General features: G+C 62.0%; 98 protein-coding genes and 1 pseudogene (2 of these 99 cut by a window edge). 64 read left to right on the top strand and 35 right to left on the bottom strand.

The window, feature by feature from the left end:
- From FNZ07_RS01895 to FNZ07_RS01860, 8 genes are all read left to right on the top strand, one after another.
- On the top strand, nucleotides 1-560 hold the final stretch of the coding sequence (locus FNZ07_RS01895; RefSeq protein WP_091007670.1) for an aldehyde dehydrogenase. 892 nt of this gene lie to the left of the window's left edge; 560 of the gene's 1,452 nt are visible here — the last part of the coding sequence; its start codon lies off the left edge, out of view; the stop codon is at nucleotides 558-560.
- A gap of 124 nt (nucleotides 561-684) precedes the next feature.
- Nucleotides 685-2,097: an MFS transporter gene (locus FNZ07_RS01890; protein WP_091007667.1), complete on the top strand. Its 1,413-nt coding sequence runs from the start codon at nucleotides 685-687 to the stop codon at nucleotides 2,095-2,097.
- Nucleotides 2,098-2,678: 581 nt separating this feature from the next.
- Entirely contained in the window at nucleotides 2,679-3,731 is a 1,053-nt protein-coding gene (locus tag FNZ07_RS01885) for a glycosyltransferase family 2 protein (protein WP_091007665.1), read from the top strand.
- A gap of 63 nt (nucleotides 3,732-3,794) precedes the next feature.
- Complete coding sequence (locus FNZ07_RS01880) at nucleotides 3,795-4,838, top strand: hypothetical protein (protein WP_211367855.1); 1,044 nt, start codon at nucleotides 3,795-3,797, stop codon at nucleotides 4,836-4,838.
- Entirely contained in the window at nucleotides 4,835-5,608 is a 774-nt protein-coding gene (locus FNZ07_RS01875; RefSeq protein WP_091007661.1) for a hypothetical protein, read from the top strand. The genes FNZ07_RS01880 and FNZ07_RS01875 overlap by 4 nt, the downstream gene beginning before the upstream one ends.
- Nucleotides 5,605-6,723, top strand: a complete 1,119-nt coding sequence (locus FNZ07_RS01870; protein ID WP_091007658.1) for a glycosyltransferase family protein — start codon at nucleotides 5,605-5,607, stop codon at nucleotides 6,721-6,723. The genes FNZ07_RS01875 and FNZ07_RS01870 overlap by 4 nt, the downstream gene beginning before the upstream one ends.
- 28 nt (nucleotides 6,724-6,751) lie before the next feature.
- Nucleotides 6,752-7,384: a phosphatase PAP2 family protein gene (locus FNZ07_RS01865; protein ID WP_211367853.1), complete on the top strand. Its 633-nt coding sequence runs from the start codon at nucleotides 6,752-6,754 to the stop codon at nucleotides 7,382-7,384.
- Entirely contained in the window at nucleotides 7,371-8,336 is a 966-nt protein-coding gene (locus FNZ07_RS01860) for a fatty acid desaturase family protein (RefSeq protein ID WP_091007655.1), read from the top strand. The genes FNZ07_RS01865 and FNZ07_RS01860 overlap by 14 nt, the downstream gene beginning before the upstream one ends.
- 13 nt (nucleotides 8,337-8,349) lie before the next feature.
- On the opposite strand, the gene gabD is transcribed toward FNZ07_RS01860, so the two are convergent.
- Both gabD and FNZ07_RS01850 read right to left on the bottom strand, forming a co-directional pair.
- Nucleotides 8,350-9,810, bottom strand: coding sequence for an NADP-dependent succinate-semialdehyde dehydrogenase (gabD, locus tag FNZ07_RS01855; protein ID WP_091007652.1), 1,461 nt, complete (start codon nucleotides 9,808-9,810; stop codon nucleotides 8,350-8,352).
- 82 nt (nucleotides 9,811-9,892) lie between these two features.
- Nucleotides 9,893-11,176 carry a 4-aminobutyrate--2-oxoglutarate transaminase gene (locus FNZ07_RS01850; protein ID WP_091008877.1) on the bottom strand — a complete coding sequence of 428 codons (1,284 nt, stop codon included), beginning with the start codon at nucleotides 11,174-11,176 and terminating at the stop codon, nucleotides 9,893-9,895.
- A gap of 177 nt (nucleotides 11,177-11,353) precedes the next feature.
- Here FNZ07_RS01850 and pdxR point away from each other — a divergent pair, with 177 nt between their 5' ends.
- Nucleotides 11,354-12,859, top strand: a complete 1,506-nt coding sequence (gene pdxR, locus FNZ07_RS01845) for a MocR-like pyridoxine biosynthesis transcription factor PdxR (protein WP_091007649.1) — start codon at nucleotides 11,354-11,356, stop codon at nucleotides 12,857-12,859.
- A gap of 7 nt (nucleotides 12,860-12,866) precedes the next feature.
- On the opposite strand, the gene FNZ07_RS01840 is transcribed toward pdxR, so the two are convergent.
- Nucleotides 12,867-13,751 carry a LysR substrate-binding domain-containing protein gene (locus FNZ07_RS01840; RefSeq protein ID WP_091007646.1) on the bottom strand — a complete coding sequence of 295 codons (885 nt, stop codon included), beginning with the start codon at nucleotides 13,749-13,751 and terminating at the stop codon, nucleotides 12,867-12,869.
- Between the two features lie 180 nt (nucleotides 13,752-13,931).
- Between FNZ07_RS01840 and FNZ07_RS01835 the strand changes: the two genes are divergently transcribed.
- On the top strand, nucleotides 13,932-14,570 hold the full coding sequence (locus FNZ07_RS01835; protein WP_177228240.1) for a hypothetical protein: 639 nt from the start codon (nucleotides 13,932-13,934) through the stop codon (nucleotides 14,568-14,570).
- A 13-nt stretch (nucleotides 14,571-14,583) separates the two neighbouring features.
- Here FNZ07_RS01835 and phnE read toward each other — a convergent pair whose 3' ends face one another.
- The 3 genes from phnE to phnC are packed head-to-tail and all read right to left on the bottom strand — an operon-like array spanning nucleotide 14,584 to nucleotide 17,329.
- Complete coding sequence (phnE, locus tag FNZ07_RS01830) at nucleotides 14,584-15,435, bottom strand: phosphonate ABC transporter, permease protein PhnE (RefSeq protein ID WP_091007643.1); 852 nt, start codon at nucleotides 15,433-15,435, stop codon at nucleotides 14,584-14,586.
- Entirely contained in the window at nucleotides 15,432-16,397 is a 966-nt protein-coding gene (gene phnD / locus FNZ07_RS01825) for a phosphonate ABC transporter substrate-binding protein (RefSeq protein ID WP_091007640.1), read from the bottom strand. The genes phnE and phnD overlap by 4 nt, the downstream gene beginning before the upstream one ends.
- Nucleotides 16,398-16,450: 53 nt before the next feature.
- Nucleotides 16,451-17,329, bottom strand: a complete 879-nt coding sequence (gene phnC, locus FNZ07_RS01820) for a phosphonate ABC transporter ATP-binding protein (RefSeq protein WP_091007637.1) — start codon at nucleotides 17,327-17,329, stop codon at nucleotides 16,451-16,453.
- 262 nt (nucleotides 17,330-17,591) lie between these two features.
- On the opposite strand from phnC, the gene FNZ07_RS01815 reads away from it, so the two are divergent.
- From FNZ07_RS01815 to FNZ07_RS01800, 4 genes are all read left to right on the top strand, one after another.
- Nucleotides 17,592-18,626 (top strand): M14 family zinc carboxypeptidase, encoded by a 1,035-nt coding sequence (locus FNZ07_RS01815; RefSeq protein WP_091007634.1) that lies wholly within the window; start codon nucleotides 17,592-17,594, stop codon nucleotides 18,624-18,626.
- Entirely contained in the window at nucleotides 18,623-19,396 is a 774-nt protein-coding gene (locus tag FNZ07_RS01810) for an alpha/beta fold hydrolase (protein ID WP_091007631.1), read from the top strand. Before FNZ07_RS01815 ends, FNZ07_RS01810 begins: the two co-directional genes overlap by 4 nt.
- A 68-nt stretch (nucleotides 19,397-19,464) precedes the next feature.
- The gene (locus FNZ07_RS01805; RefSeq protein ID WP_091007628.1) at nucleotides 19,465-24,348 is read left to right on the top strand and encodes an NAD-glutamate dehydrogenase; all 4,884 of its coding nucleotides are present in this window, start codon (nucleotides 19,465-19,467) and stop codon (nucleotides 24,346-24,348) included.
- 77 nt (nucleotides 24,349-24,425) lie between these two features.
- A complete protein-coding gene (locus FNZ07_RS01800) occupies nucleotides 24,426-25,334 on the top strand; it encodes a cation diffusion facilitator family transporter (protein ID WP_091007623.1) in 909 nt (302 codons plus the stop codon).
- A gap of 24 nt (nucleotides 25,335-25,358) precedes the next feature.
- Here FNZ07_RS01800 and FNZ07_RS01795 read toward each other — a convergent pair whose 3' ends face one another.
- Complete coding sequence (locus FNZ07_RS01795; RefSeq protein ID WP_211367851.1) at nucleotides 25,359-26,057, bottom strand: glutathione S-transferase; 699 nt, start codon at nucleotides 26,055-26,057, stop codon at nucleotides 25,359-25,361.
- Between the two features lie 94 nt (nucleotides 26,058-26,151).
- Between FNZ07_RS01795 and FNZ07_RS01790 the strand changes: the two genes are divergently transcribed.
- The 5 genes from FNZ07_RS01790 to FNZ07_RS01770 all read left to right on the top strand — a co-directional run bounded on the left by FNZ07_RS01790 (nucleotide 26,152) and on the right by FNZ07_RS01770 (nucleotide 33,098).
- Nucleotides 26,152-26,727 (top strand): TetR/AcrR family transcriptional regulator, encoded by a 576-nt coding sequence (locus tag FNZ07_RS01790; protein WP_091007619.1) that lies wholly within the window; start codon nucleotides 26,152-26,154, stop codon nucleotides 26,725-26,727.
- A 312-nt stretch (nucleotides 26,728-27,039) separates the two neighbouring features.
- Nucleotides 27,040-28,251, top strand: a complete 1,212-nt coding sequence (locus tag FNZ07_RS01785; RefSeq protein ID WP_091007616.1) for an 8-amino-7-oxononanoate synthase family protein — start codon at nucleotides 27,040-27,042, stop codon at nucleotides 28,249-28,251.
- A complete protein-coding gene (locus FNZ07_RS01780) occupies nucleotides 28,244-29,464 on the top strand; it encodes an MFS transporter (protein WP_245811340.1) in 1,221 nt (406 codons plus the stop codon). The genes FNZ07_RS01785 and FNZ07_RS01780 overlap by 8 nt, the downstream gene beginning before the upstream one ends.
- A 57-nt stretch (nucleotides 29,465-29,521) precedes the next feature.
- The gene (locus FNZ07_RS01775; RefSeq protein ID WP_091007613.1) at nucleotides 29,522-31,126 is read left to right on the top strand and encodes a carboxyl transferase domain-containing protein; all 1,605 of its coding nucleotides are present in this window, start codon (nucleotides 29,522-29,524) and stop codon (nucleotides 31,124-31,126) included.
- Nucleotides 31,127-31,130: 4 nt separating this feature from the next.
- Nucleotides 31,131-33,098, top strand: coding sequence for an ATP-binding protein (locus FNZ07_RS01770; protein ID WP_091007609.1), 1,968 nt, complete (start codon nucleotides 31,131-31,133; stop codon nucleotides 33,096-33,098).
- A 55-nt stretch (nucleotides 33,099-33,153) separates the two neighbouring features.
- Here FNZ07_RS01770 and FNZ07_RS01765 read toward each other — a convergent pair whose 3' ends face one another.
- Entirely contained in the window at nucleotides 33,154-34,254 is a 1,101-nt protein-coding gene (locus FNZ07_RS01765; protein ID WP_245811338.1) for a serine hydrolase domain-containing protein, read from the bottom strand.
- Between the two features lie 250 nt (nucleotides 34,255-34,504).
- Between FNZ07_RS01765 and FNZ07_RS01760 the strand changes: the two genes are divergently transcribed.
- Nucleotides 34,505-34,969: a GNAT family N-acetyltransferase gene (locus tag FNZ07_RS01760; RefSeq protein WP_091008867.1), complete on the top strand. Its 465-nt coding sequence runs from the start codon at nucleotides 34,505-34,507 to the stop codon at nucleotides 34,967-34,969.
- A 75-nt stretch (nucleotides 34,970-35,044) separates the two neighbouring features.
- Entirely contained in the window at nucleotides 35,045-35,737 is a 693-nt protein-coding gene (locus tag FNZ07_RS01755; protein ID WP_091007603.1) for an aspartyl/asparaginyl beta-hydroxylase domain-containing protein, read from the top strand.
- On the opposite strand, the gene FNZ07_RS01750 is transcribed toward FNZ07_RS01755, so the two are convergent.
- The 5 genes from FNZ07_RS01750 to FNZ07_RS01730 form a co-directional block, all read right to left on the bottom strand.
- Nucleotides 35,738-36,970: an MFS transporter gene (locus FNZ07_RS01750; protein WP_091007600.1), complete on the bottom strand. Its 1,233-nt coding sequence runs from the start codon at nucleotides 36,968-36,970 to the stop codon at nucleotides 35,738-35,740.
- Nucleotides 36,967-37,296: a hypothetical protein gene (locus FNZ07_RS01745; protein WP_091007597.1), complete on the bottom strand. Its 330-nt coding sequence runs from the start codon at nucleotides 37,294-37,296 to the stop codon at nucleotides 36,967-36,969. The genes FNZ07_RS01750 and FNZ07_RS01745 overlap by 4 nt, the downstream gene beginning before the upstream one ends.
- A gap of 2 nt (nucleotides 37,297-37,298) precedes the next feature.
- Entirely contained in the window at nucleotides 37,299-37,862 is a 564-nt protein-coding gene (locus FNZ07_RS01740; protein ID WP_091007594.1) for an isochorismatase family protein, read from the bottom strand.
- Nucleotides 37,863-37,890: 28 nt separating this feature from the next.
- On the bottom strand, nucleotides 37,891-38,343 hold the full coding sequence (locus FNZ07_RS01735; RefSeq protein ID WP_091007591.1) for a MarR family winged helix-turn-helix transcriptional regulator: 453 nt from the start codon (nucleotides 38,341-38,343) through the stop codon (nucleotides 37,891-37,893).
- A gap of 173 nt (nucleotides 38,344-38,516) precedes the next feature.
- Nucleotides 38,517-39,497, bottom strand: coding sequence for an aldo/keto reductase (locus FNZ07_RS01730; RefSeq protein ID WP_091007587.1), 981 nt, complete (start codon nucleotides 39,495-39,497; stop codon nucleotides 38,517-38,519).
- Between the two features lie 291 nt (nucleotides 39,498-39,788).
- Here FNZ07_RS01730 and FNZ07_RS01725 point away from each other — a divergent pair, with 291 nt between their 5' ends.
- Nucleotides 39,789-40,859 (top strand): purine-nucleoside phosphorylase, encoded by a 1,071-nt coding sequence (locus FNZ07_RS01725; RefSeq protein ID WP_091007585.1) that lies wholly within the window; start codon nucleotides 39,789-39,791, stop codon nucleotides 40,857-40,859.
- A gap of 187 nt (nucleotides 40,860-41,046) precedes the next feature.
- Here the strand turns inward: FNZ07_RS01725 and FNZ07_RS01720 are convergent, their stop codons facing one another.
- Entirely contained in the window at nucleotides 41,047-41,358 is a 312-nt protein-coding gene (locus FNZ07_RS01720; RefSeq protein ID WP_091007580.1) for a DUF4148 domain-containing protein, read from the bottom strand.
- A 1,076-nt stretch (nucleotides 41,359-42,434) separates the two neighbouring features.
- Nucleotides 42,435-43,439, bottom strand: a complete 1,005-nt coding sequence (locus FNZ07_RS01715) for a LysR family transcriptional regulator (RefSeq protein ID WP_091007577.1) — start codon at nucleotides 43,437-43,439, stop codon at nucleotides 42,435-42,437.
- Between the two features lie 170 nt (nucleotides 43,440-43,609).
- Between FNZ07_RS01715 and FNZ07_RS01710 the strand changes: the two genes are divergently transcribed.
- From FNZ07_RS01710 to FNZ07_RS01665, 10 genes are all read left to right on the top strand, one after another.
- Nucleotides 43,610-44,524, top strand: a complete 915-nt coding sequence (locus FNZ07_RS01710; protein ID WP_091008865.1) for an alpha/beta hydrolase — start codon at nucleotides 43,610-43,612, stop codon at nucleotides 44,522-44,524.
- Between the two features lie 29 nt (nucleotides 44,525-44,553).
- Nucleotides 44,554-45,825 (top strand): efflux RND transporter periplasmic adaptor subunit, encoded by a 1,272-nt coding sequence (locus FNZ07_RS01705; RefSeq protein WP_091007574.1) that lies wholly within the window; start codon nucleotides 44,554-44,556, stop codon nucleotides 45,823-45,825.
- 94 nt (nucleotides 45,826-45,919) lie between these two features.
- A complete protein-coding gene (locus FNZ07_RS01700; RefSeq protein WP_091007572.1) occupies nucleotides 45,920-49,105 on the top strand; it encodes an efflux RND transporter permease subunit in 3,186 nt (1,061 codons plus the stop codon).
- A 13-nt stretch (nucleotides 49,106-49,118) separates the two neighbouring features.
- Nucleotides 49,119-50,648 carry an efflux transporter outer membrane subunit gene (locus FNZ07_RS01695; protein ID WP_091007569.1) on the top strand — a complete coding sequence of 510 codons (1,530 nt, stop codon included), beginning with the start codon at nucleotides 49,119-49,121 and terminating at the stop codon, nucleotides 50,646-50,648.
- A 423-nt stretch (nucleotides 50,649-51,071) separates the two neighbouring features.
- Entirely contained in the window at nucleotides 51,072-51,917 is an 846-nt protein-coding gene (locus FNZ07_RS01690) for a MetQ/NlpA family ABC transporter substrate-binding protein (protein WP_091007567.1), read from the top strand.
- Nucleotides 51,918-51,954: 37 nt separating this feature from the next.
- Entirely contained in the window at nucleotides 51,955-53,349 is a 1,395-nt protein-coding gene (locus FNZ07_RS01685; RefSeq protein ID WP_091007564.1) for an LLM class flavin-dependent oxidoreductase, read from the top strand.
- Complete coding sequence (locus FNZ07_RS01680; RefSeq protein WP_091007560.1) at nucleotides 53,346-54,518, top strand: methionine ABC transporter ATP-binding protein; 1,173 nt, start codon at nucleotides 53,346-53,348, stop codon at nucleotides 54,516-54,518. The genes FNZ07_RS01685 and FNZ07_RS01680 overlap by 4 nt, the downstream gene beginning before the upstream one ends.
- A complete protein-coding gene (locus FNZ07_RS01675; RefSeq protein ID WP_091007557.1) occupies nucleotides 54,511-55,167 on the top strand; it encodes a methionine ABC transporter permease in 657 nt (218 codons plus the stop codon). Before FNZ07_RS01680 ends, FNZ07_RS01675 begins: the two co-directional genes overlap by 8 nt.
- Nucleotides 55,168-55,293: 126 nt before the next feature.
- Entirely contained in the window at nucleotides 55,294-56,487 is a 1,194-nt protein-coding gene (locus FNZ07_RS01670; RefSeq protein ID WP_091007554.1) for an acyl-CoA dehydrogenase family protein, read from the top strand.
- A gap of 60 nt (nucleotides 56,488-56,547) precedes the next feature.
- Nucleotides 56,548-57,876 carry an Nramp family divalent metal transporter gene (locus FNZ07_RS01665; protein ID WP_091007551.1) on the top strand — a complete coding sequence of 443 codons (1,329 nt, stop codon included), beginning with the start codon at nucleotides 56,548-56,550 and terminating at the stop codon, nucleotides 57,874-57,876.
- 124 nt (nucleotides 57,877-58,000) lie between these two features.
- Here FNZ07_RS01665 and flhC read toward each other — a convergent pair whose 3' ends face one another.
- The 4 genes from flhC to FNZ07_RS01645 form a co-directional block, all read right to left on the bottom strand.
- Nucleotides 58,001-58,564, bottom strand: coding sequence for a flagellar transcriptional regulator FlhC (gene flhC, locus FNZ07_RS01660; protein WP_091008862.1), 564 nt, complete (start codon nucleotides 58,562-58,564; stop codon nucleotides 58,001-58,003).
- Nucleotides 58,565-58,588: 24 nt separating this feature from the next.
- Entirely contained in the window at nucleotides 58,589-58,909 is a 321-nt protein-coding gene (gene flhD, locus FNZ07_RS01655; protein ID WP_091007547.1) for a flagellar transcriptional regulator FlhD, read from the bottom strand.
- Between the two features lie 555 nt (nucleotides 58,910-59,464).
- A complete protein-coding gene (locus FNZ07_RS01650; protein ID WP_245811337.1) occupies nucleotides 59,465-60,307 on the bottom strand; it encodes a 2OG-Fe(II) oxygenase in 843 nt (280 codons plus the stop codon).
- Between the two features lie 84 nt (nucleotides 60,308-60,391).
- Nucleotides 60,392-60,940 carry a GNAT family N-acetyltransferase gene (locus tag FNZ07_RS01645; protein WP_091007544.1) on the bottom strand — a complete coding sequence of 183 codons (549 nt, stop codon included), beginning with the start codon at nucleotides 60,938-60,940 and terminating at the stop codon, nucleotides 60,392-60,394.
- A gap of 154 nt (nucleotides 60,941-61,094) precedes the next feature.
- Here FNZ07_RS01645 and FNZ07_RS01640 point away from each other — a divergent pair, with 154 nt between their 5' ends.
- From FNZ07_RS01640 to FNZ07_RS01590, 12 genes and pseudogenes are all read left to right on the top strand, one after another.
- Nucleotides 61,095-61,373 carry a type II toxin-antitoxin system RelE/ParE family toxin gene (locus tag FNZ07_RS01640; protein ID WP_091007541.1) on the top strand — a complete coding sequence of 93 codons (279 nt, stop codon included), beginning with the start codon at nucleotides 61,095-61,097 and terminating at the stop codon, nucleotides 61,371-61,373.
- A gap of 13 nt (nucleotides 61,374-61,386) precedes the next feature.
- Complete coding sequence (locus tag FNZ07_RS01635; protein WP_091007538.1) at nucleotides 61,387-61,689, top strand: HigA family addiction module antitoxin; 303 nt, start codon at nucleotides 61,387-61,389, stop codon at nucleotides 61,687-61,689.
- 195 nt (nucleotides 61,690-61,884) lie between these two features.
- A complete protein-coding gene (deoC, locus tag FNZ07_RS01630) occupies nucleotides 61,885-62,904 on the top strand; it encodes a deoxyribose-phosphate aldolase (protein WP_091007534.1) in 1,020 nt (339 codons plus the stop codon).
- Between the two features lie 13 nt (nucleotides 62,905-62,917).
- A complete protein-coding gene (locus tag FNZ07_RS34415) occupies nucleotides 62,918-63,133 on the top strand; it encodes a hypothetical protein (protein ID WP_409373376.1) in 216 nt (71 codons plus the stop codon).
- Nucleotides 63,094-65,319, top strand: coding sequence for an aldehyde dehydrogenase family protein (locus tag FNZ07_RS01625; protein ID WP_409373392.1), 2,226 nt, complete (start codon nucleotides 63,094-63,096; stop codon nucleotides 65,317-65,319). The genes FNZ07_RS34415 and FNZ07_RS01625 overlap by 40 nt, the downstream gene beginning before the upstream one ends.
- Nucleotides 65,320-65,390: 71 nt before the next feature.
- On the top strand, nucleotides 65,391-65,873 hold the full coding sequence (locus FNZ07_RS01620; protein ID WP_091007528.1) for an RbsD/FucU family protein: 483 nt from the start codon (nucleotides 65,391-65,393) through the stop codon (nucleotides 65,871-65,873).
- The gene (gene rbsK / locus FNZ07_RS01615; RefSeq protein WP_091007525.1) at nucleotides 65,870-66,829 is read left to right on the top strand and encodes a ribokinase; all 960 of its coding nucleotides are present in this window, start codon (nucleotides 65,870-65,872) and stop codon (nucleotides 66,827-66,829) included. Before FNZ07_RS01620 ends, rbsK begins: the two co-directional genes overlap by 4 nt.
- 78 nt (nucleotides 66,830-66,907) lie before the next feature.
- On the top strand, nucleotides 66,908-67,939 hold the full coding sequence (locus tag FNZ07_RS01610) for an ABC transporter permease (protein WP_091007522.1): 1,032 nt from the start codon (nucleotides 66,908-66,910) through the stop codon (nucleotides 67,937-67,939).
- Between the two features lie 57 nt (nucleotides 67,940-67,996).
- Entirely contained in the window at nucleotides 67,997-68,278 is a 282-nt protein-coding gene (locus FNZ07_RS01605) for a hypothetical protein (RefSeq protein WP_091007520.1), read from the top strand.
- Between the two features lie 24 nt (nucleotides 68,279-68,302).
- On the top strand, nucleotides 68,303-69,307 hold the full coding sequence (locus tag FNZ07_RS01600; RefSeq protein ID WP_091007517.1) for an autoinducer 2 ABC transporter substrate-binding protein: 1,005 nt from the start codon (nucleotides 68,303-68,305) through the stop codon (nucleotides 69,305-69,307).
- A 67-nt stretch (nucleotides 69,308-69,374) separates the two neighbouring features.
- Nucleotides 69,375-70,910: a sugar ABC transporter ATP-binding protein gene (locus tag FNZ07_RS01595; protein ID WP_091007514.1), complete on the top strand. Its 1,536-nt coding sequence runs from the start codon at nucleotides 69,375-69,377 to the stop codon at nucleotides 70,908-70,910.
- 18 nt (nucleotides 70,911-70,928) lie between these two features.
- Nucleotides 70,929-71,971, top strand: a pseudogene (locus FNZ07_RS01590) (ABC transporter permease).
- A 436-nt stretch (nucleotides 71,972-72,407) separates the two neighbouring features.
- On the opposite strand, the gene FNZ07_RS01585 reads toward FNZ07_RS01590, so the two are convergent.
- Nucleotides 72,408-72,599, bottom strand: coding sequence for a hypothetical protein (locus FNZ07_RS01585; RefSeq protein WP_091007508.1), 192 nt, complete (start codon nucleotides 72,597-72,599; stop codon nucleotides 72,408-72,410).
- Between the two features lie 530 nt (nucleotides 72,600-73,129).
- The gene (locus tag FNZ07_RS01580) at nucleotides 73,130-73,855 is read right to left on the bottom strand and encodes a DeoR/GlpR family DNA-binding transcription regulator (RefSeq protein ID WP_091007503.1); all 726 of its coding nucleotides are present in this window, start codon (nucleotides 73,853-73,855) and stop codon (nucleotides 73,130-73,132) included.
- Nucleotides 73,856-74,142: 287 nt separating this feature from the next.
- Between FNZ07_RS01580 and FNZ07_RS01575 the strand changes: the two genes are divergently transcribed.
- A complete protein-coding gene (locus FNZ07_RS01575; protein WP_091007499.1) occupies nucleotides 74,143-74,574 on the top strand; it encodes a DoxX family protein in 432 nt (143 codons plus the stop codon).
- Nucleotides 74,575-74,643: 69 nt separating this feature from the next.
- Entirely contained in the window at nucleotides 74,644-74,919 is a 276-nt protein-coding gene (locus FNZ07_RS01570; protein ID WP_091008855.1) for a hypothetical protein, read from the top strand.
- A gap of 61 nt (nucleotides 74,920-74,980) precedes the next feature.
- Here the strand turns inward: FNZ07_RS01570 and FNZ07_RS01565 are convergent, their stop codons facing one another.
- The 3 genes from FNZ07_RS01565 to FNZ07_RS01555 all read right to left on the bottom strand — a co-directional run bounded on the left by FNZ07_RS01565 (nucleotide 74,981) and on the right by FNZ07_RS01555 (nucleotide 78,774).
- Nucleotides 74,981-76,441, bottom strand: a complete 1,461-nt coding sequence (locus FNZ07_RS01565) for an MFS transporter (protein WP_091007494.1) — start codon at nucleotides 76,439-76,441, stop codon at nucleotides 74,981-74,983.
- 142 nt (nucleotides 76,442-76,583) lie between these two features.
- A complete protein-coding gene (locus FNZ07_RS01560; protein WP_091007490.1) occupies nucleotides 76,584-77,738 on the bottom strand; it encodes a branched-chain amino acid ABC transporter substrate-binding protein in 1,155 nt (384 codons plus the stop codon).
- Between the two features lie 130 nt (nucleotides 77,739-77,868).
- The gene (locus FNZ07_RS01555; RefSeq protein WP_091007487.1) at nucleotides 77,869-78,774 is read right to left on the bottom strand and encodes a dihydrodipicolinate synthase family protein; all 906 of its coding nucleotides are present in this window, start codon (nucleotides 78,772-78,774) and stop codon (nucleotides 77,869-77,871) included.
- Between the two features lie 235 nt (nucleotides 78,775-79,009).
- On the opposite strand from FNZ07_RS01555, the gene FNZ07_RS01550 reads away from it, so the two are divergent.
- The 6 genes from FNZ07_RS01550 (at nucleotide 79,010) to FNZ07_RS01525 (ending at nucleotide 84,005) form a co-directional block, all read left to right on the top strand.
- Complete coding sequence (locus FNZ07_RS01550) at nucleotides 79,010-79,957, top strand: 4-hydroxyproline epimerase (protein WP_091008852.1); 948 nt, start codon at nucleotides 79,010-79,012, stop codon at nucleotides 79,955-79,957.
- Nucleotides 79,958-79,965: 8 nt separating this feature from the next.
- Complete coding sequence (locus FNZ07_RS01545) at nucleotides 79,966-81,123, top strand: NAD(P)/FAD-dependent oxidoreductase (RefSeq protein ID WP_091007484.1); 1,158 nt, start codon at nucleotides 79,966-79,968, stop codon at nucleotides 81,121-81,123.
- Complete coding sequence (locus FNZ07_RS01540) at nucleotides 81,120-81,383, top strand: (2Fe-2S)-binding protein (protein WP_091007481.1); 264 nt, start codon at nucleotides 81,120-81,122, stop codon at nucleotides 81,381-81,383. The genes FNZ07_RS01545 and FNZ07_RS01540 overlap by 4 nt, the downstream gene beginning before the upstream one ends.
- The gene (locus tag FNZ07_RS01535; RefSeq protein ID WP_091007479.1) at nucleotides 81,380-82,678 is read left to right on the top strand and encodes an FAD-dependent oxidoreductase; all 1,299 of its coding nucleotides are present in this window, start codon (nucleotides 81,380-81,382) and stop codon (nucleotides 82,676-82,678) included. The genes FNZ07_RS01540 and FNZ07_RS01535 overlap by 4 nt, the downstream gene beginning before the upstream one ends.
- A gap of 182 nt (nucleotides 82,679-82,860) precedes the next feature.
- The gene (locus tag FNZ07_RS01530) at nucleotides 82,861-83,658 is read left to right on the top strand and encodes an AraC family transcriptional regulator (protein WP_407670578.1); all 798 of its coding nucleotides are present in this window, start codon (nucleotides 82,861-82,863) and stop codon (nucleotides 83,656-83,658) included.
- A gap of 11 nt (nucleotides 83,659-83,669) precedes the next feature.
- Complete coding sequence (locus FNZ07_RS01525; RefSeq protein WP_091007476.1) at nucleotides 83,670-84,005, top strand: hypothetical protein; 336 nt, start codon at nucleotides 83,670-83,672, stop codon at nucleotides 84,003-84,005.
- Nucleotides 84,006-84,075: 70 nt separating this feature from the next.
- On the opposite strand, the gene FNZ07_RS01520 is transcribed toward FNZ07_RS01525, so the two are convergent.
- The 3 genes from FNZ07_RS01520 to FNZ07_RS01510 form a co-directional block, all read right to left on the bottom strand.
- Entirely contained in the window at nucleotides 84,076-84,336 is a 261-nt protein-coding gene (locus FNZ07_RS01520) for a hypothetical protein (RefSeq protein ID WP_091007474.1), read from the bottom strand.
- Nucleotides 84,337-84,470: 134 nt separating this feature from the next.
- Entirely contained in the window at nucleotides 84,471-84,800 is a 330-nt protein-coding gene (locus FNZ07_RS01515; RefSeq protein ID WP_091007472.1) for a hypothetical protein, read from the bottom strand.
- Nucleotides 84,801-84,987: 187 nt separating this feature from the next.
- Entirely contained in the window at nucleotides 84,988-86,139 is a 1,152-nt protein-coding gene (locus tag FNZ07_RS01510) for a porin (RefSeq protein ID WP_407670585.1), read from the bottom strand.
- Between the two features lie 223 nt (nucleotides 86,140-86,362).
- On the opposite strand from FNZ07_RS01510, the gene FNZ07_RS01505 reads away from it, so the two are divergent.
- Together FNZ07_RS01505 and FNZ07_RS01500 are read left to right on the top strand one after the other, a co-directional pair.
- On the top strand, nucleotides 86,363-87,214 hold the full coding sequence (locus tag FNZ07_RS01505) for a shikimate dehydrogenase (protein WP_091007465.1): 852 nt from the start codon (nucleotides 86,363-86,365) through the stop codon (nucleotides 87,212-87,214).
- A 120-nt stretch (nucleotides 87,215-87,334) separates the two neighbouring features.
- Complete coding sequence (locus tag FNZ07_RS01500) at nucleotides 87,335-88,642, top strand: MFS transporter (protein ID WP_091007461.1); 1,308 nt, start codon at nucleotides 87,335-87,337, stop codon at nucleotides 88,640-88,642.
- Between the two features lie 26 nt (nucleotides 88,643-88,668).
- On the opposite strand, the gene FNZ07_RS01495 is transcribed toward FNZ07_RS01500, so the two are convergent.
- Both FNZ07_RS01495 and FNZ07_RS01490 read right to left on the bottom strand, forming a co-directional pair.
- The gene (locus FNZ07_RS01495; RefSeq protein ID WP_091007458.1) at nucleotides 88,669-89,343 is read right to left on the bottom strand and encodes a TetR/AcrR family transcriptional regulator; all 675 of its coding nucleotides are present in this window, start codon (nucleotides 89,341-89,343) and stop codon (nucleotides 88,669-88,671) included.
- Between the two features lie 129 nt (nucleotides 89,344-89,472).
- A complete protein-coding gene (locus FNZ07_RS01490) occupies nucleotides 89,473-90,753 on the bottom strand; it encodes an NAD(P)/FAD-dependent oxidoreductase (protein ID WP_091007456.1) in 1,281 nt (426 codons plus the stop codon).
- A gap of 342 nt (nucleotides 90,754-91,095) precedes the next feature.
- Between FNZ07_RS01490 and FNZ07_RS01485 the strand changes: the two genes are divergently transcribed.
- The 3 genes from FNZ07_RS01485 to FNZ07_RS01475 all read left to right on the top strand — a co-directional run bounded on the left by FNZ07_RS01485 (nucleotide 91,096) and on the right by FNZ07_RS01475 (nucleotide 96,767).
- Nucleotides 91,096-94,185 carry a transglycosylase domain-containing protein gene (locus FNZ07_RS01485; RefSeq protein WP_091007453.1) on the top strand — a complete coding sequence of 1,030 codons (3,090 nt, stop codon included), beginning with the start codon at nucleotides 91,096-91,098 and terminating at the stop codon, nucleotides 94,183-94,185.
- Between the two features lie 233 nt (nucleotides 94,186-94,418).
- Nucleotides 94,419-95,843: a tetratricopeptide repeat protein gene (locus tag FNZ07_RS01480; protein WP_091007450.1), complete on the top strand. Its 1,425-nt coding sequence runs from the start codon at nucleotides 94,419-94,421 to the stop codon at nucleotides 95,841-95,843.
- 105 nt (nucleotides 95,844-95,948) lie between these two features.
- Complete coding sequence (locus FNZ07_RS01475; RefSeq protein ID WP_091007446.1) at nucleotides 95,949-96,767, top strand: FkbM family methyltransferase; 819 nt, start codon at nucleotides 95,949-95,951, stop codon at nucleotides 96,765-96,767.
- Between the two features lie 8 nt (nucleotides 96,768-96,775).
- On the opposite strand, the gene FNZ07_RS01470 is transcribed toward FNZ07_RS01475, so the two are convergent.
- From FNZ07_RS01470 to FNZ07_RS33515, 5 genes are all read right to left on the bottom strand, one after another.
- Nucleotides 96,776-98,008 (bottom strand): ROK family transcriptional regulator, encoded by a 1,233-nt coding sequence (locus tag FNZ07_RS01470; RefSeq protein WP_091007443.1) that lies wholly within the window; start codon nucleotides 98,006-98,008, stop codon nucleotides 96,776-96,778.
- A 40-nt stretch (nucleotides 98,009-98,048) separates the two neighbouring features.
- Entirely contained in the window at nucleotides 98,049-98,858 is an 810-nt protein-coding gene (locus FNZ07_RS01465; protein ID WP_091007439.1) for an ATP-binding cassette domain-containing protein, read from the bottom strand.
- Between the two features lie 23 nt (nucleotides 98,859-98,881).
- Nucleotides 98,882-99,868: an ABC transporter permease gene (locus tag FNZ07_RS01460; protein WP_091007435.1), complete on the bottom strand. Its 987-nt coding sequence runs from the start codon at nucleotides 99,866-99,868 to the stop codon at nucleotides 98,882-98,884.
- Nucleotides 99,869-99,993: 125 nt separating this feature from the next.
- Entirely contained in the window at nucleotides 99,994-100,998 is a 1,005-nt protein-coding gene (locus tag FNZ07_RS01455; RefSeq protein WP_091007432.1) for a sugar ABC transporter substrate-binding protein, read from the bottom strand.
- A gap of 423 nt (nucleotides 100,999-101,421) precedes the next feature.
- A complete protein-coding gene (locus FNZ07_RS33515) occupies nucleotides 101,422-101,604 on the bottom strand; it encodes a hypothetical protein (RefSeq protein WP_211367849.1) in 183 nt (60 codons plus the stop codon).
- A 145-nt stretch (nucleotides 101,605-101,749) separates the two neighbouring features.
- Between FNZ07_RS33515 and FNZ07_RS01450 the strand changes: the two genes are divergently transcribed.
- The 5 genes from FNZ07_RS01450 (at nucleotide 101,750) to FNZ07_RS01430 (ending at nucleotide 107,940) form a co-directional block, all read left to right on the top strand.
- Nucleotides 101,750-102,112: a type II toxin-antitoxin system HicB family antitoxin gene (locus FNZ07_RS01450; protein WP_091007429.1), complete on the top strand. Its 363-nt coding sequence runs from the start codon at nucleotides 101,750-101,752 to the stop codon at nucleotides 102,110-102,112.
- 387 nt (nucleotides 102,113-102,499) lie between these two features.
- Complete coding sequence (locus FNZ07_RS01445) at nucleotides 102,500-103,156, top strand: response regulator transcription factor (protein ID WP_091007427.1); 657 nt, start codon at nucleotides 102,500-102,502, stop codon at nucleotides 103,154-103,156.
- A complete protein-coding gene (locus FNZ07_RS01440) occupies nucleotides 103,153-105,552 on the top strand; it encodes an ATP-binding protein (protein WP_091007422.1) in 2,400 nt (799 codons plus the stop codon). Before FNZ07_RS01445 ends, FNZ07_RS01440 begins: the two co-directional genes overlap by 4 nt.
- Nucleotides 105,549-106,784, top strand: coding sequence for an MFS transporter (locus FNZ07_RS01435; protein WP_091007419.1), 1,236 nt, complete (start codon nucleotides 105,549-105,551; stop codon nucleotides 106,782-106,784). The genes FNZ07_RS01440 and FNZ07_RS01435 overlap by 4 nt, the downstream gene beginning before the upstream one ends.
- A 145-nt stretch (nucleotides 106,785-106,929) precedes the next feature.
- Nucleotides 106,930-107,940, top strand: coding sequence for a DUF2891 domain-containing protein (locus tag FNZ07_RS01430; RefSeq protein WP_091008845.1), 1,011 nt, complete (start codon nucleotides 106,930-106,932; stop codon nucleotides 107,938-107,940).
- Between the two features lie 62 nt (nucleotides 107,941-108,002).
- On the opposite strand, the gene FNZ07_RS01425 is transcribed toward FNZ07_RS01430, so the two are convergent.
- Complete coding sequence (locus tag FNZ07_RS01425; protein WP_091007417.1) at nucleotides 108,003-109,412, bottom strand: MFS transporter; 1,410 nt, start codon at nucleotides 109,410-109,412, stop codon at nucleotides 108,003-108,005.
- Nucleotides 109,413-109,604: 192 nt separating this feature from the next.
- Between FNZ07_RS01425 and FNZ07_RS01420 the strand changes: the two genes are divergently transcribed.
- Entirely contained in the window at nucleotides 109,605-110,924 is a 1,320-nt protein-coding gene (locus FNZ07_RS01420) for an EAL domain-containing response regulator (protein WP_091007415.1), read from the top strand.
- A 724-nt stretch (nucleotides 110,925-111,648) separates the two neighbouring features.
- On the top strand, nucleotides 111,649-115,343 hold the 5' portion of the coding sequence (locus tag FNZ07_RS01415; protein WP_407670577.1) for a YadA-like family protein. 712 nt of this gene lie beyond the right edge of the window; 3,695 of the gene's 4,407 nt are visible here — the first part of the coding sequence; its start codon is at nucleotides 111,649-111,651; its stop codon lies off the right edge, out of view.

Here is a 115,343-nt window from a genome sequence, read left to right as displayed (position 1 = left end):
CCGATGCGTTCGTCGACCGGCTCGCAGCGAAAGCGCGCAGCCTGCCGCTCGGCGATCCACGTCAGGGGCCGGTCGTGCTGGGCTCGGTGGTCGATATGCGGACAGTCGAACGTTGCAACGCATTGATCGACGATGCGCTCGCGAAAGGCGCAACGCTCGTGTGCGGCGGCAAGGCAGACAGCACGTTGATGCCGGCCACGTTGCTCGATCACGTCACGCGCGAGATGAAGATCTACACCGAGGAATCGTTTGGTCCGGTGAAGGGCATCGTGCGCGTCGACGGCGAAGAAGCGGCGCTTGCATGCGCGAACGACAACGAATACGGTTTGTCGGCGGCGGTATTCAGCCGCGATATTGCTCGTGCGATGAATGTTGCGCGGCGTATCGAATCGGGTATCTGCCATGTGAACGGCCCGACCGTGCACGACGAAGCGCAGATGCCGTTCGGCGGCGTGAAGAGCAGTGGGTTCGGGCGCTTCGGCGGTCGGGCCGGGATTGCCGAATTCACCGATCTGCGCTGGATCACGGTGCAGACTACGCCGCGGCACTATCCGTTCTGAGCGCACAGCGGTAATTCGCAAAGCAGGTCGGCGGCACCCTTACTGGATGGATGATAAAAAGCGCGGACGCAGGCAACAGGTACGCTTGCGTCGATCGATACGCGCCACACATGGAGACACGAAAATGAACAGCTACGTTCCGCCGACGGAATTTGCCGGCTCGCCGGTCAGCGTACCCGGTGCCGTCGGCGCGGCCGGTGTTTCCGATACCGACCCGCGCGCAGTCGACATCGGCCGCACGCTCGACGACGGCCCTTACACGGCGCTACAGAAATGGGTAGTGCTGCTGGCGGCGCTGTCGATTGTCGTCGACGGATTCGACGGTCAGCTGATCGGCTTTGCGATTCCCGTGTTGCTCAAGGAATGGAATCTTGCGCGCAGCGCGTTCGCGCCGGTGGTCGCGGCGGGGCTGTTCGGGATGGGTATCGGCAGTGCGTGCGCGGGGATTTTTGCGGACCGCTTCGGTCGGCGCTGGGCGGTGATCGGTAGCGTGCTGCTGTTCGGCGTGGCGACCTGTTGCATCGGCCTTGCACCCGACATCGTGACGATCGCCGTGTTGCGTTTCATTGCGGGACTCGGCATTGGCGGCGCGCTGCCCAGCTCGACGACGATGACCGCCGAATTCACGCCGGCGCGCCGCAGAACGCTCGCGGTGACGGCAACGATTGTCTGCGTGCCGCTCGGCGGGATGCTCGCGGGGTTGTTCGCGCATGGCGTGTTGCCAGCGTACGGCTGGCGCGGTCTGTTTCTGATCGGCGGGGTGCTGCCTGTCGTGCTTAGCGTGCTGCTGCTGTTCGCATTGCCCGAGTCGCCGCGCTTTCTCGCCCGCCGTCCGGCGCGCTGGGGCGAACTGGGGCGCTTGCTCAACCGCATGTCGCGCGAGGTTCCCGCCGATGCTGTATTCACCGACGTCCGCGAGCAGGCCGCCGAGCAACATCGCGGCGTGAGCGCGCTTTTCATGCAAGGGCGTGCGCGGGACACGATTGCCATCTGGATCGCGTTCTTCATGTGTCTGGTCGCGGTGTACAGCGCATTCAGCTGGTTACCGACGATGCTGAGCGCGCAGGGCCTGTCGCTCTCGGTGGCCGGCTCGGGGCTGACTGCGTACAACCTCGGCGGCGTAGTTGGCGCGCTGGCGTGTGCCGTGGCGATCGCGTGCTACGGGTCGCGCTGGCCGTTACTCATTTGCGCGCTCGGCGCTGCATTGAGCGCGGCACTGATGCTCGGCCTCGATGCGAAGAGCAACACCGCGTTGCTGATCTTCGGTCTCGGCGTGCACGGTCTGTTCGTCAACGCCGTGCAATCGACGATGTACGCGCTGTGTGCCTACGTGTATCCGACCGGCATGCGGGCAACCGGTACCGCTTCGGCGCTCGCGTTTGGTCGATTGGGTGCGATTACGAGTGCGTTTGCGGGCGCCGCGGTGATCACCACGGGCGGCGCGTTCTCGTATCTCGCGATGCTCGGTGCGGCGATGGCGGTGGCGATGATCGCGCTTGCGGTTGTGCGGCGGCATATTCCCGCGCGAGTTCACTGACGTGGAGTTGTGAATCGAAACGCCAGGCGGTGTGCGGGGGCAGGGCGTTTCGGTTCAACAGCACTTCAGGTTTCGACGATATTTACGACACGCCGCAAAACCAGAAGAACGGTGAGAAGAGAAAAATAGAAGAATCTATATTCGAGTATCCGGACACGGCCGCCTCGTATTTATTTTTTGCAATACCGCGTGACAGACAACCCGATTTTGCTAGAATCGCCCGAACAGAAACAGAAAGAACTGGATTAACCTTGCAATAACCTTTTGCAAGGAAGGTAATCCGGACGAAATTCGGGAGCCCGCCATGGTTTATTCCGGTTGTAGTGCGGCTTTTGCAAGCCACCCTCCCCAATGTGATTATCGGGGCGGCGCTTCGGCAGACACGGTGGGGACTTTCATATCCGTCCACGCGTTATTTCCACCTGTTCAACGCCCATTCGAGCGACCGGACAATCCACCGGGACGAGGCTGATTTCGCGTCCGGTTTCATGCATCGGATAACGGACGACTTTTCAAACCCTACGCGTACCAAGAGCATTCCCGAAACAGGCAAAACCGCTGTCATCGCTGAGGATGTCACCATGCATCAGTCCGAAGGAGCAGTAAATCGCGCGGCTACCATCGCAGCCAGCACGGCATTCGTACTGGAAACCAATAATCTGCGCGGCGGCGGCGATATACGTAAGGCCATTGCGAGTCTTAAACGGTTGATCGTGCGGCTCGCGCAACAAACCGTGCCGCCGTCGTCCTTTGCCCAGTGGATCATCACGCACGATGGCTTGCCGCCGCAGGAGCGCGACGAGATTGCCAGACTGGCGGGGCGCCCGGTGGAGTTTGTCGAGATCGGCCCAGGCACCGGTTACTACGACGCAAAAAATCTCGGCTTCGAGAGAGTCGATCCGGCGCGCTGCACCTACGTGGCATTCGGCGACGCCGATTGCGTGCCGGACGGCGACTGGCTCGCCCAGTTGCTCGTGCCCTTCGACCAGCCGGCCGCAGTTGCACCGATCGCCGTCGCGGGACGCACCAGCTACGCCGCAAGCATCGCAGGCACCGCGTTGACGACGATCGATTTCATGTACTTCCCGAGTCCGCTGCGCGACGGAGCCACGCGCAACTTCTACGCGAACAATGTTGCGTTTCGTCGCGAGGTGTTCGAGCGCTACCGCTATGAACCGCTCGACGGTGTCTATCGCGCGCACTGTCAGGTCATGGGACTGCGTCTGCAGGCTGCCGGGCTGGCCGTGCACTACGCGCCGCTCGCGCATACCGAGCACCGGCTGCCCGATACGCGCCGCGAAATAGTCAAGCTGCGCTGGATGCGCGGCGAAGACAGCGTCGGCCTCACACCGTACCTCGTGCGGGCGTACATGCCCGACTGGCTGCAATGGCTTGGACGCAGCGGCCCGCTGGGCCCGTTGTGCGTGATGGCGGGACGACTCCTGTTCAGCTTGCGCGCACTCAACCATCAGGATCTGACGCCGGTGCACGGCTTGCGCCGGATAGCGGCAACGGGGTTTGTCGTCGGGGTATCGCTGCTCGACACGCTGGGCGCGGTGGTACGCGGTATCGGTTTCGGTGCCCGCCACGCAGTGGGGCGCGACGCCGATGCGTTGTCTTATCACCGTCACTGATCACGTGCCGCGCGCTATCGTCGCGCTCGCTGCGCATCCGTCATCTGCCTATCCGGGGTTGCCATGAAAAGAATCTACGCTGTCTCCTTGCCGGTTCGCCACACCGTCGTTGCTGCGTTCATGCTGCTGAGTGCGGGTGCTCATGCCGCCACGACTGACTTTACGGGCCGCGGCGTGTTCCACTTCGAATCGAAGAGCGGCTGTCCACTGTCGAGTACCGATCAGAGCGCCACAGACTGCAATCGCGTCGCGCTCGACCTGGCCGACGTTCACGCCGCGGTCGACACCGCAGCGAACACGATCGTGTTTTCCAGCGGAGCGACGGATCACGACGGCGCTGTTGTCGGCGACGTGTTGTTGCAAGGTAGCGGTGTCGCCACCGACGGCCGACGCGTTCCATTGAGCCTGCATCTGCTGCTGCGCCAGTCCGGCAGCAAGTGGAGCCCCGACATTTACGTGCATGCGCCCGTGCGCGGCAAGTTCACCGACGTCAAGATGGACCCGTATCGGGTCAGCGTGCGTGAGGGCACGACGGAGCGCGTGGTGCTGACGCCGCAGCAGGCGATTGATGTCCTCACTCATCCGTCGCTGGCTTCGCGGGTGGCGCGAGAATTCGTCGCCGTGCGCCCGAGCGATGCGAAGAACCCCACCGCCGACGACATCACGATCGCGCTCGGCTTGGGGCGTCTGTCGAAATCGGTGGCGCGGGCCAGTTTTTCGGCGAGCGGCGCCGATGCCGACCTGAACCAGACGCTCGCGAGCGGCACATGGACGATTGAAATCGAAGCACTGAGTGGCCAGATTCCGTTGTGGGTCACCCAGCGCGAGCTGTTTCTCTTCGGGCTCGACGACAGCGCGCTGCTGCAGGATCTGCGCACGCACGGCTTCCACTCGCATGACAAGCTCGTGCTGGGGGCGCGCGACGGCAAAGGGTATCTGAGTTTCAACGGGCATGAAGAAGCCTTCGCAGGCGCGGCCGCTTCGGGACGCTCGTTCATGCAGGACAGTTTCATCGGGTTGATCCTCGCTTCGCACCGCGACGCTGATGTGCAACGTACATCGAATGCGCCGCGGACGAAGGATGCGACCGGCAAGCAACCCGCATGAGCACCATCGATCACGCGCGCGTCGTGCACGAGGCGACCGCTGTCTACGACTGCCTCGCCGCACCCGTGCCACATGGCATCGCGGCGTTGCAGGCATGGCTCGTCGATCGCATCAAGCGCGCGGCGATCCGGCGCCTGCATGACAGTCGGCGCGGCGAACAGCTTCTGCTGCGCATGTATCTCGCCGGCGAAGAGGCCACCGAACAGGCGTTGCATGAGGAACTGATGCCGCAACCGCCCGCGTGGCTGGCGCGCCAGGTCGAACAGCATCTCGCCGACGAACGACGTCACGCGCAAGCCTTCGCGGAAGCACTGCGTGCAACTGGCGCAAGCAGCACGGTGCGTCTCGCGCCCGACTGGGTCAGTCGTCGCAAGATCGTGCGCTGGCAGCGTCTTGCGCGTCGCCATGCGCCGCATTTCTCCAGCGGTCTGCTAGTACCGGCGTATGCGACGGGCCTGTGCGCCGAACAGATGGCAGAGCGCGTATTGCGTCGTCATTGCGAGGTGATCGGGACGGCGCACGCCATGTACCCGTTGCTGTCGGGCGTACTGGAGGACGAACGCCGGCATGTGCGTCTTTGTGCACGCACGCTGCAACACGTGGTGGCGTCGCACGAGCAGGAGCGGCTGGCGCGACTGCTGGCCGAAATACGCGCGATCGAAGCGGGCTTCGGCGTAACGGGCGCGCTGGCGATGTATGCGGCTGGCTGGCTGCACAGTCTGTCGGGCGGACGGCAGGTCGGTTCGCGCTCACCTGTCGTCCATCGATGACGCCACGCATCGTCTACCTGGCCACGGCCGATGCGCGCGGCCATCTGATGCGCGCGCAGTTGCTCGTGCACGCTTTGCGCCAGGACGGCGCGCAGGTCGAAGTACTGACAACATCCGATGCAGGGCAGCGCTTTCTCGCGGGCTTCGGTATCGAAGCAGAGATTCTGTCGAGCCACTACGCCGTGCAGTTCGACAGCCGGCAGAACATGCTGCGCGGCGCGACCAATCGCAACGTTGCGCACTACATCTTTCGACCCGGCAGGATGCTGCGCGATATCGCTCGTCTGTGCCGGGTTGCCCGGCATGCCGACCTGATCGTCAACGATTCGTTTCATCCAGCATTGTTGTTCATGGGCACGCTGCCTGGCTGGCGACACAAGGTGCTGCACGTATACGGAGGAAGTCTCAAGGCCGCGCTGCTCGGCAACTTCGACGGTGTGCGGCCGCGCAGCGTGGGGCGCGCCTTTGGGTGGATAGTCGGCAGGCAGATCGAGGCGGCGCGGTCGTGCATCGAGCACGACTTTGCCTACGAGCTTGCGGCAACGGAGCGTTCGTCGCGCTACCGGTTGCCTACGCCGGTGCCGCTTGTCGGTCCGCAGCCGCACGCGGAACAGGACGGTGCGGCGGTGTATCTGAATCCGCACTTCAGTGATCCGGGTCTCGCGGGCGCGTTGTGTGCGGGCATTGCCGATGCCGGGTTGACCTCGCATCGGGTCGGCGAAGGGTATGCGGGGCAGGACGGCTGGCTTGCCGTCGATCCCGACTGGGCGAGCCGTGCCGCACACGCGCAGTTGATCGTGTCGGCGCCGGGGATGGCGGCGCTATCGATTGCACTGATCTACCGCCGTCCGATCATGCTGGTCTTGACCGATCAGCCCGAGCAGGCGACCAATGCCGCGCGGGCCGCGCAGCTGGGGCTCGTGCATCGGGTGGTCACATGGCACGGCGATGCCGACGATTTTCGCGAGCAGGTCGCGCACGCGGCAACCGAGTTGACAGCGAGCGGCAAGAGCGCGGAACAGACCGTGCCGGCGGGCCGGGAGCGCGCCCAGGCACGCGTCGATGCATGGATCGCACGGTTGCTCGCGCTGTGTGGCGAGCACGCGCGACGATAGCAACGCACCAGTCATTCGAGGTCTCACGATGATGAATCTTCGCCGGTTCACAGGACGTCCGGACTACCGGCAGGCGCTGGTTGCGCTGCTCGGCATGCTGGTGGGTCTGAGCATTTTCTTTGCGCTCGAGCGAGCAATCGTGCCGCGCTACAGCTTCGTCACGCCTGTGGATAGCTACATCCCGTTCATCCCGGTGTCGTGGTACGTCTACGTGTTGTTCTTTCCGTTCGTGGTCGCACTGTCGGCCTATGCGCCGGCCAGCGACTTCAACGCGTTCAAGACCGCGACTTTGCTCGCGTTTGCCATCGGTATCGTTTCTTTTCTCATGTTCCCGGAGTTCATTCCGCGGCCCGATACCGCGCTGATCGAGAATGCTTTTCTGCGCCAGCGGCTATCGCGCATGTGGGGCCTGGATCTGCCGTCCAACGGTTTTCCGAGCCTGCACGTGGCCGTGACCTGCCTTGCGTGTTTGATGCTGCGATCGAGCCGGCACTGGTGGTTCGTTGCACTTGCGGGCGCGCTGATCTGTCTGTCGACGCTTACGGTCAAGCAGCACACGGTGGCCGACGTTGCGGGTGGCGTGCTGCTGTCCGCGGTATGCAGCTTCCTCGCGCATAAACATAAACGGCAGAACGTAGGAGCTTCGCGTGAGATCGCCTAGTTCGCGTGCTGGAAGCAATGAGGCGCTGAACCGCTTCGTTCCGGATAATCAACTCTTTCTGTTGAAGCCGTGGCATGCATTGGGTGCGCTGGCCGCCGACTGGGGCTTGATCGTCGTATCGTTGCTGGTGGCGGCGCATTGGCCACATCCGTGGGTACATGTGGCAGCAGCTGTCGTTGTTGCTCGCAGCCAGCTTGCGCTCGCGGTGATGATGCATGAGAGCGCGCATGGGGTGTTGCTGTCTCGCCAGTGGCTGAACGATTTCGTCGGGCAGATGTTTGCCGCGGGACCACTGTTCCTGTCGCTGCAAACCTATCGGGCAGGGCATCTGAAACACCACCTCGCGCCGATGGCGCATGACGATCCGGTCGCGGTGGTCTTCGGTATCGACGACTATCCTGTCTCGCGTGGCAGGTTGGCGGCCAGGCTCATCGCCGATCTATGCGGCGTGTCCTACTTCGTCAGCGCTACCAGAATGCTGCGCGGTGTCTATCGGGATGTGCTGCCAAAGGTGGCGAAGTCACGCAACGATCAGTTTGTCGAAGTGGCATCGATGCTCGTCAGCAACGGCCTGTTAGCCGGCGTGCTGGCGTGGTGCGGACATCCGTTGCTATACGTGGGCTTGTGGTTGCTGCCCGCAGTGACGCTGTTGCCGCTGATGGGAAGAATCCGCGCGATCCTCGAGCATGCCGGCCTGCCCGCCAGCGACGATCAAAGCCAGAATGCGCGCACCATCACGCACGGCTCATGGCAGACGTTCCTGTTTGGTCCGCATGCGATCCACTATCACATCGAACATCATCTCTACGTGCGCATGCCGTTCTATCACCTGAGTACCGTACACCGGCAACTCGCTGCGCAGCAGCTGTTGCCGGCGAGGAATCTCTACAGCGGCTACGGCGCCGTTCTGCGCGACGTGAGCGATCCGGCGTTGCAACCTCGCGTGCCGTGACCGCCCACTGCGTTTAAATCCCACCCATACACAGATACTTGATCACGACATAGTCGTCGATCCCGTAGTGCGAGCCTTCGCGACCGAGCCCCGACTGCTTGACGCCACCAAACGGTGCGACTTCATTCGAGATCAACCCGGTGTTGATACCGACCATGCCGTATTCGAGCGCTTCGGCAACACGCCACACACGGCCGATGTCGCGACTATAGAAGTACGCAGCAAGACCGAACTCGGTATCGTTGGCGAGCTGAATGACTTCTTCTTCGGACGAGAAGCGAAACAGCGGCGCGAGCGGGCCAAACGTTTCGTCGCGCGCGACCTTCATCGCGGGCGTGACGTCGGCAAGCACGGTTGGCTCGAAGAAGCCGTGACCGAGCGCATGACGCTTGCCGCCGGTGACGATGCGCGCGCCTTTCGCCAACGCATCTTCGATGTGCGATTCGACCTTTAGTACGGCCGCTTCGTTGATCAACGGACCTTGCGTGACACCTGCATCGGTCCCGTCACCGACCTTCAACTGGCCCACCGCATCGCGCAGCTTCGCGGCAAACGCGTCATAGACCTTGTCGTGCACGTAAAAACGATTCGTACACACACAGGTCTGGCCGCTGTTGCGGTACTTCGACGCGATCGCGCCGGCCACCGCGGCATCCAGATCGGCATCGTCGAACACGATGAACGGCGCGTTGCCGCCGAGTTCGAGCGACACCTTCTTGACGGTCGGCGCGCACTGTTCCATCAGCAGACGGCCCACCGGCGTCGAACCGGTGAACGACAGCTTGCGCACGATCGGGTTGCTGGTCATCTCGGCGCCGATCGCACGCGGATCGCCGGTGATCACGCTGAACACGCCGGCCGGCACGCCCGCACGTTCGGCGAGCACTGCAAGCGCGAGCGCGGAGAACGGTGTGGCCTCGGCGGGCTTGACGACGATCGGACAACCGGCGGCCAGCGCGGGGCCGACCTTGCGCGTGATCATCGCAGCGGGGAAATTCCACGGCGTGATCGCAGCGCATACGCCGATCGGTTCTTTCGTGACAACGATGCGGCGGTCGCTGGCCGGCGACGGAATCGTGTCGCCGTTCACGCGTTTTCCTTCCTCGCCGAACCATTCGAAAAACGAAGCCGCGTACTGGATCTCGCCTTTCGCTTCGGCAAGCGGCTTGCCCTGCTCGATAGTCAGAATGAGCGCGAGGTCGTCGGCGTGCTGGAGCATCAGGTCGCTCCACGTGCGCAGGATCTTGCCGCGTTCCTTCGCCGTTTTGGCACGCCACGCGGGCCATGCCGCGTTTGCCGCTTCGATGGCGCGGCGGGTTTCCTGCTGGCCCATCTTCGGTACGGAACCGATCGTTTCGCCGGTGGCGGGGTTGTTCACGTCGAACGTCTTTTCGTTGTCCGACGATAGCCATTGGCCTGCTACATAGGCCTTGTTCCGCAGCAGCGCGGGGTCGTTCAGTTTGATTGAATGCATGGTCGTCTCGCAGCGGGGGCAAGAGAAAAGCGGGGATACGGCAGCGCGATGACGGACATCGCGCTGCCGCAAAAGGAAGATGTCAGGCCGTTGCGACGATGCTTTCCTTCAGTACTTCCTGGAGGATCGTCAGTGCTTCGTCGAACACGTTGTCCTGGATCGTCAGCGGGAACAGGAAGCGCACGACATTCGAGTACACGCCGCACACGAGCAGCAGCAAGCCGCGTTCGAGCGCACGCGTCTGTACGCGCTTCGTGAACTCCGCATCCGGCTCGTGGCCGCCCGGCTTGCAGAATTCGACGGCGATCATCGCGCCCGGGCCGCGCACTTCGGCGATCTGCGGCACGTCGTGCTGCAACGCGTTGAGCGTCGCCTTCACGCGGTCGCCGAGCTTGACGGCGCGCTCGCACAGTTTTTCTTCATCGATGATGTCGAGTACCGCGTGCGCCGATGCGACGGCCAGCGGGTTACCCGCATACGTGCCGCCGAGTCCGCCCGGCGCCGCCGCATCCATGATCTCCGCGCGGCCGACCACGCCCGACAGCGGCATACCGCCGGCGAGGCTCTTCGCCATCGTCATCAGATCGGGCACGACGTCGTAGTGATGCATCGCGAACAGCTTGCCGGTGCGCGCGAAGCCGGTCTGCACTTCATCGGCGATCAGCAGGATGCCGTGCTCGTTGCACAGCTTGCGCAGCGCGCGGACGAATTCGACCGGTGCCTGATAGAAACCGCCTTCGCCTTGCACCGGTTCGAAGATGATTGCCGCGACGCGCTTCGGATCGATATCGGCCTTGAACAGGAATTCGATCGCCTTCAGCGAGTCTTCGACCGAGACGCCATGCAGTGCATTCGGGAACGGTGCGTGGAATACGTCGGACGGGAACGGACCGAAGCCGAGCTTGTACGGCGCGACCTTGCCGGTCAGCGCCATGCCCATCATCGTGCGGCCGTGGAAGCCGCCCGTGAAAGCGATCACACCGGGCCGGCCGGTGGCCGCGCGCGCAATCTTGATCGCGTTTTCGACGGCCTCGGCACCGGTCGTGAAGAAGGCGGTCTTCTTCGGATGATCGCCGGGCGCGCGGCGGTTGATCTTCTCGGCCAGCTCGACATACGACGCGTACGGCACGATCTGATACGCGGTGTGCGTGAAGTGATCGAGCTGTTCGCGGATCGCCGCGACGATCTTCGGGTGGCGATGGCCGGTGTTGTTCACCGCGATGCCGGCGGCGAAGTCGATATAGCGACGACCTTCGACGTCCCACAGTTCGGAGTTCTCAGCACGCTCCGCGTAGAAATCGCACATCACGCCGACGCCGCGCGGGGTGGCGGCATCTTTGCGAGTCTTCAGTTCGGCATTCTTCACGTCGATCTCCTTCATGTCCGGTGGGCGCCGGTGGGTCGTGTCTGGATGGGATGGCTTGTGCCGCGCGCGTTGCATCGACGCTCCGATGCTCAGCGAGGGTCGCCACATGCTGCGACTATAATCAGATTTGGCTCTTACTTTCAGAGCCATTTCAATAAAAATGTAGGAGCCAATTTCATGCGCGCGAGCGTTTTGTCCGACTGGCTGGCGCAGCGGCTCGACCGGGGCAACGGCCAGCCGATCTACCGGCAGCTGCACCGCCTGTTGCAACAGGCGATCCTGTCGCGCGAACTGCCCGCCGGCACCAAAGTGCCGTCGTCGCGGCTGCTGGCCGCGGAACTCGGCATTGCGCGCAATACGGTGACGCAGGTGTTCGAGCAACTGGTGCTGGAAGGCTATGTGACGTCGGCAACCGGGCGCGGCACGTTCGTTGCGGAAAGCGCACCGGACGAGATCGTCGGCTCCTTCGATGCCGCGTTGGAACAGACGTCGTTCGCGCCGGCGGCAACGTCCGCCGAACCCGCGCTGTCGGTGCGCGGCGCGCGGCTGATTGCCGGTGCGGGGGTCTCGAAACGGCAGGGCGGCGCGTTCATGCCTGGTGTGCCGGACGTGTCGCGGTTTCCGGCGCGCGTCTGGAGCCGGTTGCACACGAAGTACTGGCGGCGCCCGCGTCCCGACCTGCTGACCTATGCGCCCGGCGGCGGCCTCGCGTTGCTGCGCCACGTGCTGGCCGACTACCTGCATACAGCGCGCTCGGTGCGTTGCACACCGGGGCAGATCATCATCACGACCGGGATTCACCAGTCCGTCGATCTCGCGGTGCGGCTGCTGTCCGATCCGGGCGACCTGATCTGGACCGAAGACCCGTGCTACTGGGGCGTGCGCAGCGTCCTGCACGTATCGGGATTGCAGTCGCGGCCGATCCCCGTCGACGACGAAGGCATCAACCCGTCGCCCGCCGATCTCGCCGCGCCGCCGAAGCTGATGCTCGTCACGCCGTCGCACCAGTACCCGCTCGGCATGGTGATGAGTCTTGCGCGGCGCCGGATGCTGCTCGAATACGCGCGCCAGAACCAGTGCTGGATCATCGAGGACGACTACGACAGCGAGTACCGCTACGGCAGCCGGCCGCTCGCGTCGCTGCAGGGGCTCGATACGGCGGGGCAGGTGATCTACGTCGGCAGTTTCGGCAAGACGCTGTTTCCGGGCTTGCGGGTCGGCTATATCGTGGTGCCCGAGGCGCTTGCCGAAAGCTTCGCAACTGCAAGCGCGGAGCTGTATCGCGAGGGGCAGTTGTTGCAGCAGGCAGTGCTGGCGGAATTCATCGCGGAAGGGCATTTCACGTCGCATATCCGCAAGATGCGCACGCTGTATGGCCAGCGCCGGCAAACGCTGCTCGATGCCGCTGCGCAACGCTACGGTAGCGCGTTCTCGGCGGTGGGCGGCGATGCCGGCCTGCATCTGGTGATGCAACTGCCCGACGGCACCGACGACCGCGCGGTCGCTGCCGCCGCGCTCAAACGCAACATCGTCGTGCGCGCGTTGTCGGGCTACTACGCGGAGCCGGCTAACGCGCCGTCGGGTTTGCTGCTCGGCTATGCGTGTGTGCCCGACGACGAGATCGTGCCGGCCTTCAACACGCTCGCCGATGCCGTCGACGAAACTTTGAGCCAGTTGGCCTGACACGACGTCACGCTGCGCTCGCGAACAACCAGTCGAGAAACACGTTCAATTCGCGGTCGTGCGGCGCGTCGCGGTACAGGCAATGAAACGGCGCGCCTTCGAGCTGCACCTCGGGAAACAGCTGGACGAGCCGTCCCTGCTGGATATCGTCCTCGACGATTGCCTGCGGCGCGAGCCCGATGCCGAGCCCGCTCGCCGCGGCCTGCACCAGTAGAAAGAACTGGTCGAAGTAGCGCCCACCGAGCGTTTCGCCGGTCGCCACGCCGGCGCTGTTGAACCAGTACTGCCACGCATCGGAGATGTCGGTGTAGTGCAGCAGCCGCGCGCTGCGCAGATCGGCGGGTTCGTGCAGACGGGCGAGTTCGCGTAACCGTGGCGAGCAGATCGCGATTGCGCGGTTGGCGATCAGCGGTCGCGACGCATAGCCGTAGCGCCGGAAGTTGGGCTCGTAACGACGCACGACCGCATCGCTCGATTCGTCGACCTGCTCGATGCCGAGTTCGGCCGACACGGTGATCTGCACGTCGATGCCCGCGTGCAGTTCCTGAAAGGCGGCAAGCCGCGGAATCAGCCAGCCGTGCGCAAACGACATCGACGTGTTGATGCGGATCACGCGGGTCGCTTCTTCGCCGCTCATCTGCGCGGTCGCCTCCGTCAGCCGCCCGAGGCAACTAGCGACATCGGCGAGGTAGTGGCGCGCGCGCGGCGTCATCTGCAGCGTGCGGCCGTTGCGCTCGAACAGTTTCTGCCCGAGATAATCTTCGAGCACGCGGATCTGCTGGGTGATCGCGCTATGCGTGACGCACAGCTCTTCGGCGGCTTTCGAGAGGCTTTTCAGGCGGCCGGCGGCTTCGAAGCTGCGCAGGGCGTTCAGCGGGGGCAAACGACGCATCGACGGCTCTCATATCCAAGTATTGCTTTTATTTCTAGCAGAATTTTTCAATTGGCGAAAGCGGGGGATCGCCCGCAGAATGGCACTCTCCCCTTGAATGGCTGGGCTCTCATGCCGATTGGCTCAAGTCGAAAATCCGAGTTTTTCTATTGTCTTCGAATGGCGCCGCGCGGAGCGTCCGTGGCGGCCGTCGTCGCGGCGTTGCTGCTGCTTGGCGCCTGCGCGGACCCGAATGCGGATTCGAACGAGCGCGTCACCGGTTCGGGCGGCAAGGCGGTTCGCTACAGCTCGCGCCAGGTCACCGTCGACCTGACCGCGGAAGAGCACAGCACGCTGGAAAAGGTTCGTGACCACACGTATCCGAACGCGACAGGGCCGCAGGCATTGCATGCCGTCGTCGCCGCGCTGGAGGCGGACGGCTACGCGCCGGTGACCTCGGAAGCGGATACCGGGATTGCCCAGGGCGGGCACGGCGAGACGCTGGTTCCGAAGTGGCGCGAGGTGTTACGCGGCGTGGTCAAAGCCAAGTTCGGGTTCTTGCCTGCGAAGCCCGACCATCAATACACGACCGCGCTCGTCAGCGTGCGGGCCACCGAACACGGTCACGGTGTCGTCGTCAGGGCGCGCTTCGACAACACGGTGTATGACACCAACGGCGATTCGCAGACGAAGACGGTGATCAAGCCCGACGCCTACGATGACTTCTTTGCGCTCACCGCTCGTGCATTGAGCGGTGAGAATCTCGCCAATCTCAATGCGACTGCTAGCGCATCGGCGGCGACGGCCGCACCGCATAGCCCGGCTGCACTACCGCAGTGACCGGGCTGCGCTCCTAGATCACCCGTTCCCGCAACCACGCAGACACCAGATCGATCGCCGTGACGACCACGATCACCATGATCATCACCGCAGCAGTCTGCGCGTAGTTGAACGAGCGGATCGCCTCGTACAGCACGACGCCGATGCCGCCCGCGCCCACCATGCCGACCACCATCGCCGAACGCACGTTCGACTCGAAGCGGTACAGCACATACGAAATCCACAGCGGCAGCACTTGCGGCAACACGGCGTAGACAATCTCGTCGAGCCCGGTCGCGCCGGTCGCGCGCACACCTTCGGCAGGGCGCGGATCGATCGCTTCGACGGCTTCGGCGAAGAGCTTCGCCAGCACACCGGTGGTGTGCACCCACAGCGCGAGCACGCCGGCGAACGGACCGAGGCCGACCGCGACGATGAACAACATCGCAAACACCATCTCGTTGATCGCGCGGCACGCATCCATGACCCGGCGCACCGGTTGCACGACCCACACCGGCGCCATGTTGCGCGCCGACAGCAGACCGCACGGAATCGCGCAGACGACCGCGAGCACCGTGCCCCACACGGCGACCGCGAGCGTCACGAGCAATTCCTGAACGTAGATGCGCCAGTCGCCGAAGTCGGGCGGAAAGAAGTCTTTCGCGAACTGCCCCATGTTGCCCGAGTCGGACAGCAGATCGAGCGGGCGCATGTCGGCGCCGCGCCACGCGGCGCCCAGCACCGCTAACGCGACGATCCAGCCGACCAGCGACAACCAGCCGCGCTTGCCGGCCGCATCCGCAGTCGCAGCCGCGGATGGGTTGGATAGGTCCGCAAGCGCCGTATCGCGCGGCGTCCGGCTCGCGGCCAGCTCGGCGGCGTTCATTGTTTCGGCGCAGCCGCGTCGAGCGCGGCAAGTTTTGCATCGAGCGCAGCAATCTGCGTCTTGCGATCGCCGTCCGACAGATGCGTATCGCTTTCGAGCTTCTGCTTCTGCTGGAACAGGGCGACCTGACGAATCGGCAGCAACTGCGCATCCGACGATGCCGCGAAACCGCCGTACCCGGTGATGTTCGCCATCACCTGTTTCTCATGCGCATCGGTCTTCGCGTAGTTCAGGAAGAAATTGCGCAGCTTGTCCTTGGTCGGTTGCGGCAGATCGCGGCGCCAGACCAGCGGATCGGATGCAATAAGCGGCGATTTCCACAGCACGCGCACTTGCGCGAACTTGTCCGGATGCAGCTTCTTCAGCGTATCGAGCATCTCGGTGTTGTTCGTTGCAATGTCGATCTTGTTGTTCACGACGGCCAGCAGGTTTGCTTCGTGGCTCGACGGCAGCACGGTCTTGAACGACGTATTGACTGGCGCATTGTGTTGCGCAAACAGGTAATAGCCAGGAATCAGCGAACCGGACGTCGAGTTCGGATCGCCGAAACCGAGCGTCACGTCCTTCGTGTTCTTGAACACATCGTCGAGCGTCTTGAAGCGGCTATTCACATTGGTGATCAGCACCGAGTAGTAACCGGCGTCGCCGTTCGCATAGACGATCTTCGCAAACACTTCGCCGTTCGAGCGATCCACCGCTTCCATCGCCGAGGCATTGCCGAAATAGCCGATCTGCACCTTGTTGAAACGCATTCCTTCGATGATCCCCGAGTAGTCGGTGGCGAAGAACGCTTTCACGCTGAGGCCGGTTTGCCGGTTCAGGTCGTCGATCAGCGGTTGCCAGCGCTGCTTGAGCACCGCGGACGAATCGGTCGAGATGATGCCGAGGTTCAGATCCTCGGCATGCGCGGCGAGGCACGCAAAGGCAGCGACGCCTGCGATCAGGGTACGGAGAAATTTCATCGGGTTGTTCCTGTGGTGAAGCTTATGTAGCGAATGAGATTGTGTGTGGTGAATCAGGTGGAATGCGCGGGATCGAGTGCGAACGCGTACGGCGACGCGGTGGCTGGCGCGCTGGGCGTCGTGACGGCGCGGCCTTCGTCGGTGGCCGCGGCGGCCGGTTCCTCGAACAGCTCGCGCGCCGCATCGCCGTACAGCTTTTGCAGCAGTGCCGGCGAGAGCGCCGCCGACGGTCCGTCGTAGACGACCTTGCCCTGTCGCAGCGCGATCGTGCGCGGGCAGAACTGCATCGCGATGTCGACCTGATGCAGCGACACCAGCACGGTCAACTGATGGTTGATATTGAGCGCACGCAGCATTTCCATCACGCGGCGCGACGATTCCGGATCGAGCGAGGCAATCGGTTCGTCCGCGAGAATGATGCGCGCCCGCTGCACGAGCGCCCGCGCGAGTGCAGCGCGCTGCTGCTGGCCGCCCGACAGATTTGCTGCGCGTTCGGTCGCATGCCCGCTAATGCCGACTTCGGCGAGCGCGGTCATCGCGAGAGCACGTTCGCTGCGCGGAAACGTGCCGGTGAGCCGGCGCCAGAACGGCAGCCGCGCGAGTGCGCCGATCAGCACATTGGTCTGCACCGACAGCCGGTTCACGAGATTGAACTGCTGGAAAACAAAGCCGATATCGCGGCGAATGCTGCGTACTTCGCGAACCAGCTTCCCGTCGTGCTGGATCGGACGACCGAGGATCGAGATCCGCGACGGCTGCGCATCGGAGACAGCAAACCCCGCAATGTGTCGCAACAGTGTCGACTTGCCCGAGCCGGAGGCGCCGATCAGCGCGACCATTTCGCCGGGCTCGATACGCAGGCCGATTTCGTCAAGCGCCTTGCGACCGTTGCTGAACGTCTTGCTCAGACGTTCGATAAGGATTGCTTCCATAGATGCCTCGCCATTGCATCCGGCCGATACCGGAGCGATGCGGCTCATTCTAGGAAGCGACTATGACTATTGAGTGAAGGGATCATAACGTCTAGATGACTATATCTTCCAGGGCGTCACGCGATTGTCAATATGACGCGTCCGTGACAGATCACAGTTACCGTGCGTGACATGTCATGCATTGTTTACCTCGACCGGGCTATATTGCGGGTATCGGCACAAGCCGTCCCCAATAACCTTGCACTTCGTATACAGCGTTGCCATGCAGGCACTGAGCTTTCTTCCCGATAGTTTCGCGGAGTACGAGGATCTCAAATCGATCCTCGACGACGGTAGTGCGATCTTCGATATCGGCACGGCCTGCGAAACACGCGTGCATGGCAGAACGTTTGCGGTCCATACGGCGAGCATCGGCTCGCGCGATCCGCAGGCGCCGGCAATCGGGTTTTTCGGCGGAATTCACGGCCTTGAGCGTATCGGTACGCAACTCGTGCTCGAGTACATGCGCGCGTTGCTGGCGCGCCTTGAGTGGGACGAACTGCTGGTGCAGCAACTGCAGTCCATTCGTCTGATCTTCATGCCGATCATCAATCCTGGCGGGATGTGGGCCGCGACGCGCGCGAATCCGAACGGTGTCGACCTGATGCGCAACGCGCCGCAGGATGCCGATGCGCGCGTACCGCTGCTCGCGGGCGGCCAGCGGCTCGGTGCGTGGTTGCCGTGGTATCGCGGGCGGCGCGGTGCGCCGATGGAATGCGAAGCCGCTGCGTTGCTCGATGTCGTGCAGCGCGATCTGGCCGCGCGTCCGCTCAGTCTCGCGCTCGATTGTCATTCCGGCTACGGCTGGCGCGACAGCATCTGGTTTCCGTATGCGCGTACTCGTCGCACGATGTCGCATCTACCGGAGATGTACGCGCTAAAGACGATGTTCGAGCGCGCGCATCCGCATCATGGCTACATGTTCGAGCCGCAGAGTCATCAATACCTGCTGCATGGCGACCTGTGGGACTGCGCCTACGACCGTGCGCCCGCGCAAAACGTGTTCCTGCCGATGACACTCGAACTCGGCTCGTGGCTATGGATCAAGAAGAACCCGCGGCAGATCTTTTCACGCCAGGGCATGTTCAATCCTGTGAAGGCGCATCGCACCGCGCGCGTGCTGCGGCGTCACGCAAACCTGCTCGATTTTCTGACGCGCGCCGCGTACGCCTCGCAGCGCTGGCTGCCCGAAGGCGTGCGGCGTCAGCAACTGCAGCAACGCGCAATCGATCATTGGTATCGCAAGGCCGGCGCATGAGTACGTGGGTTTTGTTGCGTGGCCTGACGCGCGAGACGCGGCACTGGGGCGCATTGCCCGCTGTGTTGCGCGACAGGACCGACGCCGGTGATCCGCTGTTGATCGATCTGCCGGGCAACGGCGATTTCGCGCGGTTACGCTCGCCGGCGAACGTGGCGAGCACGGTAGGTTTCGTGCGTCTCGCCGTCTTGCAAAGCGGCGCACCGGCGCCGTACCGCGTACTCGCGATGTCGCTCGGCGGCATGGTGGCGACTGCGTGGGCGCAGCAGTATCCGCACGAGATCGAACGGCTCGTGCTGATCAATACGAGCATGCGGCCGTTCAGTCGCGCAGTCGAGCGGTTGCGTCCGCAGGTGTGGCCCGAGGTGCTGCGGATCGCTGCGCACTGGCGCGACTCACCCGTGGCAGAAGCGGCGATTCATCGTCTGACATGCAACCGTCACGACACGGTCGCTAGCGATCTCGCCGACTGGATCTCGATACGCGAACAGGCACCGGTGTCGCGGATGAATGCGTTGCGCCAGTTGTGGGCTGCCGCGCGTTTTCGGGCGGACGATCTTGCGCCGCGTTGCGCGACGCTCGTGCTGTCGTCGGGTGGCGACCGGCTGGTCGATCCGGTGTGCTCGGAAAAACTCGCGGCGGCGTGGCAGGTGCCGCATATTCGGCACGCATGGGCCGGCCACGATCTGCCGCATGACGATGTCGTGTGGACTGCCGAGACGATCGCTACGTGGCTCGCACAGCATCCGGAGCAATCCGAGATGTCCTGATGCACTAGTCTGGCGCATAATTCCCTTCCCGACGATGCAGTCGATAGTCGCCCGTTGCGGAGGACGTCATGCAAGCGAAGAACGAAGAAGCCGTCGCGCACCTGTTCAACGATATCGTCGAGTTCGCCCGCGGCCGGTTGCCCGAACCGGCCTTCGCCATCGTCGAACCCTTTCTGCGGCATTACTACGACTTCGTCGATGCGGACGACCTGCATAGTCGCGGCGTCGCCGATCTATACGGCGCGGCGATGGCGCACTGGCAAACCGCGCAGCGCTTCGTGCCAGGTACCGAACGTCTGCGCGTCTATAACCCGATACTCGAACAGCACGGCTGGCACTCGGACCACACGGTGATCGAGATCGTCAACGACGACATGCCGTTTCTCGTCGATTCGGTGTCGATGGCGGTGAACCGGCTGGGGCTTGCGCTGCATTCGGTCGTGCATCCGGTGTTTCGCATCTGGCGCGGCAGCGATGGCGCGATTGCACGCGCGGCGGAAGGCGGCGAGGAAGTCAACGATACGGGCGACGCAGCGGCGAAGCTGCAATCGCAACTCACATCCTTCATTCATTTCGAAGTGGACCGTTGCGGCGATGCGGCGCGGCTCACGGCACTGTCCGACGATATCGCGCACGTGCTCGGCGATGTTCGCGCAGCCGTCGAAGACTGGCCGAGGATCGTCGAGATCGCCCACGCAACGATCAAGGAGATGAAGCTTCGCGAGAAGGGCGCGGAAGGCCTCGAAGCCCGCGCGTTCCTCGAATGGATGGCGGCCAATCATTTCACGTTTCTCGGCCAGCGCGACTACGAACTGGTCGCGCACGGCGACGGCTTCGGGCTGCGCGGCGTGCCTGGATCGGGGCTCGGCATCTTGCGCGATGCGCTGCGCGAACCCGGCAGCGCCGATGTCACACCATTGCCGCCGGCCGCTGCGGAAATTATCCGCGGTGCGTCGCCGATCTTTCTGACCAAGGCGAACTCGCGCGCGACCGTGCATCGGCCCGGTTACCTCGACTATGTCGGCGTGAAGCTCGTCGATGCCGACGGCAACGTGAAGGGCGAACGGCGCTTTATTGGCTTGTACACGTCGACCGCATATATGGTGTCGAGCGCGGAAATTCCGATCGTGCGGCGCAAGTGCGCGAACATCGTGAAGCGCGCGGGCTTCCTGCCGAAGGGCCATCTCGGCAAGTCGCTCGTCACCGTGCTCGAAACCTATCCGCGCGACGAACTGTTCCAGGCCGACGAGAACGAACTCTATGACATCGCGCTCGGCGTGCTGCGGTTGCAGGAGCATCAGCGCACGCGGATCTTCGTGCGACGCGACCGCTTCGACCGGTTCGTGTCGTGTCTCGTGTTCGTTGCCCGCGATAAATACAACACCGATCTGCGTCGTCGCATCGCACTGTTGCTGACCGATGCGTTCAATGGCGCAACGGTTGAATTCACACCGCTGCTGTCCGAGTCGACGCTCGCGCGGATTCACTTCGTCGTACATGCGCAATCCGGTGCGATGCCGGAGGTCGATACGCACGAGCTTGAAACGCGACTCGTGCAGGTGACGAGGCGCTGGCAGGACGATCTCGCCGATGCATTGCTCGACGCGTCCGGCGAAGAGCAGGGCAACCGGTTGTTGCAACGCTACGCGGATTCGTTTCCCGCGGGCTATCGCGACGACTATCCCGCACGCACGGCGGTGCGCGACATCGAACTGATCGAACGTGTGCAGGGCAGCGAACGGCTCGCGATGAACCTGTATCGCCCGATCGAAGCAGGGCCGCGCGCGTTTCGCTTCAAGGTTTACCGCGCAGGCCAACCGATTGCGCTGTCGCGCAGCCTGCCGATGCTCGAACACCTCGGTGTGCGTGTCGACGAAGAGCGGCCCTATCTGATCGAGACACCGCACGCCACACCTGCGTGGGTGCACGACTTCGGCCTCGAACTGGCCGACGACGCGGAGTTCGACATCGAGCGTGTCAAGGACCTGTTCGAGAACGCGTTCGAACAGGTGTGGACCGGCGAGATCGAGAACGACGACTTCAACCGGCTTGTCTTGCGTGCGCATCTGAGTGCGCGCGAGGTGACGATCCTGCGCGCGTATGCGAAGTATCTGCGCCAGGTTGGCTCGACGTTCAGCGACGCGTATATCGAACGCGCGCTGACCGGCAACCCGGCAATTGCGCGCGGATTCGTCGAACTGTTTATCGCGCGTTTCGAGCCGACCGCAGGCGAGACACCGGAAGCGCGCGAAAGCCGAACCGCGCAATTGAGGAAGGGCATCGAAGCGGCGCTCGACAAGGTGCCGAATCTCGACGAAGACCGCATCCTGCGGCAGTTTCTCGGTGTGATCGGCGCGACGCAGCGTACCAACTACTATCAGCGCGACGCGGAAGGCAAGCCGAAGCCGTATCTGTCGTTCAAGTTCGATCCGTCGCAGGTACCGGGCTTGCCTGAACCGAAACCGATGTTCGAGATCTGGGTGTATTCGCCGCGTGTCGAGGGCGTGCATCTGCGTGGCGGGCGCGTCGCGCGCGGTGGCTTGCGCTGGTCCGATCGACGCGAGGATTTCCGCACGGAAGTGCTCGGCTTGATGAAAGCACAGATGGTGAAGAACGTCGTGATCGTGCCGGTCGGCTCGAAGGGCGGCTTCGTCGTGAAGAATCCGCCGCCGCCCGGCGACCGCGAAGCGTGGTTGCGCGAAGGTATTGCGTGCTATCAGACGTTCCTGCGCGGGCTGCTCGATCTGACCGACAACCGTGTGGCCGGCGCGATCGTACCGCCTGTCGATGTGATCCGGCACGATCCCGACGACCCCTACCTCGTCGTTGCTGCCGACAAAGGCACCGCGACCTTCTCCGACTACGCGAACGCGATCTCGCAGCACTACGGCTTCTGGCTCGACGACGCATTTGCTTCGGGCGGCTCGGTGGGTTACGACCACAAGAAGATGGCGATCACCGCGCGCGGCGCGTGGGAATCGGTGAAGCGGCACTTTCGCGAGATGGGCGTCGACACCCAGGCCACCGACTTCACCGTGGTCGGCATCGGCGACATGTCGGGCGATGTGTTCGGCAACGGCATGTTGCTGTCGCCGCATATCCGTCTGGTCGCTGCGTTCGATCATCGGCATATCTTCCTCGACCCGAACCCCGATGCCGCGACGAGTCTCGCGGAGCGCAGCCGGCTCTTCACGCTCGAGCGTTCGAGCTGGGCCGACTACGACCCGGCATTGATCTCCGCGGGCGGCGGGGTGTTTCCGCGTAGTGCGAAGACGATCCCGGTGTCGACGGCGATGCAGGCTGTGCTCGGTATCAATGCAGCTGCGCTGGCGCCCAACGATCTGATCCGCGCGTTGCTGCTCGCGCCGGTCGACCTGCTGTACAACGGCGGCATCGGTACCTACGTAAAGGCGAGCCGCGAGACGCACGCGCAGGTAGGCGACCGCAGCAGCGACGCCGTGCGTGTGAACGGCGCGGAGCTGCGCTGCAAGGTGGTCGCGGAAGGCGGCAATCTCGGCCTCACACAATTGGGCCGCATCGAGTTCGCGCAGCACGGCGGCCGGATCAACACCGATGCCATCGACAATTCGGCAGGTGTCGACTGTTCGGATCACGAGGTCAACATCAAGATCCTGCTCGGCCTCGTGGTCGCGGACGGCGAGATGACCGGTAAGCAGCGCAATACGCTGCTCGCGGAAATGACCGATGAAGTCGGCTTGCTCGTCTTGCAGGACAACTACTACCAGACACAGGCGCTGTCGATTGCGGGGCGCTACAGCGTCGAGCTGCTCGATGCGGAAACGCGCACGATGCGCTGGCTCGAACGCGCGGGGCGGCTTAACCGCACTATCGAGTTTCTACCCTCCGACGAGGAAATCGCCGAACGTCAGGCAGCGAAGCTCGGTCTGACCTCGCCCGAACGAGCGGTACTGCTTGCGTACAGCAAGATGTGGCTGTACGACGCATTGCTCGACTCCGATCTTCCCGAAGATCCGCTCGTGGCCGGCATGCTGGTCGACTATTTTCCAAAGCCGCTGCGTCAGCGCTTCAGCGAACCGATGCGGCATCATCCGCTGCGTCGCGAGATCCTGGCTACATATCTGACGAATGCACTGATCAATCGCGTCGGTTGTGCGTTCGTGCACCGGTTGATGGAGGAAACCGATGCGCAGCCCGGCGACATCGTGCGTGCTTGCCTGATGGCGCGCGATGTGTTCGATCTCGACCGCGTGTGGCGCGACATCGACGCGCTCGACAACCGCGTCGCCGACGACGTGCAGGCACGCATGTTCGTCGAGGTCGCGCGGCTGCTCGAACGTGCCGCGCTATGGTTTTTGCGTCAGTTGCAGCTGGGCGCGGTGCAGGATGGCGGCATGGCGGGGCTGCTCGCGCGTTGCCGCGAGGCGGCGCAGCGGCTCGCACCGCAATGGCCGGCGCTGCTGCCGCAAGACGATCTCGATGCGCTTTCCGCGCGGCAGCGCGAGCTGGTCGATGCCGGGGTGGACAGCGAACTTGCGGTGCGGGTCGCGAGCGGCGAGATTTCGGCGGCACTGCTCGATATTGCCGAAGTCGCAGCGACTGCCGGGCGCAGCCTTGAGCTTGTCGCGGGGGTGTACTTCGCGCTGGGCACGCAACTGAACTACGGCTGGATTGGCGAGCGTGCAGCGGCACTGCCGACGCCCACGCACTGGGACCTGCTTGCACGCGCCGCCGCGCTCGCGGAGCTCGCACGGCTCAAACGTGCGTTGACGGTGAGCGTGCTCGGGCAGCAAGACGATGCGCACGAGCACGTGGAAACACCGGACACGCTCGTCGAAGCCTGGTGCGAGCGACGCGCGGCAGCGCTGGAGCGATATGGGCGACTGCTCGCCGATCTTCGTGCAACCGGCGGCGCAAGTCTGTCGATGCTGCTCGTAGTCGTACGCGACATGGCCGTACTCGAGCGCGCCTGATACCACAGCAGCAGGGGCGGGCGGTTGTGTTAAAAAGGCGGTTCCCTCGATCGCACCACAACCTGCCTGCCCCGACGATGACAGAAGAATCGCCGAAAGCCATTTTCTACGCGCTTGCCGCCAACCTCGGCATTGCGGTTTGCAAGTTCGCCGCCGCGGCATTCACGGGCTCAGGCTCGATGTTCGCCGAAGCGATCCACTCCACTGCCGATTGCGGCAACCAGTTGCTGCTGCTGTTCGGGCTGCGCCAGGCGCGCCGGCCCGCGACCGTGCTGCATCCGCTGGGTGCCGGTCGCGCCATTTACTTCTACTCGTTGATCGTCGCGTTGCTGCTGTTTTTCGTTGGCGGGGCGTTCTCGGTTTATGAAGGGATTCACCGGCTGCTTGAGCACGAGCCGCTGTCGCATGCGTTCGTCGCGCTCGCTGTGCTGGGTATTTCGGTTGTGCTCGAAACTTTTTCGCTGATGGGCGCGATTCGCGAGATTCGCAAACAGCATCCGGATAAATCGATGTGGCGGTGGTTTCGCGAGACGCGCGAGTCGGACCTGCTGGTGGTGGCGGGCGAAGACATTGCCGCGCTGGCGGGGCTCGCCATCGCGTTCGTCGCCGTGCTGCTGACGATGGTGACCGGCAACCCGATGTACGACGCGCTAGGGTCGATCGGCGTTGGTGTGCTGCTGATGGTGATTGCATGGCTCGTCGCACGCGAAGTGAAGTCGATGCTGATCGGCGAATCGGCGAGCCCGGAAGTGCGACGTGCGATCGAAGCGCATTTGCGGGCGCGCAGCGAGATTCGCAGCATCATCAATCTGATCACGCTGCAATGGGGCCGGCATATCGTCGTCGCGGTGCAGGCCGAGATGATCGACTACGCGAGCGGCCGCGCGATGGTCGATGCGATCAATGTGATCGAGGCGGATTTGCAGGCGGCGTTCCCGCAGGCGAAGTGGGTGTTTTTCGAACCCGATGTGCCGCGGGTGAAGTAACCGGCCGTGTTTGCAGCGGTGACTTCAAGCGGACACCTGCGCCGGCTCCGACATCGTCACGCGGTTCTTTACGCTGGGACGCTCCTGCATTCTTGCGTACCAGGCTTGAAGCGCTTCGCATTCGTCGGGTACCGGCAAATTCACGAGCCCCGCAAAGATCAGACCGCCGATAACCGTGATGTCGGCCATCGAGAAAACCGCACCGGCGACGAACGGTTGCTTTCTTAGAACGCTGTCGAAATAGTGCATCCCCCTCAGCGCTTTATCGCGCTGACGGAATCCCCACTCGGCGTTCTGATAAATCTCGACCTCGGGTCCAAGACCTGGGGTTGCGTGATGGAAGTAGACGCTAATGGCGTCGAGCAGTTCCAGTTCGGCGCGCTTGCTCATCATGTGGATCAAGCCCCTCTCGCGCGGCGTTCGGCCGGTCAGCGTCGGCGTGCCGTCGAGCGCATCGAGGTATTCGGTAATCGCCGTGCATTCGGCAATGAAAGTTCCATCGTCGAGCTCGAGTACCGGCAGCGTGCCTGAGTAGTTCTTGAGCAAAAACTGGGGCTTCTTGTGCTCGCCTTGCGGAAGATTGACTGTCACGAACCGAACCTGCGATTGCAGCTTCTTCTCGGCTAACGCTATACGCACGCGAGCCGGATAAGGGCCGGTGGGCCAGTCGTGGATCTTCATCACAGCGGGCGTTGTTGCATCGAAATCGATGGCGGAATTCATAGCTATCCTTGTCTACCTAACACTTGGTAGGCTGAAATATAGGAGCTAGAATGATCCTCGTCAACGTCCATTTTGGCTTTCGAGGTCGGCAGCAATGAGAAACGAATCGAACTCAAGCACCAGCGAGAGCATCCTGGCGGCCGCGAAGGCGATTGCGCAGGCGCACGGCTACAACGGATTAAATTTTCGCGACCTTGCGGACGATGTGGGCATTAAGGCCGCCAGCATCTACCACCACTTTCCGAGTAAGGCCGATCTCGGCGCGGCTGTAGCGAAGCGTTATTGGGAGGACTCAGCGGCTGCGCTCGATGCATTGCTGGCCGAATCCGCAGATCCGCTCCAATGTCTGCGCCAGTATCCCGATACGTTTCGCAAGGCGCTCGAGCGCGATAACCGAATGTGCCTCTGCAGCTTCATGGCGGCCGAACACGATGACTTGCCCGAAGTCGTGGTGAAAGAGGTGCGAACGTTTGCCGATGTGAATATTGCGTGGTTGAGCAAGGTTTTATCCGCTACCGCCGTAGTCGATTCTAAAGAGGCTGAACGACGGGCCGGTGCGATTTTCGCTGCTATAGCAGGCGCTCAGCTTATGGCGAGGAGTCGCTCGGATATCTCGCTTTACGACGCGTTAATTGACGGCTATCGCGCGGCGGGCCTCCTGCCTGCATAGATGCATTTAAGAGGCGACGCGAGAAAATCTGTCAATAGAATAAACCTTCGATAAAGCGTAAGCGCGCGAGTTTCTGGTGAAAACCGCATGGGTGTCCAATAGCTTGTAAATATAAATATCGTTATGCCGAAAAGTTGCTTAGTTTCTCCGGGAGGAAAAGCTAGGCTTGCCGCATTGAACGTCAGTCTTGCAGTTCCGGTTCATTCTGATTTTTAACCTGCGGCCAACGGATTCGATAAATAGCCATATCGCATAGCGTGATCTGTATCTTCCGATACGGATCGGCGCCGGCTGGTCATCTCTGGAAATTCCATGCATTTATTCACTAATACAAAAAAGGCCATCCAGATCAGCAATAGCTTCTGGGACGTTACCACCCAGGCTGGACTGGCCAATATCGTTTCCCGCAATCTAAACGACGGCGTACATGAAGCGCTTGCCACGGGTAAATCGTTTCTTAACATGTCGTCCTATTCGTACCTCGGCCTCGATTCTCATCCTGATATTTTGCGGGCAGCCGCCGACGCCGTACTGGAAACAGGTTCTCTCAATACGTCCATTTCCAGAATCCGGGTTCAATTCGATATTCTGCAACGCGCGGAGCAGGCGCTGGCGGAGCTCGTCGAGGCCGATGTTCTGACCACGCCCTCGTGCGCCGCGGCTGCAGCGGCGAGCTTGCCCTTGCTCGCCTCGGGTGCGTTGACCGACGATGTCGCGCCGCTCATGGTCTTCGACAAGAACGCGCATTTCTGCCTGAACATGATGAAGCCGATTTGCGCCGACGAAGCGGAAGTCGCCACCATCCGGCACAACGACCTCGATGCGCTGGAGGACTTGTGCAAGAGTCGGCCGAGGGTCGCTTATGTTGCGGATGGCGTCTATAGCACGGGTGGCCAGGCGCCGGTCAAGGAACTGCTGCAACTGCAGGACAAGTACGGCCTGTTCCTGTTCTTCGACGAGGCACATGGCTTTTCGACCTTGGGGCGCCACGGGCGTGGGCTGGTGCTCGAAGAGATGGGGGCGATCAATGACCGGACCCTGATCGTCACTTCGTTGAACAAGGGCTTCGGCGCATCGGGTGGGGCCATCTTCCTTGGGCCGCGTCACAATCTCCACCGCCACAATCTGGCTACGCGTTTCGGCGGCCCGATTACCTGGTCGCAGCGAATCAATACGGCCGGCCTGGGCGCGATCATCGCGTCCGCCGCCATCCACCGGTCCGATGCATTGCCGCGCCTGCAAAACCGCTTGCAGGACAACGTCCGCTATTTCGACGAGCTGATCGATTCGGAAAGCCGCGGCGACGGATTGCCGATCCGCTTCATTTCCATCGGCTCCGAGGACAACACGATTGTCTTTGCCAAGAGCCTGCTGGAGCAAGGTTTCTACACTTCGCCGATCTTCTTCCCGGTGATCGCGAAAGGGCGTGCCGGCTTGAGAATCATGATCCGGGCAAACATGCAGCACGAAGACATCCGGCGCTTTGCCGCGAGCCTCAACCAGCTCAAGGCCGACCATGAGTGACAAGCCCGCTCTCGCTGCCGATACGCCACTGGAAAACGCTGCATCGGCTTTTCGCGCGATGGCGCTGGCGTGTCTGATCGTATTCATGGCGCAGATGGCGACGACGGTTTATCTGCCGTCGCTACCCATCGTCATGCGCGATCTGAAGATGACTCAGGGAACGGTCGAGCTGTCGATCTCCGCCTATGTGATCGGCGCGGCGCTGCCGGTACTGTTCTGGGGTGCCGCCGCGGAGCGCTGGGGCAGACGCGGCCCTTTGCTGATTTCGCTGCTGCTGTTCGTGAGCGTGAGTCTGCTGCTCGCAGGTTGTACCTCGGCGCTGGAGCTGCTGGTGTTGCGCGCCATACAGGGCATCGCGGGTGGCGGCGCGGCGATCATCGCCAGAATTATCGTGCGGGATAACTGGCGTGGCGACGAACTGGCGCGACGACTTTCCGTGCTGTCTATCGCCTTCATCACGGCACTGGGTGGGGGGCAGTTTATCGGCGGTCTGATCGGTCAGTACAGTCACTGGCAAGCGGGTTTCGTGCTGATGGCGCTGACCGCCGCGCTGGCGATCGGCATGTCGTATTCGTTGCCTTTGAAGACGGGGCGCCGCACAGCAGTGACCTCGGGTATGGCCGGTACGTACTGGAGCGTACTGCAGCGTCCCGGTTTTCTGTGGCCCGCCTGCGCGGGCGGGTTGGGATTCGCCACGACCGTGACGTTGCAGGAAGTGAGTCCTTTTGTGTTTCAGGAGCATTTCGGCGTGGCCGTGACGGGCTTCGGCAGCATCGGCTTGCTGATCGGCGTTGCGTATTTCAGCGGCGCGATGCTGGTTAATCGCCTGGTGAAGCGGCTCGGCGGCGTACGACTGATGCATGCCGGCGCGGCGCTGATTGCCTGCGCGACCACGCTGATGCTGGTGTCCTCGCTAGCTGGTGTGCTGAATCATTTCGCCGGGCTGTGGATTTTCATCGGGCTGTATTGCCTGACGATTTTTGGCCAGGCGGTGCTGTTTCCCAACAGCATGGCGACCGCCGTCAGCGATGCCCACGACTACGGTGCCCACGCGATGGCCTTATGCGGCTTCCTGCAGCAAGGACTAGCGGGCATAGCCGCGACCGCGTCGGTGTTACTGCATCACGACGGTACGTGGACCTACGCTGTGTTCGCACTCGGTGCGCTGACCTTGCTTCAGGTGAAATTGAAAGTACGAACCCGGCACGTGTGATGCGTCGGAGCCGGTCCGATTTTCGGTTGCTCCAGTTTAAAAAAAGGAATACCAGTCATGTCACGTATCGAATCGCGTATCCCGTCGACGGGAGAGGCGTTTATCAGGAATATGGCGGCTTTCGGGGAATTGCGCGCGCAGATCGATGCTGTGCGCGAGGCGGCTGTGCTGGGTGGCGGCAAGGAAGCGCAGACGCGTCAGCGAGCCAAAGGCAAGCTGGCACCGCGGCAACGCATCTCGCTGTTGCTCGACCCGGGTACGCCGTTCATGGAGATCGGCCAGACCGCGGCCCACGACGTCTACGACCACGCGGTGCCATGCGCGGGCATTGTCACGGGTATCGGCGTAGTAGAAGGGCATGCGGTCGCGATTTTTGCCAACGACGCGTCGGTGAAGGGCGGCACGTACTACCCGCTGACCTTGCGCAAGCACTTGCGCACCCAGCAGATTGCGCGAGAACAGGGCTTGCCGTGCCTGTACCTGGTCGATTCGGGCGGCGTCTATCTGCCGCTGCAGGAAGAGATCTTTCCGGACGAGCACCACTTCGGCAAGATCTTTCGCAATATCGCCGAAATGTCCGCGTTGGGCTTGCCGCAAATTTCCGCTGTGATGGGTTCGTGCACCGCGGGCGGCGCCTACATTCCAGCGATGAGCGACGAGACGATCATCGTACGTGGCAACGGTTCGATTTTCCTCGGCGGCCCGCAACTGGTCCGGGCCGCAACCGGCGTGATCGTCGATGCGGAGACGCTGGGCGGTGCCGACGTGCATACGCGCGATAGCGGTGTCGCCGATCATTACGCCAACAGCGACGAACACGCCATTGTGCTGATGCGCGAAATCGTCTCGCGCCGGGGGCGCGGCAAACTAACGCCACCGCCGCAAGCACCGCTGCCGCCACGACACGATCCTGAAGAATTGCCCGGCATCATCAGTGCCAATCCGCGCGAACACATTCCGGCTCGCGAAATTCTGTCGCGCCTGCTCGATGACAGCGAGTTCGCGGAATACCGTGCGCGCTTCGGTACCACGATCGTCTGCGGTACGGGTCATATAGGCGGTTATCCGGTGGGTGTGCTGATCAACGACGGAGTGCTGTTCTCGGAAAGTGCGCAGAAGGCGACCAACTTCATCGAGCTTTGTTCGCAGCGACAGATTCCGCTGCTGTTTCTGCACAACATCAACGGCTTCATGGTCGGTGCGGAGTACGAGTCGGGTGGCATCGCCAAGCATGGCGCGAAGATGGTGAACGCGGCATCGTGCGCGCGGGTGCCGAAGTTCAGCATCCTGATTGGCGGCAGTTACGGGGCGGGCAATCTCGCCATGTGCGGCCGCGCGATCGGTCCTCAGTTCATGGCGATGTGGCCTAACGCCAAGACCTCGGTGGTGGGCGGCGAACAGGCCGCTACCGTGCTGGCCCTGATCCGCGCGGAACAGGCGGCCAAACAGGGCACCACGTTTACACCCGAAGAGGAAGAGGCATTCAAGCGCCCGATCCGCGAGTCCTACGAGCGCCAGGGGCAAGCTCTCTATGTCGCCGCGAGGATGTGGGTGGACGCCATTATCGATCCCGCCCGGACTCGCGAGTGGCTGACCTTGAGCCTCGCTCTCGCCGCGGCAGCGCCGCCCCAGGAAACCCGCTTCGGCGTCTTCAGGATGTAACCCCATGTTCAAACGGATACTGATTGCCAATCGCGGCGAAATAGCGCGCCGCATCGCCCGAACCTGTCGGCGCCTCGACGTCGAGTACGTGTCGGTGTATTCAACTGCGGACCGGAATGCGGCACATCTGGCGGGCGCCGTCGACACTCAATTGATCGGCGACGCCCCCGCCAGCAGCAGCTACCTGAACGCGCAAGCGCTCATTGCCGCTGCGCTTCGCACGGGCTGCGAAGCCATTCATCCCGGCTACGGCTTCCTCTCCGAAAATGCGGATTTCGCGGCTGCGGTCGCACGAGCCGGCCTGGTCTTTATCGGACCGGATGCGCACACCATCGACAGCATGGGTAACAAGGCAACGGCCAAGAAACTGCTGGCTCATGCCGATGTGCCGGTGGTTCCGGGTTCGAGCGAGGCGACCGAGTCACATGGTCTGATCCGCGAGGCTTGCGAGGCAGTCGGCTACCCGGTCATTCTCAAGCCGGTGGCGGGCGGCGGCGGCAAAGGCATGCAGGTGGTCACGCAGGACAGCGAACTGGACGCTGCAATCGACGCGGCGATTCGCATCGGCAAGGCGAATTTCGGCGATGGTCGTTTGCTGGTGGAGCGCTATATCGCTACGCCGCGGCATCTGGAGGTTCAGATATTCGGCGATAGCCACGGCAACGTCGTGCATCTGTTCGAGCGCGAGTGCTCGTTGCAGAGACGTCACCAGAAAATCATCGAAGAAGCTCCCGCCACCAACCTGCCGGCGGATGTGCGCGCCAGATTGCTGGCCGCGGCCGTGCGCGGTGCGCAGGCGATCGGGTATGTCAACGCGGGCACGTTCGAGTTCATTCTTGCACCAGATGACCAGTTCTATTTTCTGGAGGTCAATACGCGTCTGCAGGTCGAACACCCGGTGACCGAAGCGATTACCGGTCTCGATCTGGTCGAGTGGCAATTGCGGGTAGCGGCCGGTGAGGCGTTGCCATTGCAGCAGGATGCGATCGAATTTTCCGGCCACGCGATCGAATGCCGGGTCTATGCGGAAGACCCTGACCAGAATTTTTGCCCGATGCCAGGCGAGGCTTTGCTCGTGCAGTGGCCGGATAGCTGCCGGGTGGACGCTGCGTTTGACGGGCGAGGGCAGGTGCCGTCCTTCTACGATCCGATGGTTGCGAAGTTGATTGCGTATGGCACGGATCGTCCGGATAGCGTGCGGCGGCTGTCGGCCGCAATCGAACAAACAACCTTGCTTGGCTTGACGAGCAACCTCGGTTTTGCGCAACGCCTGTTGCAGGATCCACGCGTGCGGGCGGGACAGGTCGATACGCATCTGGTGGACGATTTCATCGCGCGCACTGTGCCGCTGCCGACGCTCGATCTGGCCGCCGCATGCGCGGCCTTCGTGGATAGTGCGGACGTCGCCGGGCAGGATGTCCGTTCGCCGTGGGCAGGCAGTATCGGCCCGCTGGACCGGATCGCGCTCGACCCTGAAGCACCGCTGGGTCGCCTCAGTTACCGGTTTCAGAATCAGGTGTTGCAGGTCTGCCTGCTCAGGCGCGATTCTCAAAGCGCGGAAGTTGCGATCGGGGAGCAGCGTTTCGAGGTCAGTGGCGCGCGCTCCGGCGGCGTGTGGAAAGGCCGTATTGGCGAGTGGGTTTGGGTTGCCGCGAGGTTTGGCGACGAGCTGGAATTGAGCGTCGCGGGTACGCGGGTCCAGTTACTGACTCGCAAGGACATTGCAGACGAACTCGACACGTCGAAGGGCGGCGATGTCGTCACGCGCATGCCCGGTGCTGTGGTTGCGCTGCCGATCGAGATCGGCAGTCGGGTCGAACAGGACGATGTGATCGCGATCGTGGAAGCGATGAAGATGGAGAATCGCATCTACGCGCCGGCGGCCGGTACGCTGAGCGCGCTGCACTGCCGGCTTGGCGAGATCGTTTCGGCGGGGCAAACGCTGGCCAGTATCACCACGGTGGCTGCGTAGCGAGTCGGGATTGCCGCGTGTGCCGCAGGCGCGGCATTTTGCGGCGCGTGTGTCGTTACCCTTTCGGATCGACCGGGTCGGTAGCGGGATCGCTGACATGCGCCGCCGCATAGATCAACCGCATCAAACGACCCATTTGCCCTTCGGTGACCCTGACCTTATCCGCATCGGTCTGGTGAACGACGACCAGATCGTGCAACGGATCGACAACGACGTACTGACCGTTGTGACCGTCGGCCCAGAAACCACCGATCGGAAGATCCATGAGGGCCGCGCCGCGATCGGGAAACCCGGTCCACCAGAGGTAACCATAGCCCGAATGAAGGTAGGTTTCCGACCACGCCTGGGTGCTCTCCGCAACCCAGCTTGCGGGAACAATGGTTTCGGTATTCCATCGGCCGGAGCGAAGGTAAAGCAGGCCGAAACGCGCCAGATCGCGCGCGCTCATACGGAACGGGTAAGCCGGAAACATGGAATCCGCGCCGCGGATATAACGACCATCCTGCGGACGGTAGTCCTGCATCCCAATCGGCCCAGCAATGCGCTGCCGGAAGCTTTCGAAAATCGATTCGCCGACCGCACGCTCATAGATCGTACCGAGCACATTGAAATCCCAGTTGTTGTAATACCAGAACGTGCCGGCAGCATGACTGCCGCGCGCCGGCCTACGTTGCTTCTCGCTGAGCGTTTCGTAAAGAGCCGGATGATAGACGCCGGAACGTGCCTGCAGTAACTGCCGGACGGTCGCCTGCTTTTCGGCGTCGGTGAGGCTGGGAGGGGAGTCGTCGATACCCAGGCTCGCGAGCGTTGCGTCGAGATCGATCTTGTTCTCAGCAACGGCGATGCCGATCAGCGCACTGAGCAGACTCTTTCGTATCGAATGAATTCCGCGCTTGCGAACGATGTCGCCAAAGCCGTCGACCATGCGACCGCGATGCACGATGACGAGCGCCGCCGTATTGACCGACTGGGCGTAGGCGTGAGCCTGCGCGAGCGCATCGGTCGACCATCCGGCTTGTTCGGGCGCGATGGGGTCCCATTCGACTCCCGGCCAGTCCAGCGCATCAGGCGACTGATCTGCAAAGGAGACTGACGAGGTTTGCGCCATCAGCCCGGCTATCGCAAGCGCGAGGAAATCCCTTCGGCTAACTTTCAAACCCTTCTCCTGTCGTAGATGGAAAGCGTGGTTATTCGGGCGAAGCTCGATGGAGGGATCAACGCATGCGTCGGTGCTTGTCGAAAACGGACCGAAGTCTTTTCGTGTAAGGATCTTTAAACGGTAGATGGATCGAAAATCCGTCGGCGGATGGGCTCACGGCTTTAAACTTGTGCGAAATTCTCGTGAAGTGGTGACGGTCATGACGGATATGGACGGTACGAACCGCGTGCCTATCAAAGGGCGCGAAATGCAGCATCAGTTTGTTATTCGAGCGGCTCATCCCTCGGACGCGGACGAGCTCACGAAGCTCGCCTTTCTTTCGAAAGCGCACTGGGGTTACCCCAAAGACTGGCTGGACTTGTGGCAGGCCGATCTCACGATTACGCCCGAGGCGATCGAAGGAGCGATCGCCTATGTTGCCGAGCTTGAGGGAAAAATTATCGGGTTCTGGGCGAGGGCATCGCTGGATTCAGATCAGATTACTTCGGGGTGGCTGTTCGTTCACCCCGACCATATGGGGCAGGGGATCGCTCGCGCACTGTGGTCTGCGCTCCGTGAAGAAGCAAGCGCCAGAGGTATCCAGAGTTTTGTGATCGAAGCCGATCCCAATGCCGTGCCGTTCTACCTGTCGCTCGGAGCGGAAAAGATCGGCGAGAGAGAATCGACTGTCATTCCAGGAAGATTTATTCCCATCCTGCGGATACCGATCTGATTAGTGCGTGAATTGATAATGCATACCCGCGTTCGTTCGAAGGCCAGAACCGTTGCCATTGCCGCAACCACTGCCATGGGCCGGCTCTACGACAGCGGCGCGCGGCTCATGCGCCGCATCTACGACCGGCGTTTGCACGACGCAGCCGTGCTGGATGCCGCGCGACATTTCCCCGATGCTGTGTCCTTCGAGACGAACTGGCAGGCCATTCGAACTGAGGCGCTGCAGGTCGCGGCGAGTATCGCCAGCATCCCGCGTTTCCACGAAATCATGCGCGAGCAAGCCGATATCTCGGCTAGCGACGGACGCGATTGGCGCATGTACATCATGCAAGCCTACGGTGTGCGCTTCCTGCGCAATCTCGCGCGCTGCCCGACGCTCGCCGCGCTCGTCGCTCAATCGCCCGACGTGCTCTCGGCCTCGTTTTCGTTTCTTGCGCCGGGCAAGCACATCCCGCCGCATCGCGGACCGTTTCGCGGCATCCTGCGCGGCTATCTCGTCCTGTCGATGCCGCTCGACTCTGAAGGCAGACCCGCTGCCACGCTGACCGTCGACGGCCACGCGCATCGGTTGCACGAAGGCGAGTTCATGTTGTGGGACGACACGTTCGAGCATGAGGTGCTCAATGCGAGTGACGAGGTGCGCATCGTGTTGTTGCTCGATATCCGCCGTCGCAGCATGCCGCTCGATTTACGGTTGCTGTCGAACGCCGTGATTGCGCTCGTGCGGCTAGGCATCCGCGTGCGCGGTTCGAGGATTGCGGTTTAGCTAGCTGTCGTGACGTGGCCGATGTATCTGCCGCGTCAAAGCGTAAATGCCCACAAGCGCCGCGGCAAAACCCGAAGCCGCACCCACACCGAGCGACCATCGTGGGCCAGGATGATCGGCCACCCAACCGACGATCGGCGCACCGATCGGCGTCCCTCCGAGCGCAACGCCAATCCGCATCGCCATTACCCGCCCGCGCATGGCGGGCGCGGTCGACAACTGCATCAGGCTGTTGGTCGTGTTGGTAAAGGTCAAGGCGGCGACGCCGATCACCACCAGCGCGCTGCCGAACAGCCAGTAGCTCGGCGCGATCGCGGCTAGCGTGCAACCGACTCCGAACATCGCGGCGCCGATGATCAGCGATGTGAACTGTGGTCTGTCGCGACCGGCAGCCAGCAGCGCACCGGAGACGGTACCGATAGCCATCATCGACGACAGCAGACCATAGCCTCGCGCATCGGCGTGAAAGACGCCGACGGCCATCGTCGAGATGAAGATCGGAAAGTTCAGGCCGAACGTGCCGATCAGAAACAACATGACCAGAATTGCCAGCAGATCCGGACGCGACCACACGTAGCGGAACCCTTCGGTGAAACCTCCGGGCGTGCGGCGTGCCCTCACGTTGGGGCGGAGTTCGGAAGCACGGAACAACGACAGCGAAGCGAGCACCGCAACGAAACTGGCGCCGTTGATCAGAAACGCCCAGCCGGTACCGACCGATGCGATGACGAGGCCGGACGCGGCCGGTCCGATCATCCGCGCGGCGTTAAACGAGGTCGAGTTGAGTGCAACGGCGTTCGGTAGATCCGCGTCGCCGACCAGTTCGGTGACGAAGGTCTGGCGTACTGGTGCGTCGAACGCGGCCGCGCAACCGAACAGAAACGCGAACACATAGACATGCCACAACTGGACGATGCCGGTCACCGTCAGCAGTCCCAGTGCGAGCGCCAGCGCGCCCATCGTTGCCTGGGTGGCGATCAGCAGTTTGCGCTGGTTGTAGTGATCGGCGGCATAGCCGGTCCAGGGCAGCAGCAGAAGCTGCGGTCCGAACTGCAGCGCCATGACCGTGCCAACCGCCGACGCGTTGTGATGCGTGAGCTGAGTCAGCACCAACCAGTCCTGGGCCGTGCGCTGCATCCATGTGCCTACATTGGACACCAGTGCGCCGGCTGCCCAGACCCGATAGTTGAAGCTTTTCAGCGAACGGAAGACACCCGTTGCAGGAATGCTCACGAATGCTCCGGTGTATTGCCGCCGTTAAAGCGCCCAAAATGCCGCGCGGCGAACAGGCTCATGGCGAGGATGCCGAGCCCTAGCACGATCGCATCGACGGTGTCGCCCAGATTGAAATCGCCGACACGACAGACGAGCAGATAGCCGACGATCAGGTTGAGAAACCCCCACAGCGCATTCACCGTCGACGACGAAAACCCTTCTCCGCGAGGCGTCGCAAAAGGACTCTGAAACGGCTTTCCCATCAAGCCGCTAACCAGATGCGGCACGGCGTTCGCAAGCACTGCGCCGCCGAAAAACCATGACACGAGATGATGCCAGTTCATTTTCAGGCACTCCTTGTTTTGAGCAGATCGATGATGTCCTGGGCCGTGCCGGTTTCGCCGAGCCGCGGAAAGACGTTGTTGATGCTGTAGTCGTGTGCTTCGGGGCGCCCGTCAGTCATCGCGTCGAGCGCGAGCGTCACGTTGAACCCCAGTTCATAAGCCTGGCGAGCGGTCGATTCGACACCGGTTCCGGTCGCCACACCCGCGATGACGACCTGGGTCACGCCCAGCTTCTTCAGCTGGTCGGCGAGATCGGTGCTGGCGAAGGCACCCCAGGTGTGCTTCGTGACGACGATGTCACCAGGTTGTCGATCGAGTTCGGCAATGAGCTCGGTCCAGTCGGGCGGGAACGGCGCGCCCTGGCGCGGCCGTTCGACGCGGCCTGGTGCGCCGCCTGCGACGTTGACCAGGACGACCGGTAAACCGCGTTCGCGAAACGCATCGAGTAGTGCGCGCGATCGTTCTACGACTGCGTCGATGGAGTGAACGAGCGGGAGAGCGACGATACCTTTTTGCAGGTCGATGACGATGAGGGCGGTGTCGGGATCGAGTGTGGTGAGGGCCATGTGTTTCCTGCGAGAGCGAAGGGAGGACTCAGAAGTCGGCAAGCCGTTGCAGCAGTTTCACCGCAGCGGCGAGTTGCTCCTGTTCCTGTGCGGACAGTTGCGCTTGCAATGCGTGGACGAGCCAGTCTTCTTTGGCGGCGCGGCTCGCCTTGACGGTCTTCCGGAAAGTGGAGGTCAGCGTGATCAGGGTTTGCCGGCCGTCATCCGGATCGGGTTCGCCACTGATGGCACCCATCGCCTCGAGACCGGCGACCGTAATGCGCATGGACTGCGGGCGCACGCTTTCGGCACGGGCGAGGGCGGACACGGTGGCGGGCCCGTCGCGCTCCAGACGCAGCAGCACCGATTGCTGCGACGAAGTGAAATCGCCTGCGGAGGCCTGCTCCCGTACCCGACGAATCAGCTTGCTTAGGGAAATGCGCAGTTCGCCGGCTAGAGCGGCGAGCTGGGCGGCTTCGGATGTGAGTGCTTGTTTGACCATGGGCGGAGCATAGCATATGTACAGTTTAGCTGTACAGTTTTGCTGTGCACGCTACGAGGTCGAATGTGGCCGATGATGTGACCGCTGTCGCGATGAAGCTGTGTGCTTCTTCGGCAGCGTCGACGAGTTCGCGGAACCGGCGAGCGCGTCCGGCTCCGCGTATAGGACTATTTTTATTTGAACCCGGCCACCGTGTGCGGCACGTAAAGCTCTTCGAGTTTTGCGATCTCGTCGCTGCTGAGTTCGAGCGACAGCGCGGCGACTGCATCGTCCAGGTGATGTAGTTTGGTTGCACCGACAATCGGCGCTGTGATGGGTTTCTTCTGCAGCACCCATGCGAGCGCAACCTGTGCACGCGGCACACCGCGCGCGGCTGCGATTTCGCCGACCCGCTCGACCACCTTGCGATCGGCCTCTTCGGTGTGCGCGTACAGCGTGCGGCCGTATTCGTCAGTTTCCGAACGCGCGCTGCTCGTGTTCCATTCGCGCGTCAGGCGACCACGGGCAAGCGGACTCCACGGAATGACACCGATGCCTTCGCTTTCGCACAGCGGCAGCATCTCGCGCTCTTCCTCGCGATACAGCAGATTCACGTAATTCTGCATCGTGACGAAGCGGGTCCAGCCGTGCTGCTCCGCGACATGCAGCGCCTTCGAGAATTGCCATGCGTACATCGACGACGCGCCGATATAGCGCGCCTTGCCGGCTTTCACGACGTCATGGAGCGCTTCCATGGTTTCTTCAATCGGCGTGTGATAGTCCCAGCGATGAATCTGATAAAGATCGACGTAGTCGGTACCGAGCCGGTGCAGACTGGCGTCGATTTCCGCCATGATTGCCTTGCGCGACAGGCCGGCGCCGTTCGGTCCTGGACGCATCCGGTTGAAGACCTTGGTGGCGAGTACGATCTCGTCGCGACGCGCGAGATCCTTCAGTGCACGTCCGACGATTTCCTCGCTCGAGCCGAGCGAGTAGACGTTGGCGGTATCGAAGAAGTTGATGCCGTGATCGAGCGCCTGCTTGATGAACGGACGTGCCTGCGCTTCGTCGAGTGACCACGCGTGCGCGCCGCGATCGGGGGCGCCGTAGCTCATGCAGCCGAGACACAGACGCGAGACGTCGATGCCGGTGCGGCCGAGTTTGACATAGTCCATCGTGCTGCTCCTGTGGGAAAGTTCGGGGACGAACCAGGAAGGCGTTCGATTATAAGAAGCGGCGCGTCGCGATTAACGAGTCGATCCGCATAAATTACTGAATCAGATTTGATAATGACGTGGACTGCGTAAAAAATGCGTGATGGCAAAAGAAATGCGGCCACGTATACTTGGTTCCGCTTTACGTCACCCCTCGCAGGAGGCGCCGGACCCTATCCGGCATCCTGCCGCATCTGCAATACAGGCAAGTTATTCCTCCCAACGCTGCATAGAACAAAGGAAGGACCTCCTATGTTGATCCGTACTTTTAGTGCCATCCCGGCCTTGATGCTGGCGGCGTGTGCTGTTTCGCCGCTAGCGGCGAATGCCGACGACAGCAACAGCTTCGCACAAAACGACTCTGGCTCGCAGGCACGCCATGTGAAGGTGATGATCATCTCCATGTTTGCGCCGGAGGGCCAGGTCTGGCTCGACCATCTCGGACCGTGGCAGGAAATCACAGTGGCCGGGTTGTCGCCGGACTATCCGACCGTGCATTGCAACAAGCAGGACATCTGCGTGATGACGACCGGCATGGGTCACGCGAATGCTGCCGCTTCGACGATGGCGCTGACGTTCTCGCCGAAATTCGATCTGCGACATACGTACTTCATGGTGGCGGGCATTGCTGGTATCGATCCGTTGCGCGGCACGGTCGGTTCCGCGGCGTGGGCCAAATATCTGGTCGACTTCGGCATCCAGTGGGAAATCGACGGACGTGAAATTCCGCCGGGCTGGACCACCGGCTACCTGGGTATCAACACGACAGGCCCCACGCAAAAACCGCCGCTCGACTATAAGACCGAAGTATTCCAGCTCAATACGCAGCTTGCGGATGCTGCATTCGCGCTGTCGCGCAACGTGACGCTCGAAGACAACGCTCAGGCACAGGCCGCACGCGCCAAATTCAGCTATGCGCCGGCGAACCAGCCACCGAGCGTCATTCAGTGCGACACGCTGGCGGGTGATACATGGTGGTCGGGTACGGATCTCGGCCAACGTGCACGCGACTGGACCAACATCCTGACCGACGGCAAGGGCGTGTATTGCACGACGCAACAGGAAGACAACTCCACCTATGAAGCGTTGACCCGTGCGGCCACGGTGAAGCGTGTCGATCTGAGCCGCGTAGCGGTGCTGCGTTCAGGGTCCGATTTCGACCGGCCGTATGCGGGCCAGACGAGTGCGGACAATCTGTTGAACTACGCGGCGCAGGGTGGTTTCTCGATTGCAGTCGACAACCTGTATAACGCGGGCAATCCGCTGGTGCAGGACATTGCGACGCATTGGGGCGAGTGGCGCGACGGCGTGCCGCATCGGTAAGGCACACTGCCCGTGTGGTGATTCAATGCGCGCGGTAGGGCGTCCACACGGGCGTATCGGTTGACCAGTCGTCGAGTTCGGATGGGTTCATGATGAGCTCCTTCGAGTGATGTGTGTCCGGTGTTGGTGTGTGCGCCGGACACGCGCGATGTTTCAGATCGACGTCGCACGTAACGCGCGCGCTGCGTTACTCGCCGCGCGCGACACGGGTGGCGTTGTCGGCGTTGCGTTCCTGCGCAGCGATACGCTCCGCTTGCGTGCTGGCGATCAGGCTTTTGTTCGGATACACGTTGCGGCTAAGTGCTGGCAGCGAGCCGTCGCGATAGGCCTGCGCGAGTTCCGCGCGAACTTCTTCGCGGGTTTTCGGTGCCCGGGTGGCGTTGCTGTTGGCCCACGTGTAATCGTTGTAGGTGCCTGCCCGGCCGATGCCACCGTCGGCGAATGCTGCTGTGCTTGCGGCGAGAGAGAGCAGGAGACCTGCGATTAGGTGGTGTTTCATGGTTCACTCCTGTGATTCGTTTGCAACGCTCGTTAGTCGGCGTTGCGACAGGGTGAAATGTAGGCCTTCGTGCTCCGGCGATAAATCGCGGTTTTGTGAAATGAATTGTTGGGGAAATGGAACAATCTTTTTTTTGCCCTGGCAGGCGGCTGTCGTTTGTCCTTTGTCCTTGCAGGCGGTTTTTCGTTAGCGCCCCTCTTTTGCCTATGCAGGCGGCTGCGATTTGGCGCCTCGCGGCTGGATTGTTTGCCTGTGCAGGCGGCTTTGTTTTAGCGCCTCGCGGCGCAGGCGTTGCCCCTGTGCGGGGCGGCACCTTCTTTCTTTGCCGCGGCAAAGAAAGAAGGCAAAGAAAGCCGCTCGAGACGTTACCGTGTCCTTTCCATGTGCGGCCTTCGTGGCCCGCACCTAAGTGTCGCCCTCGCACTGAAACGGTAGTGGTTCGAGACGAGACCATCCCTCGCACCACAAACCTTAGTGACCAGGCCGTCATTCATCCCGCTCGCACTACGTGCTCGCGGTTGAGTGACCACATCGGAAATCCTTCCTTGGAAGCGCGACGACAAAGCCGTAGGCGAACGTTGGAAACAGCTTAAACACCAAGCCTGAACGGGAAGTTGGTGACGAGATTAAAGGCGCAATTTGAGGGGCAAGGAGTCAGTCTGAAGGACAAAGAAGAGGCTGAAATCGAAGAGCTGAAGGCACGCCGAACGAGGACGGTTATGTCCATCGGCGGCGAAGCGCGCCGGAACGGATGAGCGCCTTGTCACTACAGCAGAAAGTGCGAGGGATGATCTCGTCTCGGACCACTACCGTGTCAGTGCGATGGCGACACTTAGGTGCGGGCCACGAAGACTGCACATGGAAAGGACACGGTAACGTCTCGAGCGGCTTTCTTTGCCTTCTTTCTTTGCCGCGGCAAAGAAAGAAGGTGCCGCCCCGCACAGGGGCAACGCCTGCGCCGCGAGGCGCTAAAACAAAGCCGCCTGCACAGGCAAACAATCCAGCCGAGAGGCGCTAAAGCTAGGCCGCCGGCCAAAGCAAACGACAGCCGCCTGCACAGGCAAGCAAACAAAACCCTATGCGACCCATTCAGTCATAACAGGAGTATCCAGCGCAGAAGCCGCCTCCCGCTGCTCAGGCGTGCGCATCGTACAAGTCTTGTCAAGACTTGCCCGCCCACTCAACAACGGACACCGATCGAACACCTCGGCAATCCAGTCGACAAACACCCGCACCTTCGACGACAGATGCCGGCTATGCGGATACACCGCCGAAATCGGCATCGGCAGCGGCTTCAGATGCGGCAGCACCTCCACCAGTTGCCCCGACTGCAAATGCGGCAGCACCATGAAGCGCGCCGGCTGGATCAAACCGAATCCCTCCAGCCCACAGGTGACATAAGCATCCGCATCGTTGACCGACACGATGCCCTGCATCTTCGCCTCGACTTCCTTGCCGTCCACCAGAAAAGCCCAGTCGATCACACGTCCCGTACGACTCGAAAAGTAATTCACAGCCTTATGCTGCTCGAGATCTTCGAATGTCTGCGGTGTGCCAAACTTTGCGAGGTAATCGGGCGACGCACACGACACGCCTTCGAATAACCCGATACGTCGCGCCACCAGCGACGAATCCTGCAGCGCGCCCACGCGCACCACGCAATCCACACCCTCTTGGAGCAAATCCACCGGCCGGTCTGTCAAACCGAGCTGCAGATCAATATCCGGGTAGCGAGTGTGGAATTCGCACAGAGAAGGAATCACGATCAACCGGCCGATCGAGCCCGGCATATCGATACGCAGCTTGCCGTGTGGCTTCTTGTTGCCGCTCTGGAAGCTTGCTTCGGTTTCCTCGACATCCGCGAGAATCCGCACGCAACGCTCGTAGTAGGCGGCGCCATCGGGCGTCAACGAGAGGCGCCGGGTGGTCCGGTGCATCAGGCGTACGCCAAGAAACGCTTCGAGATTCTGAATGATGGTCGTGACCGACGCGCGCGGCATGTCGAGCGTTTCCGCTGCGCGCGTGAAACTGTTGGTGTCGACGACCCGGGTGAACACTTGCATGGCCTGAAGCCGGTCCATTGCAGACCTCCGAAAGGGCAGGTGCATCTGGAGAGAAGCCGCCCAGCCGATAAGCGAGGCGATTGTTCAGGTGCACCGAATTGTGTTGCCGGATTATAGGCATTTATTTGCGAGTCTGCTGAACCCACAATTCGCACCATCGCCTTTCTGTGCGCATTGCGCTGCTCGACATGGATGCATTCAAATCGCCGTACTCCTTCACTCCCTCGGCCCCGGGCCTCGTGGAGGACGGCGCCTCGCTGGAACTCACCGATGTACAGATCGAGGGCTACGCACAGCCGATCACGCTGCGTCTGTACCGGCCTGCCGCCAAGTCGGGGCTGCCGGTGCTGCTGTACTTCCACGGCGGCGGTTTCGTGCGCGGCTCGATCGATGCCGCCGACAGCGCCGCACGCTATTTAGCAGAGCGCTTACCGGCTCTCGTAGTGTCGGTCGGCTATTCGCTCGCGCCGCGCTTTCCGTTTCCCGCCGCACCCGAAGACGCGCACCTCGCGGCGCTCTGGGCGCAGACCAACGCGCGCACGTTCGGCGGCAATACGCGGCGTTTGGGCGTGGCGGGCCATGACGCCGGTGGGCAACTGGCCAACTGTCTCGCGTTCATCGGGCGCGATCGCGGCGACGTGCGCATCGATGCGCAGGCGCTGTTCGGTCCAATGCTCGATCCAAGCCTCACGCGGCTCGGCGACGAGCGTCGACTGAGTTCGGACATCACCGCGAGCGAGTGCGCTGCCTGCTACCGCGCGTATTTGCCGCAGGCGTCGCAGCGCATGCATCCGTATGCTGCGCCCCTCGAATCGGCGCGGCTTGCAGGTCTGCCGGCCACGCTGGTCATCACCGCACAAAACGATGTGCTGCACGTCGAGGCCGAGAAGTACGCGAGCAGCCTGATCGACGCGGGCGTGCTGACCCAGGTGGTCCGCTACCCGAGCGTGTCGCATGCCGCCGTTGCCGAACATCCGGCCGCCCTCGAGGAAGCCGTGCGCTTTTTTCAGTGCCGCTTCGCGATGCGCGACACCCGCGATGTCCGCGACAGTCGCGAGGCCCGCGAGGTCCGGGACGCGCGCGCAGCCAAACAAACAACCTGATTGATCACAGAAACCACCTTGGAGCCAACATGTCCATTCTTCCGCTCTCCCGCCCCCGCCTGGCAATCGCCACGGTCGCAGTCCTCGTCGTAGCCGGGCTCGGTACGCTGGGCGCGATCCGCGTCGATGCACGCGCGCCGGCGCAGTCTGCGTCGGCGATCGTTCCCGAAGTCGATGTGGCGACGGTCGTCCAGAAGACGATCACCGACTGGCAAAGCTATTCGGGCCGCCTCGAAGCCATCGAGAAGGTCGATGTGCGCCCGCTCGTGTCGGGCACGATCGTCTCGGTGAATTTCAAGGACGGCGCGCTCGTGAAAAAGGGCGACACGCTGTTCGTCATCGATCCGCGTCCGTATCAGGCTGAAGTCGATCGCGCGGCGGCGCAGCTCGCTGCCACGCAGGCACGCAGCGGTTATGCGCAGAGCGACTGGGAACGCGCGCAGCGCCTGCTCAGCGACAACGCAATCGCGAAACGCGACTACGACGAGAAGCAGAACGCGTCGCGCGAAGCCAATGCAAACCAGAAGGCCGCTGAAGCTGCGCTCGAAACCGCGCGCATCAACCTCGGCTACACGAAGATCGTCGCGCCGGTGTCGGGTCGCGTATCGCGTGCGGAAATCACGCTCGGCAACGTCGTGTCGGCGGGCGCCAGCGCCGCGCCGCTCACCACACTCGTTTCCGTCTCGCCGATCTACGCATCGTTCGATGCCGACGAACAAACCTATCTGCAGTACATCAGCCGCGTGAAGGACGGCAAGGTGCCGGTCGAACTCGGCCTCGCCGACGAAACCGGTTACTCGCGCAGCGGCACGATCGAATCGGTGGACAACCGGCTCGATACGTCGTCAGGCACGATCCGCGTGCGCGCGCGTTTCGATAACGCGGACGGTGTACTCGTGCCAGGGCTGTACGCACGCGTGAAGGTCAGCGGCAGCGTGCCGCATCCGGCGGTGATGATCGACGATGCTGCGGTCAATACCGATCAGGACAAGAAGTTCGTGTTCGTCGTCGACAAGGATGATCACGTCGCGTACCGCGAAGTGACACTCGGTGCGCAACAGGAAGGCCTGCGTGTCATCAAGAGCGGTCTCGCGGCCGGTGACCGCATCGTCGTGAACGGTACGCAGCGTGTGCGGCCGGGCGATCAGGTGCGCGCACACATGGTGCCGATGAACGCCGACGTCGATCCGAATGCGGCACCGGTTGCGCAGACGAAAACACCTGCAGCGAAGCCGGCACCGGCCCAGGCAGACGCCCAAGCGCCGGCACAGACGCAAGCGAAGGCGGAGAAGAATTCGTGAACCGCGGACGCGATCTGTCGTCCAGGCTGAACCGCGCGAGCCATGAGCTCGCACCGTTCGACACGCGCAAGCGCTCCAACATCAAGAGCCTCCAATGAACATATCTAAATTCTTTATCGACCGGCCAATCTTCGCGGGTGTGCTGTCGGTCCTGATCCTGCTGGGAGGCGTGATTTCGCTGTTCCAGCTGCCGATCTCCGAATATCCGGAAGTGGTGCCGCCTTCGGTCGTGGTTCATGCGCAGTATCCCGGTGCGAATCCGAAGGTGATCGCGGAAGCGGTTGCGTCGCCACTCGAAGAGCAGATCAACGGCGTCGAGAACATGCTGTACATGCAGTCGCAGGCCAATAGCGACGGCAACCTGACGCTTACCGTCACGTTCAAGCTCGGCACCAACCCGGACCTCGCCACGCAGCTCGTGCAGAACCGCGTGAACCAGGCGTTGCCGCGTCTGCCCGATGACGTACAGCGGCTCGGCGTGACGACGATCAAGAGTTCGCCGACGCTGACGATGGTGGTCCACCTGATCTCGCCGAACAACCAGTACGACATGACGTACCTGCGCAACTATGCGCTGCTGAACGTCAAGGACCGGCTCGAACGGATCAAGGGCGTCGGCCAGGTGCAGCTGTGGGGCGCCGGCGACTACTCGATGCGCATCTGGCTCGATCCGCAGAAGGTCGCACAGCGCGACCTGACCGCTACCGATGTCGTCAATGCAATTCGCGAGCAGAACATCCAGGTCGCGGCCGGGACGATCGGCGCGTCGCCGTCGGTGCCGGGCACGCCGTTGCAGTTGTCGGTGAACGCTCGCGGCCGTCTGCGCACGGAAGGCGAATTCGGCGACATCGTCGTGAAGACCGCGCCCGATGGCGCCGTCACGTATCTGCGCGACCTCGGGCGGATCGAGCTTGCCGCATCGGAATACGGTCTGCGTTCGTTGCTCGACAACAAGCCGGCCGTCGCACTCGCGATCAACCAGTCGCCGGGCGCGAACTCGCTGCAGATTTCCGACGAAGTTCGGGCAACCATGAAGGAATTGCAGCAGGACTTCCCGGCTGGCGTCGACTACAAGATCGTCTATGACCCGACGCAGTTCGTGCGCTCGAGTATCGAGGCGGTCGTGCATACGCTGCTCGAAGCCATCGCGCTGGTCGTGATCGTGGTGATCGTGTTCCTGCAAACGTGGCGCGCGTCGATCATTCCATTGATCGCTGTGCCGGTGTCGATCATCGGGACGTTCTCGCTGCTGCTGGCGTTCGGTTTCTCGATCAACGCGTTGTCGCTGTTCGGGATGGTGCTCGCGATCGGGATCGTCGTCGACGATGCGATCGTGGTGGTGGAGAACGTCGAGCGGAACATCGAAAGCGGGCTCAGTGCACGCGATGCGACCTATAAGGCGATGCAGGAAGTGAGCGGGCCGATTATCGCCATCGCGCTCACGTTGGTTGCCGTGTTCGTGCCGCTCGCATTCATGACGGGCCTGACCGGTCAGTTCTACAAGCAGTTTGCGATGACCATCGCGATCTCGACGGTGATCTCGGCGTTCAACTCGCTGACGCTGTCGCCGGCGCTTGCATCGTTGCTGCTGCGCGACCACGGCGCGAAGCCGGACGTGCTGACGCGCGTGATGGATCGTGTACTCGGCCGTTTCTTCGCCGGCTTCAACAAGGTGTTCCGGCGTGGTTCGACCGCGTATAGCCGCGGTGTGAACGGTGCGCTCAAGCGCAAGGGCGCGATGCTAGTCGTGTATGCGGTGCTGCTCGGCGCGACCGCGCTGATCACGCACATCGTGCCTGGCGGCTTCGTGCCGGCGCAGGACAAGGAATACCTGATCGCTTTCGCGCAGCTGCCGAACGGTGCATCGCTCGATCGCACGGAGAAGGTAATCCGCGACATGAGCGCGATTGCGCTGAAGCAGCCGGGTGTCGAAAGTGCGGTGGCGTTCCCGGGTCTGTCAGTGAACGGTTTCACCAACAGTTCCAGCGCGGGCATTGTGTTCGTGACGCTCAAGCCGTTCAAGGAACGCGGTAGCAAGACGTTGTCGGCCGGTGCGATTGCCGGTGCGCTGAACCAGCAGTACGGCACGATCAAGGATTCGTTCGTGGCGGTGTTTCCGCCGCCGCCGGTGCTCGGCCTCGGTACGCTTGGTGGTTTCAAGCTGCAGCTGGAAGACCACGGTGCGGTTGGTTATGCGGAGTTGAACAACGCAAGTCAGGCGTTCATCAAGAAGGCCGCGACGACGCCTGAACTCGGGCCGACCTTCTCCAGCTATCAGATCAACGTGCCCCAGCTGAACGTCGATCTGGACCGTGTGAAAGCGAAGCAGCTCGGCGTGCCGGTCACCGATGTGTTCAACACGATGCAGATCTATCTCGGCTCGCTGTATGTGAACGACTTCAACCGCTTCGGTCGCGTATACCAGGTGCGGGTGCAGGCCGACGCGCCGTTCCGGCAGCGCGCGGACGACATCCTGCAACTGAAGACGCGTAACGCCGCCGGCGATATGGTGCCGCTGTCGTCGCTCGTCACCGTAACGCCGACGTACGGCCCGGAAATGGTGGTGCGCTACAACGGCTACACCGCTGCGGACATCAACAGCGGTCCGGCGCCGGGCTACTCGACGAACCAGGCGCAGGCTGCGGCCGAACGCATCGCGGCGGAAACCTTGCCGCGCGGCGTGAAGCTCGAATGGACCGACCTGACGTACCAGCAGATGCTGGCGGGCAATGCCGGCATGTGGGTGTTCCCGATCAGCGTGCTGCTCGTGTTCCTCGTGCTCGCTGCGTTGTATGAAAGCCTGTCGTTGCCGCTTGCGGTGATCCTGATCGTGCCGATGAGCCTGTTGTCCGCGCTGACCGGCGTGTGGCTCACGCAGGGCGACAACAACATCTTCACGCAGATCGGCTTGATGGTGCTGGTGGGGCTGGCGTCGAAAAACGCGATCCTGATCGTCGAGTTCGCGCGCGAGCTCGAACACGATGGCCATTCACCGCTGTCGGCGGCCATCGAGGCGAGCCGCATGCGTCTGCGCCCGATCCTGATGACGTCGATCGCTTTCATCATGGGCGTGGTACCGCTCGTACTGTCGACCGGCGCGGGTTCGGAAATGCGCCATGCAATGGGTATCGCGGTGTTCTTCGGCATGCTCGGCGTGACGCTGTTCGGCCTGATGCTGACACCGGTGTTCTATGTGGTACTGCGTACGCTCGCGGGCGGCAAGATTCATGTGGCGCAGAAGGATTCGCCGCATCAAGCGTTGCCGGCGACGCACGCCTGAGGAGAAACCAATAATGAAAAGGCTTGAATCTTTGCCCGGCTGGAGCCGGGCGGCCGCGAGCGGCTTGCTGTTGATGCTGCTCGCCGCCTGCTCTGTAGAGCCGACGTATAAGCGGCCCGATGCGCCGACACCGGCCTCCTTCAAGGAAGCGCCTGCGATCAGTGCGCAGGATGCGGGCACGTGGAAGCCCGCGCAACCGGCCGATGCCGAGCATCGCGGCGAATGGTGGACCGTGTTCGGCGATTCGACGCTGAACGATCTGGAGCAGCAGGCTGCGACGGCGAATCAGGATCTGAAGGCGGCGGCCGCACGCGTGCAGCAGGCGCGTGCGCTGACCCAGGCGGCTCGCTCCGCGTGGTTCCCGTCGCTCGATGCGGGCTTTGGGCCGACGCGCGAAACGGCGTCGGCGGCATCGCAGTTCCTGCCGCAGAACAATGGTTCGACGACCACGACGTTGTGGCGCGCGCAGGGTACCGTTTCGTACGAAGCGGATCTGTTCGGGCGGGTTGGATCGAATGTCAACGCGGCACGTGCCGACGCACAGCAGAGCGAAGCGCTGTTCCGCTCGGTGCAGCTCGCGCTGCAGGCCGATGTCGCGCAGAACTACTTCCAGTTGCGCCAGTTCGACACCGATCAGGGGCTGTACCGCCAGACCGTCAAATTGCGTGAGGACTCGCTGAAGCTGACCGAGCGCCGTTTCAAGGAAGGCGATATCAGCGAACTCGACGTCGCGCAGGCTCGCAACGAACTCGCATCGGCACGCGCCGATGCGGTGGGCGTAGCGCGTCAACGTGCAGCGTCGGAGCACAGTCTTGCCATCCTGCTCGGCAAGGCGCCCGCCGATTTCTCGTTCCCGGAAACGCCGCTCGCGCCGGTCGTTGCGCGTGTGCCGGCAGGTTTGCCGTCCGCGCTGCTCGAACGTCGTCCGGATATTTCGGCGGCTGAGCGTGCGATGGCTGCGGCCAATGCGCGCGTCGGTCTGGCGAAGTCGGCGTTCTTCCCGAAGCTCGATATTACCGGTGCGCTTGGTTATGAGTCGGCGACGTTGGGCAGCCTGTTCATGTGGTCGAGCCGGACCTTCCTGCTTGGGCCTTTGGCCGGTACTGCGTTGACGCTGCCGATCTTCGACGGCGGTCGCCGCCGCGCCGGTCTCAGCCAGGCTCGCGCGAAGTACGACGAAGATGTGGCGCAGTATCGTCAGCAGGTGCTCGTCGCGTTCCGCGAAGTCGAGGACAACCTCGCCGATCTGCGTCTGCTTGACGATCAGATCAGTGCGCAAAACGACGCAGTGGTCGCGTCGCAGCGCGCGGCGCATCTGTCGCAGACGCAGTATGAGGAAGGGCAGGTGAGCTATCTCAACGTGATCGACAGCGAGCGTTCGGTGCTGGTGTCGCAGTTGCAGGCGAGCCGTCTGACTGGTACTCAAGCGGTGTCGACGGTCAACCTGATCCGTGCGCTCGGCGGTGGTTGGGATGGAATGCCCGCTACGGCTGCGGCCGATGTAGCGAACAGCGATGCGCAACAGCAGATTGCGAAGCGTTAAGTTAATTCGGCGCGTCAAGCGCTAACGGTGGCTCCCACGCAGGTTCCTTCCAGGTTCCTTGTGTTAGCTGGCGATCTGGGTGTACCCGGCGGTGCTCCCAGGTCACCAGCTTTTTTTATTTCGCAGCGAAGGCAGCGACGCGACTGCCCAGTTTCGCCCATCCATATCGCATTTCGCGATTTCCATTCGAAAATCCGTTCGTAGACCGCGCTCAGGAGCGGCCCTATCATCGTCTGCACCTCATCTGGAGAGAGGCGATGACCTGCCCGCATTTCCGCTGTCCGCGCTGATCCGCTAGTTCGTCTACGCATCGCGCATCAAGCGTCCCAAGCCGCCCACGGCACGCCCGACACCGGCGGCGCCGATCTCCGCTGTCAGGCCGGAAGCGGTACACCCCGACCAACCTCGTCGATTGAGTTCACCATGAAATTTTTCCTGTCCAGCGTGCGGCGCTTCTTCCGCGTGGCGGGGCGCTCGCCCATGCTCGCTCTGGGTAGCGCATTCGTGTTTGCGGCGTCCGCGTCTGCTGCCGTGGCCGGCGATCTGTCCACGTTGAAGATCGGCACCGCGACGAGCCCGCAGATCGAAGCACTGAAAATCGCGGCGCGCGAAGCAAAAGATCAGGGTCTCGATGTGAAGATCATCGAATTCACCGACTGGAATACGCCAAACGCGGCGCTGGCGAACAAGGACATCGACGTCAACTATTTCCAGCACATTCCGTTTCTCGAGAACGCGAAGAAGCAGGGCGGTTATAACTTTGTTGCGATTGCACCGGGCACGATCATGAAGATCGGCTTGTACTCGAAGAAGGTGAAGCGCTTCGACGAGTTGAAAGACGGTGCGACCGTGGCGATTGCGAACGACCCGGTGAACGGTGGTCGCGGCCTGCTGTTGCTGCAACGTGCGGGGCTGATCAAGCTGAAACCGGGCATCGACTACCGCGCGACCACGCTCGATATCGTTGATAACCCGAAACATCTGAAGATCGTGCAACTCGAAGCGTCGCAACTCGCCCGCTCGCTCGACGACGTCGATCTCGCGCAAGGCTATCCGAGCTTCATCAAGCTCGCCGGCACGACCGATCCGAACAGTGCGCTGCTCTTCGACGGCACCGAGAACAAGATCTTCGCGATCCAGTGGGTGGTGCGGCCCGACAGCGTGAACGATCCGCGCATCCGCAAGTTCATCTCGATCTATCAGCATTCGCCGGCGGTGCGCACCGCGCTCGACAAGGCGTTCGGCAATCTCTACGCCGTCGCGTGGTAACGGCAACGCAACGCAGCGAGCACGACGGAGCCACGCAATGACGAAGAAGAAAATCCTGCTGAACGCGTTCAATATGAATGCGGTCGGCCACATCAATCACGGTTTGTGGACACATCCGCGCGACCGCTCGGCGCACTACACCGATCTCGACTACTGGACCGACCTCGCGCGCACACTCGAGCGCGGCAAGTTCGACGGAATTTTTCTGGCGGATATTGTCGGGGTGTACGACATCTATCAAGGCGGCCCGGATACGCCGTTGCGCGAATCGGTACAGATTCCGATCAACGACCCCACGCTGATCGTGCCCGCGATGGCCGCGGTAACGAAGCATCTCGGCTTCGGCGTGACGGCGAATCTCACGTATGAACCGCCGTATCTGTTCGCCCGGCGTATGTCGACACTCGATCATCTGACCAAGGGCCGCGTCGGCTGGAACATCGTGACCGGCTATCTGGACAGCGCCGCACGCGGCATGGGGCTCACGCAGCAGATCGCGCACGACGACCGGTACGACCGCGCCGACGATTACATGAACGTCGTGTACAAGCTGTGGGAACAGAGCTGGGAAGACGACGCCGTGGTACGCGACCGCGCGGCGCGCGTGTTCTCGCATCCGGACAAGGTGCATCGCGTGAAGCACGATGGCCCGTACTATTCGATCGATGCGATCCACCTGAGCGAGCCGTCGTTGCAGCGTACGCCGGTGTTGTATCAGGCGGGATCGTCGCAACGCGGTGTCGATTTTGCTGCAAGACATGCGGAGTGCGTGTTCGTTGGCGGGCAGAACAAGCAACTGACGCGTTCGATCGTCGATGACATTCGCGCTCGTGCCGTGCGTTTCGGTCGTGCCCCTGACGACATCAAGATCTTTGCCGGCATCACGGTCGTGGTCGGTGAAACCGAACGCGCCGCGCAGGAAAAATTCGAGGAATATCGCCGCTATGCGAGTGCCGAAGGCGGTATTGCGCACTTCTCCAGTTCGACCGGCATCGACTTCTCGCAGTACGAACTCGACGAACCGATTTCGTATGTGAAGACCGAGTCGATGCAATCGGCGGTCGAGGCGATTTCGAAGAAAAGTACCACCGGTGTGTGGACCAAGCGCAAGGTGCTCGAACAGATGACATTAGGCGGTCGTGCGAAGCCGGTGGTCGGCTCGCCGCAGCAGATCGCCGACGAACTGGTGTCGTGGATTGAAGAGGCGGGTGTCGACGGATTCAATTTGACGCGTACCGTGATGCCCGAATCGTTCGTCGATTTCGTTGATCTCGTCGTGCCTGAGCTGCAGAACCGCGGGGTTTACAAGGAAGACTACGCCGCCGCGCCGACGCTGCGCGAGAAGCTCTTCGGCGCGGGTCGGGCGCGGTTGCCCGATGTGCACGTGGGTGCGCAGTATCGGCGGCGTGCGAATACATCGGTTGAAGCATGACGTCGCTTTTCGATTGGCCCGGTTTTATCGAGGATGCGCCTGCGCGAGCCGCGGACCATACGGCACGCGATGCCGCGCTACCTGCCGTGCAGTTCGATGGCATTGGCAAATCCTTTGCCGGACCGCGCGGCGCGAACGCGATTGCCCTGGCGAACGTCGAGCTTTCGGTGGCACGCGGTGAAGTGTTTGGCATCATCGGTCGTAGCGGGGCGGGTAAGTCGACGCTGCTGCGTCTCGTCAACGGACTCGAAAAGCCGACGTCCGGCACCGTGCGCGTGAACGGTGTGAGCGTCGGAGGCCTCGACGAGCGCGGGCTGGTCGGCCTGCGGCGCCGCACCGGCATGGTGTTCCAGCATTTCAACCTGCTGTCCGCGAAAACCGTGCACGGCAACATTGCGCTACCGCTCAAGATAGCCGGCGTGCCGAAAGCCGCCATCGACGAAAAAGTCGATGCACTGCTCGAGCTAGTCGGGCTTTCCGCGAAACGCGACGCGTGGCCGGCCAGCCTCTCCGGTGGGCAGAAACAGCGGGTCGGCATCGCACGCGCACTGGTACACGATCCCGACATCCTGCTGTGCGACGAAGCGACATCCGCACTCGATCCGGAAACGACGCAGGCGATTCTCACGCTGCTGCGCGATATCAACCGGCGTCTCGGTCTGACGATCGTACTGATCACGCACGAAATGGAAGTGATCCGCGAGGTGTGCGATACGGTCGCGGTACTCGAACGCGGCGAAGTCGTCGAGGTGGGTCCCGTGTGGCGTGTGTTCGGCGATCCGCAGCACGACGCGACGCGTGCGTTGCTGCGCACACTGGTTCACGATCTGCCGGCCGAGCTTGCGGCGCGCGTGAAATCTCTGGACGAAGCAGCGCCCGACGCGGCCCAGGTGCTGCTCGACGTGCGCTTCACCGGCGCCGATTCGCGTGAGCCCGATCTGGGCGGCCTCGTCAGTGCGCTTGGCGCGGGCGGCGGCGGTCGCGTGAGCTTCGTACATGGCGGTATCGACCGGATTCAAGGGCATGCGCAAGGACGATTGATTGTCGCAGCGCAATTAAGTAGCGCTCATGCCGACGTTACACACGAAGGATTGCAAACCCAGGTCGCCTCCCTGGTCGCGCAGGCAAAACGTTACGCGAACCGTGTGGAGGTGCTCGGCTATGTCTGATCTCTGGCTATCCGAGCTGGTCGGTGCGATTCGCGACACCATCGTGATGGTGGGCGTATCGGCGGTGATCGCGGCGTTGATCGGTATTCCGCTGGCACTCATCCTGGTGACGACGACGCGCGGCGGCATCTTCGAACGTCGCGCGGTGAATACGACACTCGGCGCGCTGGTCAATGCGTTTCGCTCGACGCCGTTCATCATCCTGCTGGTCGCGCTGCTGCCGCTCACACGGTTGCTGGTTGGAACGACGATCGGCGTCTGGGCCGCGATCGTGCCGCTCAGCATCGCCGCGATTCCGTTTTTTGCGCGCGTGGCGGAAGTGAGTCTGCGCGAGGTCGATCGCGGTTTGATCGAAGCCGCGCAGGCGATGGGTGCGCAGCGTCGCCACATCGTCTGGCACGTGTTGCTGCCCGAAGCGCTGCCGGGTATTCTCGGTGGCTTCACGATCACGGTCGTGGCGATGATCGGCTCGTCGGCCATGGCGGGCGCGGTCGGCGCGGGCGGGCTTGGTGATCTCGCGATCCGCTACGGTTATCAGCGCTTCGATACGACCGTGATGGTCACGGTGATCGTGCTGCTCATCGTCATCGTGACGGCGGTGCAGTTCGTCGGCGACCGCTTTGTCCGGCGTCTCGCGCGGCGCGCGTGAGCGTCGCGGTCTTTCAGGGAACACCGATATGACGCAGAAGACATTCATTCTGTTGCGATTTCACGTGGCGGGATTTTTGAATCGACGTGCGTTGATTGCCCGCGTTGTGTGCGCGGAGGAGGTCGCTTGAACGATCTACGCAAACCTGTCCCCGTCACAACTCAAAGCACACGTGACCTCGACAACCTGCTCGATGCATTGCGCGCGACCGCTGCGCAGCGCGACCGCGACGGCGGGCATGCCGCCGAAGAAAAACAATGGATCGCCGATGCCGGGCTGCTGACGCTCGCTGTGCCGCGCGAATTCGGCGGTGCGGGCGCGCGCTGGACCGACATCTACCGGACAATCCGCGCGATCGCGACAGTCGACAGTGCGCTCGCGCATCTGCTCGGATTCCAGTGTCTACAGGTGGTCAGTGTCGATGTATGGGGTAACGACGCGCAGCGCGCACGCTATCTGCGCGGCACCGTTGACGCACGGTGGTGGTGGGGCAATGCCGTCAATCCGCTCGACACGCGGCTCATCGCGACCGCGACGGCGGATGGCGGGTATCGCATCGATGGCACGAAGGGTTTCTGCTCGGGCACGCGCGGCTCGCAGATGATGACCGTATCCGCACACGATCCCGCAACTGGCAAACCGGTGTTCGGCGTCGTGCCGACCACGCGCGCGGGTATCACGGTGCACGACGACTGGAATCCGATCGGTCAGCGCCAGACCGATAGCGGCAGCGTGTCGTTCGAGCACGTAACGCTCGCAGCCGACGAGGTGTTGCATCGCTCCGAAGCCCCGCCGACACCGCGTGCAACACTGCGCACACTCGTGTCGCAACTGGTGCTGACCAACCTGTTCGTCGGCATTGCGCAAGGCGCACTCGAAGAAGCGCGCCGTTATGTCACGCAGCACGGCCGCCCGTGGATCACGTCAGGCGTAGCGACTGCCACCGACGATCCCTACGTCATCCAGCGCTTCGGCGAAATGCGTCTGCAGGCGGTGAGTGCGGAAGCGCTTGCCACGCGCGCCGCCGAGGCACTCGACGACGCATGGCAAAAGGGCACTGCTCTAACCGCCGACGAACGCGCCCACGTCGCACTAGCCACATCGGAAGCAAAGATCGTCGCGCATCGCGCCGCGCTCGACGTCAGCGAAAACCTCTTCGACGCATGCGGCGCCCGCGCGACCGGCGCACCGCTCGCGCTCGACCGCTTCTGGCGCAACGCACGCGTGCACACGCTGCACGACCCGCTCGACTACCGCGTGCGCGACGTCGGTCGCTACGCGCTGAACGGGACATTGCCGGAAGTTTCTCTGTACACTTGAGGCCGTTCGCCGCCCCCGCCGACGAGGCCTAGCGGTGCTTCCCACCGCGAGGAAACCGGCTTGCAGTTCAAACTCCCGACCACCGCCACCGCGCCGTTCTGTCCATCTGAAGTACAGGGCACCGTCGCGGTTTCGCCGTCCGCGCCGTTCTGGAAGAAACTCCTGCAGTTTGCCGGCCCCGGCCTGCTGATATCGATCGGCTATATGGACCCGGGCAACTGGGCCACCGATATCGAAGCCGGTTCGCGCTACGGCTATAGCCTGCTGTTCGTCGTCGTGCTGTCGAGTCTCGCGGCGATGGTGCTGCAATGTCTGAGCATGCGGCTTGGTATCGTCACCGGCCAGGATCTCGCGCAACTATCGAGCAGCCGCTATTCGCCGATGGTCGCGCGCGGACAATGGCTGCTGGCCGAACTGTCGATCGTTGCCTGCGACCTGGCCGAAGTGCTGGGCGGTGCGCTTGCGTTTCATCTGCTGTTCAAGTGTTCGCTGACGGTTGGCGTGTTGCTCACCGCGTTCGATACGCTGATCGTGCTCGGCCTGAAGGGCAAGAACTTCCGCGATCTCGAAGCGATCATGCTGGGCCTCGTCGCGACGATCGGCCTCGGCTACGTAATCGAACTCGCGCTCGTGCAGCCGCACTGGCCGTCGGTGATGCAGGGGCTCGTGCCGTCGTGGTCGGCTGTCAGCGAGCGCGAGCCGCTGTATCTTGCGATCGGCATCCTCGGTGCGACCGTCATGCCGCACAACCTGTATCTGCATTCGTCGATCGTGCAAACGCGCGCGGTGAAGCGCGACGCGCGCAGCATCGCATCGGCGATCGGCCTGTCGCGCATCGACACGCTCGTCTCGCTGACGCTCGCACTGCTGATTAACGCCGCGATCCTGATTCTCGCGGCTGCCGCATTCAACGCGACGGGCCACAACCAGGTGACCGAAATCGAGGATGCCTACAAGCTGCTTGCGCCGATCGTCGGAACCGGTTTTGCCGCCGTGCTGTTCGCGATCACGCTGCTTGCGTCGGGACAGAGCTCGACCTTCACCGGGACGATTGCCGGCCAGGTGATCATGGAAGGCTTCCTCAAGATGAAGATTCCGTGCTGGCAGCGCCGCTTTATCACGCGCGCGCTGGCGTTGATTCCGGCTTTGATCGGCGTATCGATGCTCGGTAACGATGCGGTCGGCAAACTGCTGGTCGCAAGCCAGGTGGTGTTGAGCCTGCAATTGCCTTTCGCGCTCTATCCGCTGATCCGGATGACCGACGACCGCACGCTGATGGGCGCCTTCGCGAACCGGCTGCCCACCCGCGTGCTGGCGTGGTTCCTGTTCGTGGCGATCAGCGTGGCGAACCTGTGGCTCGCGGTGCAGACGTTCGGCTGGATCGGATGAAGGTTTTTGCTGCGCCCTAAAAAAACGAGCCGTGTCACGTGGCCACGTGACACGGCTTCATGAGGCTTTTTACCCGCCGCACTCCGAAAACGGCTTCTTGCGAGCCGCTTTATTTCACCCCCTATCAGGCCGCTTCTGCAATCGTCGGCACTTCCTGTTTCGCGGCGGCGGCCGCCTTTTTTGTTTTACCGGCGCGTGACGGTGGCTGACAAGCCCCGCACACGACGTTTTGCTGCAAATCATGCTTGTGCGCAACGAACTTGCCGCCGCAACGGCAGCACGGTGTCAGTTGCAGGATGTTCGCGTCGAAGAAACGCACGAGCGTCCAGGCACGGGTCAAATCCAGCACCGGCTCGGTTTCGCTATGCCGGCAGTGTTCGAGGTACAGCCTGTAGCCCTTGGTCAGCGCGTCGAGATGCGAGCAACGCGCCTCGTTCTTCAGGAACAGATACGTATTATAGAAAAGCGACGCGTGAATGTTAGCCAGCCACGTCATGTACCAGTCTGCGGAAAACGGCAGCATGCCCTTCGGAGGCGACACGCCTTTGACCTCGCGATACAGGCGGATCATCCGGTCGCGCGACAGCGTGAGCTCGCTTTCCAGCACCTGCATGCGCGCGCCGAGTTCGATCAGCGCGATGGCGCGAAAGACGTCTTGTGCGTCTTCGGTCAGGCTTCGCTTGAGCATCGCAGTCATGGTTGCGGTTCCTCGTCAGGCAAACTGCTCGGCCGGCTGGCCTGCTAGCAGGATAGCCGCGTGAGTCGGCGCTACTTCTGCATGTTTCGTGGTCTGCGTCAACGCCGACAACATGGCATGGTCGTTGAAGCGGAAAAAACATAAAAGCTGATCGGAGGCGGCCAGCTTGACGATCTGTGCGAGCGACAGTCCGGCAAGCAGATCGGCCAGCTCCGATGACAGTCCCAGCCGGAACATCCCGACAGGCTTGTCCTCGCGCAACATGCGCTGCGCGAGCATGATGTACGACAAATTGATTTCGCGGATTGACTCCAGCGTCTCGCTGCTACGGTCCATTTAGTTATGTTTCCGAAGCCCCGTATTACCCGTCGGCATTTCCTGCCGTTTATGCTCTTGTAACCCCCCGCCGACGACCTTGCCGCCTGGCGATCAGTCCTCCTCTTTGATACAAGGAGTGACTAGTTGATACAAGGTGTTACAACTCGTAACACCTTGGAGCGAATTGTATGAAGGGGAATTCAGGAAATCAATACCTTTTCAAAAAAATATCTGAAAAAGTGACGTTGAATTTCGGTAAGTTTTTCATCTGCGTGTAATGCAATTTTGGAAAGGGTCTTTTGGGCCTGTCGTGGTCGGGGTCAATCGATGGAGAGCGTTGATACACAAGCGTTTAACGGAATGGATTCTTGGCTTGGGGGAGTTCTACTAAATTAGCTGAAATGTCAAATCCGTTGGGTAATTGAAAAGAATGAATTCAAACAAAACGGTAAAAGATGCGAATTCGGCGGGGTGGGTTGCGGGCAAATAGGGACAAGTACGGATGCCGCAAGATGGTGCAGACGTTGTTACAAATACAGGAAAATTGTTCGTGTCCGGCTACCGGGCCGAATCTCACAGTGCGTCGTGAAAGATCACGCCCAGCGTATGCCGCCGCCCCGAACGCAAACGGCTCACGCCGTGCCGCAGATTGACGCGATACGGCCCGCGCGTGCCCTGCACCGGCCGGTGATGCACGGCGAAGATCGCCGCATCGCCCTGGCGCAAGGGGACGACCTCCACACGCGACTGCATCCGCGGGCGCTGCTCGGTCATCACGAATTCGCCGCCGCTGAAGTCAACGTCCGGTTCGGATAGCAGGATCGCCGCCTGTAATGGAAACACGTGCTCGCCGTACAGGTCTTGATGCAGACAGTTGTAGTCGTCCTTGCCGTATTGCAGGATCAACGGAGTCGGGCGCAACTGACCCGCGTCGTGACAGCGGCGCAGAAATGCCGCATGCGTGGTCGGGTAGCGGACCTCGATGCCCATCGTCTCGTTCCAGCGGTTTGCCACCGGTACGAAATGCGGATACAACGCTTCGCGCAAACCGCCGACGACATCCGGCAACGGATAGTCGAAGTAGCGATATTCGCCGCGTCCGAAACCGTGGCGCGCCATGACGACGCGGCTGCGATAGAGATCGTCGCGCGGGTACAGCGCGGCCAGTGCATTGCATTCGCGTGCGTCCAGCAGGCCGGGCAGCATCGCGCAGCCGTACTGGTCGAGTTCGCGCGCGATGCGTGGCCAGTCGGCGGTATCGACGCGATGCGAGATCGATGCGGTGGAGGCAATCGATGGTCGGTCGAGTGTGGCGTCGTCGCTGTGCGCGTTACTTACTTCGCTCGATTTCGATTCAATCAAGTCCCGAGGCTCGACGCCGGGCAACGTGTCCTGCAGCATGAAATGACTGGGCATGGCCTGTTCCTCTGAACATTCGCAATGAAGTCAGTGTACGGAGACAGGCGTTACGTGACGCGCCGAGTCTTGCTCTCTAATTCTCTAACTGGAAGGCACGCGCGGCGTGATGAAACACACCATCAGATCGGCGTCGTGATACTCGCTGCCCACGCGCAATGCGTCGATCTCACGGCCGTACGCGACAAAGCCAAACGATTCATACAGCCTGCGCGCGGCAACATTCGTGCTCGTCACACCCAGCTCCAGCTGGCGCACGCCGTCGATCCGCGCGGCGCGTGCGAGCAGCGCTTCGAGCAAAGCGCGGCCTACGCCCTGTCGGCTTGCCTCCGGTACGACATACATGCCGACCACCGATGCCCTGTGCCGTTTGCGCTCCCCCGGCGAACGCACCATGGCGATCGTGCCGACTAGCGGACCCTCTGCCGACAGCGACGCGCCGAGGATGAAATTACCCTCGGCAGCGGATCTGCCATCGAGCATCACTTCATGCTGCGCCGCGCCCTTCGCGAGCGCTTCGGCGTGACTCTGGCCGAATGCTTCGGGATGCTCGGCGAGGCCGCGCAGCCGCAACTGGAAATAGGCGTCGAGATCGGCGGGGCCGAGTTGTCCGATCGGGATATTGCGGGTCACGGCGGATGTCCTTATGGTCTGCGTGCTGAAGGTAGTCGGTGAACTGCGCCGCAGGTGAGGGTAACGCAACGTTTCGCGTCGTTGTCGATGCGGGATGTTGCTGCGGGTCGTTACTATCGTTTGACAATACTATCGCGCATCAATACTATTTCACATGATCTCGAACTTCAAATGTCCCGATACCGAAACCATGTTTTCAGGCACGCGCGTGGCGCGATTCGTGAACATCGAGACTGTCGCGATGCGCAAGCTTGCCATGCTTCACCGTGCGGCGAATCTCAACGACCTGCGCATCCCGCCGAACAACCGGTTCGAAGCGCTCAAGGGCGACCGGAAGGGGCAGTACAGCATTCGCATCAACGACCAGTGGCGCGTGTGTTTTTTCTTCGAGAATGGCAACGCGCTTGACGTCGAGATCGTCGACTACCACTAACTGGAGAATCATCATGACACGCGCAGTCGTGTACCCGACCCCGGGCGAAATCCTGCAAGAAGAGTTTCTCCGCCCGATGGGCATCACCGCCTATCGTCTGTCAAAAGACATTGGTGTTCAGCAGCGCCGCATCGGCGAAATCATCGCCGGTAACCGGGCGATTACCGTCGATACGGGGCTGCGCCTGTCCCGCTACTTTGGCACAAGCGACGAATTCTGGACCGGCCTGCAGCTTGACCACGATACGGCGATGGCCAAGGAGGAACTCGCCGACGAACTCGAGAAGATTCAAAGGGCGGTGCCTCTCGCCGCCTAGCCGCCTGGCCCGAATCGCTGGACGGGAGGTTCGGGTTTTTTGAGGGGGCAGGAAAGGGATATCCGGGAAAACACAGATGGAAATGATCGTAACGAAGCTTGTTATGATCCTCTCAATCGATGTAGCATATGTGGGAACAACCCACCATCAGCCATCAGCGGTTGATGCGCGCTGCACGAAACACACGGATGTCTCATGTTTGAAGCTCCCACGCTGTCCACGCTATCCCAGCCGGTCGTCGCATTGCACCGCGGCGCCGCCGTTCAGCCGCTGCGCAATCCGGGCATGCCGTTCGACGCCGGCTGGCTCGATGGCCTGCGTGTCAATCAGTCGGCGGTCGAGCGGCGCACTGCCACGCTCGCCACGCGGCGCACGGTCAAGAAAGACGCCCAGGCGGCATGGCTGCTGAAGGCGATCACCTGTATCGATCTCACCACGCTGAGCGGCGACGACACCGAAGGGCGCGTCCGGCGCCTGTGCGCCAAGGCACGCCAACCGGTGCGGGCAGACCTGCTCGACGCACTCGGCATCGCGCCGCACGCCATCTCGACGGGGGCGGTGTGCGTCTACCATCGCTTCGTCGCCGCGGCAGTCGATGCGCTGCAAGGCAGCGGCATCCCCGTTGCCGCGGTGTCGACGGGTTTTCCGGCCGGGCTTATTCCCCATCCGCTGAAGCTGAAGGAAATCGAGGCGTCGGTGGCCGACGGCGCGGCCGAAATCGACATCGTCATCACGCGCGAACACGTGCTCACCGGCAACTGGCAGGCGCTCTACGACGAAGTGCGCGAATTCCGCGCCGCGTGCGGCCCCGCGCATCTGAAGGCGATTCTGGCCACCGGCGACATCCGCACGCTGTCGAACGTTGCGCGTGCATCGATGGTATGCATGATGGCCGGCGCCGATTTCATCAAGACGTCGACCGGCAAGGAAGGCGTCAACGCGACGCTCGACGTTGCGCTCGTGATGGTGCGGATGATCCGCGAATATCACGCGCGTACCGGCGTGCTGATCGGTTTCAAGCCGGCGGGCGGTGTCTCCAGCGCGAAGTCCGTGCTTTCGTACCAGATCCTGATGAAGGAAGAACTCGGCCGTGCGTGGCTCGAGCCGGAACTGTTCCGGATCGGCGCATCGAGCCTGCTTGCCGACATCGAACGCCAGCTCGAGCACTACGCGAGCGGCCGTTATTCCGCCTTCAATCGTCACCCCGTTGCCTGAACAGACCGATCTCATGAGCGTAGCCGAGTATTTTTCTTCGATGGAGTACGGTCCCGCCCCGAGGACGATCAACCCGTACGCGCGTGGCTCGCGCAGCACGAGTCGACCTTCGGGCATTTCATCGATGGTGCGTGGCGTGCGCCGGCTGCCGGCCAGCGTTTCGAAACGCATGCGCCTGCGAGCGGTGAACTGCTTGCACACGTTGCGCAAGGCGATGCCGCCGACGTAAATGCGGCGGTGCTCGCCGCGCGTAAAGCGCAGCCGGCATGGCGCGCGCTCGGTGGTGCAGGGCGTGCCCGGCATCTGTATGCGCTTGCGCGCATGGTGCAGCGGCACAGCCGGCTCTTCGCCGTGCTCGAAGCACTCGACAACGGCAAGCCGATCCGCGAGACGCGCGACATCGATGTGCCGCTCGTCGCGCGGCATTTCCTGTATCACGCGGGCTGGGCGCAGTTGCAGGACAGCGAATTCGCAGGCTGGGCACCGCTCGGCGTGATCGGTCAGATCGTGCCGTGGAATTTCCCGCTGCTCATGCTCGCATGGAAGATTGCACCGGCGCTCGCCACCGGCAACTGCGTCGTACTGAAGCCCGCTGAATACACGCCGCTCACTGCGTTGTTGTTCGCTGAACTTGCGCAACGTGCGGGGTTGCCTGCCGGCGTGCTGAATGTCGTAAGCGGTGACGGCAGCACAGGCGCCGCGCTCGTCGAGCATCCGCAGGTCGACAAGATTGCGTTCACCGGGTCGACGGAAGTGGGGCGGTTGATCCGTTCGCGCACCGCGGGCTCGGGCAAGTCGCTTACGCTTGAACTCGGCGGTAAGTCGCCGTTCATCGTGTTCGACGATGCGGATCTCGACGGTGCCGTCGAGGGCGTGGTCGACGCGATCTGGTTCAACCAGGGGCAGGTGTGCTGCGCGGGTTCGCGGCTGCTCGTGCAGGAAGGTGTCGAGGCGCGCTTCATCGACAAGCTCAAGCGCCGCATGCAGACGCTGCGCGTCGGCCCGTCGCTCGACAAGAGCATCGATATCGGCGCGATCGTCGATCCGGTGCAACTCGAACGCATTCGCGGTCTCGTCGAAACCGGTCGTCGCGAAGGTTGCGCGGTGTGGCAGGCGTCGGAGACCGGTCTGCCGTCGGGAGGCTGCTTTTATCCGCCGACGCTCGTCACCGGTGTCGCACCTGCATCGACGTTGGCTCAGGAAGAAATCTTCGGCCCGGTGCTGGTGGCGATGAGCTTTCGTACACCCGACGAAGCCGTCGCGCTCGCGAACAACACGCGCTACGGTCTCGCAGCCAGCGTGTGGAGCGAGACTATCGGCCGCGCGCTGGACATCGCACCGCAACTGGCTGCGGGCGTCGTGTGGGTCAACGCGACCAATCTGTTCGATGCGGCGGTCGGCTTCGGTGGTTATCGCGAGTCGGGCTATGGACGCGAAGGCGGCCGTGAAGGTCTCTACGAATATCTGCAGCCGCTCGCATGGCTCGATCTTGCGATGCGTCGTCCGGCGCCGCAAGCGGCCGCGCACGAGGAAACGGAATCGGACTTCGCCACCGATACCGCACTGCTGCAGACCGTCGATCGCACCGCGAAGCTGTTTATCGGCGGCAAGCAGGTACGGCCCGACAGCGGTTACGTGCTGCCGGTGTATGCGCACGACGGCACACTGGCCGGCGAAGTCGGCAGTGGCAACCGCAAGGACATCCGCAATGCCGTGGCCGCCGCGCGCAGCGCGCAGAAGTGGTCGCAGACCACCGCACATAACCGCGCGCAGGTGCTGTACTTCCTCGCCGAAAATCTCACCGTGCGCGCTGCGGAATTCGCGCGGCAGTTGATGGCGCGTACCGGCACCGGCGAAGCAGTCGCACGGGCGGAAGTCGATGCCTCGGTGGCGCGCCTCTTCACCTACGCGGCATGGGCCGACAAGTTCGATGGCGCGGTGCATACGCCGCCGCTACGCGGCGTCGCGCTGGCGATGCACGAACCGCTCGGCGTGATCGGCATCGCGTGTCCCGATGAAGCGCCGCTGCTGTCGTTTATCTCGCTGGTGGCGCCGGCGCTTGCACTCGGCAACCGCGTGGTCGTGCTGCCGAGCACGACGTGCCCGCTCGCAGCAACCGACTTTTACCAGGTCGTCGAAACCTCGGACGTGCCCGACGGCGCACTGAACATCGTGACCGGCGAACGCGACGCGCTGCTCGGTGCGCTTGCGAAGCACGACGACGTCGACGCGCTGTGGTGCTTCGGCAGTGAAGCGCACTCGGCGTTAGTCGAACGCGAGTCGATCGGCAACCTGAAGCGCACCTTCGTCGATTACGGCCGCCAGTTCGACTGGTTCGACCGGTCGAGCGAAGGGCCCGTGTGGCTGCGTGAAGCTATACAAGTGAAAAATATCTGGATACCGTACGGCGACTGAGCGTCCGCGATATCCGCAGGCGCGCAGGCACTCAACGTGCGAACCCGCGCAACCGACACGAAGGAGACGATGTGCTGAAGAATCTGGACCCGCTGTTGAACGCCGACATCCTGCATGCGCTGCGCGCAATGGGACACGGCGACGAACTGGTGATCTGCGACGCGAATTTCCCCGGCGACTCCGTCGCCCGCGCAACCGTGCTTGGCAAGGTGCTGCGCCTCGACGGCGTCGATTCGGCGCGCGCGGTTCGCGCGGTGCTGTCGGTGATGCCGCTCGATACGTTCGTCGAACATCCGGCGCTGCGTATGGAAGTGGTCGGCGAGCCGAACACGATTCCGGCTGTGCAACGTGAAGTGCAGGCTGAAATCGACGCAGCCGAAGGTCGCAGCGTGCCGCTTGCCTCGATCGAACGGTTTGCGTTTTACGAGCGTGCCCGCAAGGCTTACTGCGTGATCGCAACCGGCGAACAGCGCGGCTACGGCTGCTTCGTTTTCAGCAAGGGCGTATTGCTCGCGCCGGACGCGCCACGCGACCCCGCAAGGAACGACGCATGAACACGCAGCCCGAACGCGGCGGCCGGGTTGTCATCCTCGGCATCTACGTAACCGATCTGACGTTTCGCGCCGCGCGCATGCCGCTGATCGGCGAAACGATTGCCGGTACCGCGTTCGCGATGGGGCCAGGCGGTAAGGGCTCGAATCAGGCGGTTGCGGCCGCGCGAGCAGGCGCCGATGTGGTGTTCTGCACGCGCATCGGCAATGATGCGTTCGGCGAGATTGCACGCGCGACATGGGCGACCGAAGGCATCACCGCGCGCGCCACGACAGTCGACAATCTATCGACTGGTGCCGCACACATCTTCGTCGACGAGACGACCGGCATGAACGCGATCATCGTCGCGGCCGGTGCGGCCGGCACGATGAGCGCCACCGACGTCGATGCAATCGAAGCCGATATCGCCGCTGCGCGTGTGTTCGTCACGCAGCTCGAGCAGCCGCTGCCGGCTGCGCGGCGCGGTCTCGAAGTCGCGCGGCGACATGGTGTGATCACCGTGTTCAATCCGGCGCCGGCTATGCCGCTGCCCGACGATCTCTATCCGCTGTGCGACTACATCACGCCAAACGAAACGGAAGCCGAAGCGCTGACGGGTGTGCCGATCGAATCGATCGACGACGCGCGCCGTGCCGCTGAGCTGCTGCTCGAGAAGGGCGTCGGCACAGCCATCATTACGCTCGGCGAAGCGGGCGCGTTGCTGCATTCGGCGCAGCAGTCGGTGCTGGTGCCGGCGTTCCGCTGCGGCAAGGTGGTCGAAACCGCGGGCGCGGGCGACGGCTTTACCGGCGGGTTCGCAGCGGCGCTTGCGCGCGGCGCCGACCCCGTTGAAGCGATGCGCTTCGGCTGTGCGCTAGCGGGCATCTCCGTTACGCGGCCGGGCACCGCGCCGTCGATGCCGAGTTTGAGCGAAGTGAATCAGGTGTTGAGCGACGCAGCGCGCGCCGGGAGTCGATAGGACTTTCGTGCAGGCCGTTGTCGATGTCGCGATACAGGTTACAGGCAGTCCCGCAGTCAGAAGGAGCTGGTCGTCATCATGAAGTCCTTGCCTGCCGCCGGAAAGCTGTTCGCCGACCGGCAACTGAATTTTCTGCTCATCGTCAACGTACTGGTCGTGGTGATTGCGACGGTACTGTCGCATGGCTTGTTCGTCGGAATCGACAACCTGCAGTCGATGGGTAGTCAGCTACCCGAACTCGGCCTGCTTGCGCTCGGCATCATGCTATCGATGATTTCCGGCAACGGCGGCATCGATCTGTCGGGCGTCGGACTTGCCAATCTGTCGGGGATGGTCGCCGCGCTGATCGTGCCGCACTTCGTAAGCGGCGACGATTCGCCGGTGCTCTATACGTCGCTGTTTTGCGTGATCGTGGTTGCGATGGGGCTGCTCGGTGGGCTGCTGAACGGCGTCGTGATCGCTCGGTTGCAACTCACACCGATTCTCTGCACGCTCGGCACGCAGTTGCTGTTCACCGGCTTTGCCGTGGTGCTCAGCAATGGTGCTTCGGTGCACGTCGACTACGTCGATCCTCTGTCGGACATCGGCAACGGCACCGTGTTTCAGGTACCGATTTCGTTTGTCATCTTCATCGCGGCAATCGTCGTGCTGGGCTGGCTGCTCAGGCGCAGCCCATTCGGCCTGCGCCTGTATCTGATGGGCACGAACCCGAAGGCCGCGTTTTACGCGGGAATTCCGCGTACGCGCATGCTCGTGCTTACCTATGCGATGTGCGGCGTACTCGCATCGCTGGCGGGTTTGATCAGCACGTCGCATACGTCGAGCGCGAAGTGGGACTACGGCAATTCGTATCTGCTGATCGCGATCCTGATCGCCGTAATGGGCGGCGTGAATCCCGCCGGCGGCTACGGACGCATTATCTGTGTGTTCTTTGCAGCAACCGTGCTGCAATTTCTATCGAGCCTGTTCAATCTACTCGGCGTGTCGCAGTTCTTCGGCGACTGCACATGGGGTTTCCTGTTGCTGCTGTCGCTTGCGTTTGCGGGTGGCGAACGGGTGCGTGCGATCTTCGGCTTCGTGCGCGCCGACCGCGTGCAGACGAAGCCTTAGACGAGCGCAATCGAACGCAATCGAACGCAACTGAGCAGGCGCGATGATGGAGTAAAGATGAGTAGCGATCGTGTGACGAAGCTCATTTTGAGGGTTCTCGGCGAGGTGGAGGCATTGTTGCCTGACCAGCTTTCGAGTGCGCATCAGCATGGGGCGTCGGCTTCTCTTGGCTTGGTCGATGGTGGAAAAATCATCCGGGGTTATCTGGACCACCGGGAAATGGGACTGGCGCTCGAGCATCTGACCTACATGGTCCTCGAGGTGCCTCTTCCCCTGTCACCCCGATGCCATAGCGATATCAACGAGGCTGCCTCAAGGTTGAGGCTGCCGGGGCTTTAAGGACCACAAAAAAGGAGACATGGCATGAAACTGACTCGACTGGCTGCCGCCGTGGCAGCGGGGACTCTCGCAGCAGGCGTGATCGTCGCGGCGCAGGCGGCAACCAACGAGACGATCGTCACGGTCGTCAAGGTGACGGGCATCAGCTGGTTCAACCGGATGGATGACGGCGTGAAGGAATTCGCGAAGGACACGCCGGGCGTGACCGCTTACCAGACCGGACCGGGACGCGCAGATGCAGCGCAACAGTTGAAGATCATCGAAGATCTGATCGCGAAGAAAGTCAACGCGATCGCGGTGGTGCCATACGATCCGCCCACCCTTGAACCTGCGCTGAAGAAAGCGATGGATCGCGGCATCAAGGTCGTCACGCACGAGGCCGACAACGAGAAGAACACGATGGTCGACATCGAGGCGTTCGACAACACGGCGTACGGCGCCGGTCTCAACGAACGGCTCGCATCGTGCATGCACGACGAAGGCAAGTGGGCGGTGCTGGTCGGCTCGCTGGGCAGCCGCTCGCAGGTGCAGTGGGCCGACGGCGGCATCGACAACGCGAAGGCGAAGTATCCGAAGATGAATCTCGTCGAACCGAAACTCGAAACCAATAACGATGGCGAGCGCGCCTACGAAGTCGCGAAAGAAGTGCTGCGCAAGCATCCGGACCTGAAGGGCTTCCAGGGGTCGTCGTCGCTCGACATCATCGGTATCGGTCGAGCGGTCGAAGAAGCGGGCCTGCAGGGCAAGATCTGCGTGTACGGCACGGGCCTGCCGACCGAAGCGGGCAAGTTCCTCGAAAGCGGCGCGGTGAACGGCATCGCGTTCTGGGATCCGAAGCTTGCCGGCCTCGCGATGAACAAGATCGCGAAGCTGTTGCTCGATGGCAAGACCGTCGAGAACGGCGCCGATCTCGGCATTCCGGGCTACAACAAGGTGACTGTGGCGAAGGGACCGGGCAAGGGCATCATCGTGCGCGGTCAGGGTTGGGTGAACGTCGACAAGTCGAACTACAAGCAGTATCCGTTCTGATCGCACGCTTCGATCAGACTAACGGCGCGCCGGTAGCCATACCGGTGCGTTATCTTCGCGGTGCGTCATGACGAATCAAGCGGTCACATCCACGCCGTTCCTGCAGGTGGTCGGCGTACATAAACGGTTCACAGGCGTGCATGCGCTGCGCGGCGTGAGCCTGTCGTTCGAGCGCGGGCAGATCTATCACCTGCTCGGCGAGAACGGCTGCGGCAAGAGCACGCTGATCAAGATCATCTCCGGTGCGCAGCCGCCCGACGAAGGCGAACTGATCGTCGAAGGTGTGCGGCACGCGCGATTGAGCGCGCTCGAAGCGCTGGCCGCCGGCATCGAAACAGTCTATCAGGACCTGTCGTTGCTGCCGAACATGAGCGTCGCCGAAAACGTCGGGCTGACCTCGGAACTTGCAGAACACGGCGGACGTCTTGCGCGAACGTTCGATCGTCGTGCACTGGCTCGCACGGCGGCGCGTGCGCTGCAGTCGGTCGGCCTGCCTGGCGATGCTGCGTTTCTCGGCACACTGGTCGAACAGCTGCCGCTCGCGACGCGCCAACTGGTGGCGATCGCGCGTGCGATTGCGAGCGAGGCGCGCTTCGTCATCATGGACGAACCGACAACCTCGCTCACGCAAAAGGAAGTCGACAACCTGATCGCCGTGCTCGCGAATCTGCGTGCGCAGGGCGTCACGGTGCTGTTCGTCAGCCACAAGCTCGACGAGTGTTATGCGATTGGCGGCGAGGTCATCGTGCTGCGCGACGGCCAGAAGATGGCGCAGGGACCGATTGCAAACTATACGAAGGCGCAGATCAGCGAACTGATGACAGGGCGCCATCTGTCGACCGAACGTTACCGCGAAGGCGGCCTTGGTCAGGACATCGTGCTCGACGTGCGCGGCCTGTCGCGCGCGGGGCAATTCAGCGACGTGACGTTCGCGCTGCACCGCGGCGAGATTGTCGGCGTGACGGGGTTGCTCGATTCGGGCCGCAACGAACTGGCGCGCGCGCTTGCCGGCGTGGCGCCGGCGCAGAGCGGGACGGTCGTGCTCGAAGGCCGGCCGATCAGATTGCGCACACCTTCGGATGCGCGCCAGCAGCGAATCGGTTACGTGCCGGAAGACCGCCTGAACGAAGGGTTGTTTCTCGATAAATCGATTCGCGACAACGTGATCACCGCGCTGATCACGAACCTGCGCGACCGCTTCGGCCAGGTCGACAGCAAGCGCGCGCAGGCACTTGCCGAGCAGACGGTGAACGATCTGCAGATCGCGACGCCGGGCGTCGACAAGCCGGTGCAATCACTGTCCGGCGGCAACCAGCAGCGCGTGCTGATCGGCCGCTGGCTCGCAATCGATCCGCACGTGCTGATCCTGCATGGACCGACGGTCGGTGTCGACGTGGGTTCGAAGGACATCATCTACCGGATCATGCAGCAACTATCGAAGCGCGGCATCGGCATCATTCTGATCAGCGACGATCTGCCTGAGCTGCTGCAAAACTGCGACCGCATTCTGTTGATGAAGAAAGGACGTGTGGCCAATGAGTACCGTGCGGACGAGCTGGACGAGGCGGGGCTGTACCGTGCGTTGCTGTCGGACGCAGCATAATCGAGGGTGTTATCCAGTATGAATTCGCGTACCGACCCGACCATGAACCCGCCGCCCGTCATCGACGTTGCGCCGCGAGTCAAACCGCCGAGCCTCGGCACGAGGCTGACGCGCAATCCCGAATGGCTCACGATGGCGTTGATCGTGGCGATCTGTGTGATTGTCGGGGCGATCAATCCGCGCTTCTTCCAGCTCGCGACGCTGTTCGATCTGCTGCACTCGGCGACGACGATGTCGTTGTTTGCGCTGGGGACGCTCGTGGTGCTCGCATCGGGCGGTATCGATGTGTCGTTCACGGCGATCGGCGCGTTGACGATGTATTCGATCACCAAGGCTGTGTTCGCGTGGTGGCCGGACGCACCGTTTGCATTGATCCTGCTGCTGGGTGCGCTGGGCGGTGTCGTGCTCGGTGTGATCAACGGGTTGCTGGTGCACCGGTTGAAGGCGCCTTCGCTGATCGTGACGATCGGCACACAGTATCTGTACCGCGGCATCCTGCTGACTTTTGTCGGGACGACGTTCTTCATGAACATCCCGTACAGCATGGACCGGTTCGGCCGCGTGCCGCTGTTTTTCTATCACACCGCCGATGGGTTGCGCGCAGTGCTGCCGGTTTCGGTGGTGGCGCTGTTTCTCGCGGCGGGGGTGACGTGGTGGCTTTTGAACCGCACGATGATGGGGCGTGGTGTGTACGCGATGGGCGGCAGTCTCGCGATTGCGGAACGGCTTGGCTACAACCTGCGGGCGATTCATCTTTTTGTGTTTGGTTATACGGGGATGCTGGCGGGTATCGCGGGCATTTTGCATGTGTCGAATAATCGCCTCGCGAATCCGTTCGATCTGGTGGGTTCGGAACTCGATGTGATTGCGGCTGTGATACTGGGTGGGGCACGGATTACGGGGGGCACCGGGACGGTTGCGGGACCTTGCTGGGGGTGGTGCTGGTGACGCTGATCAACGGCGTATTGATACTGGTTGGGGTGCCGAGTACCTGGCAGAAGGTGATTGTCGGGGCGTTCATCCTGATTGCCGGGACTATGTTTGCTTTTCAGCGGAGGTGATTTTTTGCTTCAGATTTCGCTGTGCATTTTCGTTTTGTTTTTGCTGTCCTCTCTTTTTCTCTCAGTGGTTGATTTCTCTCTCGCTGGTTGACGGTCCCTCGGCTGTCATCCGGCGATTTTTTTGTTTTTGCCTGTGCAGGCGGCTCGTTATTAGCGCCTCGCGGCGCAGGCGTTGCCCCTGTGCGGGGCGGCACCTTCTTTCTTTGCCGCGGCAAAGAAAGAAGGCAAAGAAAGCCGCTCGAAACGTTACCGGGTCCTTTCCATGTGCCGCCTTCGTGGCCCGCACCTAAGTGTCGTCCTCGCACTGAAACGGCGGTGGTCCGAGACGAGATCATCCCTCGCACCTTCTGCGGTAGTGACAAGGCAATCATTCATCCCGCTCGCACTGCGTGCTCGCGGTTGGGTGATCACGGGGGAGGGGACGGGACGGCAGGTGTTAGCCCTCCCGCTTGCGGGTAATAAGCACAACGACCAGAGCGACAACCAGGCATGCGAGTCCGGCACTGCCATTCAGCAGGTCGCCCCAGCCGGGTCCTAGCGTCGCGGCCATCGCATTGAAAGGATGAAATAGCTCTATCAGGACTCCGATGGAAATAAGAATGAGCGGTAGCACAAGTTTGCGTGGCATGGTCTTCCTCCGTTCTGGCTGGCAACACATGACGGGACTGCTCGATTCGTATCGAGGCCCGTCAATTCTGCTACTGCACACACCGACGTGTCGACATCGCGGGCAAGAAGCCGAGATCGAATACGAGAGGCACCAAACAAAGACGAGGCAGGTTATGCCCATCGGCGGCGAAGCCCGCCGGAACGAATGAGCGCCTTGTCACTACAGCAGAAGGTGCGAGGGATGACCTCGTCTCGGACCACTATCGTGTCATTGCGAGGGCGACACTTAGGTGCGGGCCACGAAGACTACACATGGAAAGGACTAGGTAACGTTTCGAGCGGCTTTCTTTGCCTTCTTTCTTTGCCGCGGCAAAGAAAGAAGGTGCCGCCCCGCACAGGGGCAACGCCTGCGCCGCGAGGCGCTAACAAGAAGCCGCCTGCACAGGCAAACAAACCAGCCGCGAGGCGCTAACAAGAAGCCGCTGGCCCAGGCAAACAATCCAGCCGCGAGGCGCAAAAGAAAAGCCGACTGCACAGGCAGAAAAAAAATCACTTCCGTTTTCGAATCTCCTGCCCCTTCTCCGTAATGATCGAATCGAAATCGTCGATCTGCGAAAACCTCACCGCCTTCAACAAACCAAACTTGCTCGTATCCACCACGAGATGCCGCTCCACCGCGCTCGCCATCGCCGCCTGCTTCAACGCCACCTCATGAAAATTCCAGCACGTCACACCGCGCTCCACATCGACCCCGCCCGCAGAGATGAACGCCTTGTTGATCCCCATGCGTCGTAACGTCTCGAGACTCTCATCGCCCGCAAACGAATCCGACGACGGCACATACACCCCGCCCAGCAAGATCATTCGCACATTCGGCTTGCGCCGCAAAATCTCCGCCACGTTCAGCGAGTAACACACCACCGTCACGTGCCGCTCCGCAGGAATCAAGCGCGCCAGCGTCGCCAACGTCGTACCGCAATCGATAAACAACGTCTCGTTATCGCCAATCAGTTTCGCCGCATACGCCGACGCATCCGCCTTCGCCTGCGCGAAATGATCCTTCTCCTGCTCCAGCGAATAACCGGCCGTGTTCGGCACATCGGTCGCGCTGACGATATACCCGCCCAGATACGTGAAATGCCCAGGGCTCGCCGCAATATCGCGGCGCACAGTCATTTCCGATACCCCAAGCAAGGTGGCGGCATCGCGCAGACGCATCACGTTCTGTCTCGCCAGTGCGTCGGCCAGCGCCCGCAGGCGTTCGGATTTCAGCATGGTGGTCCCGGTGACAACGCGTCACTACGCGTCAGGTTGTGAAGGTGTGAGCGCGTTATGTTTCGCTCGATTTCATGAAAAGATTATAACAAGCAGATGCACGTGCGGGTCACGTGTTTTTAGGCGATTTTCACGGCTTTTCGACCCGGGGGCCGCATGGCACGGGCGTTCGCGGCATACGGTTTCGCTTGGAAAAGGTGGGTAATGCACATATGCTGACGTCAGCGCCCGGGAACTGCCGCAGCGCTTCCCGGTCTTCTGCTTAATTCATTACAGGAGCCCCCCTCATGACGCGTCCCGTCGATTCCGGCGTAATCTTCATTGCACGCCTTGCTCTCGCTGTGTTGTTCCTGTGGGGCGGCGTGACGAAACTGCTCGGATACGCGGGCTTTGTCAGCTACATGCAATCGAAGGGCGTGCCGGTCGTGCAGATCGCTGCGCCGATCGCCGTCGCGGTCGAAACGCTCGGTGGTCTGTTTCTCGTGCTCGGCTTCAAGATCCGTCCGCTCGGCTTCATCCTGGCCGTCTATACGATCGCGACCGCGGTCCTCGGGCACGACTTCTGGAATATCACCGACCCCGTCATGCAGCACGACATGCTGATCCATTTCCTGAAGAACGTAGGCATCGCCGGCGGCTTTCTGTTGCTCTGCACGACAGGGGCGGGACGTATCAGCATCGACGGTGCGCGCGCACCGCGTAGCGGTCTCGGCAGGTAATCAGATAACGCGGGCACGGTTCGCCGCGCGCGATGTTTGCAAATGCGGTTCTGCATTGGGAGTGACGTGATGATTCAAAGTTTTGAGCAGACGATCGGTGGCGAGGTGAAGGCATTCTGCGCGAGCCTCGGCGAAGGGCCGACGTCGCACAATCGTGTGATTATCAGCGAGGCCGATTCGGCGTTGACGCTCGTCGTGTTCGATGCATCCGGATTTTTCGGTGCGTTGAAGGCCGAGATCGAGCAACCGGCACAACTGATCGCAAATGCGATCAGCAAGGCAAAGAGCGAAGGGTTGATAGAGCGCGCACTGAGCTCGGGTGAAGTCCAGGAGGCTGCGCTGTAGTTTCATCTGTCATGGCACCCACGATGCATACGTATCGTGGGTGTTGGTTCTTGGTACGCAACTACGTCGCAGTGCGCGCATCCGTCTTCGTCGCGTGTCGTGCATGCGGCTCGGGATGCACCAGGCACCCGAGCACTGCGCCGATCAGCAGCAATCCCGCCGAGACTGCGGTCGCAGCCTGCACCCCAAACACAATATGCGCGACACCTGCCCCGCTTGCGAGTGCGCCGAAGGTCGCGACGCCAACCGCGCCGCCGGCCTGGCGCGCGGTATTAAGAATGGCGGACGCGGTGCCGGCACGCTGCGGTTCGACGCTCGCGAGCACAGCGGTGGTCATCGCGGGGACCGCGAGGCCCATACCCGAAGGGATCAACAGGAACGGCACCAGTAGCCCGACCAGCGACGTATCGGCATTCACGAAATGCAGCAGCCCATAGCCGAGCGCCGCGGTCAACGCACCGACAATCATCGGCACACGCACGCCATATCGCGCGACAACCCAGCCGCTCGCGACGTTCGAGATCAGAAACCCGCCGGTGAGCGGCAGGAACGCGAGACCGGCCTGCAACGGCGTGTCACCACGTACGCGTTGCAGATACAGGCTCAGTACGAACACGACGCCGTAGTAGGTCAGGTTCACGCAGATACCGAATAGCACCGAAGCGCTGAAGGTGCGGTTGCCGAACAGCGGTAGCGGCATCATCGGGGCGCGCACCCGGCGTTCGACTGCGATGAAGAGACTGCCGGCCACCAGCGCGAGCACGAAACCACCCGCCACGAGAGGATGCGTGAGGCCAAGCGGCCGCCATTCGATGACCGCAGCCGTGAACGCGGTCAGCGTGACGACTGCGAGGCACTGGCCGGGAAGGTCGAGACCGCGCGGTGACTGCGTCGCATTGCTGGACGCAGCGGTCGAACGCGCTGGACCTGGCACCCACGCAAAGGTCGCGATGAAGCCGGCCACGCAGAGCGGTAGATTGACAAGAAAGATGCTGCGCCAGCCGAATGCCGCGATTAGCAGCCCGCCGATCACCGGGCCCGCTGCAATGGATACTGCACCAGCGGCAGTCCACAAACCGACCGCACGGGCACGCAGTTTCGGATCGTGCCGACACGCCTGATTGAGCAGTGCTAGTGAGTTCGGCAGCATCGCCGCGGCGCCGATGCCTTGCAGCGCACGCGCGGCCACGAGCGTCGTGGCGTTCGTCGCGAGTCCACAGGCGAGCGACGCGAGCGCGAACAGCGCAATACCGGCCGCGAAGGTGCGACGCGCGCCGAGCCGGTCGCCGAGCACACCGGCTGACAGCATCAGTACCGCAAACGACAGCGTGTACGCGTCGACGATCCATTGCAGACCGGCGACGTTCGCCTGCAGATCCGTGCCGATCCGCGCAAGCGCAATGTTGACGATAGTCACGTCGAGCTGCGTGACAACGAAGGCCACGCTGACCGTCGCAAGGATGCGCGCGAGCGCAGGCGTGAACGGGACGTGAGGAGAGGCGGGGGTGGAGGTCGTGTTCATGAGAGACATGGTATAGCCATGTCACAGCCGATGTTTCGGCGTCATCTGAACTATCGATGCAGGTTTGCGTGCGTCTATCGCGCCGCGGCGGCGTGGCACGCCGCCGCGGCGTAAAGCTTCAAAGGCATACCATCGGCGCCATCTAGCTCCTGCCGCCGATCGTATCGATCGGCAGGAACGCGCCTTGCTGCACTTTATAGATCGTCACCGGTGCATCTTTCAGATCGCCCTTCGAATCGTAGGCGATGTCGCTTGACGTCACGCCCTTCAAATCGGTCTTCTGCAAAAACGGTGTGTAGATCTTCGGATCGGTGGAGTTCGCGTTTTTCATCGCGGTGAGCAGCGCGATCGTGCCGTCGTATGAATACGGCGCGTAGGTGACGGGGTTCTCGTGGAAGCGCGCTTCATAGCGCGTTTCGAAGCCCTTGAAGCCCGGCATCCGCTGGTTCGGCAAACCGCCCATGTAGACGATCGCACCTTCCGCCGCGCTGCCGCCCACCTTCAGGAACGTCGGTGACTTCGACATCTCGCCGGTGATGAATGCCGACCCGATGCCGAGCTGGCGCATCTTGCGGATCATCGGCGACGATTGTGCGTCGCCGCCGCCGTAGAAGATCGCATCGGGGTTCATGCCCTTGAGGTTGGTCAGGATCGCGGCGAAATCGAGTGCCTTGTCGTTGGTGAAGTCGCGCTTGATCACGGTGCCGCCCGCGGCCTGCACGGCGTTCGCGAATTCGTCGGCGATGCCCTGGCCGTAGGCGGTGCGGTCGTCGATGATCGCTATGCGCCGGTATTTCAGCGTCTTCACGACATACGTACCCATGATGCTGCCCGCCTGCGAATCGCTCGTGAGCAGACGGTACGTTGTCTTGTAGCCGCGTGCCGTGTATTGCGGCGAGGTCGCCATCGAAATCTGCGGCAGGCCCGCGTGGTCGTACAGATCCGAAGCCGGAATGCTGGTACCCGAATTGAAGTGGCCGATGATGCCGCGCACGTTCTCGTCGATCAGTCGTTGCGCAACCGTCGTACCGGTGCGCGGATCGGCCTGGTCGTCTTCGGCTTCGAGCACGAACTTGACCGGCTTGCCACCGATAGTCGGATTCGTCGCGTTGAAATCGTCGACTGCGAGTTGCGCGCCTTTTTGCATGTCGATGCCGTAGTTCGACTGCGGGCCGGTGAGCGGCGCAGCGAAGCCGATCTTGACGATATCCCCCGACGCTGCACGAGCAATGCCGCCTCCAAGCGCTGCCACCGTCGCAAGCGATGCGACCGCGAAATGCCGTACCTTGAGCTTCACTGTGATCTCCCCCGTTATGGATGCGCGACGGCGCGCACGATGTGCGGCGCCGTCGGCGTTACGTCGACAGCCGTGGTAGTGCGGGTAGTGCAACTGCTGAAACCAGGGCAACTGCGAAAGCGGCGCTGTTTTACAGCGACGGAAGGGCTGGGCGCGCTTCGATCGCGTGGCGGATCAGCGCTTCGACAGCCTTGCGTTCGTCGCCGACGAGCGGCAGACGCGGCGGACGCACAGGCTCGGTGCCAAGACCGACGATCGTTTCCGCGAGCTTGATGTTCTGCACGAGCTTTGCGGAGACATCGAGTGCGAGCAGCGGCGCGAACCAGCGGTAGATCGCGCGCGCTTCTTCGAGGCGGCCCGCTTTCAGCAGCTTGTAGATCGCCACAGTCTCGTGCGGAAACGCGCAGACGAGACCGGCCACCCAGCCATGTGCGCCCATCAGCAGGGCTTCCATTGCGAGGTTGTCGACGCCGCACAGAATCGCGAAACGGTCGCCGACTGCGTTGATCAGGTCGGTCACGCGGCGCACGTCGCCGCACGATTCCTTGATCGCGACGATTTTCTTTTCATCGGCGATCTCGGCGAACATCTCGGGCGTCATGTCGACGCCGTACGCGAGCGGGTTGTTGTAGATCATCAGCGGCAGCGCGCTCGCGCTTGCCACCGAGCGGAAGTGATGCAGCGTCTCGCGCCGGTCCGACAGATAGCGCAGGCCCGGCAAGACCATGTAGCCGCTCGCGCCGTGCTTTGCACCGGCTTCGGCCTGGCGGCAGCCATCGAGTGTGCTGTTTTCGGCAATCGTCAGCAGCACCGGCACGCGACCATGCGATGCTTCCACCGCGATATCGAGCACCTCAAGCTTCTCGTCGAGAGAAAGCGTCGATGCCTCTCCCAACGAACCGCACACGATGATGCCGTCGACCCCCGCCTCGATCTGCGCGTCGATGTTCTTCCCGGTCCACGCACGGTCTATGCTGAAATCCGCGTTGAACTTGGTGGTGACCGCAGGCCATACGCCTTCCCAGATATGCGCCACGACTGCTCTCCTGAATGTTTCGGGTGGTATTGAGTGAGTCGCAGTTTAAGCATGGAAAAACAATGCGTCTTGCGCGATTCGCGCGTACCGCATGACGATTTCGGCACAACCGGCGCGTTGCTGGCGCACGTCGCCGCGGTTACAGCAGACCCGATTCTCGCTTTGTGCCGAAATCGTCACAATCGACGCGCAACGGCGCCAAGACTCGCAGCCGTCGGGTTTCTACCATGGCGGCATGAAAACCCTGAACATCATCGACTCCCATACCGGCGGCGAGCCGACCCGCCTCGTCACCTCGGGCGGCCCGGATCTCGGCAGTGGCACGCTCGCTGAACGACTCGAGCGGTTTCGCTCGCACTTCGACGCGTGGCGCGCAGGCATCGTCACCGAACCGCGCGGCTCGGACGTGATGGTCGGCGCGTTGCTGTGCGAACCGAACGACCCGGAATGCGCGGCAGGTGTGATCTTTTTCAACAACGTCGGCTATCTCGGCATGTGCGGACACGGCACGATCGGACTTGTCGTGTCGCTTGCGCATATGGGCCGCATCGGACCGGGACGGCATCGCATCGAAACGCCGGTCGGCGTCGTCGAAGCGACGCTCAACGACGACGGCAGCGTCGCGCTGCGCAACGTGCCCGCGTCGCGGTTTCGCAAGGACGTGAGCGTCGATGTACCTGGATACGGTAGCTTCACCGGCGATATCGGCTGGGGCGGTAACTGGTTCTTTCTGGTTGCGGATCACGGCCGTGCGCTCGTGCCGTCGAACATCGCCGAGCTGACCGCGTTCAGCGACGCGATGCGCGACGCGCTTATCGCGCAGGGCATCACCGGCGCGGACGGCGCATTGATCGATCACATCGAACTGTTTGGCCCGGGTTCGCGCGACGGTATCGACAGCCGCAGTTTCGTGCTGTGTCCAGGCAGCGCGTACGATCGCTCGCCTTGCGGCACCGGCACGAGCGCAAAGGTCGCGTGTCTCGCGGCGGACGGCAAGCTGGCCGAAGGGGCAGTGTGGCGCCAGGAGAGCATCATCGGCAGTGTGTTCGATGCGAGTTATCGGCACAGTGGCGACGGGCGCACCGTGGTGCCGACTATTACCGGTCGTGCGTACATCATGGCGGAAGGACGTTTATGTTTCGACGAGCACGATCCGTTCGCGTGGGGCGTGCATACCGCATGAGCGCCGGGATGGGCTCACACACTATTGCAGATGCGATCGTCGTCGGCGCGGGGATTGTTGGCGCAGCATGCGCGGCGGAACTGGCGGCGTACGGGCTGCGGGTCGACGTGATCGATGCGCAAGGGATCGGTGGCGGCGCGACTGCCGCGGGCATGGGGCATCTCGTCGTGATGAACGATTCGCCCGCCGAGTTCGCATTGACCCGCTATGCACGCGTACTGTGGCTCGCGCTCGCACCCGAGTTGCGCGCGCGCGACGCGTTCGCGCGCTGCGGTACGCTGTGGGTCGCCGCCGACGATGAAGAATGGCGCGCGGCCCTCGCGATGCACGAAGCGTTCGCATCGCAGGGTGTAGCCGGCGAGCTGCTCGACGCCGCCGCGTTGCGAGCCTGCGAGCCGGCGCTCGCGCCCGGCATGGCCGGGGGCTTGCGCATTACCGACGACAGCATCGTCTACGCACCGACCGCCGCGCAGTGGCTGCTCGAAGCGTCGCCGGCTGCGGCGAAAATCCGCGTGCGGACCGGTGCCGAAGTCGTAGCCGTCGATGCCGAAGGCGTCACGCTCGCCAACGGCGAGCACGTGCGAGGCGCGCGTGTAATCGTCGCGAACGGCAGTGGCGCGCGGCGGCTCGTGCCGTCGGTGCCGTTGCGACCGAAGAAGGGTCATCTGCTGATCACCGATCGCTACCCGGGGTTGATCCGGCATCAACTGCTCGAGCTCGGCTATATCAAGAGCGCGCATCACGCGACAGGAACGTCCGTTGCGTTCAATGCGCAGCCGCGGCCGACCGGCCAGTTGCTGCTCGGCTCGTCGCGCCAGTTCGATACAACCGATCCTGCAGTCGAGATGCCGGTGCTTGCACAGATGCTGCGGCGCGCGGCGCGCTATCTGCCCGAGTTGCCGACGCTCAACGGGCTGCGTGCGTGGACCGGGTTTCGGGCCGCTTCGCCGGACGGCTTACCGTTGATCGGCCCAGCCGGCGATGCCGCGCCTGGTGTGTGGCTCGCCGTGGGCCATGAGGGGCTCGGTGTCACGACATCGCTTGCTACTGCGAAGCTGCTCGCCGCACAGATCCTGCGCACCGATCCGCCGATTCCCGTCGCTCCATATTTACCGCAGCGCTTTGCGCCCGCGCATGACGGACCGGAGATGGAGACGCTGCAATGAATGACGCACGGGTGCAGGTGACGATCGACGGCCGCGTGGTTGCTGTGCCTGCGGGTACGAGCGTTGCGGCCGCTCTTGCAATCGAAGGTGTTCGCGGCACGCGTACGTCGGTGAGCGGTCAGCCGAGAGCCGCCGTGTGCGGGATGGGTGTGTGCCAGGAATGTCGCGTAACGATCGACGGCCGTGCGCACGTGCTGGGCTGTCAGACTCTGTGCCGCGATGGGCTGGTAGTCGAAACGACGGGCGGTGTCGCGCGATGAATGAGCACTACGACGTCGTTATTGTCGGCGCAGGGCCGGCTGGACTCAGCGCGGCGCGTACGGCTGCGCGCTCGGGCGCGCGCGTCGCGGTGCTCGACGACAATCCGCGCGTGGGCGGGCAGGTGTGGCGTCAGGGGCCGGCTCATCCGCCGCAGGCCGCGTTGCGCGAGCGGCTCGCCGCGCTCGCCGACGACGCATCGCAGATAACCGTATGGCCCTCGACCCGTATCGTTGCGCCGCTCGACGCGCGCGGTCTGCTGGTGGAATCGGCGGAGCGGGGCGGTGCCACGATTGCCTACGACCGCCTGATTCTCGCGACCGGTGCGCGCGAACGGTTGTTGCCGTTTGCCGGCTGGACGCTGCCCGGCGTGACCGGCGCAGGCGGCTTGCAGGCGCTCATCAAAGGCGGCATGCCGGTGCGCGGCGAGCGCATCGTGATAGCCGGCAGCGGGCCACTGCTGCTCGCCGCATTCGCGACCGCGCGCGATGCGGGCGCACAGGTACTGGCTGTCGTCGAGCAGGCGCCGCGAGCTGCGCTCATGCGCTTCGGCGCTTCGCTTGCAGTGACACCGTCGAAGCTGTGGCAGGCATTCAAGTTGACGCACGGCTTCGTGGGTTCTCGCTATTGGAGCGGCAGCGTGGTGCGCGCAGCGCGCGGTGCGGAACGTGTCGAAGCGGTCGAGATCCGTCGCGCCGACGGCCGCGCGGTGACGCTTGCATGCGATCGCGTGGCGTGCGGTTACGGGCTCACACCGAACGTCGAGCTTGCGAGGGCGCTCGGTTGTGCGATGCGTGCAGATGGCAGCATCGCCGTTGACGATGCACAACGAACATCCGTCGACGGCGTGTATGCGGCCGGAGAATGCACCGGCGTCGGCGGCGTGGAGCTGGCGTGCGTCGAAGGGGAGATTGCGGGTTGGGCGGTGGGTGGCGGTGCGGGCAATACATCCGAAGCGGCGCATCTACGCGCGCAGCGTGCACGCTGGCAGCGCTTCGCTGCAAGGCTGCACACGGCGTTCGCACTGGGCGAAGCAGCACTAGCGATGCCACCCGACAACACACTGCTGTGCCGCTGCGAAGACGTGACCTGCGGGGAGGTTCGCGCGCAGCCGGACTGGCGTGCGGCGCGCCTGCACACGCGCTGCGGGATGGGTGCGTGCCAGGGGCGGGTTTGCGGAACGGCTGCGCAGACACTGTTCGGTTGGGACGTGGCGCAGTGGCGTCCGCCGCTCGGCGCGACGCGGATCGAGACGCTGATGGCTGCGGATCGGGTGGGGGCACACACCGCTGCATGAACCGGTGTATCGACCGGCGGACGAATAGGCTCGTCAACCGGCGCATCGATCACCACAAACCCCCACGCGCGAGCCCGCACTTCCACCCCGGTTACCCCCGGATTCTTTCACCTGCCGCGCGGCCCTATAATCGGCCGCACCGACGCTCTTCGCGCTCGATAGACGCGCTCCGCAAGATGACCATGCCGGTTCCCCCGACCGATTCGCCGACATCGCTCGATTCGCTGCTGCCACTCTATCCGGCAGACGCAACGCTAAGCGGTATGCTCGCGCACTTCACGCTGCTCGAACCGATCTTCGATGCGATGCCCGACGTCGTGTTCTTCGTGAAGGACGCGCACGCGCGCTATGCGCTCGTGAACCGCACGCTCGCGTCGCGCTGCGGCCAGAAGGACAAGCAGGCATTGCTCGGCAAGACCGCCGAAGATGTCTTTCCGCGCCGCTTCGGCCGCATCTATACCGCGCAGGACAAGGCAGTGATCGACGTAGGCAACCAGATGGTCGATCAGCTGGAGCTGCATCTCTACGCGGGCCGCCAGCCCGGTTGGTGCCTGACCTGCAAGCAGCCGCTGCGCGATGCGGCTGGTCGCGTAGTCGGTCTTGCCGGTATTTCGCGCGATTTGCGAGCCGACGAAGGCAGCCATCCCGCGTATAGCCGTCTTGCCGCGGTGGTCCAGTACATCCAGGACAACTACGTGCAGCCGCTGAATCTGAAACAACTGGCGGCGATGGCGGACATGTCGGTGGCGCAGCTCGAACGCTACTTCCACAAGGTGTTTCACCTGACGCCGCGCCAGGTGCTGTTGAAGACGCGACTCGACGCGGCCACCGCGCTGCTGATGTCGCATGACAAGGTCACCGACGTCGCCGCGCTGTGCGGCTACACCGATCACAGCGCATTCACGCGGCAGTTCAAGGCGACCGTCGGCGTCACACCGAGCGAGTACCGTACGCTGCTGCATGGCCACGTGCGCGGCTGAGTGCAACCGACATGGCCGCCCGCACACCCCGTCTGCGCTATTACGTGTATGTGGTCTTGCTCGCGGATACGGTCTGGAACGAGGCGCGCTTTCGCCGCGCGAATCCGGAATACCGGTTCGACAAACCGTGTGTCTATGTGGGAATGACCGGGCTCGATCCCGATCTGCGCTTCGACCGTCACAAGGCCGACATTCAGGCGAATCGCTACGTGCGCGAATATGGTGTGCGTTTGATGCCCGAGCTCTACGAGGTGTTCAATCCGCTGCCGTACGACGGTGCACGGGACATGGAAGTCGAACTGGGGATCGGGCTGCGTGAAGCGGGTTATGCGGTGTGGCAGGCGTGACGGGTACAAACAGGCGCTGATACTGAGTCGAGGTTCGGCGCTGCGCTACTTACTTCTTGTTACGTGTTTCTTATCTGATGCCGAGGCCGCGCAGGACCGCATTGCCTTCAGGTGTGAGTCGGATTTGCGGTACACCGGCGTCGGAAGCGACTGTCTCAACCAGACCGGCTTCCTGAAGCATCGGAATTTCCGGTTTCGCGAACGCCTGGATCGGCGCGTTCAGCAGCAACAGCAAGGTCGCGAGTTCGTGATGGCTCAGCAGGCGGCGCAGGATGGTTGGCTTTTTCGGGGCGGCCGGCGCAGCTTCCGCGGGAATGTCTCTAGTCTTCATGGGCGCACCTCGTGCAAGTCTGTTCGACGGATGATGCGGACCAAGACTTAAACCATTCTTAAGATCGCCGTGATTCCGCGGCTTTTATCATCCGCCGACCATTACTGACGGTTACCCTGCGGCGCCCGTGCACATTACGATGCGCAGGTTTTGCCCGCGCTCTCGAGCCAGAGGTTTGACATGTGGCGCTTGCCCGCATAAAAGCGGTACGTCGTTCCGCCGTTATCGCTGCGTACCTTGACGATATTCGAGTCGCCGAAATCGAGCATCTTGCCTTGCGGGATCGCGCTCGTCTGGAAGCTCGTGTTGTGTTTCGCGGCCTCCTGGGTCAGACACTGGATGACGTCATCGACGGGGCGCCGGGTCAACGTATCGGCGACCGGGTCGCCGGCATCGGGGTTCTGGAACTGCCCACAGGCGGCGAGCAGCAGCGGGACTGACAGGGAAATCGCAAGCTTCCTCATATTCCTCCTTGGTTTTCGATCGATGCGGACAGCGTGAAATGGAGCTTTACGTCGTAGTTCAGTTTCGCTTCACGTGCCGCCGGCCCAAACGAGCATTATATCGACCTGTGAATATGGCACCTGGCGCCGCCGGCGGGGTAACCGCCGGCAAACTAGCCAGACGATGCGTATCAGGAACGTTAAAGCGCTAGAAAGCGACCGCGATACCGAGCATGCCGACGAACTGCGAACTCGTCGACGACGGTGTTGAGTTCTGCGAGTCGCCAACCACCGGCGCGGCATTGACGATATCGCCCGCGCCTTGCGCGCCGAGCGTTTGCCCGGTCGCGTGCTGCCACGCTTCGAGCGCATACAGCGTCGTGCGCTTCGACAGGTGGTAAGACTGCTTTAGCGAGTACTGCTGGTAGCGTGCCGCGCTCGAGATGCCATTCGCCTTCGAGGCCAGCGTGTACGAGAAAGCACCGGCGATATCGAATGCAGGCGTGAAGCGGTACACGCCGAGCGCGCCGTAGGTGTTGAAGACGGCGGTGTCGGCGAAGATCGAGCGACCGCCCGCCATGTACTCGACATTCGTGTACGTGAGGCCGAGCATCAGACTTCCGATCGTGTAGTCGCCGGCTACGGCGATGTGCTGGATCGCGCGCGCCGAGATATAGCCCTGGTTCAGCGTCGACGTACCGAAGCTCCCCGTCGATGCCGGATCGAAGCCGGTCGTCGAGCCGGCATTATCGATGCGCAGGTAACCGGCGGCGAGCCCGACCGGCCCGTTCGAATAGTGCAGCGCGCCGCTCAGGGTCTGACCTTTGCCGGTGCTGCCCGCGATGCCGCCCAGCGCGTACATCGCGCTTGCCTGCAGTCCGTACCAGGTCGGTGATGTGTAGACCAGCGCATTGTTGATGCGGATCGTCGTGTCGAGCCCGTCGATATCGCCGGGATGCGCACCGGTCGCACCCGTCAGCCAGTTGCTCGAGGCGAGCGGGCCGACCAGCAGGAAATACGGCGTGTACTGGCGGCCCATCGTGAACGTGCCGTAAGTCTGGTTTTGCAGACCGACGAACGCCTGGCGGTTGAACAGCAAGCCGCTCGACGACGCCGCGCCCGAGTTCAGATCGTAGCCCGCCTGCAGATCGAAGATTGCGCTCGTGCCACCGCCCAGATCCTCGTTGCCGCGCAGACCGAACTTCGATGCATACAGGTTGCCCTGGCGCAGATACCAGTCCGAATGGCCTTTCTGGTTATTGGCGTACGCGATGGAGTTATCGGCGATGCCGTACAGCGTCACGCTGCTTTGTGCGAATGCCGGACTGGCCACGAGCGTGGCGCCGGCTGCGAACAGCATCTTGCTCAACCGGCGACGGGGTTGTGTCCTCTCCATACCTGTCTCCTTACCTTTGTCGTTCAAGCCGCTGATGCGGCGTTTATGAAATCGTTTCCGGAATCGTGTTCCGGATTTTTGTCAAACATACACGTATTTTTGATAAAGTTGTCAAACAATTGTGTGGCCGGTGTTGTGGCGATGCCGGTTCCGAACGGGGGGATCTTATGCAGCGGGGCAATGCCCGATGAAGTCATCGTTTCTGGTGGGATTGATCGGTAGCGGGATCAGCGCTTCGCTGAGCCCGGCGATGCACGAAGAAGAGGGCAGGCAACTCGGCTTGCAGTATGTGTATAGGCGGATCGATCTGGATGTGCTGCGGCTCGATACGGCTGCGCTGCCGGCGTTGCTGGTCGCTGCCGAGCGGATGGGTTTCGACGGTCTGAACATTACCTATCCGTGCAAGCAGCAGATCGTTCCGCTTCTCGATGCGCTGTCCGACGATGCGCGTGCGCTCGGCGCGGTCAATACCGTGTTGCTCAAGGACGGCAAGCGCATCGGTCATAACACTGACTGGTCAGGCTTTGCGCGCGCGTTTCGCCGTGGCCTGCCAGGTGCGCAGCTTGAGTGCGTCGTGCAACTCGGCGCCGGCGGCGCGGGAGCGGCGGTCGCGCATGCGGCGCTGATGCTCGGTACGCGCGCGCTCACGCTGTTCGATGTTGATGCGGCGCGTGCCGATGCGCTCGCTAGCGAACTGCAAGCGCGTTTCCCAGCCGCGTCGGTGGCGGCGGGCGGCTCGCTCGAACATGCGATGGCGCAGGCGCAGGGGCTGATCCACGCGACGCCGACCGGTATGGCGAAGCAGCCGGGTTTGCCGCTACCCGCCGAACTGCTGCACCCCGCGCTGTGGGTGGCAGATATCGTCTATTTCCCGATTCGCACCGCACTGCTGGAAGCCGCCGAAGCGGCCGGCTGTCGCACGCTTGCGGGCGGCGGAATGGCCGCGTATCAGGCAGCCGATGCGTTGCGTCTCTTCACGGGGCATGAACCCGACGCGGAGAGGATGTTCGCGCATCTGCAGACGCTGCTGCGCCGGTAGTGCCGCGCATTTCGTTAGCCAGGAGACAGCTGAATTAAACCGACACCACCATCCACTTCCACCGAACTGTCCCAGCGAAGCGATACGACGACCGCCTCCGGCGGCGCTTCGCAACCGGCCATGCGTCGCTCGAACGCCCGCTACCGGGTGCTCGCGCTGCTGGCGGTCGGCACGATGATCAACTATCTCGACCGGACCGTGCTCGGCATCGCCGCGCCGCAGTTGACGAAAGAACTCGGGATCAACGCGGCGTTGATGGGCGTGATGTTCTCGGCGTTCTCATGGAGCTATGTCGCGTCGCAGATACCGGGCGGTCTGTTTCTCGATCGCTTCGGCAGCAAGGTCACGTACTTTCTGTCGATGACGCTCTGGTCGCTTTTCACACTCGCGCAAGGGTTCGTAAGCAGTGCGGCCGCGCTGTTCGCGTGCCGGCTTGGACTCGGCGTCACCGAGGCCCCGTGTTTTCCGGTCAATAGCCGCGTCGTCGCAACATGGTTTCCGCAGAGCGAACGCGCGATGGCGACCGGTACGTATACGGTCGGCGAATATATTGGCCTTGCGTTCTTTAGCCCGTTCCTGTTCGCGCTGATGGGTGCTTTCGGCTGGCGTGCGCTGTTTTATGTGGTGGGCGGTGTGGGTATCGTGTTCGGCATTGTGTGGTGGCGGTGCTATCGCGAGCCGCGCGACCATCCGGCGGCGAATGCCGCGGAACTGGAGTACATCGAGGCTGGTGGCGGTCTCACGCAGACGTTGCCGGTAGACGTGACGGCGACGGGCGCGCAGAAAGGCGGCTTCAAGTGGCGCACGATCGGGCGTTTGCTCAAGCACCGTCAACTGACAGGCATCTGTCTCGGCCAGTTCGCGGGCAATGCGACGCTCGTATTCTTCCTCACCTGGTTCCCAACCTACCTCGCAACCGAGCGTCACATGGGCTGGCTCAAGATCGGCTTCTTCGCGATCATGCCGTTCATTGCGGCGTCGCTTGGCGTGATGTTCGGTGGGACGCTTTCTGACTGGCTGCTACGGCACGGCCGATCGGCGAACGTCGCACGCAAGCTGCCGATCATCGCGGGGCTGCTGCTTGCTTCGACGATCGTGCTGGCGAACTACGTAGAGAGCAATGGGGCGGTGATCGCAATCCTTTCGATTGCGTTTTTCGCGCAGGGGATGGCGGCGCTCGGCTGGACGCTCGTGTCGGACATCGCACCGGAGGGATTGCTCGGCGTAACTGGCGGAATTTTCAATTTTGCCGCGAATCTGGCGGGCATCGTGACGCCGCTCGCGGTGGGCTTCATCGTTGCGGCGACCGGATCGTTCGTGTGGGCGCTTGCGCTTATCGGTGCGATTGCGCTGGCCGGCGCGGCGTCGTATCTCTTCGTGGTCGGCGATATCCGGCGGATCGTGCTTCAGGCTGACTCGGCGCGTTGACGAGCGTTGACTAGCGCTAACGAGTGTCAGCGCTTCACGAAGCGTAGCGTCGCATCGACGATCATCGCGCGATGCTGTTCCCGCATTCCCGGATGCGACAGGTCGCGGCCAAACGCGGTACCGAACGTGTGCCGGTTGCTGACCCGGTGAAAGCACAGCGAACTGATCAACAGATGCAGGTCGATCGCGTCGATGTCGGCGCGAAAGTCTCCGGTGGCCACACCGCGTGCAAGCAGGTCATGGATCGTCTGGATCGCGCTGGCGTTGAGCGACTTGAACGACGTCAACTGCGCGGCATACCTTGCGCCGTGGATATTCTCGATCGTGACAAGACGTACGAAATCGCGGTGTATGTCGTGATAGTCGAAGGTGAATTCGACCAGCGTGCACAGGCCTTCGACGGGCGTAAGTTCGCTGATGTGCAGGTCCTGTTCGAGCGCGCGGATGTCGCTGTACACCTTCTCGAGCACGGCTTCGTACAACCCTTCCTTGCTGCGGAAGTAGTAATACAGCATGCGTTTCGTGGTGTGCGTGCGTTCGGCGATCGCATCGACGCGCGCGCCCGCCAGTCCCATGGCGGAAAACTCCTGGGTGGCGACATCGAGAATGTTGCGCTTCGTCTGTTCGGGATCGTACTTACGGCGGCTTTCGGATGGAGGACCGTCCGGGTCGGGCGGGGCAGCCTGGGTTGCCTGTTTCATGGTGCGTTTTCAGCGGCGATGAGCGCGCATTCTAGCATGGCAAAATCGCCGGTCTGGTTACCGATCCAGTAGTTTTGAGCCTGTTTTTAACGGCTCTTTTTGCATTTCCGCGGAAGGGTTTCGGCATGCTTACGATGAACCCCGGCGGCGCCCGGCGATCGCATCGCGCGTCTGCATCGTGGTGTACGTGAGCTGGGCGGCCGCGAGCCCGGCCACGCCGAAGGTACGTGTGAGCCCGAACGCGGCGAACGCGTCCGGCAGCGGTTTTTCGCCGGAGATCGCCGCCGCCAGCAGTTCGCCGGATACGGTAGTGGGCGCCATGCCATGGCCGCCGAAGCCGACGCCATACCAGACGCCGTCGGGGCTGCGGCCGATCTGCGGCATCTTGTGCCGCGCGTAGCTCATCAAACCGCCCCACGCGTAGTCGATATGTACATCGTGGAGTTGCGGGTACACCCGCAACAGATCGCGCCGCAGCAACCGCGCGATGCTGCCCGGCGAACGTTCGAGCACCGAGATGCGGCCGCCCCACAGGATGCGCGTATCGGGCAACGGACGGTAGTAGTCGAAGGCAAAGCGCGTGTCGTAGACCGCCGATGCGCAGTCGATTGCATCTTTCAGACGTGCGCCGAGCGGCTCGGTTGCCACGACGTAGGTGGCGATCGGCAGTACCGCACGCTCGACACGGCGATAGACGTTGCGTGCATAGCCGCCGCCCGCCATCACGACATGTTGGGCTTCGACGGTGCCGTTGGCGGTGCGCACCAGAAAACCGCCACCGGGTTGCGGTTCGAGCCGCACGACCGGCGAATGCTCATGGATGCGTGCCCCGGCTGCCACCGCGGCAGCGGCGACACCCAGCACGTATTTCAGCGGATGAAAGTGGAATGCGTTGCGCTCCAGCAGGCCGCCGTAATAGCGGCTGGTCCGAAGCTGTGCGGCGAGGTCGGTGCGGCTCACGGGTTCCCAGTCGACGTCGAAAGCATCCTTCATCAGCCGGCGCTGCGATTCGAGGCGAGCCGGCTCGTCGAACCAGTTGGCGAGGATCACCCCCGCGTGGGTCGCATCGCAATCGATCTGGTAGCGGCGGATGCGTTCGCGCATCAACTCGACCGCGTCGGTGGTGAGCGTGTAGAGCGCCTTGGCGTGGACCGGTCCCAACGTACGCAGCAGGTCGGCGCAGTCGAGGCTGTAGCCGCCGAACACAAAGCCGCCGTTGCGACCCGACGCACCGAAGCCGACCTGTTGCGCTTCGAGCACGACCACGTCGCGCATGCCGCGTTCGACGAGCCCGAGCGCCGTCGACAGCCCGGCAAGCCCACCGCCGACGATACACACCGATGCGCTTTGCGTGCCGGTAAGCGGCGGCCGTTCGGGCCGCACGACCGTTGCTTCGTAGAAACTTTGCATGAAGGTTAGCGAGGTTAGCCGCGGATTTCGATGAATGCGCAGGCTATCAGCAAAATGCGGGGAAAGGTGCTGGAAACCGGTATTCGTCCAGTAGGACGCGTTGTGCGGGGTGCTTCGGCGGTGGACGTGATGCAGGCGATGGTGGGATGTTGAAACAGGGAGGATTCGCTTACTGCGGACTAAATATTCTAGTCGTGTTTGACGCGTATGGCGCGGTCGAAAGTAAATGTTTTTACGGCACAACAGTGGCACAACCCGTTTCTTTAAAGGGCGCTAGACTGATATTCAAGCGACGCTTTTGTCGCCGCACTTGCAACACAATTGCAGGCAGGGAAGGCAGCCATGAATCGGCCGCTGGTTCGCATACCGCTTCGCGGGATCGGCACCGCGTCTTTCTGGACGCGGTTCAAGTGGCTACTTTTCATTGCATTCCTGCTGGCCGTGGCGATCGCGGTCCGCGTAGCACAGCTCGAAATCGAAACCTCGCGGCTGCAGGCGCACTACCTGTCCGAGCTGACGCGCGACGTCGGTTTTACCGTTAGCGACGGTCCCAGCAACAGCATCCATTTCCCCGCTCAAGGCCCCTACGACGTCCGGCTCGGCTATGCGCTGCTGCCGTCGTTCGAGCGACGCCTGACTCAACGAGGCTATGGCATAGCGGCCCAGGCACGCGATTCGGCGCGCATGGTCGATCTCGCGGAAGACGGGTTTTTCCTGCCCTACGACGAGAAGGATCAGGCGGGGCTGCAGTTGTTCGACGCTACCGGTGCGCCGCTTTTTAGTGCGCGTTATCCCGCGCGAATCTATAACGACTACGCGGCCGTGCCGCCGGTGGTCGTGAACGCGCTGCTGTTCATCGAAGACCGCTACCTGCTCGATGCGGATCAGCCGAACCGTAATCCCGCGATCGACTGGGGCCGTTTTAGCCGTGCACTCGCCGATCAGGGCGTGCGCGTCTTCAAGGCGCATCAGCAGACACCTGGCGGCAGCACACTGGCGACACAAATCGAGAAATTCCGTCACTCCGCAGGTGGTCGTACGGCGACGCCGCCGGAAAAGCTACGGCAGATCGCCTCCGCTTCGATACGCGCCTATCTGCACGGAGCGCAAACGATGCCGGCACGGCGGCAGATCGTGGTCCGGTATCTGAATTCGGTGCCGCTTGCCGCGCAACCGGGCATCGGCGAAATCAACGGGATTGGCGATGGTCTGGCGGCGTGGTACGGGCGCGATTTCGCCGAGGTGAATCGCATCCTGAAGGAGCCGGTGTCGAACGATCCCGATCAGCTCGCCGCGCAGGGGCTCGCGTTCCGGCAGGTTCTGTCGTTGATGATTGCGCAGCGCGCGCCGTCGTTCTTTCTGCAACGCGACTATCCGGAGCTCCAGCGGCTGACCGACAGTTACCTCCGGCTGCTCGCTTCAGGCGGCGTCATCTCATTGTCGCTGCGCGACGCCGCGCTCAATGCACCGCTGGTTTTGCAGCGGACATCGAAGGCGCCGCCGGCCGCATCGTTTGTCACGCGCAAGGCGGTGACCTCGTTGCGGGCGCAACTGCTCGGCACGCTCGGCGTGACGAACCTCTACGATCTTGATCGCCTCGATCTGCATGCAACAGCGACGCTCGACAATACCGTCCAGCAGGCCGTGAGCGAGCGGCTTGCCGCCGCTGCGACCCGCGATGGCGCAGCGGCCGCCGGCCTGTATGGATTCGAGATGCTACGCACCCAGGACGATCCGTCGAAGATCACCTACAGCTTCACGCTGTTTGAACGGCGCGGCGGCGCGAACCTCGTACGGGTGCAGACCGACAGCGTCGACCAGCCGTTCGACATCAATTCGGGTGCACGCCTGAATCTCGGTTCGACCGCGAAGCTGCGCACGATCATTACATACTTGCAGATCGTGTCGACGCTGCATGCGCGCTATGCGTCGCTGAGCGCCGCCCAACTGCGCGCCGTGCAGCCCGACCGGCAGGACGTGCTGACGCGCTGGGCGCTCGACTACCTGGCGAAGACGCCCGATCATTCATTGCGCGCGATGCTCGATGCCGCGGTCGAGCGCAAGTATTCGGCGAGCGCCGGCGAAACGTTCTATACGGGTGGCGGCGCGCAGGTGTTTACCAACTTCGAGTCGAGCGACAACGGTCGCATCCTGACGGTACATCGCGCGTTCCAGCATTCGGTGAACCTCGTCTTCGTGCGGTTGATGCGCGACATCGTGCGCTACGAGATGATCGAGACATCGGGGCCGTCGTCACAATGGCTCGACGATCCGGCGACACGTCAGATGTATTTGCGCCGTTTCGTCGATGAAGAAAGTCGCGTGTACATGAATCGTTTTTACACGAAGTACCACGACAAGACATCCGACGAAGCGCTTGCCATCTTGCTGCTCGGCGTGCACAGATCGCCGGCGAAAGTTGCAACCGTGTTGCGCAGTGTCGCCCCCGACGGCACGCTATCGTGGTTCGACACGCAGATGCGTGCTGCGTTGAAGGGCACGCCGGCGGCCTCGCTATCGGACGACGATCTGGCGAAGCTCTATACGAAGTACAGTGCCGACCACTTTAGTTTGAACGATCGTGGCTACATCGCGAGTGTGCATCCTCTGGAGTTATGGACGCTCGACTATCTGCGCAGTCATCCCGATGCAACGGCGAAACAGGTACAGGACGCGAGCCAGGACGCGCGCTTCGCATCCTATAGCTGGCTGTTCAGGACGCGCTATCACGCGACGCAGGATCGCCGTATCCGGCATATGGTCGAGTTGCGTGCTTATGACGCGATCGGCAAGTCGTGGCAGACGCTGGGTTATCCGTTTGCGAATCTCACGCCGTCGTATGCAGCGGCAATCGGCGCGTCGGGCGATCGACCGGTCGCACTCGCGCAATTGATCGGCATCGTTGCCAACGACGGCAACAAGCTTCCAACGCAGAGCATCACGTCGCTCGATTTTGCTCAGGGCACACCTTACGAAACGCGCTTCACGCGAGTAGCGGCGGCACCGCAGCCACTGGTGTCCCCCGAGATCGCCGCCGTTACCCGGGGGCTGTTGCGCGATGTCGTGAACGGTGGAACCGCGAAGCGTCTTGCGCAAGGCATTGCGCTTCCCGACGGTAGAACGCTCGAGGTGTACGGCAAGACCGGCACCGGCGACCAGCGCTTCAATGTATTTGCGCGAGGCGCGCGGTTGATCGAGTCGCGCAAGGTGAACCGCAGCGCGACCTTCGTGTTTGCTATTGGCGACCGCTTCTTCGGTACGCTGACTGCGTATGTGCACGAACCGTATGCGGCGCATTACGACTTTACGAGTGCACTGTCGGTGCAGTTGCTGAAGTCGCTCGCGCCGGCCTTGCAACCGCTACTCGATGACGGGTCGGTGCCCGCGGCCGCTGGTGGTACGCCCGTGGCGCACGGCGCTGAAGCGAGCTGAACCGGGCGTGCTGCAGAAGGTCGCATCGAGCAATTGCGGTTGCGCTATCTCCCTCATTCGATCGCCATATCGAATCATCGGATAGAATCTTCGCAGTCGTTGCTTCGACATGCGCTTACGGAAATTCTGCTCGTGACTGCGGCAAATTCGCGGTTCCCTGATCAGGCGTGATACCTGCTGGACGAAGCTACCTCGTAATACACAAGCTCTACGCAAGGTTAGTCAACGTGGCGATGCACAATTCGGCAGATAACGCGACCATCGAGTTGGAACAGCGACTACAAGCCGCGTCCGAACGTCATACGAACAACCCGCACGATCTATCGATCATATGGGAGGCGATCGAAATATTGACCGTCCTCAAGCGCGAGGACCGCTTGCTTCCGTGGGCCGACCGGGCATTGGCGCTCAGTCCTCATCACGCCGATTTTCGGGCGATGCGCGCTACCGCACTCAATCTGTTGGGACGCCATGCCGAAGCGGCCGGCATGTTGGCACACGATCTGTCGACATTCGGCGAGTCCGCGATTTACCGACTGAGGCTCGGCTACAGTCTGATGATGGCCGGCGATCTCGCAAGGGCTATTCCGTTGCTGGACGAGGTGCGGCAGATCGCTGACAGCATGCACGTGCACGCGGAGGCGGAGTCCCTGCTGGGCGAGGCGATGCTCAAGGCGGGCGACCCGCGCGGCTTCACCCACTGGCAGATGCGCAGCGACTCTGGCGACGCCTTCAGCTACCGTCCGGCAGACATTCCCGAGTGGACCGGCGAACCCGACTTGCGCGGGCAGCGCGTGCTGATCACGCACCAGCTCGGTTTCGGCGACAACTTCCTGCTGGCAGCATGTGTGGCCGACTGGCGGGCAGCGGGTGCGAGCATGATGATTACTTGCGCGCCGCAGATTCATCAACTGATGCAGGCGTCGCTTCCCGATTGCGAAGTCGTCAGTATGGAGAGTCCGCAGCAATCGCACGCGCCGTTGCCTGACGCGGTGCAGGCGAGGGTGCAGGCGTTCGCGCCGCATCTGCACGCAACGCTGCTTCGCTTGCCGTTGCTCAATGCGAGTCACCCGGTGTCCGGATATCGTTTTCGCGCGTACCTGCGGGCTCCCTCAACGAAGCAGCAGATTGCGAGGGAGTGGGCACAGCAGTTGCGTTCGCAACATCCGGGAAAGAGACTTGTCGGCTTGTTTTGGGACTGCCGTCAACGGCATATGCCCGAGCTGGGCAGCATCGCGCGTTGCTGGGCCGCACGCCGTAGCCTGCCGCTCGAGATGCTGAACCGGATTACGACGAATCCCGCTGTGACGGAGCGCGTGCATTTCGTCAATCTGCACCATCCGCTCGTTGAAGCGCAAGCCGGCACACCCGCTGGCGATGTCAGCCGCTACCTGCCGGGTATCTTCCATTTCGACGATACGGCTGCATGCATTGGCGAGCTGGACGCGGTGTTCGCGGTGGATTCGGCGGTCGCCAATCTTGCGGCAATGATGAGCAAACCGACTTGTGTGCCGGTTAATACATCTGGAGACTGGCGTTGGGGTACGCAGGGAACGACGACGCCGTGGATCGAAGGCGCAACCGTGTTGCGGCAAACGCGGGAAGGCGACTGGGATTCGGTTGTGCAAGATGCTGCAACGTGGCTGACTGCGCAATGAGCACGTCACGGGGATAACGAAGAGCCGTACCCTCATCTGTCTTTCCTTCGCGATACGGGTGCGCTACTCTGGCAGGGAAAGAGTCTTCACAGGGGCACCTACTCCATGTCATTTCCCGCTCGTCCAATTGCCTTCATACTCGCGGCCTCGAATCACGGCACGATGATTGTCAATCGTAACGACTACAACGTTAAAAGCTCCGGGGACGTCTACGGTGTAGGACAAGATATTCTGCAAACGTCGAGTTTCAGCGCGAGTGAAGTGAACTTCGTACTTGTACTGCTCACCTGGCGTCGCCACTATTTCGGCGATGGCGTTTTTGCCATCGACGGTGGTGCCAATATTGGCGTGCATACGATCGAATGGGGTCGCCACATGCATGGCTGGGGACGGGTGCTTGGCTTTGAGGCACAGGAGATTCTCTACTACGCGCTGGCAGGCAACATTGCCATCAATAATTGCCTGAACGCACGCGCGAGGCTTGCCGCACTCGGTGAGCACTGCGGAGAATTGATTATTCCCCAGCCAGATTATTTCGCACACGCCAGCTTTGGCAGCTTCGAATTGCGTCAGAGAGAGAACACCGAAGATATCGGTCAGAGCATTTCGTACGAGCCATCGCGGGGCGTAACGGTGCCGATGGTGAGTATCGATTCGCTGGATCTTCAGCGTGTCGATCTCATCAAGCTCGATGTCGAAAGTATGGAGGTTGAGGTGCTGCGCGGAGCCCGTAAGACGCTGCAAAATATCAAGCCGATACTTTTGATCGAAATTTTCAAATCTGACGAGGCCGCGATCAGAGCATTGGTCGATGAGTTGGGATATCGTTGTTTCTCTGCCGGCATGAATCTCGTCGCGGTCCACACGGAAGATCCGGTCCTACAACATCTCAGTCATCGTGATGGTGTGACGTACTTGGACTGAGCGCGATCTCATTGATCGGCCTCAGCGGCCGGCTTCAAAAACAGCTCGTGTACCGGGGCAAAATGCGCATAGAGCGGCAATATTGCGCCGCCCATCGCACGTGCGTCTGCACCGATGGTTCCTTCGAGCAGTTGCGGTCGCACTATCCCCTCCCATTCGAAACCATCGAGCACGCGCTCCGTGCGACGAATGATTTCGCGCACGAGTTGCCGGTCGAGCTCCCCGTCGATCACCACTGCATCGAGATCGAGTAGCGCTGCGGCGTTCGTTAACGCGCCGGCAATCGCCGGGCACGCAGTATCGAGCCACTGTTCGGTGTGGCGCCACAGGTCGGCTGACAGCGCACGATGGTCGTGTGCAGCAGCCGGTGGTTCGCCCGCTGCGGCGATCGCCTGTTCGAGCACGAAACCGGATGCCGCGTGCAACAGCTGCCGCGCCGGCTGCTGCGTACCCTGACGTGTAGCGCCCGGTAGCGGGATCGAACCGACCGCGCCGGCATTGTCGTGCGGACCGCTGTGCAGGCGCCCATCGATCACGAGCCCACCGCCGATAAACGTGCCGACGAACAGATACAGAAAGTTGTGAATGCCACGTCCCTGGCCCATCACGAGTTCGGCGGCGCACGCTGCTGTCGTGTCTTTCGCGAATTCGACGGGCAGGCCGGTCATCGCTTCGATGCGGCTGCGGATGTCGATGTCGTGCCATGCATCGAGCGCTTCTTGCGGCGCACCGAGAAAGTCGCGCCAGCCACCGAGCCATAACGGCGCAGCCACACCGACACCGACCACTTTCGCGGCCCGCGCGCCGAGCGCATCGTTCACGCGCGCAAGCTTGCTTTCGAGTGCGGGAAACAGCATACGCGGGTCGGGATACGCGTAGTCGAGCACCTCGCGGCAGCAGACGTTGCCGGTGAAATCCATCGCTAGCACATCGAGGCTGCGGCGCCCGACCTTGATGCCGATCGTGAACGCGCCGTCGGGCCGTAGCGCAATCGGCACCGACGGTTGACCGATGCGACCACGCACACGCGGCTGCTTGGCAAGCAGTCCATCGCTAATCAGCCGTTCGACGATCATCGACACAGTCTGCATCGACAGCCGTGTGAGCCGGCCGACGTCGGCCTTCGGCAACGGGCCGTGCAGGCGAATTGCCTGCAGCACGATCCGCTCGTTGAACTGGCGCATGCCGACCTGGTTCGAGCCGACCGTGCGTCTGGGCGGCGAACGGGTAGGGGGATTCATGAGCGTGTCTGTCAGTTGTGCGCGAAGTTGCGCAGAGAGATCATGCGATCGCCTTGACGTCCGCTTCCTTCGCACCGGTCATGATCGCCACCGCTTCGGACATATGGATGTCCTTCGTGTTGACGACTGCCGCGCGCCGGCCAAGACGCTGGATGTGGATACGATCGGCGACCTCGAACACGTGCGGCATGTTGTGGCTGATCAGGATGACGGGCAAGCCACGATCTCGCACGCGGCGAATCAGTTCCAGCACCATGTTGCCTTCCTTCACGCCGAGTGCGGCTGTCGGTTCGTCGAGAATCACTACATGTCGCGCAAAGGCCGCGCTGCGCGCGACAGCGACGCCCTGGCGCTGGCCGCCCGATAATGTTTCGACGGCCTGCCGCATCGAGCGGATGCCGATCTGCAGATCCTTCATGTGCGCGGTTGCTTCCTCCAGCATGCGGCGCTTGTCGATCATCTTGAGGATCGAGCCGCGCCAGCCACGCTTGACGATTTCGCGCGCGAGGAACAGATTTTCCGCGATGCTCATCGCCGGTGCGACCGCGAGTTCCTGATAGACGGTTTCGATGCCTTGCTCGCGCGCGTCGAGCGGACTGCGGAATTTCACCGGCTTGCCGTCGAGCAGGATCTCGCCTTCGTCGGGCACAGTCGCGCCGGACAACGCCTTGATCAGCGACGATTTGCCCGCGCCGTTATCGCCGATTACCGCGAGGATTTCGCCGGGCAGGACTTCGAAATCGCAGCCGTCGAGCGCGGTGACCTGGCCGTAGCGCTTGACGAGGCCGCGAGCCTGCAGCACCGGTGTGACTGTGCCGGACGCAGCGGCAGTGGATTGAGGTGTCGACATATCGATCTCCTGTGTCCCTGCGCTTACGCGCGACGGTGTGAGAGTTTGTCGGCGGCGACTGCGAGAATCACCAGCATGCCGGTGATCAGCACCTGGTACACCGACGACACGCCGATCAACGTGAGGCCATTGCGGAACACGCCGACAATCAACGCGCCGAGCAACGTGCCCACCACCGAGCCGCGCCCGCCGAACAGACTCGTCCCACCGAGCACAACGGCCGTAATGCTGTCGAGGTTCTCCGTCTGTCCCGCCTGCGGATCGCCGACTCCGGTACGCGAAACCGACAGCAGCGCGGCAATCCCGTAGATCGCGCCGGCGAGCGTATAGACCGTGAGAAGGATGCGTTGCGAGGACAGGCCCATCAGGCGCGCAGCTTCTGCGTTGTTGCCGAGTGCATATAGATGGCGCCCCGGCACCGTATCGCGTAGCACGAACCAGGCGACGAGATACATCAGCAGCGCGAGCACGGTGCCGTAAGTGATCTCCGCGGGACCGACCCGGAACGTGTTGCCGAAGAACATGATCGCGTCGGGCAGGCTGGAGACGCTCTCCGCATTCGAATAGATCTGCGTAATCGCGAACGCGATGTTCAACGTGCCGAGCGTCACGATGAACGGTGGCAGCTTGATGCGCGTGATCAGCACGCCGTTGAGCGCGCCAAACAACATGCTCGCTGCGATCCCACAGAAGATCGCCAGCACCGGTGGTACACCGAGCACGACCGCGAACTTGGTCATGATGATCGAGCCGAACGCCATCACCATGCCGCAGGACAGATCGATGCCGCCCGTCAGCACGATCAGCGTCTGGCCGATCGCAATGACGGCGACGACCATCGTCTGCTGCAGGATCAGCGACAGATTCTGGAACGACAGGAAGCGATCGCTCTGCGAGACGAAGAACAGTCCCGCCAGTAGCAACGCGATGAGCGGACCGATTTCCGCAAGCGACGGCAGACGGTCGGCGAGGCGGCGCGATGAGGACGCGGACGCGGTGGGAGTCGACATGATGATTTCCTCGATGCAAAGGCGTAGCGCGGTGCGCTGAGGGGAGCATTCGGGGCGGTGCGCGGCGGCGCACTGCCTTCAATGCTGGTGCGAGACGGGCCCGAGCGCGTCCCGCTGCCCGCGCGTTACTTGTTACCCCAGCAGTTGTCGAGACCGAACTTCGTGTCCTTGCTGTCGACACCGGCCATCGGTTTGTCGGTGATCAGCGTGACGCCCGTGTCGCGATAGCCGGCGACCTTCTTGCCGGTCTTCGCATACTCGACGCCGGCTTCCACACCGAGTTCGGCCATCTTCAGCGGGTACTGCTGCGAGGTTGCCGCGATCTCGCCGGCCTTGACGTTGCGCACGCCTTCGCAGCCGCCGTCGATCGAGACGATCATCACGCTCTTGTCCTTGCCCGCGGACTTCAGCGCGCGATACGCGCCTGCCGCGGCCGGTTCGTTGATCGTGTAGACGACGTTGATGTCCGGTGACTTCTGCAGGCAGTTTTCCATTGCCGTCTGTCCCTTCGCCTGGTCGCCGCGTGTGTCCTGGCTGCAGACAATCGCCGCGTCGCCTTCCTTCACACCGAAGCCCTGCAGGAAGCCGTTGTGTCGCTGCACACCAACCGAGATACCGGGCGCGAGATCGAGTGTCGCGATCTTCGCCGGCTTGTTGCCGAGAGCCGCCTTCGCGTATTGGCCGATCAGGACGCCGGCTTTGAAGTTGTCGGTGGCGAAGAGGGCATCGGTAGCGGTTTGCGGCTCGGTCGCCGTATCGAGTGCGATCACCATCGTGCCGGCGGCGCGTGCCTTCTGGATGCTCGGCACGATTGCCTTCGTATCGCTCGGCGTGATCAGGATGGCCTTCGCGCCGGCGGTCACCATGTTTTCGATGGCGGTGACCTGGCTTGCGTTGTCGCCGTCGAACTTGCCCGCGGCGGTGAGCAGCTTGGCACCGCTCTTCTGTGCCGCGCCTTCGGCACCCTGTTTCATCTTCACGAAGTACGGATTCGTGTCGGTCTTCGTGATGAGGCCGACGACCGGTTGGTCGGCGGCAAGCGTCGCGCTCGCGCACCAGACCGCGGATGCGGCCACGCATATCGAAACGAGTCGCCGTGCGACAGGGTGCTTGCGGGAATGCTGATTCATGGGTTGCTCCTCCGGTAGTTGACGATGTCGATCAGAGATGGATGGGCGTTCGTTGCGCCTCTCGTTGACGACTGACCGTTTGCGGCTCGGCGTGCCGCGGGCGGTGTCGATTAAATCACTCTAGTTTATTTAGTACAGCAGTCTCGACAATGCGTGTCAAGAAACTGGCATTGGTGCATTGCGAGAAAGGAGTCCATGTGATTTTCCCGACAGATCAACCGGAGTAATCGAGATATTGAATTGTGCGTCACAGCACGTTGGGTGGCGGATTCGGGTAAATCGGGAGAGGGCTGCGATTGCTGGCCATTCGTTAGAGGAGTGTGGGGCCGGTCCTTCGGGGATGATCGAGGAACCCTTATGCCTTGTAGCTGGGCGGAGCACCACACATCAGCCACCGATATTTCGTGACGCTTGATTGTGGTGTCACTTTATGACACCATGGAGAAACCAGATGCCGTTGAACTCGAAGCTCTGCAAGATCTTGTGCGAAGTCGTCAGGCTTCCTGCGTCACCAAACGTCGACTGGAACGACGTCGAGCGGTTGTTGACGATGTTGGGATCGAAGGTCAACCGCACGAAGAGCGGCATGAGGAGCGACTTTGGCAATGGCGTTATCTGGATTTCGCATCGACCTCACCCGAAACCGTTAATGGACAAAGGCGCGGTGCATGACTTGAGGACCCATTTGCAGATAGCCAGGCATCCTCCGGCAATGTATGGATGCAAGTGTTCTTGATTGAAGGAGTGGATTGTGAAGAATGCTGTCGAATATAAAGGCTTTATTGGTAAGGTCGAATATGACGCGGATGACCAGATGCTTTATGGGTCCGTACTTGGAGCCAAAACGGTGCTGTCGTTTGCCGGAAAAGACGGTATCGAGCTCGATCTTAGTTTCCGGACGGTCGTCGACGAATATCTGGGGTATTGCGCAGAAAACGGAATCCAGCCGGAGAAGACCTGGAAAGGGAAAATGACCTTTCGCCCAAAATCGGACGAATTGCGGCAGAAGATCGCCATCCGTGCCGAACTGGCTGATGTCAGCATCAACGACTGGTTGAACGACGTGGTGGAAAAGGCGGTGTCTGCGTCGGATCATCAGCACCCCTCCAATTAACATTCCTTAACAAACGTAATGAAGGAAATAGGAATAGTCCTATTTTTCGAGCGGAACGTTGTCCATACAGTGCAGGGTCTGCTGAATTTCAATTTATTCTTGTGAAAAATAGATTATTGGTCGAATTATCGATCGACAAATAGCTGTGACTTCAAAATGAACTGACATCGACGCCTCGCAAGGTCGATCACGGCGTTTCTTCCCTCGTTGACGCAACGGTCGTTCCGGGTAGCTTTGCGGGCCGGCCGCCTATCGCACTCCCGCTCGTTGTTTTCCGGCGGATTCTTGCTACATTACTTTAGTGATTCGATTTTTTTGACAATTGCTGCACGCTCGAAATTGAATGACTAATGAAAGGAAGGGACGGCCGATGTGTGAGCTCTTTTCATGAAACGACTACGCGTTGCAGTACTCGATGACCACGCCATCGTCCGTCACGGCCTGGTCAGCTGCCTCGGTGCCGAAGCCGATCTAGACATAGTGGGGGTCTACGCCACCAGCCGTGAACTCCTGGCTGGGTTGCGCGCTACGCCGATCGACGTGCTGTTGCTCGACTACTCGCTGAGCGCGGACGAACTGGACGGTGCGTCGCTGATCCGTGCCGTGCGTGTCAAGGCGCCCGAGTGCCGGATCCTGATCCTCTCCACACACCATGACCCGGGTACGGTCGCCCTGGCCCTGCGGGTTGGCGCGCGGGGATTCGTGGGCAAAGGCGCGGATATGACCGAACTCGTCAAGGCGATACGTTCGGTTGCAACCGGGGTCATCTACCTCAACACGGACATGTCCTACCGCATCGCCGACACCAGCACGTCATACGACCCGGAAGCCGGAACGGATATTCTGTCCGGCGCCGGCTTGTCGGCGAGGGAGCGCGAGGTGATTCGATGCTATCTCGACGGCATGACCATCACTGAGATCGCACAGAAATTCAATCGCAGCCTCAAGACGATCAGTACCCAGAAAACAGCGGCATTTCGCAAACTGGGCGTCACGTCGAACAACGAACTTTTCAAGATCAAGCACACGGCGCAGTCGTCATGAGGGTGTTCCGTTTCTGTGTGCTGTGGATTTTGCTCGGCCTTGTCAATCCGTGGGCCTCTGCAGCACCGGATGCAAACCCTCTCGGACTGACTTCCGACGAGCAGGCCTGGATTCACCATCACCCTGTATTGCGAGTCGCGGTCGGCGCCTACTCGGTGCCTATCGAGTACATGCAAGGTGGAACCTTGCACGGCCTGTCAGCCGAATACCTCGCCAACATTGCCCTCAAGACGGGATTGAAGTTTGTCTACGTCGAAACGGAAACCGCCGAGCAACGGACTAACCTGCTCAGACAGAACCAGGTCGATCTGGTGTCTTCAGTGCGAAGCGCCGGCACATTGCCGCAGACCGATGGGGTCTCCTATACCACGCCTTTTTATTCGGGCGCCACGATCATAGTGACGCGAAGCAAGGAACCGGTTGTCTTCGATATTGAGGATCTGAATGGCAAAGTCATTGCGCTGTCGTCCGCGAGCGCGCTAGGGCCGATCATTCGCAGCCGGGCTCCACAAAGTCGGGTTGTCATCGGCCGCTCGACCGAAGAAGCGCTGGAGATGGTCGCCGACGGCAGAGCCGATGTCACCCTCGGCAGCGAAGCCTCTCTGATCCCGTATCTGCTGCATCAGTACGAGGAGATTCTGCAAATATCGGGTGTTGCGACCGGACTGATGTCGAATCTTTCGATGGCGGTGAGCAGTGACCAGCCGGTTCTCTACTCGATCGTACAAAAAGCCCTGGCGGCTATTACGGCATCTCAGGCAAACGACATAAGAGCCAGCTGGCTTGCCGCCACCGAACATGGCGCGCTTTCCCTCAGTGTTGTCGCTGGCTATTACGCCCACGAGCTTGCATTGATCAGCCTCGCCATCGTGCTTCTAATCGGTCTGGCATGGCAGGCAAACCGGCTGCATAAGCGGGCAATCCGCAGCGAGCGCGAGAAGACGATGTTCCTCGCGGTGATGAGTCATGAGATTCGCTCACCGATGAATTCCGTCCTCGCAGCCGTAGAACTGCTGCGTTACACCACGCTCGACCAGCGCCAGCAGCATTTCGTCAATCTCGCCAACGCGGGCGCGAACATGCTGTTACGACTGCTGGACAACGTGCTGGATATCACCAGGCTGGAGGCGGGACAACTCAAGCTGATGCCAGGTCCCGTCGATATTCAAACCCTCGTGAATGACGTCGCGGATCTGCATCAGTTGCGCGCGAGCGAGAAGGGCATCGCGCTGACAACGCAGATTCAACCGGCCATTGGCCTGCTGATGCTGGACGAGTCTCGCCTCGCTCAGGTTGTACATAACCTCGTATCGAACGCCATTAAATTCACGTCGACTGGCGAAGTGAAGATAAAAGTCTCCACAACCGATGGCGACGACGAAAAGCACAAACATCTGGAAATTAAGGTGATCGATAGCGGCGCCGGAATTTCCGCAGCGGTGCAAGCAACTTTGTTCAAACCTTACTCCCAGGCCGATCAGTCATACAGGACATCGGGAGGCACTGGACTGGGCCTGGTCATTTGCCGCGAATTGGTAACCTTGATGCACGGTACCGTCGCGATGCACAGCGTTGTCGGAACAGGCACGACGATAACCGTTTCGCTACGCGCCGCGATTGCCAGTGAATCCGATCGACTGCCCGCTACGCAAGTGCCGGCGGCTTTGATTTCGGTGCATGCATCGTCAAGCGCGAATTCTGCTGCACACGTTCTGATCGTGGAAGACACGCCGGCGAATCAGGAGGTGCTGGCGGCCCAGGTTGCGCGATTGGGCTGCAAAGCCACCGTCGCGCAAGATGGTGCGACGGCAATACACGAGTTTTCCGCCCATACATTCGACCTCATCCTGCTGGACTGCCATCTACAGGATATGGACGGATATACGCTGGCGGCCACCATGCGCAACCTGGAGACAGAAAGGAAACGCGAACGCTGCCCGATCGTCGCGATCTCTGCATCAACGGGGAGCGCGCATACGGAGCGTTGTTTCGACGCGGGAATGGACGGCGTGTTGAGCAAGCCGATCCGCCTTGCGAAACTCGAGGACGTGATTTCGCTCTGGTGCGGTGTCGAAGCGAGACCGCTTCCAGATGCGCAACCCGATCACACCGATTTCAACTCGGAGAAGATTCGTCGCTTGATGACGGATGACGTAACAGCGCTGCTCGAAGCGATTGTGCTAGGTGAGGTAGACCTTGCTGCTCGCGCTGCACATCGCATACACGGCGCAGCGCTAACACTCGGTTGGGAGCAAATGGCGGAGATGGGCGAACAACTGGATCATTTGCTGCGCACCGGAGAATATTTCGAAGACGAGGAATTCTCCGCCAGCGTGCTACGCGACTTCGTGCGCTGCTGGCACGAAGTCGACCGAGTTGAGCAGCACGAAAAATGATCGAAACAATGCGTAGTACACGTTACCCGGAGGAAAATTCCGGATCTCACGGCATGTTCATTGTCTTGATGCTGACCTGTGTAGTCAGCGTGCTGGACAGGCAAGTGTTCTCCGTCGTCATCCCGAGTGTCCAGCTCGCACTCGCCATGTCGGCCCAGCAATTCAGTACGTCGTATGTGGCCTTATATTTCGGCGCAGGCATCTCGGCACTTCCCGCTGCCTGGCTGGCAGGTCGCGTACCGCGGAAACATCTCGTCATCGGCGGGCTAGCCCTGTTTTCTATCGGAACGGGTCTGGTGGCCTATGTACAAAACGTACCGCAATATATTGCGCTGAGATTTCTGACCGGAATCGGGATTGGAGTACACCTGGTGGCCGTCCTTGCCATCGGGATGGCCAATTTTCCAAAAAATCGCGCGCTGGTGGCCGGTGCGTTTACATTCACCTTTGGGATCGGTGCCGCTCTTGGACCCAATTTAGGAGGCGTTGTTTTCCACGCATACGGCTGGAGGATCCTCCATACAGTGCTTGGTTTGACAGCATTGCCTGCCACTTTTCTTGTTGTATGGCTCGTCAAGCCGGCCTTTACCGAAAAGAACAGAGGTGACGCGTTCAAGTCACCAGGCGACACGCGCCATAGGACTACACAAGTTCGCCGGTCCACACATCTGTTGTTGCCTACCGCAGCGGTGATCTTGCTTAGCTTTGCAGTGTACGGTTATCTGCTGCAGTACGTGCCTTACCTGCAAGAAAGCCAACGGTTCCCGCCAAGCCTGGCCAATGTGGCGGTCGGTGCCTATGGGTTTGGTACATTGTTTGCGTTACACGGCGGTTGGCTTGGCCACACGTACGGGTCGCGCAGAACGTTAATCGGTGGCTTTGTGGCAGCGGCCATCGTAGGTGGCGCACTGTTCGGTGGTTTGAGTGGATCGCCGACCTTCCATATCATAATGTCAGCTGTGTTCGGCGTTGTCATCGGTGCGGGCGCCTATGTCAATCTGCTGACGTGGATGAGCGAATCCCTTGCACCGTCTCGGGAAAGCTGGGCAATTGGTCTCTTTTTCAGCAGTTTCTATCTACCGGTACCGCTTGTCGCTTACGTTTTCGGCGCGCTTAAAGAACACTGTGGCTGGACAGTAGCGGGTCTGCTCATAGTGTCCGGACTATCGCTCTGCGCAGCGCTGCTCGTTTCAGTCGCTCCGACGAGCAGATCGGTGTTGCCGGTTCAGTAGTGAGAGGTTGCGTCGCTAAGCCGCGCTACATGGCGCGTGCGGCGGCGGCGCGTATCGGCATACATAGCAGCGGCAGCGCAATCGAGGCACAATGCGTTCCTGCTTCGCCTGTCCTCACTTCTGCTGGCTTTCCGAAGAGACGCCGATGACCGCCCAACTCACCTCTGCTATTGCATCGAAATTCGCGACGCTTGCGCTCGACCATCTGACGCGCGAATACCCGAACAAACTGACTCATGCGCTCGCGGGTCCGCAGGACGTGCAAGGTCCGCGCGCGCTGCATCCGATTTTCTACGGCAGCTACGACTGGCACTCGTGCGTGCACGGCTACTGGCTCGTGCTGCATCTTCTGGAGCGCTTTCCCGATCTGCCGGAAGCAGGGCGAGTGGTTGCCGTGGTCGATGGTCATTTCACTGCGGAGAACGTGGCGGGCGAACGCGCGTATCTCGACCTACCGCACAATCGCGGGTTCGAGCGGCCGTATGGCTGGGCCTGGTTGCTCGCGCTTGCTGGTCAGCTACATACCTCGACGCATCCACATGCCGAACGATGGGCAACCACGTTCGCACCGCTGACCGATGCCTTCGTCGAGCGCTTCGAGGAATTTCTGCCGAAGGCGACGTATCCGTTGCGAGTCGGCACGCATTTCAACATGGCGTTTGCGTTGGCGTTGACACTCGATTTCGCGCGGCAGACATCGCGCGATGCACTCGCTGTGCTAATTGTCGAGACCGCGAAGCGCTGGTATCTGAACGATGCGGCTTGCCAGGCATGGGAGCCCGCGGGCGACGAGTTTCTGTCGCCGTCGCTGATGGAAGCCGAGCTGATGCGGCGTGTGCTACCGGCAGCGCAATTTGCGGACTGGTTCACGCGCTTTCTGCCCGATCTCGCACGGAGCCAGCCGGCCACGCTGTTCACGCCGGTCACCGTGACCGACCGCAGCGACGGCAAGATCGCTCATCTGGATGGTTTGAACCTGAGTCGTGCATGGTGCCAGCGTTCGCTGGCCCGCGCACTGCCTGCTGACGACGCACGTCGCGCACCGCTTCTCGATGCGGCGGAGCGGCATCTGGACAGCGCCCTCGCGCACGTAGCCGGCGACTACATGGGCGAGCATTGGCTCGCTACGTTTGCGACGCTTGCGCTGGAAGCGTAGCGCGTCGTGCTGGCCATCGGCGTGCCCGTCGACCTGAGTGTCACAGGGCACGCACGCTGGCGTTAGTGAGAAATCTCCTCGAGTGCAATACCACGGGTACGCGGTCCCATCAGGCCGATGGCCAGCATCACCATCGCCATCGCCCCGGCGATAAACACGAACACGCCAACCGTCCCAAACTCCCGGAGAACTCCCGCGATCAGAAAGGCTGTGAAGATCGCCGAGAAGCGGCTCCACGAATAGACAAAGCCAACCGCACGCGCACGAATACTGGTCGGGAAAAGCTCCGACTGATACGCATGGAAGCTATACGACATGATGTTGTTCGCGAGCGTCAGACAGATGCCGAGGCTCACGAGTAGCACCGCGTTCGCAACCTGACTGAACCACAGGCCACACACGATGTTCGCCCCGGCCATTAACACGATCACCGTCTTGCGCTCGAGACGATCGGCGATGAAGAGGCCGATCAACGGCCCGACGGGAGCGGCGAGCGCGATCAGCGTCGAGTACATCAGGCTCGTCGTGACGGTGATGCCCTGCTTGATCAGCAGCGTCGGCACCCAGTTGGCGAAGCCGTAGAACCCGACGGTCTGGAATACGTTGAAGATCACCAGCATCAGTGTGCGGTTGCGGTACGGCGGTACCCACATATCCGCGAAGCGCCCCTGCGCAAGTACCGGCACGGCAGCGGCAGGCGGCGGCAGCGGACGCCCCGATTCCGCTTCGACCTTTGCTTCGAGCGCGCACATCACGCGGTCCGCTTCATCGAGCCGACCCTGTTGTGCGAGCCAGCGCGGGCTTTCCGGCAGCGCCCGGCGAATCCACCAGACGAACAGCGCGCCATGCGCGCCGATCAGCACGACCCAGCGCCAACCGTCGATTCCGAACGGCGCATGCGGCACCAGCAGATAAGAGAGAAACGCGACCACCGGTACCGACAGGAAGCCGACGGCCTGCTCACAGGCAAACGCGCGACCGCGAACGTGCTTGGGCACGAGCTCGGAGATGTAGGTGCCGATCGTGACGAGTTCGACGCCGATCCCGACGCCCGCGACGAAGCGCCAGAAGTTGAGACCGGTGGCGGTTTCCTGAAACGCCATCACGACATTCGCGACGGTGTACCACAGCAGTGAATACGTGAAGATCGCGCGCCGGCCGAAGCGGTCGGCGAGAAAGCCGCACGCGATGGTGCCGATGAACAGCCCCGCAAACAACGCCGCGATAAAACTTGCTACGCCGGTGGTGCCGAACAGACCCTGTGTCGTCGGAGTGAGCAGGCCGCTCTTCACGAGACCTGGTGCGACATAGCCGGTATAGAGCAGGTCATACAGTTCGAAAAAAAACCCGAGGCTTAGCAGCACGACGAGCTTCCAGATCGAACGTGTGGCGGGCAGGCGATCGAGGCGGGCGGAGATGGTGCCGGGGTCGATGGGGGGCGCAGCGGAGTGCGGTTGAGCGGGTGATGTCACGACGGTCTCCTGGGTGGGCCGGTCTTGCGCTCGCGGTCTCAATGCGCGCGGGCGACGGTGCCGGATGTGGGTCTGGTCAGCATTCTAGCTGGAGTCGCGTTGGGGTTTTCATATCGCTTTTAGTCCTGATCCGATAGGGCGGTCTAAAGCGCGCAGATAGACTTTCGCTTTCTTCAAAACTGGCAGACGGACATGGCTGACCAACAAGCGACATCACTGCCCGAATTCTCCGCCCTCAGCGTGATGACTTTGGTGTCCGACCCGGTTCGCGCGCAAAAACTGTTCTCGATTCTGGGGAACATGGGCGTCGAACGCTTTGAAAATGCGTCGTCGCTGGCGGATGCCATTTCTCGCTTGAGTGAGTCGACGTTCGACATCATCGTGGCCGATCTTGACTCGGACGATCACAGTGCGTTGCTCCTGCCCGAGACGCTCAGGGCAAACACCCGTCTTCCTGCCCACCAGCGCCCGCGGGTCCTGTGGTGGGGCGAATACTCGCCTGCCGTTGCGCGGCCACGTCGAAGCGCCTGGCTTGGACGAAACGCGGTGGTCAACGACCGGGAGTTTGCTCGCGTAGGGGGAATCGATCTGAGCGCCCTGGAGTGCCATGCCAGCCTCGCAAGGCGGACGGGTTTGCAGGTCGAGATTACCCGTAGCGGCGGTCCATTGGGTCTGCATGATGCGCTCACTGCGCTGACCCGGCAGCACACGGTCAAGGCCGACAATTGCATTGACATCGAATCGCTAACTGACGAAGAAGTCGTCAGGGCGGTGATATCCGGCGATGGTCTGTATGTGGAGTTCCAGCCGCAGCACGACCTGCAAACACGCGACATTGTCGGGGCCGAAGTGCTGGCAGGCTGGCGGCACCCTACGTTGGGCGATATCCCTTCGACACAGCTTTTCCCGGTTGTTCGGCGCCTTGGCCTGGATTTGCTGCTGTTCGGTTTCATGAGAAACCGCGTGGTCAGCGTGCTTCATGAGTTGCGTGCCCGGCGTGCCGAGGTGCCTATGGCCGTTGGTATCTCATCGCAGGCAATCTGTACGCCCGAATTTGTCCAGCGACTGACCAGCAGCATGCACGGCGCGAACCTGTCGCCCGGTTTGCTGAAGATCGAGTTGATCGATGACGCGCATACGGTCGATGACCTCACCCTGTCGACGGCTCTGAATACGCTGCGTGCGTGTGGGTTCATCGTGTCGCTGAACGGTTTTGGAGTGAGGCCTGCTGCTCTCGAGCGGGTTGCCAGGATGCCATTCGACGAGATCAAGATCGACGCCTCATTTGTGCGCGACATCGAAAATCTCGTGACTTGCCGGGGGATCGTGGCGGCCGCGATTGATCTTGCGCGGCTTCTGGACGTGGGCATCGTAGCGGAAGGAATCGAGAGCGAAGGTTGCATGACCTTGCTGCGTCGATTGGGATGCCGGGTGGGACAAGGGAATGCATTCTCTGCCCCGATGTCTGCTCACGATTTTGTGAAGCATGTGATTGACTCCAGGGCGAATTAGAACCTGAAAGTTGTCAGGCTTCGCATTGCATGGTCATCGCCCGCAATGCGTGTGTGGTGCCGTGCCGCGAATCGGCGCGATAGATATCAGACCTTCAATCGCGCCGTCCTTGCAGCCCAGGGTTACGAGTGCGGCGTTCCAGATTTTCCACTTCCACTGCGCATTCCGCTTCGTGTTACCGGGCGACTTCCGCAATGCCACCGGGCTGACCGGTACAGGTCACGCAGGATCCTGGAGTTTCTAACAGGCTCATCTCACTTTTGGGAGTGATCCTATTTCCGGCGTGAGTGGTGCTCGGTAAATTTCTGCTTGCGGCTGGATGAGATCGGAGTCGCTCCGCTGTTTTGTCAGTCCGGTGGTAACGAAATACGACCCGGGCGATTCGTTAGCTGGATTCCCTGCTGGATGAACTTAAGTGTGAATGGCGCGCTGGTTCAGGCATGCGCCGATTACAAGTGCTTCGTGCCAAAGAAACGAAGTAACGATGACGTACGCCACCGCGATCACTCATCGCGGTGGCTTTGCAAGAGCGAAGGCGTAGAGCGCGCTCCGTCAACACAGGAAATGCAGAGTCGCACGTGAAGCGTACTTCAACAGCCTGTTGAGTACTTCGACTGGACACGATGCGACGAGAAGGAAAAGACCGCGCCGAGGGTATCGCGATTTTTAGATCGATAGATTGACACGCGATCTGGGCGCCCGAAAGGATATTCACCATCTAGGAGTGGAAATGAATCGAGCATATCGAAGCGTATGGAATGAATCGCTTGGCGCCTGGACTGCCGTGTCGGAAATTGCTTCGGCGAGAGGCAAGCCGAATAAGTCTGCGATTGTTCAGGCCGTGACGGCTGCGGTGTTGATTTTTGGGGGGTATGCGGGTACTGCGGAGGCTCAATACAAGGCGGGGAACGGGTTTGCTCCGGATGCTGCGACTGGTGCGATTGCCATTGGATGCGAGCCGTCAACCTCGACGAATGTCTCGTCGACAACAGCGTCTGGAGTAAACTCGACTGCCATAGGAGTCGGTGCGACAGCGTCCGGAACTCAGGCAACTGCCCTCGGAAACGGTGCGAGAGCGCTCGCCAATAATACGACTGCCCTTGGAACCGGTGCGACAGCGTCGCAAGAATTCACGACTGCCATCGGATCCGGGGCGAGCGCGCTGGGAACCAGCTCAACTGCCCTCGGAGCTTCGGCGAAAGCGCTCGGTTCCAACTCGACTGCCCTCGGAGTCTTGGCGACAGCGTCCGAAAGCCAGTCGACTGCCCTTGGATCTTTGGCGAGAGCGCTCGGAACTCAGTCTACTGCCCTCGGATCTGGGGCGTGGGCGGGAGAGGGATCTTCGCTGGCGTTGGGCGCCAACGCGTCTGCCTCGACGCTCAACTCCGTAGCGCTCGGTAGCAACTCGCTCACTGCGGCGGCCATTGCCACTGCGAGCGGAGTGGTTGGAGGGCAGAACTACGACTTCGCCGGAGGTGCGCCGACGGGCGTGGTATCGGTCGGCGCCACGGGCACCGAACGCCAGATCACAAACGTGGCCGCGGGCCGGATCACGACAGGTAGCACCGATGCGGTCAATGGCTCGCAGCTGTTTGCGACCAGTACGGCGGTCAACTTGCTGTCGACTGGACTGGACACCACCAACAGCAACGTGGCTTCGCTGTCTACGTCAACTTCTACAGGCATCAGCACCGCGCAAAGCGGTGTCAACTCACTGTCGACTGGCCTTAGCTCGCTGTCGACCTCCGCCTCCACCGGTATTAGCACCGCCCAAAGCGGTGTCAATTCACTGTCGACGGGTCTGGACACGACTAACAGCAATGTTGCTTCGTTGTCGACGACGACGTCGACTGGCCTCAGCTCACTGTCGACCGGACTCGACACGACCAATAGCAATGTTGCTTCGTTGTCGACGACGACCTCGACCGGCCTCAGCTCACTGTCGACCGGTCTGGACACGACCAACAGCAATGTGGCGTCGTTGTCGACGACGACATCGACTGGCCTCAGCTCACTGTCGACGGGTCTGGACACGACCAACAGCAATGTTGCTTCGTTGTCGACGACGACCTCGACCGGCCTCAGCTCACTGTCGACGGGGCTGGATACGACCAACAGCAATGTGGCTTCGTTGTCGACGACGACCTCGACCGGCCTTAGCTCACTGTCGACGGGGCTGGATACGACCAACAGCAATGTGGCTTCGTTGTCGACGACGACCTCGACCGGCCTTAGCTCACTGTCGACGGGGCTGGATACGACCAACAGCAATGTGGCTTCGTTGTCGACGACGACCTCGACTGGCCTCAACTCACTGTCGACGGGTCTGGACACGACCAACAGTAACGTCGCGTCGCTGTCGACCTCGGCCTCCACCGGTATCAGTACCGCGCAAAGCGGTGTCAACTCACTGTCGACTGGCCTGTCGGAGACCAATAGCAATCTTGCCTCGCTGTCGACGGGCGTTGCCAACTCGACAGCAGGGCTTAGCTCACTATCGACCAGCCTGGACACCACCAACAGCAATGTCGCATCGCTGTCGACGGGTGTAGCCAACTCCGTCCAGTATGACGACGCGGACCATACCAAGGTTACGTTGGGTGGCACCAGTTCCACGGCACCCGTGGTCCTGACCAATGTGGCCGATGGTGTCAATGCAACTGATGCGGTTAACTATCAGCAATTGACGTCGCTATCTACCTCGACTTCCACCGGTATCAGCACCGCGCAAAGCGGTGTCAACTCGCTGTCGACCGGCCTGTCGGAGACCAATAGCAATGTCGCCTCGCTGTCCACCTCGACGTTGGCAGGGCTCGGCTCACTGTCGACGGGTCTGGACACGACCAACAGCAACGTGGCTTCGCTGTCGACGACGACATCGACTGGCCTCAACTCGCTATCGACTGGACTGGACACGACCAACAGCAATGTCGCATCGCTGTCGACGACGACGTCGACCGGCCTCAGCTCGCTGTCGACGGGTCTGGATACGACCAACAGCAATGTTGCATCGCTGTCGACGACGACCTCGACTGGCCTCAGCTCACTATCGACGGGTCTGGACACGACCAACAGCAATGTCACATCGCTGTCGACGACGACGTCGGCTGGCCTTAGTTCACTGTCGACGGGTCTGGATACGACCAACAGCAATGTGGCTTCGTTGTCGACGACGACCTCGACTGGCCTCAACTCGCTGTCGACGGGTCTGGATACGACCAACAGCAATGTGGCTTCGTTGTCGACGACGACGTCGACCGGTCTCAGCTCGCTGTCGACTGGACTGGACACGACCAACAGCAATGTGGCTTCGCTGTCGACGACGACGTCGACCGGCCTCAGCTCGCTGTCGACTGGACTGGACACGACCAACAGCAACGTGGCTTCGCTGTCGACGACGACGTCGACCGGCCTCAGCTCGCTGTCGACGGGTCTGGACACGACTAACAGCAATGTGGCTTCGCTGTCGACGACGACGTCGACCGGCCTCAGCTCGCTGTCGACGGGTCTGGACACGACTAACAGCAATGTGGCTTCGCTGTCGACAACGACCTCGACTGGCCTCAGCTCGCTGTCGACTGGACTGGACACGACCAACAGCAACGTGGCTTCGCTGTCGACGACGACGTCGACCGGCCTCAGCTCGCTGTCGACGGGTCTGGACACGACTAACAGCAATGTCGCTTCGTTGTCGACGACGACGTCGACCGGCCTCAGCTCGCTGTCGACGGGTCTGGACACGACCAACAGCAATGTGGCTTCGCTGTCGACAACGACCTCGACTGGCCTCAGCTCGCTGTCGACGGGTCTGGACACGACCAACAGCAATGTGGCTTCGCTGTCGACGACGACCTCGACTGGCCTCAGCTCGCTGTCGACCGGACTGGACACGACCAACAGCAATGTTGCTTCGCTGTCGACGACGACATCGACTGGCCTCAGCTCGCTATCGACTGGACTGGACACGACCAACAGCAACGTGGCTTCGCTGTCGACAACGACGTCGACCGGCCTCAGCTCACTGTCGACGGGTCTGGACACAACCAACAACAACGTCGCATCGCTGTCGACAGGTCTGGATACCACCAACAACAATGTCGCATCGTTGTCCACCACGACCTCGACCGGACTCGGTTCACTGTCGACGGGTTTGAACACGACCAACAACAACGTGGCATCGCTGTCGACAGGTCTGGACACAGCCAACAGCAATGTCGCCGCACTTTCCACCTCGGCGTCGACGGGCCTCAGCTCACTGTCGACCAGCCTGGACAGCACGAACAGCAACATGGCATCGCTGTCTACCTCGGCATCCACAGGTATCAGTAACGTAAAAAGCGATGTCGATTCGCTAACAACAGAACTGTCGACGACCAACAGCAACGTAGCGTCGCTGTCGACGGGCCTGGACGCCACCAA

The organism is Paraburkholderia megapolitana (genome assembly GCF_007556815.1).
Taxonomy (GTDB): domain Bacteria; phylum Pseudomonadota; class Gammaproteobacteria; order Burkholderiales; family Burkholderiaceae; genus Paraburkholderia; species Paraburkholderia megapolitana.
Note: the sequence above shows the minus strand (reverse complement) of the source record. Positions and strands in the feature narration are given on the sequence as shown.

Coding starts and splice junctions, on each gene's coding strand:
- FNZ07_RS01890 (WP_091007667.1), top strand. CDS start 685: ATGAACAGCTACGTTCCGCCGACGGAATTTGCCGGCTCGCCGGTCAGC.
- FNZ07_RS01885 (WP_091007665.1), top strand. CDS start 2,679: ATGCATCAGTCCGAAGGAGCAGTAAATCGCGCGGCTACCATCGCAGCC.
- FNZ07_RS01880 (WP_211367855.1), top strand. CDS start 3,795: ATGAAAAGAATCTACGCTGTCTCCTTGCCGGTTCGCCACACCGTCGTT.
- FNZ07_RS01875 (WP_091007661.1), top strand. CDS start 4,835: ATGAGCACCATCGATCACGCGCGCGTCGTGCACGAGGCGACCGCTGTC.
- FNZ07_RS01870 (WP_091007658.1), top strand. CDS start 5,605: ATGACGCCACGCATCGTCTACCTGGCCACGGCCGATGCGCGCGGCCAT.
- FNZ07_RS01865 (WP_211367853.1), top strand. CDS start 6,752: ATGATGAATCTTCGCCGGTTCACAGGACGTCCGGACTACCGGCAGGCG.
- gabD (WP_091007652.1), bottom strand. CDS start 9,810: ATGCATTCAATCAAACTGAACGACCCCGCGCTGCTGCGGAACAAGGCC.
- pdxR (WP_091007649.1), top strand. CDS start 11,354: ATGCGCGCGAGCGTTTTGTCCGACTGGCTGGCGCAGCGGCTCGACCGG.
- FNZ07_RS01840 (WP_091007646.1), bottom strand. CDS start 13,751: ATGCGTCGTTTGCCCCCGCTGAACGCCCTGCGCAGCTTCGAAGCCGCC.
- phnE (WP_091007643.1), bottom strand. CDS start 15,435: ATGAACGCCGCCGAGCTGGCCGCGAGCCGGACGCCGCGCGATACGGCG.
- phnD (WP_091007640.1), bottom strand. CDS start 16,397: ATGAAATTTCTCCGTACCCTGATCGCAGGCGTCGCTGCCTTTGCGTGC.
- phnC (WP_091007637.1), bottom strand. CDS start 17,329: ATGGAAGCAATCCTTATCGAACGTCTGAGCAAGACGTTCAGCAACGGT.
- FNZ07_RS01815 (WP_091007634.1), top strand. CDS start 17,592: ATGCAGGCACTGAGCTTTCTTCCCGATAGTTTCGCGGAGTACGAGGAT.
- FNZ07_RS01810 (WP_091007631.1), top strand. CDS start 18,623: ATGAGTACGTGGGTTTTGTTGCGTGGCCTGACGCGCGAGACGCGGCAC.
- FNZ07_RS01805 (WP_091007628.1), top strand. CDS start 19,465: ATGCAAGCGAAGAACGAAGAAGCCGTCGCGCACCTGTTCAACGATATC.
- FNZ07_RS01800 (WP_091007623.1), top strand. CDS start 24,426: ATGACAGAAGAATCGCCGAAAGCCATTTTCTACGCGCTTGCCGCCAAC.
- FNZ07_RS01795 (WP_211367851.1), bottom strand. CDS start 26,057: ATGAATTCCGCCATCGATTTCGATGCAACAACGCCCGCTGTGATGAAG.
- FNZ07_RS01790 (WP_091007619.1), top strand. CDS start 26,152: ATGAGAAACGAATCGAACTCAAGCACCAGCGAGAGCATCCTGGCGGCC.
- FNZ07_RS01785 (WP_091007616.1), top strand. CDS start 27,040: ATGCATTTATTCACTAATACAAAAAAGGCCATCCAGATCAGCAATAGC.
- FNZ07_RS01780 (WP_245811340.1), top strand. CDS start 28,244: ATGAGTGACAAGCCCGCTCTCGCTGCCGATACGCCACTGGAAAACGCT.
- FNZ07_RS01775 (WP_091007613.1), top strand. CDS start 29,522: ATGTCACGTATCGAATCGCGTATCCCGTCGACGGGAGAGGCGTTTATC.
- FNZ07_RS01770 (WP_091007609.1), top strand. CDS start 31,131: ATGTTCAAACGGATACTGATTGCCAATCGCGGCGAAATAGCGCGCCGC.
- FNZ07_RS01760 (WP_091008867.1), top strand. CDS start 34,505: ATGCAGCATCAGTTTGTTATTCGAGCGGCTCATCCCTCGGACGCGGAC.
- FNZ07_RS01755 (WP_091007603.1), top strand. CDS start 35,045: ATGGGCCGGCTCTACGACAGCGGCGCGCGGCTCATGCGCCGCATCTAC.
- FNZ07_RS01745 (WP_091007597.1), bottom strand. CDS start 37,296: ATGAACTGGCATCATCTCGTGTCATGGTTTTTCGGCGGCGCAGTGCTT.
- FNZ07_RS01740 (WP_091007594.1), bottom strand. CDS start 37,862: ATGGCCCTCACCACACTCGATCCCGACACCGCCCTCATCGTCATCGAC.
- FNZ07_RS01735 (WP_091007591.1), bottom strand. CDS start 38,343: ATGGTCAAACAAGCACTCACATCCGAAGCCGCCCAGCTCGCCGCTCTA.
- FNZ07_RS01730 (WP_091007587.1), bottom strand. CDS start 39,497: ATGGACTATGTCAAACTCGGCCGCACCGGCATCGACGTCTCGCGTCTG.
- FNZ07_RS01725 (WP_091007585.1), top strand. CDS start 39,789: ATGTTGATCCGTACTTTTAGTGCCATCCCGGCCTTGATGCTGGCGGCG.
- FNZ07_RS01720 (WP_091007580.1), bottom strand. CDS start 41,358: ATGAAACACCACCTAATCGCAGGTCTCCTGCTCTCTCTCGCCGCAAGC.
- FNZ07_RS01715 (WP_091007577.1), bottom strand. CDS start 43,439: ATGGACCGGCTTCAGGCCATGCAAGTGTTCACCCGGGTCGTCGACACC.
- FNZ07_RS01710 (WP_091008865.1), top strand. CDS start 43,610: ATGGATGCATTCAAATCGCCGTACTCCTTCACTCCCTCGGCCCCGGGC.
- FNZ07_RS01705 (WP_091007574.1), top strand. CDS start 44,554: ATGTCCATTCTTCCGCTCTCCCGCCCCCGCCTGGCAATCGCCACGGTC.
- FNZ07_RS01700 (WP_091007572.1), top strand. CDS start 45,920: ATGAACATATCTAAATTCTTTATCGACCGGCCAATCTTCGCGGGTGTG.
- FNZ07_RS01695 (WP_091007569.1), top strand. CDS start 49,119: ATGAAAAGGCTTGAATCTTTGCCCGGCTGGAGCCGGGCGGCCGCGAGC.
- FNZ07_RS01690 (WP_091007567.1), top strand. CDS start 51,072: ATGAAATTTTTCCTGTCCAGCGTGCGGCGCTTCTTCCGCGTGGCGGGG.
- FNZ07_RS01685 (WP_091007564.1), top strand. CDS start 51,955: ATGACGAAGAAGAAAATCCTGCTGAACGCGTTCAATATGAATGCGGTC.
- FNZ07_RS01680 (WP_091007560.1), top strand. CDS start 53,346: ATGACGTCGCTTTTCGATTGGCCCGGTTTTATCGAGGATGCGCCTGCG.
- FNZ07_RS01675 (WP_091007557.1), top strand. CDS start 54,511: ATGTCTGATCTCTGGCTATCCGAGCTGGTCGGTGCGATTCGCGACACC.
- flhC (WP_091008862.1), bottom strand. CDS start 58,564: ATGCTCAAGCGAAGCCTGACCGAAGACGCACAAGACGTCTTTCGCGCC.
- flhD (WP_091007547.1), bottom strand. CDS start 58,909: ATGGACCGTAGCAGCGAGACGCTGGAGTCAATCCGCGAAATCAATTTG.
- FNZ07_RS01650 (WP_245811337.1), bottom strand. CDS start 60,307: ATGCCCAGTCATTTCATGCTGCAGGACACGTTGCCCGGCGTCGAGCCT.
- FNZ07_RS01640 (WP_091007541.1), top strand. CDS start 61,095: ATGATCTCGAACTTCAAATGTCCCGATACCGAAACCATGTTTTCAGGC.
- FNZ07_RS01635 (WP_091007538.1), top strand. CDS start 61,387: ATGACACGCGCAGTCGTGTACCCGACCCCGGGCGAAATCCTGCAAGAA.
- deoC (WP_091007534.1), top strand. CDS start 61,885: ATGTTTGAAGCTCCCACGCTGTCCACGCTATCCCAGCCGGTCGTCGCA.
- FNZ07_RS34415 (WP_409373376.1), top strand. CDS start 62,918: ATGAGCGTAGCCGAGTATTTTTCTTCGATGGAGTACGGTCCCGCCCCG.
- rbsK (WP_091007525.1), top strand. CDS start 65,870: ATGAACACGCAGCCCGAACGCGGCGGCCGGGTTGTCATCCTCGGCATC.
- FNZ07_RS01610 (WP_091007522.1), top strand. CDS start 66,908: ATGAAGTCCTTGCCTGCCGCCGGAAAGCTGTTCGCCGACCGGCAACTG.
- FNZ07_RS01605 (WP_091007520.1), top strand. CDS start 67,997: ATGAGTAGCGATCGTGTGACGAAGCTCATTTTGAGGGTTCTCGGCGAG.
- FNZ07_RS01600 (WP_091007517.1), top strand. CDS start 68,303: ATGAAACTGACTCGACTGGCTGCCGCCGTGGCAGCGGGGACTCTCGCA.
- FNZ07_RS01595 (WP_091007514.1), top strand. CDS start 69,375: ATGACGAATCAAGCGGTCACATCCACGCCGTTCCTGCAGGTGGTCGGC.
- FNZ07_RS01585 (WP_091007508.1), bottom strand. CDS start 72,599: ATGCCACGCAAACTTGTGCTACCGCTCATTCTTATTTCCATCGGAGTC.
- FNZ07_RS01580 (WP_091007503.1), bottom strand. CDS start 73,855: ATGCTGAAATCCGAACGCCTGCGGGCGCTGGCCGACGCACTGGCGAGA.
- FNZ07_RS01575 (WP_091007499.1), top strand. CDS start 74,143: ATGACGCGTCCCGTCGATTCCGGCGTAATCTTCATTGCACGCCTTGCT.
- FNZ07_RS01570 (WP_091008855.1), top strand. CDS start 74,644: ATGATTCAAAGTTTTGAGCAGACGATCGGTGGCGAGGTGAAGGCATTC.
- FNZ07_RS01565 (WP_091007494.1), bottom strand. CDS start 76,441: ATGAACACGACCTCCACCCCCGCCTCTCCTCACGTCCCGTTCACGCCT.
- FNZ07_RS01550 (WP_091008852.1), top strand. CDS start 79,010: ATGAAAACCCTGAACATCATCGACTCCCATACCGGCGGCGAGCCGACC.
- FNZ07_RS01545 (WP_091007484.1), top strand. CDS start 79,966: ATGGGCTCACACACTATTGCAGATGCGATCGTCGTCGGCGCGGGGATT.
- FNZ07_RS01540 (WP_091007481.1), top strand. CDS start 81,120: ATGAATGACGCACGGGTGCAGGTGACGATCGACGGCCGCGTGGTTGCT.
- FNZ07_RS01535 (WP_091007479.1), top strand. CDS start 81,380: ATGAATGAGCACTACGACGTCGTTATTGTCGGCGCAGGGCCGGCTGGA.
- FNZ07_RS01530 (WP_407670578.1), top strand. CDS start 82,861: ATGCCGGTTCCCCCGACCGATTCGCCGACATCGCTCGATTCGCTGCTG.
- FNZ07_RS01525 (WP_091007476.1), top strand. CDS start 83,670: ATGGCCGCCCGCACACCCCGTCTGCGCTATTACGTGTATGTGGTCTTG.
- FNZ07_RS01520 (WP_091007474.1), bottom strand. CDS start 84,336: ATGAAGACTAGAGACATTCCCGCGGAAGCTGCGCCGGCCGCCCCGAAA.
- FNZ07_RS01515 (WP_091007472.1), bottom strand. CDS start 84,800: ATGAGGAAGCTTGCGATTTCCCTGTCAGTCCCGCTGCTGCTCGCCGCC.
- FNZ07_RS01510 (WP_407670585.1), bottom strand. CDS start 86,139: ATGCTGTTCGCAGCCGGCGCCACGCTCGTGGCCAGTCCGGCATTCGCA.
- FNZ07_RS01505 (WP_091007465.1), top strand. CDS start 86,363: ATGAAGTCATCGTTTCTGGTGGGATTGATCGGTAGCGGGATCAGCGCT.
- FNZ07_RS01500 (WP_091007461.1), top strand. CDS start 87,335: ATGCGTCGCTCGAACGCCCGCTACCGGGTGCTCGCGCTGCTGGCGGTC.
- FNZ07_RS01495 (WP_091007458.1), bottom strand. CDS start 89,343: ATGAAACAGGCAACCCAGGCTGCCCCGCCCGACCCGGACGGTCCTCCA.
- FNZ07_RS01490 (WP_091007456.1), bottom strand. CDS start 90,753: ATGCAAAGTTTCTACGAAGCAACGGTCGTGCGGCCCGAACGGCCGCCG.
- FNZ07_RS01485 (WP_091007453.1), top strand. CDS start 91,096: ATGAATCGGCCGCTGGTTCGCATACCGCTTCGCGGGATCGGCACCGCG.
- FNZ07_RS01480 (WP_091007450.1), top strand. CDS start 94,419: ATGCACAATTCGGCAGATAACGCGACCATCGAGTTGGAACAGCGACTA.
- FNZ07_RS01475 (WP_091007446.1), top strand. CDS start 95,949: ATGTCATTTCCCGCTCGTCCAATTGCCTTCATACTCGCGGCCTCGAAT.
- FNZ07_RS01470 (WP_091007443.1), bottom strand. CDS start 98,008: ATGAATCCCCCTACCCGTTCGCCGCCCAGACGCACGGTCGGCTCGAAC.
- FNZ07_RS01465 (WP_091007439.1), bottom strand. CDS start 98,858: ATGTCGACACCTCAATCCACTGCCGCTGCGTCCGGCACAGTCACACCG.
- FNZ07_RS01460 (WP_091007435.1), bottom strand. CDS start 99,868: ATGTCGACTCCCACCGCGTCCGCGTCCTCATCGCGCCGCCTCGCCGAC.
- FNZ07_RS01455 (WP_091007432.1), bottom strand. CDS start 100,998: ATGAATCAGCATTCCCGCAAGCACCCTGTCGCACGGCGACTCGTTTCG.
- FNZ07_RS01445 (WP_091007427.1), top strand. CDS start 102,500: ATGAAACGACTACGCGTTGCAGTACTCGATGACCACGCCATCGTCCGT.
- FNZ07_RS01440 (WP_091007422.1), top strand. CDS start 103,153: ATGAGGGTGTTCCGTTTCTGTGTGCTGTGGATTTTGCTCGGCCTTGTC.
- FNZ07_RS01435 (WP_091007419.1), top strand. CDS start 105,549: ATGATCGAAACAATGCGTAGTACACGTTACCCGGAGGAAAATTCCGGA.
- FNZ07_RS01430 (WP_091008845.1), top strand. CDS start 106,930: ATGACCGCCCAACTCACCTCTGCTATTGCATCGAAATTCGCGACGCTT.
- FNZ07_RS01420 (WP_091007415.1), top strand. CDS start 109,605: ATGGCTGACCAACAAGCGACATCACTGCCCGAATTCTCCGCCCTCAGC.